Source organism: Kriegella aquimaris (assembly GCF_900103215.1).
Taxonomy (GTDB): Bacteria; Bacteroidota; Bacteroidia; order Flavobacteriales; family Flavobacteriaceae; genus Kriegella; species Kriegella aquimaris.
Map to the genome: position 1 here is coordinate 1,095,761 of NZ_FNGV01000001.1, position 103,784 is coordinate 1,199,544.

Sequence of the window (103,784 nt, forward strand, 5' to 3'; positions counted from 1 at the left end):
AAATATGGTTATAGGATCGATTAGAAATAGATTGCTTTTAGGGTTCGGAACGCTGATATTCGTTTTGTTGATCAATATTGTACTGACACAAATAGCCTCAAGAGAGTCTACGGCAACTTACGAAGAGTTAAGGACGGAAATCGTACCGACAATAACCATGCTAGACGAGTATCGTGAGGTCAATAAAGAATTGTTCTTACTTTCGTTAAACAAAGTCTTCGGTCGCCAATCCGATGAGCAATATACCAATCGTATGAAAGCGATTACCGAGGTGGTTTTGCCCCATTTTAAAACCAAAGTCTTTTTATTGACTCAAAGCCTCCCCCCAAATGACAAAAAAATAAAGATTTCAGAGAATATCATTAAACTTTCGAACCGTTCTATCACTATTGTCAAAGAGATAAATAACCTTTTATTGACCAGAGTAGATTATGATAATACACAGAGAATAGGTCAGGTTACCCAAAAAGCAAATCTAGATCTGTCGGATTTAACACAACAAATCGATAACAATCTTTCACTTTTACAAAAAGAATACAATACCCGATATGATGCGCATCAAACAGCCCTATCTAAAGAGCTGCACAATCTTTCCGGTATCATTTTTTTAATTGGAATAATAGGTATTCTTCTTGGTTTGGGCATTGCCTCAGGCATCATAAATTCAATCGTCAGACCAATTAATGCCTTGCAAACATCTGCTCTACAATTGAGTAATGGAAACTTCGATGTGATGGTCAAAACTAAGGGGAAGGATGAATTGTCCTTGCTTGGTCATTCATTTAACAACATGGCTGAATCTCTTCAGAAAAATTTTGAAGAAATTAAACGAAAGAATAAAGAACTTGAACAATTCGTATACATTGCATCACACGATTTACAAGAACCGCTGCGAACTCTAAGTAGTTTTACGTCACTTCTCGAAAAAGAATATCCAATAGAAAAAGATGAGAATTCGAGCACCTATGTAAGATTCATTAATGAGGCTACTAAAAGAATGAGCAGGCTTGTAAAAGGCCTGCTAGACTATAGTCGGATCGGGTCTACAAAAGAATTATCAGAAGTAGATTGTAATACCTTAATAATGGGAGTTGAAGATGACTTGGCACTCACGATTGGCGATACCGAAACTATATTGACTATAGGCAATCTGCCCACCATCAAAGGATATACTACCGAACTTAGACTTCTTTTTCAAAATTTGATAAGCAATGCCATCAAATTTCGAGCAAAAAACAGATCACCTCATATCTCAATTTCGGCAGAAATAATACCAGGCTTTTGGAAGTTTTCAGTGAAAGATAATGGCATTGGAATAGAAAATCAATTCCACGAAAGAATTTTTGCCATTTTTCAACGTTTACATAACCAAAGTGAGTATAAAGGTACTGGTATAGGCCTCGCCCATTGCCGCAAAGTTGTTGAAATGCACGGTGGTAAAATTTGGGTAGAATCTATACCAACAGTGGGAAGTACATTTTATTTTACAATTTCAAACAAACAATGATGACAAAAAAATTCAACTGTATTTTATTAATTGACGATGATGAAGCGACAAACTATATCCACAGAAAGGTAATTGAAGAAGTCGATTGCGCCGAGAAAGTAGTTATCGCTCAAAGTGGGCAAGAAGCCCTCGATTTTCTTAACGGAAAAGAGAATGACCCCAATTCGCCCATAGATTTGATTTTCTTGGATATTAATATGCCTGCAATGAATGGATGGGAGTTCTTAGAACATTACAAAAATTTGGATTCTTCTAAGAAAGCAAAAGGAGTGCTTATTATGTTATCAACCTCGCTCAACCCAGATGACCATGGAAATGCCTCAAAAATTGATGTTGTAGACGGTTTCCAGACCAAACCTTTAACCGAAGAAAAAATGATTCGTATTCATAAGAACCACTTTTCATAAAAACTGAAAAAGAAGTTTCTTGTGACCTAAAGGGTTGCGTTTATCAAAATCACAGACGTTGTGGCCAAAACCTGACGTTAATTAATTCTTCAACTAGAAATCACACTGTATGAAGAATAGAATAACAGCTAAATAAACCGCATAAAGCACTAATGAAATTAGATGTTTTCTGCGGTTTTTCATTTCTAAAATTTAGAATATTTGAATATCCCCATATTAGTGTGTAATGCCTAGATTAACCGTAGTCTCTGCCGTATGTCCCAAGTTTGAGGTTATCACCCCCAAATTTAAATTACAACCGAGTAATAGTTCTTAATCATTTAAGACCAGTTTGCAATCTCTTGCTGCGGAAATCAGTAATTATATCAATTTTCATCTCCTACGTTGCCCCGAAAACTCCATAGCTTCGCCTTTTCCAAAGCCATAACTGAAGCCCAAGGCTAAAAATCTGCCACGTTGACGACGATTGTATATTTCATAGTTTGCCTGGGTAATCTGGCTTTCGCTTACTCTTGAGGCCAGCGCATCCCTAACACTCAAATTCAAAACAGCTTTCCCTTTAAAAAGTTTCTTTCGCAAACCCATATCAAGAAAAAGGTTTTCACTAACCTCGCTTTGAACTGTTTGGTAACTTGATTGAAAATTACCGGTAGTTTCGAAATCAATATCTGCAGGTAGTTTGAACTTTGCCATCAATTTGCTGGACCACTGGTCGGCACTAAAATCAAAAGTCGTCTCATCGAAAGAACCATTACGCGTAAACTGGCTATAATTAAGGTCTCCGTTGAGGGTGAGCCAATTGGTGGGGCTGTATTTCGAATTAAATTCAAGTCCCGTCGATCGATTCGTTCCAATGTTTAAGGGCTTAACCGTATTTACATTATTTTCAAAAGAAGACACCCGTTCGATCACATCTGTTGTATATCGCTGGTACACACCTAAATTCATCGAGGTCTTGCCTACGAAAAAGATGCTCGTTATTTCATAAGAATCAGTGAATTCTGGTAATAGATTAGGGTTACCTTGACGAATGCTAAAATTATTCCTGATATTGAAAAATGGGTTAAGGTCCCACAATCGCGGTCTATAAATACGTTTTGAATACCCCGCTTGCAATGACAATGTCTCGCTGACCTTATACGAAGAATGCACACTAGGGAATAAATTGAAATAATTTTGATTATTGTTCTCGTTCGTATTGGTCAGCAGGGTGTTCAAGTCTGTATCTTCTAAGCGGGCACCTGCCTTTATACCCCATTTTTCGCCTTCATAAGCCGCGGTGGTGTACAGCCCGAGTACTTTCTGGTTATATTCAAAAATATTGGTAAGCCCCGGATCGTTGACAAAATTACCACTGACCAAGTTATTCACCTCATAATCGTTACTAACATCATTGAGCACATATTGTGCCCCGGTTTCCATGGACCATTTTTTAGAAAAGGGTCGCGTATAATCCAGTTTAAACGTAAATACAGACTCCTTGAAATCGGTCCGGGTCTTTTGAGCTGAATTCTTATCTTCCCCTGAAATGGTCGAATCTACAAAATCTGAAGATTGGTCTTTTCCAAAAAAGTTGCCCAAGGCACTGAACAGAAGCGTATGATCCTCATTACCTTGAAAATCTTTTTTGTATTGCAGTTCGTATTGTAATTTGGGGTTGGTCGCTTCGGTAACCTCATTACGGTCCCACTGCGAAGTCGTTGTGTTCGTTCCATCAAGTGCAGTAAAATTTGTCGTCGAGGGCTGGTCTTCCAGCTCTAGGGCAAAATTTCCTGAAAGTGTTAACACATTGGTCGGATTGATATAATAATCGGTTCCAAGAACAAAATTGTAATAGTTTTCATTTCGGTATTCCGTACCATTGGTAAGTATTGTGGTATTATTAATGAGGTCAACGTTTCGGTTCTCTATGTCATCTGGATATTCTCGAATTCCAACCCCGATTTGACTGAAAAGATTAAATTTTTCAGTACGTCGATTAAGGCTAATACCGACACTATGGTTTTCCGGGGCTCCAGTATTCACCGATATGGAACCATTCAACCCTTTGCGTTCTTCCTTTTTAATAACGATATTGATGATACCTGAGGTTCCCTCTGCATCATATTTTGCCGAAGGATTTGTAATGACTTCAACTCTATCGATCATATCGGCCGTAATCGTTCCTAAGGCATTGCCCCCATCACTAGCGATTACAGAAGGTTTTCCATTAATCAGTACTTGAACCCCTTGGCTACCGCGAAGGCTTATTTGTCCTTCGATATTCACATTGACGGAAGGCACGTTATTCAATACTTCCAAGGCACTTGCCCCGGTACTGCTGAGATCCTTCCCGACATTGAACACCCGTTTATCTAGTTTAAATTCTGTTCTTGACTCCTCGCCCTGAACTACCACCTCTTGTAATTGCTCGGCATCTTCGGCAAGGGCAACCTTTCCCAAGTCAATAGTACTGGTTTTGGCAACGGGTTGTCCAAAGGTTCTTTTCTGAAATCCAATAAAACTAATTTCAATGTAAAAATTTGTAGCATCGGTTTCAAGGCTAAAACTACCATCATCCAAAGTGGTCGTACCCGAAATGGGCTTTTTGGTATCGTTATCAGCCACCATAACCGTAGCAAAAGCCACGGGCTGCCCGCTAATTTCCTCTATCACAGTTCCCTTAATAGTGATACTAGACGCATTTGCATCCTGGGCCAAAATCATTTCTGTATTAAATAAAACACAGGCAACAATAAGCGCGTAAAATGTAATTTTAGAAATCATAGGTTTTAAATAATTTTCATATCAAATATTTACCTTTCAAATAAAAGAGGGCTTCAATTTTCTGTCAACGACAAAAATAATGTTGTGAACGGCAAGTATTCAAAAAATGTTGCACACTACCTGTCCGTTCCATAGAAATTCAGGTAACCCTATTTGTTTAAAATCATAGAATTCTAGACAAATAAAATGGTTTTTCAAGAATTAATGGTCGGTAGTTATTCGAAGAATATGGTATTGTTAAATGTATTGTACCAAATTTAAGATCAGCTTAGATTTTTCTTGAAAAAATCAATGGTACGTTGCCACGCCAATTCTGCTGCTTCTTTATCATAACGAGGCGTAGTATCATTATGAAAACCATGATTTACGTCGGGGTAAATAAAAGCCTCGTATTCTTTATTATTCGCCTTTAAAGCGGCCTCATAATCTGGCCAGCCTTCATTGACCCTTTTATCCAATCCCGCAAAATGAAGCATCAATGGCGCGTTTATTTTCTCAATATGCTCGGTTGGTTGCCCTCCATAAAATGGAACGGCTGCAGATAAATCAGAAACTTTGACCGCCATCATATTAGAAATCCAACCTCCAAAACAGAACCCGACAACGCCCACTTTACCACTACATTCCGGATGTTTCTTGAGGTATTCAAAAGCGGTAATAAAATCTTCCAACATTTCATCACGATCCCGCTCCTTTTGCAAGGATCTACCATCATCATCGTTTCCCGGATAACCTCCCAACGGAGAAAGCGCATCTGGAGCCAAGGAAATAAATTCGGCTAAACCAGCTCTTCGCCCAACATCTTCGATATAGGGGTTTAGTCCGCGGTTTTCATGTACCACAACAATACCGGGCAATTTGCCTTTGGCATCTATTGGTCGCGAAAGTAACCCCTTGATTTCTCCACCGCCTTTCGATGAATTATACGTAATGAATTCTGATTTCAGTCGTGGATCTTCCCTTTCAATTTGAATATGTCCTTGATAATCCGGCGAAATAAAGCTAAGCAATGACGCCACGGTCAGTCCTCCAATAGCATAGACTGACAACTTATCGAGAAACTGCCTTCGATTGATCCGACTATGGGCATAATCATCGTAAAGATCAAATACTTCCTGTTTGATATCTTCCTTTTTCATAATGTATCGTAGCGTATAGGGTTCGTAATTTATTAAGACGGAGACTCGTTTAAAATCAAATGTTCACCACCACTAAAGTTATATCTATATTAATGAAAAATTCATAAGTGATAGAAATTAATCCCTAAACGACCATTATGACTACCTCAACGACAAGGGTTTACATCTTTTTTTCCGCATACTGCAAACTACCTACAACTATACGGAAGATAGCGTTCGTATTCCTATAAATCACTCACTATAAATATATTAAAAATGTCGTTTGCCCTTAGAAATGTGTCGATTAGGGGTTTTGGGGATTCTACTCGAATCAAAAGTGTAATTTTGGATTATGTTTCAATATTTCAAAGACCTAAGCAGTGTTTCAAAAGAGGTATTCTTTCAGGTACTTCTTCATGTGGTCTTGTTTCTTTTTTTTTCATTTGACAAGCATAGTCCAGCGATTGAATTCCATCAGGTGATTTTCTTCGCTAATTATGCACTAGGCGCCTTTATCATCAACTATTTTCTTTTGCCCCGCTTCTACTACCGAAAAAAATATGCTTCCTTTTTTATAGGCTTGGCCATTGTTATCGCAGGTATTATTTGTATTGAGGAATTTATACTCGAAAAAATTTATTTCCCTGACACTAGAGGCAAATATTTTCATGGGGTCTTTTATAGTGTTTTGGATGTCATGCCAATCATTACGATTCTTTGTGGATTCAAATTTGCTTGGGACGCTTCAAAAAAACAGCATGAGGTAGACGAGTTGAGGGCCTCGGTAAAAGATAGTGAGCTGCAGTTTTTAAAATCACAGATCAATCCGCATTTCTTGTTCAACAACTTGAACAACCTCTATTCCTATGCCATCGACAATTCGCCAAAGACACCCTCCATTATTTTAGAACTTTCTTCGGTCTTACGCTATATGCTGTACGATTGTAAGGAAGATTTTGTACCGTTAACCAAAGAAGTGGAACATTTAAAAAACTTTACCCAATTAAGCGAATTACAGATTGAAGATCGAGGTCAAGTAACTTTTAAAACAGAGAATATTGGAAGCGAACATCAAATTGCCCCCCTTATTTTGATGGTATTCATCGAAAATGCATTTAAACATAGTACCGCAAGTCAATCAGAAGACATTGAGATTGCTATCGCCATTCACGTTAATGAGGAAGGAAAGCTTCATTTTAGCTGTCGCAATTCTTTTCGACCTGCAACCAATACCGATGATTTGTCGCATGGTATTGGACTACTTAATGTAAAAAAACGATTGGAAATTATTTACCCCGAAGCCCACGAACTTGTAATTCAAGAAACTGATACGTTGTTTATGGTGCAACTTGAAATACAATTAAAATCAGGAATGGAATGATACAATGCATCATTATCGAAGACCAACCCCCTGCACAGCGTGTATTACAAAAATTCATTGGAGATATAGGCAATATGGAGCTAAAAGGTGTTTTTGCAGATGCTCTGAAGGCCATGGATTTTTTGAAGACGGAAACTGTTGACCTGATTTTCCTCGACATCCACCTACCTAAAATATCAGGTATTGAATTTTTGAAGGCATTACCGGTTAAACGTCATGTAATCTTAACCACTGCTTTTTCCGATTATGCACTGGAAAGTTATGAATACCAAGTGGTCGACTATCTACTGAAGCCCTTCTCATTCGAGCGTTTTGTAAAAGCCGTAGGCAAGGTGCCTATCGACCAAAATCAAACCTTGACATCAGAGGCAAACCCTGAGATACTTTTCGTCAAATCTGGGTACGAGCACTTAAAAATCAACGTGCACGATATTCGGTTTATACAATCGGAAGCGGATTACACTGAAATTTATACGAAAGACAAAAAGCACCTGACCTCACATTCATTACGTCATTGGCTACAAACTTTGAACGAGAGCCAATTTGTACAGATTCATAAATCGTTCATCGTAAATACACATAGCATCGTTAAAGTATCGGGCAACCGTATTTATTTCGATCAAGAAATGCACGTACCTATCGGAAGGGCTTACAAAGAGGCCTTTGCTTCTCGATATTTGAAATAACCTTTTCTATGGTTTATTCTCCAAATTATGAATTTGTATCTCAAAAACCTGATTGTATCGCACCATCCCTTACCCAAATAATACCTGTTCCGCACCTTGCCGGGCATCAATTGTAAAACCAAAAAAGTTTTAATAACTTTAAAATAAAAATGAAAAATACTGCTATGTTTTGGGTGATGGCCACCACTTTAGTATTGGTAACCGTAACAATAATGGCTCTAATGAATCTTCCTTTTAACTGGGTGTTCTATGTTACCATATTGGGGCAACTAATGATTGTTTATATGGTCTATAAAGTTTTGACAGATAATTACAAGACCAGCAAAACCTTTGAGCACTTTTACAATGATTACCCGATACAATCAAGAATCAATTAAAAACTGATCTTCTTTTCTATTCTTTTTTCTTGATGGAGCTTCCATGCCCAATTCGGGAATGACCAAAAATGGAATCTGCGTATGAAAGGCCACCCGCTTTATGACCAGTTCACGGGTCATAAGCTCGACATAACTATGTTGATAGTTCAGCATTGCCAAGAGATGTATGTCCAGTTCTTTAGAAAATACCTCTAACGTTTTTGATACCGAGCTCAATTCCGAAACCGTATGCACATAATGCTCTATATCTTTCAAATACTTCCGCAACATATTCAAATTAAAAAGTTGAAGCTCTGTCAGGGCCTTTATTTCGTATTGTACATGAACAATACGTATAACGGCGTTAAAAGTTTTCGCCATTTCAATCAAAGGTTCAAGTTCTGACGCGGTATAGAAGCGATTAAAATCGGTGGCAAATGCAATTTCCGAAGGTCTTTCAAACTCATAATGCTGCGGTATTGCCAAAACGGGGCAATTTTTAATTGACTTAATTATTCGTACGGTATTACTACCCATAAAAACCTCGTCAAAGCTCGAAGCACCTTTGGTACCGGTTATAACCAAATCGATGTTTTCTGCGGCCACTATCTCTTTTACTTGGTCCACCAAAAGACTAAAAGAAGAAATATTCTTGAAGCTATGGTTCGGATTGTCATGCGCTTCTTTGATGCGTTTCACTATCGCTTGCAACCCATTGATTGAATTGTTGTGCGTTGCATCTACCACACCATTCTGAATAGATGATGCCATAAATCGACTATTTGCAATACTTGGGGTATACGTGTTGAGTAAATGAAAAACACATTTCTCATCTTTAAACAAGGCGAGTGCGTAGTTAATAGCATTCCATGCATTTTCAGAAAAATCGGTGGGAATCAAGATATTTTTCATAAACGGTAATTCAGACTTAAAATGTAAAACTATCAAATGCCATTCTCTGAAACTATGACATATATCAGCTTTTCAAAGCGGCTATTGAACCTTACCAAAAGGTTAAAACGGTTTTTGATTGTTGATATTTATACCGTTCAGTTTTTGAAAAGAAGACCATAAAAGCAAGATTTCCAAGAGTGTGCGAACCATCATGATTTAAATTATTTCTTCTAGTATCCTTCCGCTAAATCTCGAAGTCCCTTTTCATTGACAATACCCATTTTCTTGCCATAATTTTTCAACAATCCCTTCTTTTTGAACTCCGAAATTATTCGAATACACGATTCCGTAGCCGTGCCGACAACATTGGCAATATCATCACGGGAGAGTGTTAAAAGCAAAAATCCATTTTCATCTTCCCCAAAATTATTTTTCAAATACAAAAATGCGGCCGCAACCCGCTGTTTTACAGTTTTTTGTGACATATTCACAATAACATCATCAGCTTCCTTAAGGTCGTGTGCCATGTGTCGCAGCACCTCCATCGTAAAGTTCGGATTTGTATTTAAGGTGCTAACAATAATTTCTTTAGGTATAAAGCACACCTCCATATCATTCAAGGCCGTGGCACTCAAATTTGACAACTCTTCAGCGATTACCGAACGCTGCCCGATAACCATGCCTTTTGCTGCTAATTTTACCGTTTGGTCCTTTCCGTTCGCACTCAGTTTTGAAAGTTTTGAAACGCCGTTACGCACGCAAAAAACACCTTTAAGGGTTTCTCCTTCTTCAAAAATCGTTTCTCCTTTTTTTACCGTTTTGGAAGTTTTACTCTGAGAGACCTTTTTTAATTCTTCTTTGCTCATCGCACGTAGCGAATTGAATTGCCTAACTATACATTGCTCACATTGCGATTCAATTCCATTTTCCATATATTCAGCTTTTACCTGGAGCACAAAGTTAAGGGCTCACTAAATATTCTAATATGATATAAGTCATATTATAAGAGCCACTACTATACGAACTTTGCAATAGGTATAGGTAAATGTTTTATGGATAGGATCAACTGTTATCATTGTGGTGATGATTGTGGCAATGCTGCCATTTCTTTCGATTCGAAAAATTTCTGTTGTAACGGTTGTAAGACCGTCTATGAAATATTTTCAAGCAATGACCTGTCTTATTATTATGACTTACAATCGGCAGCAGGCACTACCCCTAAAGTCGTTGAAAGCAAATACGATTTTCTTGATACCTCAACCATAGTTCAAAGGTTGACCGAATTCAACGACGGCAATCTGCAAATTGTCAACCTTTATATTCCGAGTATTCATTGCAGTTCCTGTATTTGGGTATTAGAGAACTTGAACAAACTTAACCCCGCGATTACCAGCTCACAAGTCGATTTTCCTAAGAAAACAGTACGAATCACTTATGCATCCGATACCATTTCTTTAAAGGCATTGGTTGTTCTTCTGGCTCGTATAGGCTATGAACCCAATATCTCGTTAGCCGATTATGACAATAAAGAAAAGAAAACGGACCGTAGCCTTATTTACAAATTGGGAGTTGCCGGTTTTGCCTTTGGCAATGTTATGTTTCTTTCTTTTCCCGAATATTTTGACTTGGCCACTAGCAAGTCAGACGGAGGAGAATTCTGGCTGAACCAGTATCAGAATGTGTTCCGTTGGTTGATGTTTATCTTTTCGTTACCCGTAGTTTTTTATGCGGGGCGTGATTATTTTATTTCAGCCGTCAAAGGTTTACGCAGTAAATTTTTAAATATAGATGTACCGATCGCCCTGGGGATTTCAGTATTATTTTTAAGAAGTACCATTGAAATCATCTTCGACTGGGGACCGGGATTCTTCGATTCTTTGACCGGGCTGGTGTTTTTTCTACTACTTGGAAAATTCTTTCAGCAGAAAACATATTCTTTTCTGTCTTTTGAAAGAGATTACAAATCGTATTTTCCCATTGCCGTTACCCGAGTTTTATCTGGAGGAAAGGAAGAAAGTATTCAAGTACACAATCTGAAAAAAGGCGACCGATTATTGATTAGAAATGAAGAACTCATCCCCGTGGATGGAATTCTTATTCGCGGTAATGCACGAATCGACTATAGTTTCGTGACCGGGGAATCTGAGCCCGTACATAAGCAATCTGGGGATAAGATTTTCGCAGGTGGCAAGCAATTGAACGACGCGATCGAAATCGAGACCTTAAAATCGGTTTCCCAGTCATATCTCACCCAATTATGGAGTAATGCTATTTTTCAAGACGACAAATCTACCAAGTTTCAATCGCTCACCGATAGTATCGGAAAACGTTTTACCATTTCAGTTTTGTCAATCGCTTTTGCAGCAGCCGCATATTGGCTCTTTTATGATAGCAGCAAAGCGTTGAATGTTTTTACCGCAGTTTTGATTATCGCCTGTCCGTGTGCTATTGCACTGGCATCTCCCTTTACTTTGGGAAATATGCTCCGTATTTTCGGAAGAAAGAAATTCTACCTAAAAAATACGCAGACCATTGAACAACTCGCACAAGTCGATACCGCCATTTTTGATAAAACCGGCACCATTACAACAGCTCAAAAAAGTACGGCAAGCTACGAGGGGATGCCCCTAACATCAGACGAGGAGTCTCTTTTGAAAAATACCCTAAGGGCGTCGAACCATCCTCTGAGCCGAACGTTGTACAATATGTTGGCGGAGCAAGATATAATTACTTTAGACGAGTACGAAGAACATTTGGGCAAAGGTGTTGAAGGCAGTATCGACGGCGAACATATTAAAATAGGCTCCGCCGATTTCACGGGTTATCATCAAGATTCCGCAGCCTTGAATACATCCGTTCATATCAACAGCAACAATACCTATAAGGGCAAATATGTGTTTCATAACGAGTATCGGGATGGAATTTCTGAAGTCTTCAAAAATATGTCGGAAACCCTGCAACTTGCCATTCTTTCAGGCGATAATGAAGGGGAAAAACCACGTTTAGAGCAGTTGTTACCAAAACTTACTCCTTTGTTTTTCAATCAAAAACCCGAAAACAAGCTTGAATTTATCAAAGAGTTACAAAATCAGGGCAAAAAAGTTATGATGGTCGGCGACGGTTTGAACGATGCGGGAGCATTGGCCCAAAGCGATGTGGGTATAGCCATTTCAGAAAACGTAAATGTGTTCTCCCCAGCCTGTGATGGAATCTTAGATGCCACAAAATTCAAATGGTTGTATCAATATATCTTGGCCTCAAAAAAAGCAATCAAAATTGTAAAGTTGAGTTTTATGCTATCGCTTTTATATAACGTAGTCGGGCTCTATTTTGCCGTAACAGGACAGTTGCAACCGGTAATTGCCGCAATCTTGATGCCATTGAGTTCTATTAGCATTGTCATCTTTACAACGGTGATGACAAATATTTTAGGAAGAAAGTTGAAATAAAAAAAAGAAACATGACAAATGTCATTTTATAGGGATTGGTGCGGACGTAGTTTTACACCAGAATTCAGGTAGGTATGAGTGTTATTTATGTGCTATTGGCCATCAGCCTCGTCGTTGCGGTCATCTTTTTCACTGCATTTATTGTATCCGTCAAGAGCGGTCAGTATGATGATTCATACACACCCTCTGTGCGCATGCTGTTCGAAGATGAACTGGTCAAGGATAAACCTTCCGAAGAAAAAGAAAAACAAAAAAAGAGTAACAAATAGACCAACTAAATGATGGGAAATTAGAATGGAAAGCTAAGAGGTAATTGATTGTGGTATCTGAACTCCATTTAGGTTCTAGCCCCAAACAGCTACTCTTTAGCTTTAAAAAAATAGCATAGACATATGTTACATTCTCTATCCTTAGATTAAAAAACAATACTTATGGAGGTACAGCAGTTTTATTACGACAACAAAATTGTTAAAAAGTTTCTTTACGCTACAATGTTTTGGGGAATTGTCGGAATGTCGGTCGGTCTAATGTTGGCCTTCCTTTTTATTTTCCCTAATTATATGGAAGGTATTTCATGGCTTAGTTTTGGTCGATTACGTCCATTGCATACCAATGCCGTTATCTTTGCCTTCGTAGGTAATGCGATTTTCGCAGGTGTTTACTATTCGACGCAACGTCTTCTGAAAGCACGAATGTTCAATGATTTTCTGAGTAATTTTAACTTTTGGGGCTGGCAGGCGATAATTGTCGCAGCGGCAATAACACTCCCATTAGGGTATTCCTCCTCAAAAGAATATGCAGAGCTAGAATGGCCTATCGATATTGCAATCGCTATTGTCTGGGTCGCTTTTGGCGCTAACCTGATTGGCACAATGATCAAAAGAAGGCAGCGCCATTTATACGTTGCCATTTGGTTCTATCTGGCAACTTTTGTCACTGTAGCCGTACTCCATATTTTCAACAGTTTAGCACTTCCTGTTAGTGCCTTTAAAAGTTATTCTGTTTATGCCGGCGTTCAAGATGCATTGGTTCAATGGTGGTACGGTCACAATGCCGTGGCATTTTTCTTGACGACCCCGTTTTTGGGGCTGATGTACTATTTTGTTCCTAAAGCGGCGAATAGACCCGTTTATTCCTATAAACTTTCAATCGTTCACTTCTGGTCATTGATTTTCATATATATCTGGGCCGGACCCCACCACTTGCTCTATTCTGCACTACCCGATTGGGCACAGAATTTGGGCGTCGCTTTTTCCATTATGCTACTTGCGCCTTCCTGGGGGGGTATGATCAACGGACTCTTAACGCTACGCGGGGCTTGGGATAAAGTACGTACCGATCCGACCCTGAAGTTTATGGTAGTGGCAATTACAGGCTATGGAATGGCCACCTTTGAAGGTCCCATGTTATCGCTTAAAAATGTAAACGCAATTGCCCATTTTAGCGACTGGATTATTGCCCACGTACACGTTGGTGCTTTGGCATGGAACGGATTTTTAACATTCGGAATGATTTATTGGTTAGTACCCAAAATGACGAAAACAAGATTGTATTCAGTAGGTCTCGCGAACGTTCATTTTTGGATCGGCACCTTGGGTATCATCTTATATGCCCTACCCATGTACGTCGCCGGGTTCACCCAAGCTTTAATGTGGAAGGATTTCAACCCTGACGGTACTTTGGTATATGGTAACTTTCTTGAGACCGTCACCGAGATTATGCCCATGTATTGGATGCGTGCCATCGGAGGAACGATGTATATTATCGGGGCCTGCGTAATGATTTATAACGTTGTGGCAACTATCAGATCAGGAAGCAAAGTGGAAGACGAATTGGCCGAAGCTGCTGCCTTGACCCGTGTTTCAAAAAGAAGAACAGCTGGCGAAACCTTTCATACCTGGTTGGAGCGCAAGCCGATACAATTGACCATTTTGGCTACGATAGCTATTTTAATTGGAGGAATTATTCAAATTGTACCTACGATATTGGTCAAATCGAACATCCCTACAATTACTAGTGTGAAACCTTACACGCCCCTGGAATTGGAAGGACGCGATCTTTATATTCGAGAAGGTTGTGTAGGTTGTCACTCGCAAATGGTACGGCCGTTCCGTAGTGAAGTCGAGCGTTACGGTGAATATGCGAAGGCTGGGGAGTTTGTATACGATCACCCTTTCCTTTGGGGAAGTAAACGTACGGGTCCAGATTTATTAAGAGTTGGCGGTAAATATTCCGATAACTGGCACCTCAATCACATGTATGACCCCCAAACCACATCAGCTGGTTCAATTATGCCGTCTTATTCGTGGTTGGTTCGCGATGCGCACGACAGAAGCAATATTAAGACAAAAATGGAGACCATGGTGACATTGGGAGTACCCTATACCGAAGAAGATATCGCAAATGCCGAGACGAGTATGGATCAACAAGCTGCCCAAATAGAGAAAAATCTTTACAGTGATCCCGATTTTGCAAATAGTTATGAAGCCGATAAAAAGTATGCCGCTGAGAACGGTGAAGAATTCATAGCCATGAAAGACCGTGAAATTGTAGCACTCATTGCATATTTACAGCGTTTGGGTACCGATATCAAAATTAAGGATACCGAATAATAAATCTTATAAAGAAATAAGTTAGCGACAGTATAAAATATTAAGGGTTCAGTGTCATTGCGCTAGGTTCTAACTTCTAAAAATAAAGACATGTTTAAATTTGTAAAGGGGTATATGGAGAGTATTGAAGGAGTAGCCACCTATCCCATGATATCATTATTAATCTTCTTCATATTTTTTGTAGTGCTTTTCTTGTGGGTAGTTACCGCTTCAAAAGCACATGTCAAAGAAATGAGCGAATTGCCCTTAGAAGATGATAACGACATCGCAAACTAAGGAGCCAATAGCGACAGTCAACTGAATTTTTCTTCCAACTAAAGAAAAATTAAAAGAATGAATACCAACTATCAATATAAAATTAAATAATATGAAAAATGGATCAGCTTGGTGGATTAAGATCCCTTTAGCGTTCTTTCTAATCCTAGGATTGATGGAACTTTTAATCGACTCCGGAGACAAACCGGCAATCATCGAATACCCTCTTCTCCAGATTTTTATGGTATTCATCCTATTCTTAATGATCATTATACAGATTATTTTGAATGCCATCGAGAATGTGATGTTCCAGACGCTTTCAGAAGAAGCTAAAGCGCGTTATCTGGAAGATAAGAGCAATACTTGGGAATGGAAATGGGGCAAAAGAACATATGAAAAATTATTGGGCTCTAAACCCATGGAGGCAGAGCAAGAAATTATTCTTGATCATAATTATGACGGTATACGCGAATTGAACAATAAGTTACCGCCTTGGTGGGTGTACATGTTCTACGCATCAATAGTCTTTGCTATTATATACATGTTACGTTTTCATGTTTTTGGAGGCTATGACCAAGATTTAGAATACGAACAAGACGTCGCAGCGGCTCAACTTGAAATAGAAGCATACAAGAAAACCGCAAAAGATTTGGTCGATGCAAATACGGTAGAACTTATGACCGATGCTTCCGATCTTAAAGCCGGCAAGACCATTTTCGAAAGTAACTGCGTAGCCTGTCATATGGCCGATGGAGGTGGTGGAATCGGTCCAAATTTGACCGATGAACATTGGATTTTAGGCGGTGGTATCAAAAATGTATTCCATACCATATCGGAAGGTGGACGTGACGGCAAAGGTATGATTGCCTGGAAACAGACACTCAAACCATTAGAGATCGCTCAAGTTTCCAGCTATGTATTGACCAATATAAATGGTACTCCTCCTGCAAATCCGAAAGCTCCGGAAGGAGATATTTGGGTAGCTGAAGAAACGCCCTGAAAAAAAAATCAAGCAGCACTAGTTTTTATAATTGACAAAAACCAAGGAAAAAGGAACCGTGTACTAAATTTTAGTACTCCAAATCCCTACTCGCTATTTTAGAAAAACGAAAAGGGTACAACGTATAGCAATTCAAGATGTCACAGGAAAAAGAGCAGTTTAGGGATTCAATAGGTACCATCAACGAAGATGGTAAGAGGGCCTGGCTCTATCCTAAAAAGCCGAGCGGCCGATTTTATCAGTACCGAAAGTATGTAAGCTATCTTTTACTGGCCCTTTTATTTGCAGCTCCATTTGTAAAAATCAATGGCAATCAGTTCTTGATGTTCAATGTTCTGGAACGTCGCTTTAATATCTTCGGACTCCCTTTCTGGCCTCAAGACTTCTATCTATTTGTTATTTTAATGATTATCGGAGTTGTTTTCATCTCTCTTTTTACCGTTGCCTTCGGACGTATTTTTTGTGGATGGATGTGCCCGCAAACCATTTTTATGGAAATGGTTTTCCGTAGGATCGAATATTGGATAGATGGGGATAGAGGTGCACAGATAAAATTAGACCGGCAAGAATGGAATGGTGAAAAAATTAGAAAGCGTGTGCTAAAATGGTTTATCTTTTTTATCATTTCGTTTCTGATTGCCAACATCTTCCTCGCGTACCTAATCGGCAGTGACCGACTGATCCAATACATAATGGATGGACCAATGCGTCACGTAAGCATCATGGTTTCATTATTGATTTTTACGGCTGTATTCTACTTTATATTTGCTTGGTTCAGGGAACAGGTATGTATTATCGCTTGCCCCTACGGGCGTATGCAAAGTGTACTTCTTGACAACAAATCTATTGTTGTTGCCTATGATTACAAAAGAGGTGAGGCGGAAAACGGCAGAAAGAAATGGCGAAAAAACGAAGACAGAAAAGAATTGGGCTTTGGTGATTGTATCGATTGCTTTCAATGTGTCAATGTGTGCCCCACAGGAATTGATATACGTAACGGTACACAACTAGAGTGCGTCAATTGTACCGCCTGCATCGATGAATGCGATACAATTATGGAAAAAGTTAACCTTCCTAAAGGATTGATTCGCTATGCCAGTGAAGATGAAATCGTAAAAAAAGAAAAGTTCAAATTTACGCCCCGCTTAAAGGGGTATACCGCTGTCTTAACCATTTTGACGGGAATTTTAATCGGCATGCTTTTTCTTAGAAACGACTTGGAAGCCAATATTTTAAGGCTTCCCGGACAACTCTATGAGCACAAAGAAGATAATATTATCAGCAACGTGTACACATTTAAACTGGTCAATAAGACCACAAAAGATGTCGAAGATGTTAACTTTAAACTTTTATCTCATAAAGGAACCATAAAATTGGTCAGCCATCAAGATTTTATAGTGCCCGCAAAAGAACTTGCCGAAGGCACCCTCTTTGTTGAAATCAACAATTCTGCCTTAACCGGTGATAAGAACAAAATAAAGATTGGAGTCTATAGTGGTGAAGAATTAATAGAAACGACCACCACCGCATTTATGGGACCAAGAAGCTATAAATAGGCAAGCTTGACTAAATGGTAGCGATAAGTGAAACGGGCATGCGCTCTATCGTTTCTATAAAAAGGGAAGTTCCTTTCAACAGCATTCAATATAAAAGTATTCGTTATGAAAATAAATTGGGGAACAGGAATCGTTTTGGCATTAGTAGGATTCATAAGCTTTATTCTATACTTTGTTGTACGCATGGGGCTAGACGATCGGGCGAATCATGATTTGGTAACGGAAGAATATTACAAGGCCGAATTGGGGTATCAGAAAGAAATCGATGCCGAAAAGAACGCTAATAAGAATGCAAGAATCACAATGGACAGAACACCCGATGGTCTCGTGCTCAACTTTCCAGAAAAATTAGACCCAAAAAAAATAAAAGGTACAGTGTCCCTTTACAGACCATCTAATAAACACTTGGATTTTGACTTACCCGTAAGCCTATCCAATACACATTTGCTCATACCTGACAAACGTTTGTTAGATGGTCGCTGGGACATTAAAGTTTCTTGGCAATATGGTGATGAACTGTATATGCATAAAGAAAGTTTGACCTATTAAAAATGGTCCGAAACATCACCCCATTGAACAATGCATTTGTGAAGCACAAAAAACAGCAGTTTAAACAATAGCGATTCCGGTGAATTTGTATTAAAAAGAGAATTACCTATTGTAACACAATGTCGAATTAGACAAACTATGTTAGTATCAGCCATCATCATGGGATTATTAGGTAGCCTCCACTGTGTGGGGATGTGCGGCCCGATAGCCTTTATGTTGCCTGTGGATAGGAACAATGAACTGAAGAAGTTTACACAGATTTTTATTTACCATTTCGGGAGGCTATTGGCCTACGGTATCATCGGACTCGTATTCGGGATGCTTGGAAAAGGTCTCTATGTATTCGGAATGCAACAAAAGCTGTCTATCATTATTGGTGTTTTAATGATTGTAGTCGTACTGATTCCACATAAGACCTTTAGTAAATACAACCTCTCACAACCTTTTTACAAACTAATAGCGAAAGTCAAAGATCGATTGGGGCAACAACTCAAAAAGAAAACGCCCGATACATTTCTTACTATCGGCTTTTTAAACGGGTTCTTACCCTGTGGCCTCGTTTATATGGCGCTATTTGGTGCCATTGCAATGGGGAATGCCGCACAAGGAGGATTTTATATGGTGCTGTTCGGGCTGGGCACCATTCCATTAATGACAACGGCTATTTATTTTAGTTCACTTTTAAAAGGCGTGGCACGAAAGAACGTACGAAAGTTGATTCCGGTTTTTGTAATCATTATAGGAGCACTTTTTATATTACGCGGTTTAGGGTTGGGTATTCCCTATGTATCTCCTAAACCTGTAGTCGAAATAGTCTCGAGTACCATGGAATGTAACGACTGATATATAAAATTCATGAAACCGCTACCAAACGAAATCGTACTTAGGCCCAGGTTTCAATTCGAATTACCTACGACCCAAGAAACGATTCTTGGCAAGTTTGAAAATGCGGAATGCAAACCCTTTCTGATTAAATGCATCGACGAGCACATTTTTATCAAATTTGATGAGAAAGAAAATCATTTATGGTCACCACAACTTCATCTTGAAATTTTTAAAGTAGATGAAAAAACCTGTAAATTATACGGCATTTTCGGCCCCAACCCTACCCTGTGGACTTTTTTTATGTTCCTACATTTTGGTGTAGCAATAGTTTTCGTGATTCTAGGTGTATGGGCATATTCTAGTGCCTCGTTGAACCGCCCCTACGGTCTTCAGCTAGGTTTAATGGTGTTCATGACAGTTCTTTGGTTTGTACTTTATGCTTTCGGCAGGATAGGAAAACGAAAAGGAAAACCTCAAATGCATCAATTACATCAATTTGTAACCCAAACATTGACTATTGAACTAGGTATATAAAAGTCGCTTCGATTACTGAAATTATTTTTTTGATAAAACCTGAAACCAGTAACTTGCCTGAGTTTAGGCTCGAAAATTTATGTATTGATTGCATAATTTAATCTTTATGGATAGAAAAGATATTCAAAATAGAAGCGACGTAAAACTTTTGGTAGAAACGTTCTATGAGAAAATTCGCGTAGATAAAGTTCTTGGCCCCATATTCAATGGCATTATTACCGATTGGGATAGCCATTTGACCCTGTTGACCGATTTCTGGGAAACTCAACTTTTTCTAAAACGCAAATACTACGGCAACCCCGTAACCGCCCATCAAGAAGTTGACGATAAAATGAATCACACCATAACTTCAGAACATTTTGGCTTGTGGCTGAACCTTTGGTTTGCTACAATAGACCAGCTTTTTGAGGGTGAAACCGCATGGATTGCCAAGAACAGGGCACAAAAAATGTCTACAATGCTATTTATGCAGATTTTTCAGCATAGAACAAAATAATATTTCTTCAAAATTAGCAAAATTTTAATTCGGATAATTTTGTCCGAATTATAACTTCCCTTATATTTGTCTTGAATTAGAAACAAAACTTTATGTTTTCAAAAGCCTGTGAATATGGTATAAAAGCCTCTACCTATATTGCACTGCAATCAATCGAAGGAAAACGGACGAGCCTTCGTGATATTGCTAAAAAAATTGATTCGCCAGAGGCATTTACGGCCAAAATTTTACAGCTGTTAGCAAGAAATCAGATTATTGATTCGGTAAAAGGTCCATCGGGCGGTTTCCAAATCGAAAAAGATCAAATAGATAAAATTAAACTTAGCGAGATCGTCTATGCCATCGACGGCGATAATATTTATGTGGGATGTGGTCTAGGGTTAAAAGAATGTAATGCCCTTAAACCCTGCCCTGTACATGAAAAGTTCGTTGCTATACGCGATAATCTGAAAAAAATGCTTGAAAATACTAGTCTCTATGAAATGACCGCTGGCCTCGAAGTTGGCCTGACCTACTTGAAGCGCTAAAAAAAATTTATTTTAAAAAAGGACAATTTTGTCCGTTATTATCTTTAAACAACTATCATATAAAATTTAAGATTATGGAAAAGATACTCGAAAAGAACATAGGGCAAATAGTAGCTGAAGATTATAGAACAGCCCAAGTTTTTAATAACCACAAGATAGATTTTTGTTGTAAAGGAAACCGAAGCATTTATGAAGTGGCAGAAAAAAGTAATGTAAGCACCGATCAATTACTAAAAGAAATCGAAGCCATCTTGAATCAGGATACGACCGAATCAATAGATTTCAAATCTTGGCCACTAGACTTACTGGCCGATTATATAGAAAAAAAGCACCATCGTTACGTTGAAGAACGCATTCCCGTTTTAAAACAATACCTCAACAAATTATGTCGTGTACATGGTGAACGCCACCCCGAACTATTAGAGATTACCGACCATTTCGAAAAATCAGCGGGGGAATTGGCCATGCATATGAAAAAAGAAGAACTCATTCTTTTTCCGGCAGTACGTAAAATGATCAAGGCCAAGCAAACAGGTGCCAATTTCGATCGACCACATTTTGGTACGGTTCAAAACCCGATTGCCATGATGATGCAAGAGCATGAGACGGAAGGAGACCGATTTCGAAAAATAGATGAACTGAGCAACAATTACACTCCTCCTGCCGATGCCTGTAATACTTATAAAGTAGCGTTTTCATTGCTTCAAGAATTTGAACAAGACCTTCACAGGCACATCCATTTAGAAAACAACATTCTGTTTCCTAAAGCGGAATTATTGGAAAGAGAATTGTCGGTATTGGTATAAAACCCGCTATGATGGAAAAAACCGCACCACTTAAAAGAAAAAAAGAATTACAAGGCATAAGCCATGATCACCACCAAGGCCTGCTCCTTTGTTGGAAGATACGTACGGGGTTTTCAAAAGGCATTGAGTTAACAAGAATTAAACGCTATGCGGATTGGTTCTTTAAAATCCATCTAATGCCTCATTTCGAATTAGAGGAGCACTATATGTTTCCTATTCTGGGCAAGGATAATAAACTGGTTAAAAAAGCCCTTGCCGAGCACCGAAGATTGATACGGTTATTTAAGGATCAAGAGATTCATAAGTCACTCGCCAATATTGAAGAAGAACTTGAAAAACATATACGTTTTGAGGAACGCATACTCTTTAATGAAATTCAAAAAATAGCTACACCGGAACAATTAAATATAATTTCAAAACTACATAACGATGAGAAATTCAGAGACAATTCAAATGACCCATTCTGGACATAAAAGTGTATTCAATTCTAAAAAATTGAAACCATTTAAAATCTACAACCAGGTTTTGGTCGAATTTAAAAGAGCACAGACAGGCTATGCTACCATCGCAATCATTGGTCAAAGCTGTATTGGGTCAGTTGCCGCGATGACGTTGTTGATGAGCGATATACAAACTCCAATAATGCTGATCTTACTTTTCTTGGTTACTATTTTGTGTATGGCTTTTAATGGCGCAGTACTGGCACAACTAAAATCAAAAGCTGTATTCAACCTATTAATTCTAAGTGTATCGTTCAGTATTTTAGTTATTATTGCCAATCTACTCTAAAGAATGGCAATAGAAAAAGACGAAAACTAGAATACATGACAACAAAAACCAATAACCTCATCTATTATAATGAGTTCGGAGAAAAATGTCATGCCGATTTCAAGGTCAACGAATATCACAACTTGATGGAACTACTCTTTGACAAATATGTTGAGGATTGGGGCGACTGTAAAGGTAGGGCTTGGTGCGGTACCTGTTGTATCGAGATTGTGAAAGGCTCAATTACAGAAAAAATGGATGAGGATGAAAAAAATACACTCTTTAAGATGGGAAACCATACTGAAAAAAGTAGGTTGGCTTGCCAAATTCCCGTGAATGCAGAATTGAACGGCGCTATCCTTCGGATATTAAAAGATGCTTAAGTTGTACTTAGGTTTTGTTTTCCAAATACAATAAATAAGAAGCTTAAGGGAATCAAAAGACTTGCTACCGCTAATGCTTCATAATAACCATCAAAAAGTGATAGCCGTAGCCAAGACGCTATTCCCCTGAAAAAAATCAGTGCCTCGGTAATGACAAACCCTGTAAGATATAGCCAATAACCACTTTTCGATATCCGCATCAAACCAAAAAAATCGAAAAACAAAAACAATGAGATACTTACGACCCCCAGAAATGTTCCATGTAAATAACCTATGGTAAAATCTAGATAAATAACAGCTAAATTGGCAAAATAGGGAAAAGCGGTCAGGAGTTGGAGAACCATTTTCACCACTAAAAGAAACCCCACGGTTTTCAACAGATCCCTTTGAAATTTTGACAAAACCGATAGCCACTCCCCTTTATTACGTATCAAAAAAAGAAACAGCACTGCCAGTGCCAAAAGCTGGAACAGAGCCCCTACCCCACCTAAAACATACAATATGCCAGGTGGAGCCGCAAATAAGGTAGATAGAAAAAACGTTAATAAAATACCAAGATTAATACTTATGAAGAACTTTTTAAATGTCTTTTGGGGGAGCTGAATACCTAGTTGTTCGAGCAGGTGAAAAAACAGACCGTAAATGGCCATAAGCATCCACCCGTTGTACAAAAAGTGGAGGTAAAAATAAATGGCCAACCGATACCAAACCGATTCGGGTCCCCAAATATTCATAACCGCTCCCAACGCCCACGGTCCCAAACTGGAAATCACCAAATACCATAAAGCCACTTTCACACAACTATAGGCATTACTCTTTCTGAACTCGATTTTTACATGTTTCCTAAAAAACCAAAAGAACCAATACGAGGCCAAAAGAAACAAAGTCGAAAACATAATAGAAAAAAGGGCATAACCTTGAAAAGGAAAGGTCAATAACATACCCAACAATGTCACTTGGGTAAACCAAAAAATATGGCGATACTTTTTATCGACAATCGCATCTTGTACGAATATTTTATACAACAAAGTAGTCAATGCCAAATACGCCCAACCCAACAAAGCAATATGGGAATGGGTATGAACAAAAAACTTGTAATTTATAGGAATCGCTAACGAATGAAAAGCACGCAATAGTACGCCTAACACGGCCGCCAATATAAAATAGGCAAAGGCCACTTTCGTATGAGATTGTAAATTGATCATTTTCAAAACCGCAATTTAGGGAAATCACCGCATATGTTCCTCAATTTAAAATCGAAGGGATAATCGATATACAATACGCCATGATAACCTGACATATATCATTTTTTAAGCTTTTTTGTATGTAGTCTTTTGTATAACCAATTTCCTAACCTCCTGAATGGAACAAATCACAAATTAGTCTGGGCCTTCTTTATCTTTTTAATCTCCAATGTCCACCCGCAATTAACGGTAGATGCAGAACTTCGTCCTCGAATGGAGTACCAACATGGCTTTAAGACACTTTTGCGGATAATGAAGAACCAGCGGCATTTGTATCACAAAGTACACGGTTAAATACGGGGCATACGTCTGAAAAATTAACCTTTTTCCTGAGCTTGCAAGATGTCAGGGTCTGGGGCGACGTACCACAATTAAATATAGCTGACAAAAACGGAATCGGTATCCATCAGGCTTGGGGAGAAATCCTTTTTCATGAAAAGTTTTCTTTAAAATTGGGCCGTCAGGAAATTTTATATGATGACCAACGGATTTTCGGGAATGTAGGTTGGGCGCAACAAGCACGCAGTCATGATGCCGCTCTATTTAGTTACAGTGAAAATGATTTCAAATTGCATGTTGGGCTAGCATTCATTCAAGATGCAGAAAACGTGGTCGGCACTACCCTGAGAACACCCGGAACCTATAAAAGTCTTCAATTCGCTTGGCTGCATCAAGATTGGCAAAGGTTTCAAGCAAGTTTTCTTTTGCTGAACAATGGTCAACAGTTCATCGATGAAGTTAATTCCGACAACAATGAAACCCGATATAGTCAAACATTTGGAACTCATTTAACTTACAAGAAAGGAAAATTAGATATTAGTTCAAATCTTTATTACCAACTCGGAAAGGATCTCGCCAATAACGACCTTAGTGCCTATTTACTGGCATTGGAAGCAAGTTACAAACCAACGCAAACCTGGTCAGTAGTACTTGGTTCTGAACTTCAAAGCGGAAATGATAATGGAGCTCCTTCAAATGGAGACAACAAGGAGACAAGACTTTTGACCAACCCGGGACCTGTGCGGTCTGCAAAATGGATCTTGCACTTTTGGAAACCAAAATTAAGGAAACCGATGAAATTTCTGATCTCTCGATCTACAACCTTCCTTCTATTTGGACCACCCAAGATAATCGGGAAATAGAGTTAAAAGATTTAAAGGGAAATGTCTTGGTCATGGTTATGATTTATACTACTTGCCAATCGGCATGTCCCAGATTGGCTGCTGATATGCGATCCATCGAAAAACAGATTCCCGACGCAAAAAAAGGTAACGTGAAGCTCGTTCTCATAAGTATAGACCCCGAAACGGATACCCCTGAAAGGCTGAAAGAATTTGCTATCGAAAACGAAATGGAGTCTGAGCAATGGGTGTTTCTTAGAGGTTCGGAATCGGATACCCGCGAATTCGCCGCTGTGTTGGCCGTCAACTATAAAAAAATCTCCCCGATGGATTTTTCACACTCCAATATAATCAGCGTCTTCGACCAAAAAGGTGAATTGACATACCAACAAGAGGGACTCGGTGTAAACAATGAAATTACCGTTTCAAAAATTTTGGGATTGGCATATTAGGCCCTATTCTTTATTATCTATAATAATTGATTTTTTTTGTTAACTTTTGAATGTTGATAAATTTACAAATAATTGATTATCAGTGTATTTAACTAATATTCTAGTAAACATTATGATTTTTATCATAAGATAGTTGTTTAAATTTTACCTAATTTTAGTGCAGAATTAGCTCCTAACAAACTATAAAGAATTTAAAATGCACACTACAACTTTCCCGACCCCTACCACCACCTATACCCAAGACGAAGCTTTTGATGCTTCGCTGATTTATTTCAAGGGCGACGATCTTGCGGCCCGTGTATGGATCAACAAATATGCCCTTAAAGATTCTGACGGAAATATCTATGAACGGACACCCGACGATATGCACCGAAGAATCGCTCACGAAATTGCCCGGATTGAAGCAAAATATCCGAATCCGATGAAGGAGAAAGAAATCTTCGATCTGATCAAAAACTTTAAATATATTGTTCCCCAAGGCAGTCCAATGGCGGGCATTGGCAATCCGTTTCAAATCGCTTCGCTTTCGAATTGTTTTGTTATCGGAACCGACGGGAAATCTGATTCGTACGGTGGCATTCTAAAAATCGACCAAGAACAGGTACAACTAATGAAGCGCCGTGGCGGTGTTGGGCACGACCTTTCGCATATTCGCCCCAAAGGCTCACCTGTCAAGAATTCTGCTTTAACCTCAACGGGGTTGGTGCCTTTTATGGAGCGCTACTCGAACTCTACTCGCGAAGTCGCACAAGATGGTCGTAGGGGCGCTTTGATGTTGTCCGTTTCGATAAATCATCCCGATGCGGAAGATTTTATCGATGCTAAAATGGAACAAGGCAAAGTAACAGGTGCGAATGTTTCGGTACGTATGGATGATGCTTTTATGAAAGCGGTCGAGAACAACGATAATTACACTCAAAAATTCCCCATCCATAGTAAAGATCCAAAATTCTCAAAAGAGATCAAAGCATCGCAATTATGGAATAAAATAGTTCACAACGCTTGGAAATCAGCTGAACCGGGAATTTTATTCTGGGACACCATTATCAACGAATCGGTGCCGGATTGTTATGCTGATTTAGGTTACAAGACGGTATCGACGAACCCCTGTGGAGAAATCCCGTTATGTCCTTATGATTCTTGCCGCTTATTGGCCATCAATCTAATGGGTTATGTAGATGCACCTTTTACAGAAAAAGCTTCCTTTAATTTCAAGCTCTTTAAAAAACACATTGCAGCGGCACAACGCATCATGGATGATATCATCGATTTAGAACTTGAAAAAGTAGATGCCATCTTAAAAAAAATTGCCGATGACCCCGAATTGGAAGAAACTAAAATGGTGGAATACAAACTTTGGGAAAACATCAAAAAGAAGGCTCAAGAAGGCCGACGAACGGGTATTGGTATCACGGCGGAGGGAGATATGATAGCAGCCCTTGGTTTACGCTACGGAAGCAAGGAGGCTAATGAGTTTTCCGTTGAAGTACACAAAACGATAGCATTGGAAGCCTATCGGGCATCGGTACATACGGCTCGAGATCGTGGTGCCTTCGCTATTTTCGATGCAGAGCGAGAAAAGGAAAATCCGTTCATCCTCCGCTTAAAAGACGCAGACGAAAAATTATACTACGAAATGCTCGAACATGGCCGGAGAAATATTGCCCTCTTGACAATTGCCCCTACCGGCACTACGAGTTTGATGACTCAAACCACATCAGGTATTGAACCTGTATTTCTTCCCGTGTATAAGCGTCGTAGAAAGGTAAACCCGAACGACAAAGAAGTACGGGTCGATTTTGTTGATGATGTCGGCGACTCTTGGGAAGAATATTTGGTGTTCCATCATCAGTTCAAGGCTTGGATGACGGCCAAGGGATATGATACCGATAAAAATTACAGCCAAGACGAAATCAATACCATTGTAAAAAAGTCGCCCTATTATAAGGCCACTTCGAACGATGTCGATTGGCTAAGCAAAGTACGTCTGCAAGGTGCGGTTCAAAAATGGGTAGATCACTCCATCAGTGTTACTATCAACCTACCCAACGACGTTTCTGAAGAATTGGTAGGTAAATTATATTTAGAAGCTTGGAAGGCCGGTTGCAAAGGGGTAACCGTATATCGTGACGGCTCTCGCTCGGGAGTTTTGATATCCGCAGATGACAAGAAAGAGGAGTCTTCAAAAACCTTGACCACCTTTCCTACGAAGCGCCCGCAGGTTCTTGAGGCCGATGTTGTGCGTTTTCAGAACAACAAAGAAAAGTGGATTGCCTTTATCGGTCGCATCGATGGCAAGCCATACGAAATCTTTACCGGTCTGGCCGATGATCAAGACGGCATCTTGATTCCCCGTTGGGCGAATGAAGGACTTATCATCAAAAACAGGGATGAAAATGGGGCATCGCGTTACGATTTTCAGTACAAGAATGCAAGAGGCTATAAAACCACTATAGAAGGACTTTCGCATAAATTCGACCCCGAATATTGGAACTATGCCAAATTGATATCAGGCACCCTGCGCCATGGTATGCCGATTGAAAAAATCGTGGATTTGATCAACAGTCTGCAACTCGACAGCGAACAGATCAATACTTGGAAAAATGGGGTAGCACGTGCGCTAAAAAGGTACGTTATGGACGGTACAGAGGCCAAAGGCCAAAAATGCAGTAACTGCAAATCTACTAACCTCATTTATCAGGAAGGTTGTTTGACGTGTAAAGATTGTGGATCCTCAAAATGTGGATAGTAATTGGTAAGAATCTAGTTCGGCCGATTTTCGCAATGTTTCACTAAATATTTTAGCGGCTCTATTGAAATGGTCAGAATTTAATACTAGTTCTGGCCACATACCTCGTCGTGTCAATCAGATTTTATCTGTGCTGGTCATGATAGTTGCTACGGCGTAATCTAGCTTTTGGCGCCAGCTATTGCTATATTTGACTGCTTACAATTTATTTATATTGGTCTTGCCGTTTGAAATCAAATTATTCGTTTGCTCTAGGTACTTTCAAAAAACGACAATGTACCTATTCTCTGCTATTAAGACATCCAAATTGGTTCGGCAGTTGATTTTACCGTATCGTTTTAATGGTATTTCCAAAGGGATTGCCACGATAAAAAGGAGCGCTAAGGTCAGCATCGTTTCGCTAAAAATCTTTGCGTTTGGCTTTATAGGATAGTCTCCAAATGGGGATTACCGTCCAAAGCAAGAGCATTAACAATGAAATAACTAAACCGGTATTTGTACCGAAGAATTGTTTGAATATCGCACCGGTATATCCTAAAAGTGCAGAAATATCCAGTTTTAATAGAATTAGCGTTCGCGATAAATCAATTGGGTTGAACATCGTGGCTATGAGCGAAAATGAGTCCAACGGATATGCTTCAAAGACAATCAACGACATTAGAAATAACCCGTCATAGACCACTGCTAAAAATAACCACATCAGAACGGCGTACCCAAACCCTTTGATTTTGTTTTCGTTGGAAATAGCAATATTAAAGGCCAATGCGGTAAAAATTAGGGTTAAAAAAGCTCCTGTTATCAATAGTAAGGAAAAATTCCAAATCGCATCACTTTTGAAAAGTCCGTAAAGTGCAAATGGAACTCCCAGGCCCAAGACCAAGCTCAGTGTAAGTGACCCTGCTACCCCGAAATATTGCCCCAAAAATATAGATGAACGCCTGATTGGCTGTGCCAACAACAACTCGGTAAATTCTTTGGAATTGTAATAATACATCACTCCAAAAATGGTACCTATCAAGGGCACTAGAACAATAATAACGTTCATTAGGGTGATGACCGCTTTCGAAAGGTCTTGGTTTAAAAACAACAGCACAAAGCCCAAAGCCAAATAAAAAAGAAAATATACGTAGCTCCAACGACTACGCATTAAATCGTAAAAACTATATTTTAGTATCTTAAGCATCGGTGGTGGTAATTGCTATGGCCGCTATGGCATGTTCAAAATCACTTTGTCCAGTTTTTGTTTTTAAATCGGGGATACTTCCCTTGAAATAAATTTCCCCCTCTAAGAGATATACAATCTCATCAGCCACTTCTTCTACAAAACGCATAATATGGGAGGTCACCAATATCGTTTTTCCTTTCTCTTTTTCTTCGCGTATCAATTGTTTCAGATGAATTAGAGCCAAGGGATCCAGCCCTGTCGTGGGCTCATCAAGAATAATCAACGGATTATCGAACATTAGGGTCAAAACAATATTTACCTTTTGCTTAGTACCGCCGGAAAGCGTGCTCAATTTCTTGTCTAGAAAAGGTTCGAGGGAGAACAAGCTTATCAAACGTTCCTCATCACTCGGTTCTTGCCGCAAATCTTTGATCATTCTGATGATTTCCTTTACCTTAAGGTTTCCAGGGAAATTAGCAATTTGTGGTAAATATTCGATTTCTTGACGGTATCGCCATTTATTCTTTATGGGTTTTCCTAAGACAGAAATCACACCTTTATTGGGCACGACCATTCCTAATATAGCCTTTATCAAGGTCGTTTTGCCAGATCCGTTCGGACCAAGAATAGCAAAAATACCGCCTTTATCGATATGTAGGTCAAGACCTCGCAATACCTGGTTCTTTCCGAATTTCTTATATAAACGTTCTATTTGTATCATTTTGGTCTCTTCATTAGCGGGTTTGCATCCACTAAATTATCAGGTGTAAAAACGGGGGATACTTTTTCGGAAAAATCGATAATATCCATAAACAGGCTTCTGAGTAAAACTATGGTTTCAGGCGTTCTGTTTACGATATATGAAAAAAGTTTTACTGGCCGGTAAGGCACATCGCCAATTCCATCTTTATCAAGATCATAACCTGTGTAATCGCTCCAAAAATTAGTATCGAATATATTATCGTTCAAGTTGCCGTTATACGAAATATCAAAAGAGTTGTATAAAAAACTATTGTTTACGAATGAATTGGCATAACAGGCCCCGCGTACTTTAATAGCCCATCCGTTATTGACAAAATCGTTGTTCTTATACACTATACGGTTCGACCCTTCAATATTGATACCGACGGTATTTTCAGCAAAAGTATTCCCACTAATTTCCGCATCGTTGATTTCTTTCAAAAGCATACCAAAAGCTGCCGTGCCCCAATTTTTCTTAAAGGTATTATTATACATTTTTATCCGTTTTGAGAACATGACGGCTACCCCTGCCCCATTATTCTCAAAAGTATTGTTCTTATAAATATCATCGTTAGAAAACATAAAATGAAGGCCATACCGTAGGTTATTGGCACTCGTGTTGTCGGCTATGATAATATTGTCAGAAAACTCGAGATAAATACCATCGCGTACATGCTGAACAATATTTTGCTTTACTTCGATATTCTTGGAATACCACAATTGTATACCGTTGCCGGAATTATATTCGTCTACCGCATCACCGATAATTTTGTTATGGTATACCTTACCGTTTTTCGATTTCTCTAAATAGATACCAAAAAAAAGTTTTTCCAGTACCACATTCTGTATCAAAAAATTTTCGCTCTCTACCACGCGTATGGCAGCATAATCAGCGGTGTAACTCGTACCTACGTTTATTATAAAGAGTCCGTCAATAGTTACATTGTTCGCCTGTATAGTTATAATTTCGCCTTTATCTTCACCATCGACAATAGGGTAATCTTCCCCTAAAAGTGTCAACGGCTTCGTTATCTGAATATTAAACTCTTTATACGTGCCTTTCTTGATAAAAAGCGTATCAAAATCTGCCGCCAAGGAAATTCCTTCTTTAATTGATTTTATCTCGCAAGAAGAACAAATCGTTAAGGTGTTTGCCGATAGGTTTCCCCCAGTGAGCAAAAGAAATAGTATCAGAGATATTGAGATTCGAAATTTCATTATCGAATAATCAGAAATTTTGAATTCTCGTTGGCTTTTACCCAATGCGAAACTTCTTTAGGAAAACTAAAATGTTCTTGTGCCTTTATACAAAAAGCCTCACCATTTATATGAAAAAGGATATCGCCCTGCAGCACAATCAATTGGGCATCGGTCGGTGAGGAATGTTCAGGAAAAACGGCTCCCTTCTCAAGGCAAATGCTCAAGATTTCGAAAGCATCGGATTTTACAAGTTTTTGAACTTGAAGCTTATCAAAGGCTTGGGTCGCTATAGTATGATTAACAGTGTACATTATTTATAAGGAGGTTATTTCTTTTTTGAGTCGAAATGATTTTTTAGTTCTTGCCATGAAAATAGTTCTCCTTGACTTTCCGATTGTACATTCTTCGCCGATTCTTCAGAATCAAAGGCCGTTAGGAATTCCCCCATGGGACTTGGAATATTTTTACTTACCAAATAAGTGGCTTTGGTCGCATCTATCAACTCACCCGGCCGGTTGTAGGTGTTGGTCAAATAAAGTGCAACATCAGCGGTGTTCATATCTCTTAGGTAATTCATCATACACTCTGCGGCATCAAACTTAAAAGCTTTCCCTTTCGAAGTTACAATTTGGGCAGCATGTTGCTGATCAACTATCGTCATACTGCAGAAATGACAACCGTCACTACCATAAGCGATGGGCTCCGGCTTTACTGTGCATGACATAAAAGTGAATACCGACAGAAGCAGTAACAACAAATAACTTTTCATCTATTCCTTATTTTAATTGAACAATAGTCTATCGCATTTTCTCGGGTTCGCTTCTAACCTTGTGTTTCCAAAAACTCCCCTTTTTGTGATTCCACTCTTTCTTTCTTTAGCGAAGATTTATTACTTCTCCATCCTATATAAAAAGCCAAAAGTGTAGACATCATTCCGATAAACATCATCCAAGCTCCCGTCGAAGGTAGCGAGGTTACGTCAAAATTCAACATTTTTTGAAACCCTAATAATGGAGGTTTATAGGTCATCGGTGTTCCATCAGCATTTGTCACCTTTATAATTGCATGGGGATCTAAATTGGAACCATAATCGGTAAGCCAGGCATTAAAGTCATACATCCCCAAAACGCCCAAAATAGACATCAATAAAAACCAACCCAGAAACCATTTATAACTAACCTTATCAAGATAGCCCAATATTCCTATTAGTACTCCGAGAATAACCATTCCGATGATTACGGTAGGAAAAATATCAAACTCCCACATTTCACCAGGTTTCGGTATGGTTTTCATTCCGATATAATGGTTGAGTCCGTCAATATTTTGCAAATCGAACTCAGACACCCCGTGTATTCCTGTAATATGAATGTTCATACCCAATGGATCAGGATATTGTGGCGCTCCCAACATAATATTCCATAATGGGAAAGCAAACAACCCCAAAAGAAACAATGGGCCAATTATCATTAAAACACTTGCTTTTTTCATTTCTTATGATTTTAGAAAGGCATCCGGACCAAGAATGGATCTTCAGGCCTATTTATCATTCTTTCGAAGAAAAGCGAGTCGATCTTGCAATACGACCCGCTTTTCCGATTGAAAGAAATGAGTTAGTAGCGGCTAAAATTTTATTCGCCTAAAGACCAAGAAAGTTCAATATTCGAATCAGCAGGAGACACCCTTGCGTAACCCTGCATCTCTTGGTGCAGTGCAGAGCAGAAATCGGTACAATAGAACGGCCATACCCCTACTCGCTTGGGCTCCCAAATTATGGTCTTGGTCTGCCCGGGCATAATCAACAATTCTGAGGTATTGGCACCTATCACGGCAAAACCGTGTGGTACATCAAAATCTTGCTCTTGGTTGGTTACATGAAAATAAACCTTGTCACCTACCTTGATGCCTTCAATATTATCGGGGGTAAAATGGCTTCTGATTGTTGACATGTACACATGCACATCTTTACCATCTCGAACCACTTTGCCATCAGCAGCACCTATTGTCGCATATGGATGTTTGTTTTCGGCCAGTTTATAGATTTTTTGCGATTTTGGAGCCAAAAGCTCTGCAGGAATACCTGCTGCATAATGCGGTTCGCCATGCGTGGGGAAATCATAGATCAACTCCATTTTATCTCCTGAAATATCATATAATTGTGCAGAATGTTCCAATTCAGGACCTGTCGGCAAATACCTGTCTTTGGTGATTTTGTTCATCGCCACAACATATTTACCAAATGGTTTTCTGGAGTTCCCTCCAGGAATCATTAAGTGACCCACTGAATAATAGGTAGGTTTTCTGTCGATAACTTCCCAAGTACCCAATTTCCACATAACCACCTCAGATGAGATAAAGAACGTTGTATAGGCATTTCCCTCACCATCAAACTCGGTATGTAATGGCCCTAGACCACCACTTTTTACGGTTCCGGCAAGCACGTCTTCAAATTTTAGAATCGGAATTCCGTAAGCCTCACCATCAAACTTCTTGCCCTCAATAGCTGCAATCATTTTATCAAAAGAGTGCACCGTTAAATCAGCTGAGAGTTTTCCGTTCCCGATAATGTATTCACCAGAAGGGTCTACATCACAACCGTGAGGCGATTTTGGAGTTGGTAAGAAAAATACCGCTCCGGGCACTTTGGTAGGATCAACGGTCAGTACTTCTTTTTCCATAGTAGAAGTCGCAGTGTGTGTCTCATCGCTATATACGTTATGCGCATAATTGGCGGGCATTTTAGTTCCCCCACCATTATTTACATACTCTTCAATTTTTTTCCAGTTGATAGCTGCAATAAAATCCTTATCATTTTGCGAAGCATTGACTTCTAAAAGGGAATTGGCTTCCTCAGTGTTATAAGTAGTAAAGAAGAACCAACCGTGTGATTTTCCACGACCAGGATGAGAAAGGTCATAATTGAACCCTGGCATCAATATTTGAAACTTAAGATCCATTCTACCATCTTCAGGATCTACACCAATAAAAGATAGTGCACCCTTAAAATTGCCCTTATATTCCTTAATAGGCATATCACGCTGTGGTACTGGTACCGAAAAACGGGTTCCTGCAACTACATATTCCGTGTTTTCCGTAATAAAAGAAGAACTGTGGTTACCCGCGCTATTAGGTACTTCTATAATCTCTTCAGTCTCAAAAGTAGTCAAGCTTATTCGTGCAATTCTAGGTGTATTATTTCCGTTGATGAATATCCATCTTCCATCCAACTCTCCATTCGTTTGGCTAATATCTGGGTGGTGTGAATCATCCCAAGGAACAAAACCAAAAGACGTGTTCAACATCGGTTTGGTTTCTTCCGAATAACCATATCCGGAAGTCGCGAATTGTGAAAATACAGGAATTTCTTTAAACATTCTTCCCGAAGGCAAGCCGTAGACGGTCAGGTTACCACTGTAACCACCGGACATAAATGCATAAAACTCGTCATGCTCTCCTGGTGCCACATAGACTTTCTCGGCATTATTTGAATTGAGGGCTCCGCTCGGGGAACCATTACCTTTTCCTTGGTTTCCGCAGCTAGAAAAGACCAGTAGCAGTACCAAGAAGGTCGCTGTAAAATAATTATACTTTTTCATTTTCTGAATTTTAGTGGTTATATATTTTATTCTTTAGGTCTATAAGGTTCTAAAGTATTCTAACACCGCTCTGGCCTGTTCTTCGGTAAGGCCTTGATTAGCCATTGGCGCTCCGTTGAATTCGCCCAATAGTTCTTTGGCCAACGGGTCTTCTTTAACCATAACTTCGGGATTCAAAATCATGTTCATAATCCATTCAGGACTACGTCTTTCCAAAACACCGGAAGGTGCTGGTCCGATAAACTTCTTGTCGACCCTATGGCAGGCCAAGCACATTTGGCCATAAATCTCTTCTCCTTTTTTTGCCATGGCTTGATCAATTTCAGCATCTAGTGCAATTGATTTTATGGGACCAACACCCTTATTGTCCAATTCAATGCGCTCTGAAGGTGGAGTAGCGCTCACCGCAGGAGTGGCTTCAACTGGTTTTTCGGTTGTGGTTTTGGCGCGATCAACGCTGAACCCTTCTTTTTTCTTTTCTTCTTTTCCCCCACAAGCCATAAGCAGTAGCGAGAATATAACAGCGACACTTTTACTTCCTATTTTCATCAGTTTACTAATTATTAATTATGCCCCAAAAGTATGGGTAACAGTGCAAGAAAAACATGACAATTGTCATAATAAGGATAAAAATGTCCTTTTATCCTAAATTCTAATACCGCTAACCAAGGCTATGATTAAAAATTCAACTGAACACCACAACTGAACACTACATAAGTTATTGATTCAAAATTAGTTGCATATCGATTAGCCTTATAAAATTGTTCTTTCGAGAACGGAAAATTTAGAAGTCAAACATACTTACATGTTCAAGAAACAGGCACAACATACTATAAAAAAGGGGTAGGAAACCGAATCGGTTTCCTACCCCTTTTTTGAAAGTTCTGCTAGCAGAAATACAACACCCCAAACTTAGTGTTAGGAGATTTGTTTTAAATCTTAAATGTAACCACAGGAATTTTAGAATGATTTGCGATATCTTCTCCAATGCTTCCCATAAAGAAATGAGATAGTCCTTTACGACCATGGGTCGGTATTCCTATACAATCAGCGCTTATAGATTCACTATAATTTAAAACGCCCCGTTCTACGTTATAATCATTATAAATTTTTACCTCAAGGCCGGCATTGGCCTTTTGAAGAAACTTGTTTATTCTATTATAGGCATCGCCTGTGCTAAGGAAATTATCGCCTGGAGTATTTATATAGACCAGTTCTAATGTTGCCGATAATAGTTCTGCAAATTCCTTGGCTTTTTGAAAGGCAGGTAAACTACCATCTTTAAAATCGCAGGCAAAAACAAAACGATCAACTTTAAAATCTATAAGTTCATCCTTTACGATCAAAACCGGAATATTTGAGTTTCTAACGACCTTTTCGGCATTGGATCCTACGAATATTTCCTTTAATCCGTCAGTACCGTGCGACCCCATAACGACCAAATCCGCATGATGCTTTTCCGCTACTTCGTTTACCTCGCTGAAAACTTTGAAATGCTTTACAATGGGTGTAACCTTCAATCCTTCCAAATAGGGCTTATCGAGAAATTCACCAAATCGCTTTTCCGCAAGTTTTAATAGAAAAACGGTCTGTTCAGGGAAGATTCCTTCCGAGGATGAAATCATCGCTTGATTCAATTCTAGCATATGAAGTGCCAAAATCTTCGAACCGTGTTTTTTTGCTAAAGAGGCCGCCAATCTAAGGGCGTATTCAGACTGTTCGGAGAAATCTACTGGTACAATTATATTTTTCATAAGATCGGATTTTATATTTTGATAAAAATTAACTAAACCATTGTCAACTTAATGTTCCACACTTTCATAAATTTAAATTGTCATGGAAAACAATCGCGTTTCGGGTGCTTTTCGATGTAGATGCGCATCAAAGGCCATACATATATTTCGAACAAACGGCCGACCTTCATCTGTAACACGTACTTTTTCCGGCGTACATTCCACTAGGCCATCCAATTCCATTTCGCCAAGTCGTTCTGCTACTTTTTTATAGTATGGTGAATTTTCCGTTTCGCCATGCCATGATGTCTCAAACCTGCACATTAAATTTAATATATGTTTTCGAATCATTTGATCTTCATCGGTCAAAATATGCCCCCTATAAATAGGAATTATATCATTTTCAACCAAATGCTTATATTCTTCCAGGCTTTTTACATTTTGCGAAAAACTGTACCAACTATCGCTAATACTCGATGCGCCCAAACCAATCATCAATTGGGTTTTTGAGGCGGTATACCCCATAAAATTTCGATATAGCCCACCTGCCTTCATCGATCTGAACAACCCGTCTGTAGGCAAGGCAAAATGATCCATCCCAATTTCATGATATCCTACTTTTGAAAGTAGTTGTTTCCCTTTTTCATATTGATTTCGTTTCTCTTCCGCAGTAGGTAAATCGGCATCTTTATACCCTCGTTGTCCGTTCCCCTTTAACCAAGGAACATGGGCATAACTGTAAAATGCCAAACGGTCGGGCATGAGTTCTTTGGTCTTTAAAATTGTTTGCTCTACATGTGCCATATTTTGATGCGGAAGCCCAAAGATAATGTCATGGCCCACAGAAGAATATCCAATTTCGCGAGCCCAATCGGTTACCCTTTTTACGTTTTCGAATGGCTGTATTCTATGAATCGCTTTTTGAACGGTCTCATTGTAATCTTGTATTCCGAAACTGACCCTTCTAAAACCAAGGTCGTAAAGCGTTTGAAGATGCGCCTTGGAAGTGTTGTTGGGATGGCCCTCGAAACTGAATTCGTAATTTTCAGCGCGGTTGGCATATTTAAAAATGCCTTCAATAAGCATTTCTAGATGCTCAGGAGAAAAAAAAGTGGGTGTTCCACCCCCCAGATGTAGTTCTTTAATTGTCGGTTTTTCAGGAAAAAGATCGATATACAATTTCCATTCCCTTAAAACCGTATCAATGTAGGGTAGTTCAACACCATGACGCTTGGTGATGCGTTTATGGCACCCACAAAATGTACATAGACTCTCACAAAATGGTATGTGAATGTATAAACTTATTCCTTCAGGTCCATTGCTTTCGATAAAACTTTGGCGAACGGTACTTTTCCATTTTGTACCCGAAAAAGTATCCATATTCCAATATGGCACGGTCGGGTAGCTCGTATAGCGCGGACCGGGGATATTATATTTTTGAACTAAAGTGCACATTTACATCTTGTATTTCATACAAAACTAATATGCCTTTAGAAGGAAAAATATGATAATTATCAGCTTGCCCTTTTAAGGGTGACAATTCAAAATTCGTGCTCGCTCATTGTTCGGTTCAGAATAGTGGTATTATTCTCAATAACTATTTCTCTCTACAATCGCTTATTGTTGCAGCTTATGCTCGGAAAATCGATTGAAAAATAATCTATTTGCAATACCATACTATAAAGTTCCATTTTTGACATCTCCTAACCAATAAATATAGCATCTTACTAGACGCCTAAAATACATTTACATAAAGAAAGATGCCAAATTTTCGAACCTTAATCAAACGCAAATCCCGTGGCTACACGATAGATAAAAGCGTACAATACAATAAAAAACATTGCGAAGGCAAACCAAGCAAATACTTTAAAATATTTTTTGATTATTAAACTTCCTAAATTTTTGAACCCTTCAATATAAACTTCTCTTAGTAGTAAAACTGTTTTCATAAATTGTGTTTTTGTTAGGTACAAATGTCCGACACAATAGTTTCCCCCACAGAGATTCTAGTTCAAATACCTATAAAAAGGTTTTGGGGTCTAGGTTTTTTAACCTTTTCTGTAAACAGTCAATGTATACGGACGTACCGCACCTCAGAAAATTATCATTTTTACAATTGTAAGATTTTTCAGTCAAATCAACTGGCTGTATATATTGAAATGGCATAAGCTCAGATATGAAATTAGTGTAAGAGTTATATGGTCTCACCGATGTAATAAGCATATATAGTTTCTTCATTACCTTGAATCATATAATTTTAACCATATTTGTCTATATTGATTGTGACCATTATCAGACCGCTCTTCTTCAGGACATTTATAAAGGCAATGCATAAGACTTCTTATATAACCATCTGGATATTTTACTTTTTCGCAATCGGTTTTGCGCAAGAGAAAAAACTGGAATACTCCCAAAATCTGACCATTTCTGAAGGATTGGCCCATAACGGGGTAACGTCGATACTGGAAGATGCTAGAGGATATATGTGGGTGGGTACTTATGACGGACTTAATAGCTATAATGGCTATGAATTCAAGGTATTTAAAAATACGGTTGAAAAAAATCTATTGGTCAGCAACCGGGTGAGAACGATTTCCGAAATGGAAAATGGGGAATTATGGATTGGTACGGATGATGGAATTACAGCCTATAACTATATTTTAGAGCGGTTCACCAATGTATATGCCAATAAATTAATTGGAAAGGGAATCAATGGCCCTATCGTTCGTAAGATTTTGACCGACAAACAAGATGACTCCGTACTATGTGCTACCGAAGATAATGGTTTACTCCTTTTTAAAACGGATCATACCTTTATAAAGCGGTATGTACCTCCAAAAGGTTTTCATGACGAACCCATTTCATTTCTTGACGGTCTGGCCCTTGATTCAAATAATTATCTCTTCTCAACTTCCGCTGGGCTCGTTCTGTTTAAAAAGAATAAAGAAGAATTTCTACAGATTTTTGAAAATGATGTTACAGCTAGTACCGCGATACTTCAATTAGATAGCAACACCCTATTGGCCACACTATCAAACGGCATTGTGGTTTTTGGTTTTGACAAGAGCGGGGATACCTATTCCTTTGAATCGGCTATTAAAAAAATGGAAACCGAAAGGTTCAATAGCGCCGCATTGGATAAAAATGGTAAATTATGGTTGGGAACCATGACCAATGGTGTTGTTCAAATCGAAAATATTGCCGCGTTCAAGAAAGAGCCAACCTACAGTGTATCTAGTTATGCTCCCGAATCAGGTTTATTAAGGACCAGTTGCGTTTATCCATCTGAAAATAACGGTTGTTGGATAGGTACCTTCAATAAGGGTTTATTCCGATTCAACCTTGACGCGAACCCGTTCAAAAAATACATGGGGGGCTCATCATACGATTTCAGCATTCATCAAAACAATGTGACATACATAACGGCTTTAGATAGTCATCGAGTACTCATGACCGCCAGCCTTGATAGAATTGCATTATTTAATACCACCTCGGCAAAGTTTGAACCGTTACCTTTCAATCTACCTAATGATGACAAATTCAATGTGAGTTCGGCTTTTGTAGATTCTCGAAATAACATATGGATGATGTTACGCGAAAACGGGGGGCTGATAAGAGTCAAGGATGGGCAAACCGATTGGGAAAATTTAGATAGTTATGAGAACACCACATTATTAGCTGAGGGTACTATAAGATCGATTACCGAAGATAAATATGGTAATATTTGGATAGCGACTGCGAACAATATATTTAAGATCAGCATTAGTAATGCAAATACGATTACCCAAGTTCAAACCTTGGATAAGAATCCCTATTTTCAGAAAAACAAACTTTCCCTAATTCGCCGTATTTATGTAGATCCATTGTATGATTTTTTATGGATGGGTACAGATGCCGATGGCTTGTTCAGACTCGATATTGACAATAAAACACCCTTATCAGCGCTAGAAGTAAAGCAATATATATCAGATAAATCAGTGAAAAACTCGCTTTCCAGCAATTTTGTTAGCGACATTCTAAGACTACCGAACGACGAATTATGGATCAGTACCGAACGTGGAGGTATATGTAAAGTGATCGATAGTGAAACTGACCCCAAGTTCATTTCATTTTCAGAGAAAGATGGATTATCGAATAATGTCGTTAAAAGTTTACGTTATGATAAAGAAGGCAACCTTTGGGCAGCCACCAATATCGGCCTCAATAAATACAACCTGACGGACCACACCTTAAGAACCTTCGGCAAAGAAGACGGATTGCCATTTGATGATTTTTGGTATGCTTCTACAGCACTAGATGACGGAACCCTCCTTTTCTCCGGTTTAGAGGGATTTTGTTATTTCTCGCCCAAAGATATATCTGAGCATGAGGCACTACCGCAATTACAATTCGGAGACCTTAAAATCTTTAACCATACCGTAGTACCAGGCGATACTATAGATGGCAGGGTGTTGTTAGATAAGAACATCTCTGCCCAAGACCAATTAAATTTAAAATACGACGAGAATGTATTTTCTATCGAGTTGGCATCATTGCATTATTCCAATCCGGAAAACCATAAACTAAAATATAAACTTATTCCTATAGATGAAGAATGGATAGAAGTACCCTCAAGCAGAAGGTTTGTTACGTATAACGGTCTGCAGCCCGGGAAATATACCTTGACCGCATTGGCATCTAATTCGGCAAATGAATGGAGTGAACCAAAAACATTAAAAATTGTGATAGCACCCCCATGGTGGAAAACAGTCCAAGCCTATGTGCTATATGTCATTCTAACACTCCTCATACTGGGTACAGTACTGTACTATATACTTAAATTACAAGGGTTGCGACACAATGTCGTCATCGAGCAACTTGAAAAAAACAAGGAAAAAGAGGTAAACCTGGCGAAGCTTCGCTTTTTCGCCAATATTTCACATGAGCTAAAGACTCCTATAAATTTGATAAACAGCCCTTTGAAAATACTATCAAATCGTTTTAAGGGCAATGTCGATGTTTCTGAAAAATTAGGCCTGATCGAGCGTCAATCAAAAAAAATATCACAATTGATCTCTCAAGTACATGATTTTGAAAGGGCAGACGCCAATCTATTGGAGATGGAGTACTCCCGTTTTTATTTCGACACCTTTCTCAAAGACTTGATCGTTGATTTTAAATTTTTAGCAGAAAACAATCACAAAGAACTAAACGTGGTTGCGAAAAATTCAAACATTATCGTCTCAGCTGATAGGGATAAATTGGAAAAGGTGTTCAATAATATATTGAGCAATGCCTTCAAATATACAGGAGAAAACGATGTTATAGCCATAACCTATGAAAGCAATGACAAAGATTTGATTGTTTCGGTTTCTGATACGGGCAGAGGTATTGATAAGGCAGATCTTCCGCACATCTTTGAACGGTTTTACCAATCGCATAAAAAAGAAAATGCCCATACTTCAGGTTCTGGTATCGGACTGGCTTTTTCAAAAAGATTGGTTGAAATGCATTATGGCTACATAACAGTTGAGAGTATGCCCAATAAGGGTACTACCATTTTCGTAAGGCTCCCTATTGTCAAAAAAGAGTCTGCAGAAGACCAGACGGCAAAGAAAAAAGCCATTATTTCTGCGGAAAACGAGCAAGTCGTTGAAGAGCAATTGGCCCAAAAAATAGATGCGTCAGTAATCGAGGCAAGCGGAAATTATTCAGAGAACGTAATTTTTTATGTGGAAGACAACCTCGATATGCGGCTCTATGTATCAAAGATACTCTCACAGTTTTTCAAAGTAAAAACTTTTAATAACGGAAAAGAATGCTTCGATGCCATGGAAAATCAGTGGCCCGATATGGTAATAAGCGATATTCAAATGCCCATAATGAATGGTTTGGACCTCTGTAAACGTATCAAATCGGATATGAAAACAAGCCATATTCCCGTCATACTTTTGACCGCATTCGCAAATATTGAAGACCAATTGCAAGGTATTCGCGATGGTGCCGATGCCTATATTAAAAAACCATTTGATCCCCGCCATCTGATAGCACGTACCGAAGCACTACTCGAAAACAGAAAAAGACTTCGAGAGCGTTTTGAAATCGGTATACCATTAGCCAAGGATAATAATATTAATAGAAGAAACGACAGTGCTTTTCTCGAAAAGCTATATCATCTGATGTCTGAAAATCTAGACAACCAAGCTTTGGACATGGATCAATTTGCTCGAAAATTGTATCTCAACAGAACTCATTTTTATCAAAAAGTAAAAGCCTTGACCAACAAGACGCCTTTTGAGTTGCTCAAAATGTACCGATTAAAAAAAGCCGCCGAACTCTTGATCCAAAAACAAGAATTATCGGTCAATGAAGTATATATCATGACCGGGTTTAAGAGCAGAACCCACTTCAGCAAACTCTTTAAAGAGAAATACAAGGTCTCCCCGGGGCAATATTCATCCAGTATAAAACAAAAGTCTCTTTAAAATAGGGCTTCCAAATCTTCGAACACAACTCTTTTTTTTCCTTAAAATAGGGTTCGCCCTCGGGTAATCCAGCTTTAATCATCCTTCAGGAGCCATTTTTTTCTACTCCTACAACCAACTTTAGACACTCTTTCCCAATTCCCGAAACATGTATAACAATCTAAAATATAGATAGTTACACATAGCGATACATAAAACGTACGCATAGATACATGATTTTCAAGGCTTAAGATAACCCTGAACCTTACAAATGTTAAAATCTTAACATTTTTTCGATGCAGTTGTCGATTTTTAGAATTTCTATATTAAAATTATAGAACCATGGGGTAGAAAATGGGGCGAGCAAAATATCAGATACATATCACCCAATATTTTTTATCGCCAATTGCTCCAAATTCCTCTGGAAAAAAGCGCCGTAAAAACTATGTTATAATTTAAAAACAAAAAAAATAAATCGCGCTGCTTTAAAAAATCATTTTAGCTATCTTACCGACCGTATTTTTGAATTCAGTCAATAAGAAAAAGATGAATATATATAACACCCAAAGTAAATCGCACCTCATAAAAATTTTGTTATTCATTCTTGTGGTGAGTCAGGGCTTCACAAGTTTCGCACAAACCGACGGAAAGCAAATTGAACACGGCGTTGTTTTTTCGGAAGATGGAAAATACGGCGGGTGGCCGGCCAATCATGGCATTTGGTCTTGGGGAAATGAAATTTTGGTCGGATTTGTAGAAGCACCCTACAACGAAACAGCGCCTGGGATGCATACCTACGACATCAAGTCTTCCGGAAATAAATATGCCAGAAGTTTAGACGGGGGGGTTACTTGGACGATTACAGATGCATTTGAGATTGGACAAAAAGCTTGGGGGCACGATAATAACATATCCCCTGAAAAGGCGGTAAAACCAATACCGTTGACAGCTCCCATTGCGGACTTCACCGACCCAGAGTTTATTTTGACTTTCCTAAGACATAACAATCATTATGGACCATCTCATTTTTATTATTCAAATAACAAGGGTAAATCTTGGGAAGGAGCCTTTATCTTCCCTGACATGGGGACACCGGGTATAGCCAACCGAACCGATTATATTGTCGACGGAAAGCAGTCGTTAAGTGTTTTTATAACTGCAGCAAAGTCTAATAAAAGAGAAGGAAGAGTTGCCCTGGCCAGAACTGAGGATGGCGGACTCAATTGGAACCTAATCTCTTGGGTTACCCCAGAGCATGGCGGATTTGATATTATGCCCTCATCGCTTCGACTCTCCGAATCGGAATTACTCACGACCATTAGAACAAGAACGGAAAATGGGACAAGCTTTATAAGCAGTTATAAATCGACCGATAACGGAAAAACATGGAAAAGACTCAAAAATCCTGCACCCGATACCGGAGCAGGCGGTTCTCCACCAGCCCTTACCCAATTAAAAGACGGAAGATTGGCCTTGGGGTATATTAACCGTAGTAATTACGGCTCACGAGTACACGTTAGATTTAGCGATGACAATGGAGAGACTTGGGGCAATGAAATTACACTACGAAGTGGAGATGGTGCCAATCGTGATGCAGGATATCCGAGATTGACACAAAACGCTGACGGAAAATTGGTTATGGTCTATTATTGGAATAATGTTCTTCTCGAAGGGTCAAAGCCCTATAGGTACATCGCCTCAACAATTTTCGACCCGAATGATTGGAAGTGATATATAGAAGCCAAATTAGATTGCAACTTGTATTTTGCTAAATACCAATAGGCCAATTTTTGATGGTTAATTTCAACTACCATAACTAAAACAAATACAAAAAAAGGGCCCGCACAAGAATTAAATAATCTCTCCACAAACTCAGCGGAATCAGTAAACTTAGCTCGAAAATACCGCGAAATTACAGTAAATCCACTGCCATTTTTAAAGGCCCTATGTAACGGCGAAAGCTAGGGTTTCCATATTCCCAGTATTAAAAGGGGCCACCTTCCGACAACAAAAAGAACACTTATAAAGTAAGTCCAGATTAATTGCTGAATTATTAGGTGTAGACGATGGCTAATTTTAAGTAGGAATTAATCAACCCCATTTCCTACAGTTCTAAAGCCTATAAATTTTATGAATATAGTTAAATAAGTCCGAAAAAATAGAGCTTTGTATAGGTAAAAAACTACAATATACTCCTAAATGAAACTAATGTTAATATAGTATAGAATACGGGTAATTCTGGCAATAGCAACTTTCATTTCTTCACGTAAATTTAACCCTTCTTTAACTTATATTAATAAGACACACAATTTAAGTACAAAAGGTATTAAAAATTTGCTGAACATTAGTTTCTAAATACTGAGGTCACTGCCGATAGTGGCGCACCATCAAGCGGATAGTGGTACTGAAGAAATTTATAGAAGCCAGAAGGTTTAAATATACTAACCAAATAATATGAATACTAACTTTAAATTAAACATATGGAAAGATTGATTAAAAATGGATTGTTTCTTAGTATACTATTTCTCTCTTGCGCTATTTTCGCCCAAGAGATAAAAGTTTCAGGAATAGTTACAGATGATGTGTCGGGCACCCCTATTCCTGGGGCAAGTGTCGTAGAGAAGGGCACGACAAATGGAGCGGCTACCGACTTTGATGGAAATTACACATTAAATGTCTCCGCAGATGCAGTTCTTGTTTTTAGTTCATTGGGCTATACAACAAAAGAAATATCTGTAAATGGAAAAACCAAGATTGATGTAATACTTATCGAAGATGCAGCCCAGTTAGATGAGGTCGTTGTCGTAGGTTACGGTACACAAAAAAAAGAAAATCTAACAGGTGCCGTAGGAGTAGTTACAGCCGAAGACATGGGAAGTCAGCCCATTACAAGCGCAGGTAGCGCAATGCACGGTCGTGTTGCGGGTATACAAATGATACAGGGTTCTTCACAACCTGGTCGCAATTCACCAGTATTTCAGATTCGTGGTGTAGGTACGATTCGATCGGGTATTGATGGACAAAACAGTGCATCGGCTCCTTTGATACTTATAGATGGAGTACAAGGGACCATGGATGACATTCATCCAAGCGATATAGAGAGTTTCTCTGTTTTAAAAGATGCGGCTTCTGCCGCTATTTATGGGGTTAAAGCAGCTAACGGGGTAGTATTGATTACTACAAAAAGAGGAAAAGATAGAGCTGCAAGGGTTACCATTAATTCATATTATGGTGTTCAAAGTGCAACAACAACACCTACGGTAATGAACCCTTATCAGTTTGCTCTTGCCTTCAATGAGGCCTACACTAATGTTGGCCAACCCGCACTCTATTCCGACGAGCTTCTAGGGATTATTAAAGAAGGTACCGATCCCAGACTCTATAACGGTAATCTATTTGATGAAGGCTATAGAAAGGCGGCCCCACTTATCAATCACTATTTTTCAGTCACTGGAGGCAATGACAAAGTCAAATATATGATATCTGCCGGATATCAAGATCATGAAGGCATACTTATTGAAACTGGTGCCACACGCTATAATTTCAGATCGAACATCGATATAACCCTTTCAGAAAAATTTCGTGCCGGGTTAAACATAGCAGGAAGTTCCAGTGACGCTTATGAGCCAAACTACTCTGGCTACGGAGCCACTCAAGTAGTACGGGATATGATTAGAAAGTATCCTTTTGCCCCCATCTTTCAGCCAGATGGAACGATAGCTATGGGAAGTTCACTCTTAACACCTGAACAAGATGCAAATGCTATCAATCCCATTGCCCTTGCCAAATATGGAGGGCAAGATAACAGAAAGACGCTACGGGTAATTCCTAACTTATATTTCGAGTATTTACCCATCAAAGAACTTGTAATAAAAGTTAATGGGTCGGCAAACGTCGAAAGCTCAAGAAATACTTTTCGTCAAAATAAGTTGACTGTTTCAGATGGCACCACTATTACAACCAACAACGGATTGGGAACACTTTCAGAAAGGGCGATCAGTGAACAATTGACTATGCTAGAGATTACCGCAAACTATAACAAGAGTTTTGGGGAGTCTAATCTTACCTTACTAGGAGGTTATGCATACCAAAAATATCGCTACGATTTTCTTCGAGGTGATAATGAGGGGTACTCCTACGATTTTCTTAGTGAACTTGATGCGGGTGATGGCAACCCTTCTGTTTCAGGAAATGCTACGGAATATTCATTGCTTTCATATTTCGGAAGGGTAAACTATGGGTATGCCGATAAATACCTTTTTGAGGCCAATATTCGGTATGATGGTTCTTCTCAGTTCTTAGGCGACAATAGATTTGCGGTCTTTCCTTCGTTCTCCGTAGGATGGAACCTTGCCAAAGAGCATTTTATGGAAAATTTCTCAAATATCAATCTATTTAAATTTAGGGCAGGTTGGGGCCAATTGGGTAATAATCAAGTAGGAAATTACCCAGGCGTGCCCACTATCAATTTAAATCAGCCTTATGCATTTGGAGGGTCTTTAGCACCAGGATCTGCCATTACCGCATTGGCAAACCCTGATATTACCTGGGAAACTACAACGACAACAAATATCGGTTTAGATGCTCGGTTTTTTGACCATCGCCTAACTATTGAAGGTGACTACTACATACGTAAAGGTACCGATGTATTACTTACGCCCCCGATTGTTAGCACCCTTGGTAACGTAACCGCACCCTTCCAGAATTTTGGGGCAATAGAGAATAAAGGTTGGGAAACAAGTATCGGCTATTCCGATATGATCGGTGAGCATTTTAACTTTGGCGTCTCGTTCAATTGGACGCACAATGACAATAAAATCATTAAACTTGATGACGAGTTCATCAGCGCCAACAAAATTATAAATAGGGAAGGTGAACCCATCAATTCATTCTACGGTCACCGTATTGTTGGTATTTTCCAAACTGACGAACAAGCTCAAGACTCCGATACGTATGGTATTCAACCCGGAGGCGCGACCGTTAGTGCCGGTGATTACATTTGGGAAGACACCAATGGTGATGGCATAGTTGACTCGAAAGACAAAGTGATTATTGGAGACCCCAACATCAGAAACAACTACGGTTTCTCACTCGATATGTCATACAAAGGTTTCGATTTCAGAACAGTCTTTCAGGGAGTTTTGGGTCGCGATGTAGAGAAAGGGGTATTCGGCTACGATGCTAGGGCCAATCAGAATATGGATACTTGGTTCTTAGATCGATGGACTCCTGAAAATACAGACACCGATGTTCCCAGAGTCGCAAGAGGATACAAATACAATACATCTTTGTTCGTTGGCCCTGCAATAAGTTCGGCTATTGTAGATGCTTCCTATTTGAGAATGAAACATATTGAAGTGGGATATTCATTGCCACAAGATGTAATCTCAAAATTTGGTATTCAAAAAATGCGATGGTTTATTTCAGGAGAAAATGTTTTTACCGTCACTAATTTCACAGATGGTTACGATCCAGAAGATTCGAGAACGTTCAATAACAATAACGATAGTTATCCTTTGGCAAAAACATTTTCATTGGGTGTAAACTTGATTTTTTAAACATATAAAATGAAAAAGATGAAACGAATATTTCTACCTATAATACTAGTCTTGACCTTTTTCGGGTGTAGTTCAGAACTTGATCTGCTGCCATTGAATACGGTAACAGAACCTACCTTTTGGAAAACATCGGATGATGCCATAACCGGGGTAAACGGGGTCTACAACACTTTGGCCGATAATTATCAATACCGTGATTTCTTTATTCATTCCGACGCTATCACGAACAACGGCTATTCCCAATATACGTTCAACTCTTATCTCGAAATGAGTGACGGTAGCGGGTTTGATTCCAGCAGTTCAATACCAACACAAGTATGGAATAGATGTTACGAGGGCATTGTTAGGGCAAATAGAGTGATTACCAATATCCCTGATATCGAGATGGATACAAATCTAAAAAATCGAGTACTGGGCGAGAGCCGATTTTTACGAGCGTTATTCTATTCTACGCTAATAAATCTTTATGGGGATGTGCCTTTAATACTTGAAATTCAATCGATTGAAGAATCGTTGGTTTCAAGAACGGCAAAGAGCGAGATACTTGCCCAAATACTTGAAGACTTAGATTTTGCGGAAGCAAATCTACCTTCCAGCTATAGTAGTCAAGACATCGGAAGGGCAACTAAAGCTGCAGCCATTGGACTCAAGAGCAGGGTATATCTCTATAATCAACAGTATGGCGAGGCCATCAGTGAAGCCAATAAATTCGGAACCCTAGGTTATGATTTAGTACCGGCAGAACAGTTTTCAGATATGTTCTTACCTGTTTTAGAGAACGATAATAGCGAGTCTATTTTCGAGGTACAATTCTTAGGTCAAACAGGTGTCGCCAATGTGGGCAGCATGTTTAATCAAAATTCGGGCACGCTCAAAACATTCGGGTCAAGTGTCTTTTCGCCAGTTGAAGAATTCGTTGCTATTTTTGACGATGAAGACATTCGGCTTACGGCAACTGTTTTACGACCTGGCGATGTGTTCGGTGAAGAAATCTATGACGGTGTCAACTCGCCAACTACTTATGCATATAAGAAGTTCGTAACCCCTGACCCAACTGTCACAACAGATGGAGACGCCAATTTCGTAGTGCTTAGGTATGCAGAAATCTTACTAAATTTAGCCGAAGCACAGAATGAGCTGAACGGTCCTGATGGAGCATATGCACCCATAAATAGAATACGCAATAGGGCCGGACTCGACGATTTGTCAACCGGACTTACCAAAGAGCAAATGCGCGATGCAATAAAATTGGAACGCAGAAAAGAACTTGCTTTTGAGGGCCATCACTATTTCGATTTGCTACGCTACGGCGGCGATGACCTGAAAGAGGCAATGGAAAGTGTGACCAGCGTAATTGGCCATACCAGGGTATTTCAAGAACGGTTTACCTTATGGCCCATACCACAGCCCCAAATCAACATAAACCCTAATCTTGCACAGAATCCAGGTTGGTAAGAACCTAACTTAGGTATATTAAACTAAGTAATCATATACATACCCGCTCCTTAAATTCATAAGGAGCGGGTATTTTTTATTCCTCTACCCTCTCGAACGTATTTCACGTTTCATAAATATGAGATACGAAAACAAAAAGCACAGCAAGGTCAATGCCAATAAACCCGTAACCTGTGGCCATACTAATAAAATACTCTGCCCCAGAGGCAAACTGCCAGGAATCGCGCCTTGTATTTGCTCCATGGTCAACGGCCCTAAACTACGTACGGAAGGAACTAAAATAGCGGAAGTAATTTCATCGAACAGCTCATTTGGCATAATTTGAACCAAATAGAATTTCAGCTTTTTATATACGTATATAGCGTTTGGAGAGGCATATTGGGAGGGCTCGAAGCCCTTAAGGATAAGGTTTACAATTAAAGGATAAAAAATGGTAAAAAATAGCCATACCGCTATACCCGTCAATGCCGAGGTTGCCGATTGCTTAAAGCGGACCGAAAACAAAATTGATAAGTTCAACCAAAAAGAAATATAGACAATACTTAATAACGTATATACAATAATTCGCAAAAATTCTTCTGCCGTAGGAGGTATGCCAAGGGCTATCAACCCTGCACCCATAACCAAAAAACTCAAGGAAAAGAGCATCACACTTATGACGATGATTCCCGCCAGAAATTTAGCATTAAGTATATAGTCCCTAGGAACAGGTTGCGCCATAACACGGCTTAACGTACCACCGTTTTGTTCTGAACTAATGGCATCAAAGCCTAAACCAATTCCGAAAAGAGGCCCCAAGAAACCTACAAATACAAAAAACGAAGGTAAAGTACCGTCAGATTTGGTGAACAAGTTTAAAAAAAAGAACGCACTTTCAGAATTATTCGCCCCAAGTGTCTTCAAGCTATCTGATAAAGTTGAAAACAGGGTCCCCATACAAGCCAACAGAATAATCGCAAATAGAATAATGAAACGCCAATTTCGTATATGGTCAGCGATTTCCTTTTGCACCATTACTTGAAATGGACTTAAATGAAAGTCATTTTTAGTATTACTTTTTCGTAAAACAGAAAAAGGCTGAACCATAGTGGACCATTCGGGGAATTTCATTCCGGTAAGTTTTGATATTCCTGTTTTATACATTTTTTTGATCATGTTTTTTTTCCTCTTGAAAATATTGATGATAGATGTCGTCTAAACCATATTCCTTCTTGCTTAAATGATTGAGACCATATCCCGATTTCACTATTAGCCTTGATAATTCGGCAGTAACATCTTTTTCAGAAACCGCCACAAAACGTTTATCGCTTAACCCCACTTCGGCAACACCATCCAACTGGTTCATTTTTTTCACGACCTCATTTATAGGAATAACCACTTCTTCCAAATCTTTAGGCATTGAAGTAATTGCTCCTTCAATGGTAAAAGTATTTTTAGAAAACAATTGTTCTGCCAGAGAACTGATTTTTCCTTCGGCCAAGAGCTTGCCTTTTACGAAAAGGCCCACTCGGTCACAGACCTGTTGGATTTGATGTAAATGATGAGACGAGAATAGCACTGTAATTCCCTTTTTTCTACTCAATCGGACAATTAGTTGTAGAAAATTTTTAACGCCTTCTGGGTCGAGCCCCAAAGTAGGCTCATCAAGTATAATGACATCTGGGTTTTTTATCAGTACATCTGCCAAACCCAGTCGCTGACGCATTCCGCGGGAATAACTTATGACCTTCTTATCTTTCACATCCGATAAGCCAACTTCCGAAAGAATTTCCAAGGCGGCTTTTTTAGCGCTTTCAATAGGAATATTGTTCAAACGAGCTATATAAATAAGATTTTGCAAACCGGAATAGTCGTTGTAAAACCCGACATCCTCGGGTAAATACCCGACCCTTCTTTTTACTTCCAATGGGTACCTTGTGGTATCTATGCCGCATACTTTCACACTTCCTGAATCTACATCGGTAAGACCGAGCAGCATCAAAATAGTCGTAGACTTACCTGCACCATTGGGGCCCAATAAACCAAAAATTTCACCTTTTTCGATGGACAGTGACAGATTATCTACGGCCACATGATCGCCATACTTTTTGGTAAGCCCAACAATCTCTATACTTTTTTCCACCATTATTTTCTGCCGTATTTTTGAAATAGGTAATAGATTGCTCCCAATGTGCCTAAAATCACAACGATGCCCAACCACCCCCATAATAAAGGGGTCTTTACCAAAACTCTTATAGAAGCCGTGGAAGATATCTCAGGAGTTCGTGCGGTAATTTTTGATATATAATCACCGGGTATCGCCTTGTCGGCTGCCTTAATTGTGGCCTGCACCTGCGTACTCGCACCGGCCTTTATTAAAGGTATAGTGTCAGGTTCTATTGAAATCTCCCAATCCTTGGGCTTTGAGCTATTAAAAGTAACATTGCTCAATTCACCCGAACCCGTATTCATAACCATCAAATCCAACTTTTTTTCCCTACCGGATGTTATACTTGAACTTAATAGTCCGGTCGGAGTAGTTAATTCTAAATCATAAGATGCTGTTATTACTACTTCGAGTTCCAATTCGGCCGAACTATACTTGTTCGTTGCCCTTACAGGTATTTTATAAGCACCCGCTGCTACCTGAGATGGAGGTTTTACCTCGATCGTAATATTTGTTGTTTTGCCAGGTTCTATCTCGACAGCGGTAGCCTGTCTACCATTGGGTTTGAATGCGACATTCCAACCACGGGGCGCCTTGGCCAGCAATGAGTATACTTGTTTTTCCCCCGTATGATTCTTTAGCTTTGTAGAGAAATTGAAATTTGATTTTGAATGGCCTTCCATATTGATTTGATCGGAGGTAAACTCCGTTTTAAAAGTGCCTTGTTCAGAGACATCGATAACAAGGGGAAGTACATCGTAATTTCTACCAATAACTTTTAACCTGTATTTTCCTTTATCAACATTCAGGGGTACATTAATGGTTAAGGAAAGTGTTTTCTTCTCTCCAGGAAGAACAGCTATCCGATGAATGCTGTAGCCCCCAGCTTTTAAAGTATAATTCCAGTCTTCGGGCATCCCCGATAAAGTGATGTCGACATTCTTCAACTGGGCGCCATAGTTTTTCACATCTATGGCATAATCTATCGATTCACCGGGAGGGGCTGAAATATCGGTATATGGTGTGTATAACGTTATACCATTGCCTGCCTTGGCAACAGTTCCAAATAATAGTAAAAAGGTCAATAAAGACAGGAAATTTCTTAAATCATGTTTACCAGTTATCATAGAAAATCTTTTAGAGAATAAAAAAAGTAAGTTGGTTTATAAGGTTAATCTCAATATTTTTTAGGATAAAATATATTATCAAATCGCACGCTTGATAAAGCGTAATCGGGAGGTTTTTTTTGAATTTCAGCTGTATAACCAATTAATAGAAACGCTGCGAATAATTGTTTGATGTACTTTTTCATGATGCAATCAATCGATTTGATCTAAACGCAGGTTGAACGGATTTTTCCGGGTTGTTGACATTGTTCTTGTCAACAAGATGAACTTGCAAAATGCCGTTCTTGAACCGAACCGAATTTATTTTTTGATGTCGTTTGTCAGGAAGTCGAATTTCTAAATCGGTATCCCTTTCAGCCGTTTCCGCTGCAAATGAATTCCCGTAAAAACTATGGGCACTTTTAGGGTGCTTGATCTTAAGGTGTAACATGCCGTCTTGCACTCGAACACGGTGGTTGTCAGCCTTTAAAAAATTGGCAGAAAGACGAATATGAACTCCTGAATCGTCCACGTTCATCTGAAATTTCTTAAATCGCAATAGAGGAAAGCTATTTACGCTATGCCTATTATTCTTTCTTTTAATATTGATCAATGCTTCCATGGCTGTTTTTTTTAAATTATACTTTATGAATGGCAAGTATTCGTCTAAAGAAAAAGAGCGAAGAATGATTCGCGACACTAAAAAATATCTAGTACCAAAAAAGGTTATCTAGAAAAGAGGGGTTACTGGATAAACAACTTTTTAAATTCATCTGTAGAACTTGAACTCAAAAAATTTAATCCCGAAAAGTAACACAGTAAAAAATAATAAGAATAATATCGGAACGGATAGTAATTCCGAAATGGGCCCGCCTTTTATGCTATTTGGTAAGATTTTACCAGCTTTTTTCTCAATCGACCAAACAGAAAACGCGGGCAACAATCCGTTTTCTAATTCAATAAATTGCATAGTATGTTTGTAAAATTTGAGATAAAAATAAAAATTCAGGAAAATACTAAAAGTTAAAAAATGCAAAAATATTTGTTTCGGCTTTCTTTTTATCGCCAAAACTCCCTCTTAGATTGAATTTAGTACTACATCAATCAAAACTCTTAAGACACTGCGCCCAGTTACGCTCCCAGAGTTTGGTCTTGTGGTTGAAAAGAAGTATCCAACTCCTAAAAACTGAAAATGGTAAAATTATACTGTGGAAAAGAAAAACCTTAGGGGCAATTTTCAAATATGAAGCTCCAAGGTTTTCAGCAGAAATGAGTCCATTACGGCTCTATTTACTACCTGTGTTTCTTTAAATTCTTTGCTTCGTAATTCTGAATTGTTCTATTTCGTCAGAGGTAGTTGGCAGTTTATTACCCAATAATCGGCTGCCCTTCTCGGTTATTAGAAAGTCATCCTCTATACGGATGCCTCCCAAATCTATAAAGTCTTCCAATTTATCATAGTCCACAAACTCCTTAAACCTATTTTCGGTCTTTCTTAAAGCTATGAGTTCAGGAATAAAATAAATGCCAGGCTCAACCGTCAATACCATACCCTCTTCGAGCTCACGCCCTAATCGAAGAGATTTAAACCCAAAATCAGTTCGCTGTTTTAAGTCGTCGGTGTACCCAACGTATTGTTCCCCCAAATTCTCCATATCATGTACGTCGAGGCCTAACATATGTCCCAAACCACATTGAAAAAATAGGGTGTGCGCACCGGCTACCACAGCTTCTTCAGCATTACCTTTCATTATTCCTAAATCAATCAAACCTTCAACGATTTTTTGGCAGGCGGTAATATGCACATTTAAAAACAGGCATCCGGGTTTCAATTTGTCGACCGCAGCCCGATAGGCCGCATACACGATATCATAGATTTTCTTTTGTTTATCAGTAAACTTTTCAGCCACGGGAAAAGTCCTTGTCAAATCGCCCGCATAGCTAGAATACCCTTCAGCACCACAGTCACATAAGACCATAGCACCAGCTTTAAGTATGTTTTTGCGATAGTGGTTGTGGAGAATTTGCCCATTTACGGTCATAATGGTAGGAAACGAAGTGTTGTCGCCATTCGCAAGGGCAATTTGCTTTACCACCCCAAATAAATCGGCTTCCGTCATGCCGGGTTTTGCCAGTTCCATAGCCTTGTATTGCATTTCGACCGTGGTATTTACCGCTTTTTCTATCTCTATAACCTCTGCTATGGATTTTATAGAACGAAGCTTGACCACCCCTTTTATAAGTTCGGTGGAAGCTTTCTTCGGAATCTCCGAGACCGAAGTGCCCAGCAACAAAGAAAGTTTCAATATATGTTCAGATCTGTAAGGCGGGAGGTAATGTATTTGTGTATTATTCTTTGACTTATCTATATAATCCCCCAACACAGTTGAGGCCATTACAGTGGTTATGCCCACTTCAGCCGCTCTTTTCTTTAAGGATGTACTAGGACCTGAAAATACAATGTCATCAATCGATGGGTCATCACCAAAAATGATTTCTTCATTTCCGTCGATATCAATGATGGCATTCAAACCAGGAGACTGAAGCCCAAAAAAATAGACAAACGAACTGTCTTGTCTAAATGGGTATATATTGTCTTTAAAGTTTATTCCGACCTCATCATTTCCCAAGAAAAGAATCAATCCGCCACCTAAAGATTCCCTCAGTTTTTTTCTTCTTGTTATGTACTCTTCTTTTGAAAACATTATGGATAAAATTAAAATGGGAATAAATTGAGTTACGGATCAAAAATAAGATTGGAAATTGAACTATTATAACAAATCGAAAAAACTATCTGCCTCCGGCGGGTAAATTCTTTTTCCAGAAATTCTCCATAGTCTCCCTAAGATGATACGAAGTATTCTCCCTTTCATGTATCGAATGCGAACGCATGGGATAAGACATCATATTAAAAATTTTGTTGTTTTCTATCAATCGATCGACCAGCATTTCAAAACTTTGGTAATGCACATTATCGTCTGCCGTACCATGCATAACCATCAGGTTGCCCTGTAAATTTTGAGCGAAGTTAATAGGAGAACCATCATGGTATCCCTTAGGGTTATTCTTCAACAGCCCCATATATCGTTCTTGATAAGTTGCGTCGTACAATCGCTGATCAGACACAAAGGAAACGGCCAAGCCCGACTTATAAATTTCCGGATACTTGAACATGCAATTCAAGGTCATTTGACCGCCACCGCTCCATCCCCAAATTCCGACTCGGGAAGAATCTATAAAATCATAGGTACTTAGTATTTTCTTTGCGGCCTTACTCTGATCTTTAGATGCTAAAATTCCGATTTGGCCATAAATCGCATTTCTCCATTTTTTACCTCTTGGCGTTTTAGTACCCCGATTATCTACGCTCATTACAATATAGCCTTGCTGTGCCATATATTGATGGAACAAATCTCCCCCACTCCAATTGTCTTGAACAGTTGATCCTGCAGGTTCTCCATAAACATAGAATAAAAGCGGATACTTTTTAGAGGCATCAAAATCAACTGGTTTAATCATATAAGCATCGAGAACGTCTTCACCAATATCTACCTTGACAAATTCTTTTGGCTGTAGTTGTAACGCATCGAACTTTTGTTTCAACTCTTTATTATCCTCCAAAACTCTAATCTGTTTATGATTAGGGAGGCTAACGAGGGAATAAACTGGTGGAGTGATAGTGTTTTGAAAAACTTGAATTCCCCATTTGGCATTTTCTGAAATCTGATACGCGTTTTGACCGGAATTGGAGACGGGGGTAACACGCTCCGCTTCTCCTTTTCCATCAATACGGCTTCTGTACAAATAGCGTTGGGTAAAATTATCAGGGGATGCAATGTAATATACATAGCCGCCTTTTACATCGATACAATTGATGCTTATTGCATCAAAATTGCCTTTGGTGATCGGTTGTATTTCTTTACCATCCCGTGAAACTCGGTATAAATGGAGCCAGCCACTACGTTCGCTAGACCATGTGAAATACTTTTCATTATCCAACCAGCGAATATCATCATGAACATCTAAAAACGCCTCGTCTTTTTCAATTAAAATGTTGTTCAGGCCCATGGATTCAATATCCCCAATAAAAACCTTGTTCGTATTTTGTTCCCGATTCAGCTGTTGGATCATAACCTCGTTGGAATTTGGAACAAAGTCCATACGGGCCAAATAATTATTTCTGGGGTCTCCGGGAATATCGAACCACCGTGTTTCTCCACCTTTAGACGATATAACCCCCACTTTTACAGCAGAAAGTTGGGTGCCTACCTTAGGGTAAGGCATAGGTAATGGTTTCGAATAAATAGAATCTATATTATTAATCATGTAAAATGTACCGACCCCCTTGGTATCGGACTGCCAGTAAGCGATATGCTCCCCATCAGGACTCCAACGGAAACCATCGCGACAACTCAATTCTTCTTCATAAACCCAATCAAAAGTTCCGTTTATAATAGTATCGCCCCCATCTGATGTAATTTGATTAGTAGTTTTTGAATCTAAATCTTCAACGTAAATATTGAGTTCACTTACATAGCCTACTTTAGAAGCATCAGGTGAAAATTTTGCAAACATTAAAGTTGCAGAAGGCAACGTTTTACCTAATTGGGTCAGTGTTTTTTTCTCAAGGTCAAGCACCCAATAATCTCCACGGGTGTGATAGCGCCAAACCTTTTTAGTATTGGTAAAAATAAGTAATTTGCTATTATCATCAGACCACTGATAATTATAAATGACCAACGGTTTTGTGTCTTCGTTCGGTATAAGATCGGCCGCGGAAACGATAATCGTCCTTTTTCCCGATTTCGCATCGTATCTAACGATATCCTTTCCTCCCACTTGGGCATTTGACTCTAAGGTCGAATAGCCTTTGTTGTCTTTCATCCATCTGATCGGACCAAAACCTTTCTGACCAAAAGCATTGTTTTTATAGATATCTACTAAGGTCAATGTGCTTTTTTCTTGCGCGGTTCCAAGATTAACAAAAAACAAAATGGCTATTAGGCTAAACAAAATTCCTTTCTTCATAATTATAATCCTTTCAATACTAAAATATTCAAATTAGACTTTGATTCATCTGCGAAATCATCCTATGGATGTAAACTAAAAATCGCATCAATATTAATAAGTTAAAATGGGTTGTATGCTACACATATTAGCCAATCGCAATACTATCTTTTTCCTTTTCAATAACTACAGATACCATTTTATAAATACCAATAACGGGAAACTTAAATCTAACCTTTAGGTACTTATTTTAAAATTATTGCATAAACCTATTCTTGATGTTGGTTCGGTACTGGGATGGAGACATTCCGGTATTCTTTTTAAAATGTCTGTGAAAGTTAGATAGATTATTATAACCGCTACTATAGCAACAATCTGCAATTGAATAATCGATATTACGCATTAATTCACAAGCATTTTCTATTCTTACCTCGGTCAAGTATTGTGAAAATGTCTTTTGAGTCATGGTTTTAAAAAATCTACAGAAACCGGTTGGTGACATATGGGCTATCTCTGAAATTTGTTCGAGTGTAATCGTTTCTTTGTGGTTTCTTTTTATGAAATCAAAGATACTGCGGAGCTTTGGTTCATTCTTATCGATCTTACCTCCGAGATCAGCTTTTGTCGATAGCACTGAAATATTTTCATTTTTAGACACTTCATCGATAAATTTCAAGAACAGTAAAAACTTTTTTAACCCTAGGGCCATATTAATTCGTCGAATCTGTTGAACCAGATATTTGTGGTCTGTTTTAGAAACTTTAATTCCGTATTCCGAACATTCAATAATCTTATTTATTCGATAGGCCTCCGGAAGATTTTTTAAGGCATCTTTCACTTGCCTTTCATCAAAGAAAAAAGAAACCGTTCTTGAACGGCCGAATGCTTCATTTGCTTTGTCAATTTTCGAAGCTAGTAAGGGATTGGAGAGATTTCCCCCAAAAAAGAACAAATCGCCTTGACCAAAGGGTATGACTTTATCTAAAACAAATAATGAACCATTCCCTTCCAATATCAATGTTACCTGAAATTCGCTTTGAGGCCTAATCGAATCATAGGCTCTACCATCATTTGACTCCCCAAAACAAAGAATATCTTTTTGAGGAGGAGAATCGCAAAATTCAAGCATTTTCATAACGTTCTAAGATTTATATCAATTACTATTTATGATTTTTCCTATGCCAAAAATGTCGAAACACTATCTTTATACTGCGTAGGTGTCATGCCTATGACATTTTTAAATTGTCGATGAAAATTGGAGAGATTCGTAAATCCAGATTCAAAGCAAGTTTCCGTGGCGTTGTGGGCCCCTTCCCTTATTAATTCACATGCCCTTGCTACCCTTATCTCAATTATGAATTGGGAGAATGTCTTTTGGGTTCTTGATTTAAAAAATCGACAAAACGAGGATGGATTCATATTAAAGCGACCCGCAATATTGGATAAGGAGATTTTCTTAGAATGATTTGACTCGATAAAGTTGAAAATCTCTGTCATTTTTTGCGCACCATACTCATCAAACCGTAAGTTCTGAAATTCCGTGGTCGTAAGGGCGATGTGCCCAGTGCTCTCCGAAATGGCCTCAAGTATATAAAGCAGACCCAGAAGTTTATCAAAATCGTCTAAATGTCGAAATCGCTTCATTTTAGACAACAATCTTGCTGACTGTCGTTTATTCAATTTTAAACCGAGATCCGCACAACGCAGTAATTCATGAATAGGAGAAGATTCAGATATTTGATTTAAAAAGGCAACCAGCGCATCACCACTAAAAAAAATACTAAAATGATGCGCTCTTATTTTCTTGGCACCCGAATTACGTTTGCCTTCTTTTTTAAATACGTGGGGCAAATTTCTTCCAAACAAATAGGAATCACCTGGTTTAAAAGGATAAGAGTTCTGTCCGACAACCAGCGTTCCTCGTCCCTCAACGATGTGGGTAAGTTGGTATTCCTCATGAAAATGAACAGCATCATAGAAATGGGTGTCGTCGTGTTCTTCCATATACAAAGTTCTATCTCTATACAAGGGCACCTTGAATGCAATAGGATTTGTCATAACACTTTATAATATGTAGTTAAAAACCCTAATTTACAAAAAAAGCACTAACTTTAGATTATTCAATAAGCATAAATAAGCGAGAATAATTTAATTTGATTATTATTCCATTCTTTTTTATGATTAATATAAAATAAGAATAGGAAACTTTAATAATCCATATTATTAACCGTTTTCAATATTTTCTAAAATGAATGCGCAAGCAATCAACTTAAAATAGTTTCCATGAAATCATACCCCAGCATTTTCAACGATGTAATCGGCCCTGTAATGAGAGGTCCCTCAAGTTCGCATTGTGCTGCTGCATTAAGAATTGGGAGAATATGCAGAGACTTAATGAACGACGATATAAGTGAAGTATATATTGAGTTCGACCCAAATGGTTCGCTAGCCACGACACATTCTGGTCAAGGATCGGATATGGGGCTTTTTGGCGGTCTATTAGGATGGAATGCGGATGATGAACGCCTTAAAGACTATGAATTTCACATGCAACAAGCCGGCATTAAAGCCACCATTGACATTCATCCCATTGGCGCCACACATCCCAATACCTATAAAATCACACTAAAGAACAAAAATAAGAACCATCAAGTCATCGGCCTTTCTACCGGTGGCGGAATGATTGAAATCATTGAAATTGACCAAGTCCAAGTTTCCATGATTGGCGACTTTTACACCACCTTGGTATACGCAGACCATACTTATGATATTCTTGAAACCATTAAAAATTTAAATCTAGGGGAAGCCATACTCCCTAATGAGTCATCACCTTATATTCTTGTAAACTCGAAAGAAGAAGACCAGCAAAAATTGCTCAAAAAACTAGCACACAACAAAGACGTAAAAAGTGCTATAAGAATCTGCCCGGTTCTTCCCATCAAATCAAGAAAAGGCCTAAGTGTACCTTTTATTACGGTCGAAGAAATGCTGAAGTATAACGAAGGTAAAGATTTGAATTTATGGCAATTGGCCATTGCTTATGAAAAAGCTAGGGGCAATATTTCCTCACAGGAAGTAAAAGATAAGATGGGAGAAATCGTAGATATTATGCAAACCTCTATTACCCATGGACTCAACGGTACACATTATAAGGACAGAATACTAGGAAGCCAATCCCTTTTATTCAAAAAGAACATGAAAGAAAAGAAGCTAGTTCCTGGTGACGTTCTTAACAACTCCATCATGTATACTTCGGCTATGATGGAAGTAAAAAGCTCTATGGGCGTAATCGTAGCAGCACCAACGGCCGGATCTTGTGGCGCATTACCGGGCACTATAATTGGCACCGCAACAACCCTCGGATTGACAAGGGAAAAAATGGTACAAGCGATGCTGGCCGCAGGCTTAATTGGTGTTTTCATCACTGCCCATGCCACTTTTTCCGCAGAGGTTGGTGGCTGTATGGGCGAATGTGGTTCAGCTTCGGGCATGGCAGCTTCAGGGGTGGTCGTATTAAAAGACGGAACACTCCAGCAATCATTAGCCGCCGCATCAATGGCACTACAAAGTTCTTTGGGACTTATATGCGACACCGTTGCTGACAGAGTCGAAGCACCTTGTTTGAACCGGAATGTCATGGCGGCTTCCACTGCCATATCCTCAGCAAACATGGCATTATCAGATTATGACCAAGTAATCCCCTTGGATGAAGTTATTGAAACCATGAAAAAGGTTGGTGATGCCATACCCCATACGCTAAGATGTACAGGACTCGGTGGCCTGGCGATAACCAAAACGGCAAAAGCCATTGAAGCAAGACTTAACAAAAACAAAGCTGACACAAAGTTGGGTCCATTCAAGTATTGTTAATTCAGTAAAATAAGGTATTGACGTCATCATAGGACCCTAACCAATCTCGAATAAGTAACAAGGCATTGAGACAACCTTAATCATCTGACATTTTCCCCATACTAGAAAAAAATAAAGAATCCAGCCCTTTCCAAATTCAAGAAGGCAATCTTGAACCTAAGCTTGCCATTCCTAATTAATAGCATGAGTATTATGCAATATTAAACACATATTACTAACATAATAGCCAGATCAAAAAAGAATCACATTACTTCCCTTAAAAATTACAACCTTCTTACTATCAATTATTTAAATCAATTTAAGTACGAATAACAAGCGTCTACTGTTCTAATATTTTGTTAAAATAGTACATTCAATGGACAATATAGTCACATTTATTACCTCAAGTTTATCTTAATTTTATGGTATTATTAAACTTATATTAATAATCTATGAAAACCATTTTAAAAACAGTTTTGACCAAACGTATTTTCCTCTTTGGAATTTATCTTTTAACTACCGGAGCACTGGTCGCCCAAAATCAAACGATTTCCGGAACCGTAACCGATGAAACAGGCATCCCTTTACTGGGAGTCACGGTACTCAACGAAAATTCGAATGAGGGAGCTATCACCGATTTTGACGGTAAATACAGTATTCAAGCAATCGAAAACGCCAACTTGACCTTCAGTTATATCGGCTATTCGGAACAAACCATTGCTATCGGATCTAGAACAACTATTGATATAGCCATGCAACCTGACGTACAATCCCTAGATGAAGTCGTGGTTACTGCGCTTGGTATCACAAGAGAGAAAAAAGCTCTTGGATACGCGGTGCAAGAACTGTCTGGAGATGACATAAAAAACACATCGGAAACCAATGTTATTAATGCCTTGGCAGGAAAATCGGCCGGGGTTTTGATAAATAGTTCCAATGGTAATGTAGGGGCCTCTTCCCGAATAACCATTCGTGGCAACCAATCGCTTACGGGCAATAACCAACCACTTTTTGTTGTAGATGGTATTCCTATCGACAATTCCATTGTCTCCAGTACAAGGGGAGGATATGATTTTACGGATATGGGCAACGGTGCAGCAGATATTAATCCCTCCGATATTGCGGAAATGACAATCCTAAAAGGAGGAAATGCCGCCGCACTTTACGGCTCAAGAGGGGCTAACGGCGTTGTTTTGATTACCACAAAATCGGGGAAAGGAAAAGGTTTTTCCGTATCCTTGGAAAATTCCATAACCCTTAGTAATCCATTTTTACTTCCCGATTATCAAAATGAATATGGGCAAGGTGGTGGACAACAATATTGGTATAAAGACGGCCTTAATGGAGGAAGCAATGATGGCGTAGATGAAAGTTTTGGTCCGCGTTTGGATTACACGGTCCAAGCCGGTGATATTGCCCCAGGCGGTAAATTGTATTGGGCAATAGAAGCTGGTTTTCCTCAAACTCCGGGAGAAATCTTAACGCTACCTCAATTTGATTCTCCAGTTGACCCTGTAACAGGGGAGCGTACTGCAACTCCTTGGATATCCCAGCCAAACAACATAAAAAACTTTTATGAAACAGGAATCACCCGAGTTACCAATGTCGCTTTAAGCAATGGGGGTGATTGGGGCAATATGCGACTTTCTATAACGAACTCTGACCAAACAGGTATGGTACCCAATACCAATCAGGTCAAGAATACCATTAATTTTTCCGGCAATACAAATTTAACCGATAAGCTTTCCTTTGAAGCCAAAGGTTCCTATATCAATTCCAACGGAAATTTGAATGGCGCAGGTTACACCTTTAACAACATAGGGATGCAAACCATTTGGACGGCAAGACAGGTAAATTGGGACTATATGAAAAACAATATAGAAAATCCCGATGGTACTCAAATAAGCTGGATCAACAGATGGCATAACAATCCATATTGGATACAGTACAAAAACCTGAATCCCCAGTCTAAAAATAGACTTATTGGATCTACCTCCCTTAAATATCAATTTAACGATTGGCTAAGCCTGACATCAAGGGCGGGTATCGATTACTCCAATGAACAAGTTGAACTTATCAGGGCCTATTATGGCAATAATGACCCTGAAGGAAGATATGCAGTAAGCAACTACTTTAGACAAGAAATAAATGCAGACATATTACTTTCCGCAGTTAAGAACATCACAGACGATTTATCACTAACAGCCAACGTGGGTGCAAATATTATGAACAATCAATATCGACTACAAACTTCATCTGTTGATAGATTGGTTGTTCCCGATATATACTCTTTGTCCAATGCAAAGGAAACACCGACAACCACCTTTTATCAGAGGGAAAAGGAAATTCAAAGCATGTACGCATCCCTTTCTTTGGGCTACAAGAGACAAGTATATTTAGATTTAACGGGAAGAAATGATTGGTCTTCGACATTAGCCAAGAAGAACAACTCTTACTTCTACCCTTCGGCGACTGGGAGTTGGATTTTTTCCGAAACCTTTAAAGCAAATCGGAACCTGCTCAGTTTTGGAAAATTACGCTTGAGTATAGCCCAGGTCGGTAATGATACCGACCCCTATAGACTTGATGCAACCTATTCCGCAGCAACACCCTACGGCAACAACCCATCGTTTAGTCTAAGTACGGCTATGCCCCCCGCCGATTTGGTAAATGAACTGGTTACCTCCAAAGAACTTGGTCTAGACCTTAAGTTTTTTAACAATAGACTTGGAATAGATGTAACCCTCTATAACTCGGTTGCAAAAAATCAAATATTAAGTGCACCTGTCTCCCCTACTTCAGGGTTTAATACCCAAGTGATCAATGCCGGCCAAGTCGACAATGAGGGAGTTGAAATCATCTTGACCGGAACTCCGATTCAGACCAACAATTTTTCTTGGGACGTTACCGCGAATTACGGTAAAAACACCAGTAAAATCATTGCCCTTAATGGAGACATACAAAGACTGGAACTTTTTAAAACAGAAGGAAACCAAATAAATGTTGTAGCTGACGTCGGCGGTTCTTATGGCGATATGTGGGGAAAAGGCTATGTTTATCATGAAAACGGGAAACCAATTGTGGATGCCAGTGGTGTACCACTGACCAGTGATATAAAAAAACTGGGGAACCTTATGCCCGACTGGATAGGAGGACTTAACAATTCATTCAGTTATAAGAATATAAATCTAAGTGTATTAATAGATGCCAAAATAGGCGGTGATATATATTCAAGGACCAATCAAGATGGTTGGGCTACAGGAGCTCTAACCAGTACTGTTGGGCTAAACCCGAATGGTGTAGACGTTAGAGACCCATTGGCAGATGGGGGAGGATATCTTTTTGACGGGGTATTCGAAGACGGCACTCCGAATAACATTTACCAAGACTTGGATGGTTTTAGATGGAATTCTTTTGCCAGAGCGGAACGATGGTTATATGATGCTTCCTATGTGAAACTACGCCAGATCACCATTTCTTATTCACTTCCAAAAACCCTCACCTCTAAAATTGGGCTTAGTGCAATAGACCTTTCCCTTTTCGCTAGGAACATCGCCTTGTTATACAGCAAGAACGAAAATTTTGACCCAGAAGTAGCGAACAAAGATGCTAGTTTATCGTCTCAGGGATCGGAATTTGCGTCCAATCCATCGGCAAGAAACATAGGACTTCGGGCTAAAATTACTTTCTAAAAAACAAATCTATTCATTGAAATCTTAAATTAAACGTGAGATGAACATACATATAAAATTACTATCTGCAATTATTCTGAGTTCTTTGACATACGGCTGTACGGATGATTTTGAAGAAATGAACACCAGTCCGAACGACCTGACTTCCGTGCCTTATAAAACATTGATAACCGATGCGGAAATCAGCATAGTAAAGGCCTATAACCCGGTCCTTAACTTTGAGGTAAGTTGGGCAAGGTACAATGTACGTGACGTATACGTACAAAACGACCGATATGAGCAAACGGGCAGTGGAACAAATTTCAATGTGTACAGTGGACACCTAAAGAATTTACAGGCGGCCATTGAACTTGCTGCGGAAGCCGAGGACAATAATGCAATAGCCGTAGCCCAAATAATGAAAGCCTATGCCTTTCAAAATATGACCGACTGGTATGGAGACATTCCCTACTCGGAAGCACTTATGGCCGACGACTCCGAAAACCCCAACATATACCCTAAATATGATTCGCAGCAAAGTATTTACACAGATATTATTGCGCAGTTAAAGGCAGCCAATACGATGATTGACACTTCTGAAAGTATGGGTACGGCAGATGTTATATTCGATGGCGACATGACGATGTGGAAAAAATTCGCCAACTCCCTATTATTGCGTGTTTATATGCGAATGTCCCTCATAGACCCTACAACTGCCCAAACCGGTATTGAAGAGATTATGGCCGACCCCAGTACTTATCCCATAATCGATTCAAACGAAAGTGCAGCCTTCAAGTATTGGCTTCCAGAGGATGCTACCTATCGTAGCCCCTATTATATGGATCCTACGCAAGCCGCTAAACAAGAGAACGTAACCTCGGCATATATGGTAGATTTCTTAAAAACAAGAAATGATTTAGCTAGGCTCGCAGTATATGCCGAACCTGCCGACACTAGTGGCGAATATGTAGGCCTACCACTAGGCACCCTAGGTCAGAATACCCCCGATTTATCTATTATGGGCGTGGCCGAATTTCGTTCCACCGATTCTCCCACGAGAATTATGAGGTATTCCGAAGTACTATTTATTCTTGCTGAAGCTGCCTTAAATGGTTGGAATGTCGGAATTACGGCACAAGATGCCTACGAAGCCGCCATCACTGCAAGTTTTGAAGAGTATGGTTTAGAAGTTGGAACTTATCTCTCCGAAGCGCTTGTTGATTTCAATGGAGGAATTGATCAGCGTGAATTAATAGGCGAACAAAAATGGTGCGCCCTATACCCTGACGGCAACCAAGGGTGGGCTGAAGTTCGCCGCACTGGTTTTCCTGTCTATGTTGCTACCACGGAACCCGTGGAATCTCTGTACCCAGGAAATGGCACAATACTCAGAAAACCTTACCCTTATGCTGAGGCTATATCGAATCCGGAAGGATTTAATGCGGCCATAAGTGCACAACCAGGAATCATAGAGGAAAAATTTGGTGCAGGTGTTTGGTGGGATGTTAACTAGTATACTTAAGAATATATGTAGTCACAGTTTGATATATTAGAAAAGAGAATTGTTTGTTAAAGTGAGTTGAGTTAGTTACTAAGAGTAGCAGCAGATTTTTTTCTCTGCTACTCTTTTTCAATTAGCAGATAATCATATTACGGTGCTTAAAAATTTTCAGATAACAAATCCTTACTAATGAAGTTTAATAAATTTATACCTTTAATATTATCTATTGGACTGGTTGTATTGTGGATCAATAGCGTTTCCTTTAAAAGGAATGAACAAAAAAATCATATTAAGAGGAAACCCAACATTATCTTTCTCTTAAGTGATGATCAAAGGGATAATACTTTTGGCGCCATGGGTCACCCCGTGTTAAAAACACCTAATGCGGATAAATTGATAAAAGAGGGGGTCAGATTTAAAAACACCTATATTGCCGCCCCAGTTTGCTGTCCCAGTAGAGTTTCTTTCTTCACCGGAATGTATGAACGGGTGCATGGTGTTGGCTTTTCCACTAAGTTCCAATTGACGGAAGACCAATGGATGCAAACATATCCCCAACTCCTTAGGTCAAATGGATACTATTCTGGGTTTGTTGGTAAGTTCGGGGTTGAATATTACACGTTTAAGGGTAAAGCTTCCGAAAAATTTGACTATTGGAGCGCTCATGACGGATGGGCGGAATTTTGGCCAAAAGAACTTGAGAACTGTAGGGATTATGTCGATTCTAAAGAAGATATTATCACGCCTATTATGGGTGAGAAAATTGGGGAATTCCTCGACAAAATTCCTACGGACCAACCCTTCAGCCTATCGGTCAGTTTTTCGGTTCCACACGGTAGCCAAATAGTTTCCATGTACCCGGATAATGAATTAGCCGCAAAAGGTAGGATTCCGGCAAATGAGTACCCAAAATTAAAGGGTATACCTTTTTATGACACCATGTATAGGGATAAGAAAATAACTATTCCCGCTGAAACAGGTACAGATCCCTATGTAAACATTCCCAAAAGAATGTTGGACCAAAGTAAAGGAAGGGCCACGGGCACCTATATTTACGATTATAGCAGAGAATCCTGTAAGGAACATTATATACGATATTATCAGCAAATATCGGGGATGGATAAGGTAATCGGGGATTTGATGAAATCCTTGAAAAAAAAGGGTTTGAGCGATAACACCATTATTATTTTTGCAAGCGATCATGGGCTTTTAATGGGAGAATATGGAATGTCTGGAAAAGCACTTCTGTACGATATGGTAGAGAAGATACCCTGTTTTATATATGACCCTAGGCTACCCAAAAATAAGAAGGGAATTACAGTCGATAATTTGGTTTCCAGTCTTGATATTACCTCTACAATACTCGACTATGCCGGAATAGAACCTCCTGCCAACATGCAGGGAAAAAGTCTTGTACCATTAATAAATGGCGAAGAAAAGGAATGGAGAAATGAACTTTTTCTTGAAAGCCTATTTACTGGCAGGGACACTCCTTTTAGCGAAGGTATAAGAATGGGCGATTGGAAATATATAAGAATGTATGGACACCATGAATGGAGTTGGGAGGAGCAAGATGTGGATTTTAAAAGCAAAAAACCAGAATTTGAACAACTGTTCAATTTAAAGAACGACCCACGGGAAATGCACAATTTGATAAGTGAATACGACGGCTCCAAAATTCTAAGTGAATTAAGAAATAAAACAGCAAATTATTCGGAAGAAAAGAATCTGGAAAGGAAGAGGTACATCCAATCTAACCCGTCAGCTATAAAGGCTAGATAGAAGTTCCTATTAATAATCTTTCATATTGGCCAGAATAAGACCCATATAATCTAGTTATTTCTTGGCATAAAAAAATGAAGAAAATGAAATATTGGAAAAGAAATATTATTAGGATTCTACTGTTGATTAGCTTTTTGGCCGCACCATGTTCTTCATTTGCAGATAATTACCCAAAAAAACCGAATATAGATGTCGTTCACTACACCTTTGATATCACCTTATCCGATGAAACCGATTTTATAAAGGCCACCGCCACCATTCTTGTTAAATTCAAAACCAACGGAATTGAAACCTTGCGACCAGACCTGACCAATAAGAGTGAAAATTTGGCCAATAAGGGCATGACGGTAAAGCTGGTAATTTCACAGGGCAAAACAATGCCAATTACTCATGGTGGCGATGTGCTCTTAATTAACTTGCCACCCTCCCTTGAAAACATAGAACGAAGCATCATCATTGAATACAAAGGTATTCCCAATACCGGGTTAAAAATAGGTGATAACAAATATGAAGATCGCACTTTTTTTAGCGATAATTGGCCTAACAAAGCTCGAAATTGGCTGCCCACCGTAGACCACCCCTATGACAATGCTACCAGCTATAATGGCAAAAACAAGATAATAGAAATAAACCAGCTACAACCTGAAAAGTACACCTTTAATATGCCTTTAGAATTGGATATTATAACGAACGAAGATATCCCCTCCCGTAGGCAAATCATACAACTGAACAAAAGAAAGGTTAAGATTTCCATTCCTTCCGATATTCCACCAAGCCATATTCTATTGGACCCAGAGACCAACTTATTGGCCCAATGGGATTTTCTCAAAAGGATTGACTTATAAAAAACAAAAAATCGTCAAAATCGAAGAAATGGAATATTGGTGCAATTGCCGGAAAACCTTATCAATAGGAATTTATTAAACTAGATTATATAAAAATTGCAAACAACATGAAAATTAAAAAAATATTTCTTTTGACCCTTGTCTTATCTGCCAATATGGCTTTGACACAGGTTAAAAATACCCCAGAAGCAACCCAAACAACTTTTGACCCAGCAACGGTACTATGGTACGATCAACCTGCATCTATCTGGGAAGAAGCATTACCCGTGGGTAACGGCCGTATCGGCGCAATGGTATACGGTAAATCTGGTGAAGAAAAAATTCATTTCAACGAAGAGACCTATTGGACGGGTGGCCCTTACTCAACTGTTGTAAAGGGAGGATACAAAAAACTTCCAGAGATTCAGCAATATATTTTTAATGGCGAACCCATCAAAGCGCATAAACTTTTTGGGCGGGCTTTAATGGGTTATCCTGTCGAACAGCAGAAATACCAATCCCTAGCCAATCTACATCTGTTTTTTGGTCAAGATAGCGTTGATCAATACCGTAGATCTTTAGACTTAAAGACAGGTATTGTAACGGTTGAATATAAGTACAAGGGAGTAAACTATACCAAGGAAATTTTTGCATCTGCAGTTGATCAAACAATAGCCATACGCATTACTGCCGATAAGCCCGGTAGCATCACCTTTGACGCTGAATTACGAGGGGTACGCAACAGCGCACATTCCAATTATGCAACGGATTATTTTCGTATGGACGGACTAGGGGAAGACCAACTAAAAATAACCGGAAAATCAGCAGACTATATGGGCGTAACCGGTAAACTAAAATACGAGGCGAGAATAAAGGCTATACCCGAAGGGGGCACGATGAGTATCGACGACACCATGTTGAGTATAAAAAATGCTGATTCGGCAACTCTTTATTTCGTAGCTGCAACAAATTTCGTCAACTACAAAGATGTAACGGCCGACGAAAACGGCCGAGTAGAAAACATGCTCAAAAAATTACAAGAGAATTCTTTCGCAGACATTAAGAAAAAGGCGTTGGTAGATTATAAAAAATATTTTGATAGGGTTACCTTAACACTACCAACTACCGAAAATTCCTTTTTACCAACAGATGAGAGAATGGCAGAGATTCAGTCAAGCCCCGACCCTCAATTATCAACATTGTGCTATAATTTCGGGAGATACCTACTTATTTCTTCATCTAGGCCCGGTACCCAACCCGCCAACCTTCAAGGTATTTGGAACAACGATATGAACCCCGCTTGGGATTCAAAATACACGACCAATATAAATACCGAAATGAATTATTGGGCGGTAGAAAGCGCCAATCTTCCCGAGCTTTCAGAGCCATTGACAACGATGGTGAAAGAATTGACCGATCAAGGAACTGAGATTGCCCGAGAACATTATGGAGCCAAAGGGTGGGTGTTTCACCAGAACACTGACCTTTGGCGCGTAGCTGCTCCAATGGATGGTCCAACATGGGGAACATTTACTGTTGGAGGCGCTTGGTTGACCACTCATTTATGGGAACACTATCTTTTCACGCAAGACAAAGAATACTTAAAAGAGGTTTATCCTATCATGAAAGGTTCAGTAGAATTTTTTATGGATTTTCTTGTCGAATACCCGGGTAAGGACTGGTTAGTGACGAATCCTTCAAACTCCCCTGAAAATCCACCTGAAGGGAAAGGTTACAAGTATTTTTATGATGAAATAACCGGCATGTACTACTTTACGACAATTGTCGCCGGGTCTACCATTGACATGCAGATTTTAAAAGACCTGTTTTCTTATTTTGACTCAGCTTCTGAAATTCTTGATATCGATCCAGATTTGAGAAAACAAGTTGCAATGGCAAGAAAAAGATTGGTCCCTTCGCAAATCGGTAAAGATGGAACACTTCAAGAATGGACAGAAGACTATGGTCAAATGGAAAAAAACCATCGCCATGCTTCCCATTTATATGGTCTGTACCCAGGAAATGTGATATCAGTAACAAGAACTCCTGAACTCATTGAACCGGTAAAGAAGACCTTGGAACTAAGAGGAGACGGTGCCTCTGGCTGGTCTAGAGCTTGGAAAACATGTTTATGGGCTCGTTTAAGAGATGGCGATAGGGCCAATTCAATTTTTAAAGGGTATCTAAAAGAACAATCTTACCCATCTTTATTTGCAATATGTGCCAAACAGTTTCAAGTAGATGGTTCGTTAGGTATGTCTGCTGGAATTACGGAGATGTTGATACAATCACATGAAGGGTATTTAGACCTTCTACCTGCTTTACCTTCCGAATGGTCCGATGGTCAATTTACCGGAGTATGTGCTCGTGGCGGATTTGAACTTGATTTTAGTTGGAAGGACAAAAACCTGACTTCCGTGGCGATATTGTCAAAAGCTGGCACGCCTTGTAGCCTAAAGACAACAAACAAGATAAAAGTCTTTTCAGATGGCAAACCAATTAAAACTAAAAAACGTACCGGCCAAGTAGTAGAATTCAACACAGAAAAAGACAAAACCTATATTATCGAAGGAATATAAATTCTAGTTCCCACAGTAAATACACGAAGCACTACAAAATCTATCAAGGACAAAATAATTGAAAATTAAGCCTGAAATGAGATACAACACTTTAGGAAATACAGCTATAACCATAAGCGAATTAGGTTTTGGAGCCTCCGCCATTGGGGGCATGTTTAACAACACAGAAAAAGATGAGGCTTTAAAAACCGTACATTTAGCTTTTGACCGCGGCATCAATTATTTTGATACTTCCCCTGCTTATGGTCGAATGAATTCCACTTACGGTCCTATTACCTCAGAAATAGTTTTAGGAAACGCGCTCAAAGATATCAAGCGTTCTGAATTTATACTTTCGACCAAAGCCGGAAAAATTTCTTCATTACCTCCCGAATTGAATTTTAGTTATCAAGCCATAATCGACTCTGTGGAGTCGAGCTTAGAACGCCTTCAGACCGACTATTTAGATATTGTTTTTTTACATGACATTGAATATGATAAAGGAAAGCACCTTGATATGGCACTAAATGAGGGGCTGGAAGCTTTACGGGATATGAAAAAAGCAGGAAAGATTAGATTTATCGGAGGTTCTTGCTACTCCATCGAAGTACTCAACAAAGTTATTCCCAATTATGATTTGGATGTAGTGCTAGTGCACAATCATTATACGTTAATCAACAATCAGTTGTTGGAATTAATACCAAAAATCAAGAAAAAAGGAATGGGTTTGGTCAGCGCTTCTCCTTTTGCCAGCGGTCTATTAACGAACCAAGGACCACCCGATTGGTACCCGACTTCAAAAAAAGACTTGTGCATCATGGACAAAACCCTTAATTTCTGCAAAGAAAATAATGTTCACATTGAAAAACTAGCTATTCAATACGCGTTAAGCAATCCTGAAATTCCGACAACATTGTTCAGTTGTAACCAACAGTACCATCTAAATCAAAATGTGGATTGGAGCGAAGAACCAACGGACAATGCCATGATTAAAAATCTATGTACATTGCTTGAACCATTGCGAAACAAGGATTTCGATTTTGGTGCATACAACGACTAACATGCAGAATATAGATTTAATTATAATAATTTTTTATTTGGCCGCCATTTTGGCTCTGGGCATATTATCGACCAGAAAGACCAAAATGAACTCGGTCAACTATTTTTTGGCTGGCCGAAGCCTGAATTGGGTTATCATAGGTGCTGCTCTTTTTGCCAGTAATATCTCTACAATCCATTTGGTCGGCTTAGCCGCTTCAGGTTTCGAAGACGGTCTCGTTTGGGGGAATTTTGAATGGATGGCGTCCATTGTCTTGATTCTATTGGGGCTTATTTTTGCCCCTTTTTATTTTAGAAGTAAAATTTCTACGCTTCCTGAGTTTTTAGAAAAAAGATATAGCCCCGGATCGCGTTCATTTTTGGCATTTATGGCCATTTTAGGTGCTTTGTTCGTGCACATCGGCATGAGTTTATATGCGGGCGCCGTCGTTTTTAAGTCTTTTTTCGGAATCGACGTCAGTATCTCCATTCTAATAATTTCAATCATAACCGCCACCTATACTATTGTAGGGGGATTAAAAGCCGTGGTTATTACCGAAACGGTGCAAGCACTTGTTTTAATTGTCGGGGCCGTAATATTGACAATTTTTGCCATTAACGCCCTTCCCGAAATTGGAATACATTCTTTAAGTGATTTTAAAGACCACATAAAACCTGACCAGCTAAGCATGCTTCGAAGTGGTGATAATGCCGGAAATTCAGGTCTTTCTTGGTATGCCATATTTTTAGGTTATCCTATTCTAGGTTTATGGTACTGGTGTTCTGATCAAACAATTGTACAGCGTGTATTAGCGGCAAAGAGCGAAGAAGATGCCCAAAAAGGTCCCATATTTGCCGGATTTCTGAAAATACTACCCGTTTTTATTATGGTTCTACCCGGTGTTATCGGGTATGTCTTGTTCAAGGATAAAATAACCACGAGTAATGAAACCTTACCAGTCCTAATTAATGAACTTCTACCTGTCGGGATAAGGGGTATATTTGCCGCCGCTCTGCTATCTGCCCTTATGAGCACCATTGCAGCGGCACTTAATAGCTGCTCTACTTTGGTCGCCGTTGATATTGCAAAAAGAATGAAGCCTTCTTTATCTGATCAAAAACAAGTAACGATCGGCAAATGGGTAGCTGTAATCGTAATGATACTGGCTATGGCCTGGTCGACCCAGGGAGGGAGGTTCAACAGTATCTTTGAAGCAATCAATAAGATAGCAGCTGCATTGGCACCCCCAATAGCTACTGTATTCCTTTTTGGGGTATTCAGTAAGCGCGGAACAAAAGAAGCTTCATTAATCACACTGATATTCGGATTTATATTGGGTATCACCTCTTTTGCGGCCGATTTCATCCCCCCGCTTTCCAAAAAACCAAGTATTATCACTGCGGAATGGGGCATACCATTTATGATGCAAGCCTGGTGGTTGTTCTGCATTTGTACCGTAGTATACTTCATAACAAGTTATCTGACCCCGAAACCGGACAAAGAGCAGCTAACATATACTTGGGACAATCCTTTACAATTTATTACCGACAAAAAATTTCAGGGATTCAAAGACGTCCGTTTTCACGCTGCATTGCTATTAACATCCATCATAATTTTATACATCATATTTCAATAAACCTAGTACATGAAGTTAAGAATCACCCTTATCCAATATGCTTTTCTTATTCTTTCGATCTCATTGATCTCAAGCTGCAATTCCAAAAAAATAGAGAAGGATAATCCGAAACCAAATATCATTATTTATCTGACCGATGATTTGGGGTATGGAGATTTAGGTTGCTATGGTAGCCCAATAATAAAAACCCCGGGCATAGATAAATTTGCCTCAGAAGGTGTTTTGCTTACTGATTGTCATTCTGCTGGAACTGTATGCTCACCTTCCAGAGCCGGTCTTTTAACAGGAAGAAATCCGTATCGCAGTGGTTTCTATTATATTCAAGGTGCCTTTGGTTCGTATTTACTAGATGACGAAGTAACCCTTGCCGAACTTTTAAAAAAGCAAGGCTATGAAACCGCATTTATGGGCAAATGGCATTTATCTAGGCTTGAAAAGTCAGAAAAATACGATGAACCAGGCCCAGGCGACCAAGGTTTCGATTATTGGTTTGCCTCTACTCACAATGCCTTTTCCGGACCTAAGAATTATGGAAAATTTTTGAGGAATGGTGAAGCGGTTGGAGAAGTGGATGGGTGGTATGTCGATGTACTTACCGAGGAAGCCACGAACTGGCTAACCAAGATCCGCGATAAATCAAAACCTTTTTTACTTATCGTCTCTACCCATGAGCCGCATACACCAATTGCACCTCCAGAAGAATACAGTAGCTTGTATGACAATGCGGTGGTAGATAGTTTAGAGCAAACAATTAAATATGGCGGGGTAGACCGAACGTTATATGATATCAGCCAAAACAAAAAAGAATATTATGGTACCGTTTCACAATTGGACAATGCATTTGCCAATCTAATGAAAACGGTTGAAGACGAAAATTCATATGACAATACCATGGTAATTTTCACAAGTGACAACGGTCCGGAACATCCTGTTAATCTTGAAGAATCTCAAGGAACCTGGGACGAGCCTATTCGCGATTACTGCTTTGGTAGCCCAGGTATATATAGAGGTATGAAACGGTACCCGTATGAAGGAGGCCATCGCGTACCGGGCATTGTTCGCTACCCGGCTAAAATACCCGCCGGAACAGTAAGTGATGCATTAATCGTTGCTACCGATTTTCTGCCTACCGTGGCCCATCTTGCTCAAGCAGAAATACCTAAGGACAGAACTTTGGATGGAAAAGATGCCTTTTCTGCATTCCTAGGTGAAAAAACAGAAAGAGAAAAGCCCTATTTATGGATTTTCCCTACACATGAGGACACCTATTTTAGAATGCCACATATGGCCATGCGTTATGATGATTACACCCTTCTAGGATGGTTTCCTGAGAAATCGAAAGAGGGTACGCTTATTGAATGGATGAAGTCTTCCATTCCTGTAAAATTTGCCCTTTACAACCTAGCTACCGACCCTGGTCAACAAAAAGACCTAGCCGAATCTGAACCGGAAACGGTGGAAAGCCTTAAACCAATGATGATTGAGCTGTGGAAAGAAATTAGGGACGAAGGTCCCGATTGGCAAGCAAAAAATCGGTAATAGCAGAGGGCTCCCGTAAGGGGTCAAATCGTAAATAAAACTAATATAACCATTCGGACGTTTATCTAAGCCATTTGCGTTAACCAATACTTCGCAATTCATATAAACGCTCTCGAACGAAATGACAATTTTTGAACTCGTATTAGCCTTGTTTTAACTAAATCTCTTTCAATTCTACCCGATTCCACCTCAATATTTCGTTCTATTTCCTCCTGGGGGTATTGGTTATAAATTATGGTACTATTGAATAAAAATCCAGGATTGTATTTCCCTTTAAAGTAAGAATACTTCGGTATTACATGTTATTCAATATTACCACAAGTAATTTCTCAAATCTAGTCTAAATTTTACCCGTTTATTGATGACAAAATGTTACTCCTTGTCCTGAACCAACCATTGTTCAGGTCGCCGCCACATTCTTTCAATAATATTTTCTTTAGCTTTTCAGCTATCTCTTGATTACTTGAAATAATATTGTTTTCTTCTTTATAATCATCCGGTAAATAGTACAATTGATAAATATCATCTTTAGCAAAGTATCGTAATTTCCATCCGTCATGCGTGGTGATTCCAGGTCCGACGAACGAAGAATATACTACATATTCACGTCCTTTGTTGACATCTTCCCCTATCAGTTCTGGCAAATAAGAGATCCCATCTTTATTTTCAGGCACTTTAAAACCTACCAAATCTGCCATTGTAGCCATAAAATCATAGTTAGAAGCTAGGGCGTTTGAAGTTGTCCCTGGTTTTATTTTCCCTGGCCAACGCGCTATTAAAGGTACACGTACCCCACCCTCCCAATTGCTTCTTTTAATTCCGGCCATCCCATCATTACCGTCAAAAACATCACCGGCCAACTCACTATAATACTTGGTTTCCACATCATCAAAAAACTCACCTGTTTTCATATTTCTAACAGGTTTAAGTATTCTACCTTCTTGGGAGTAATAAATTTCATGACCATTATCGGATGTAAATAATACCATGGTGTTATCATCTATACCCAAATCTTTTAATTCTTTCATGATGACTCCAACGTGATCATCCAACATTTTTACCATCGAAGCATACTCCTTTTCAATTTGGGTCAACCGATCATCATTTTTGAACTCTTCATGAACCTCGGGAATAGCCACAGGGCCATGTGGCAACTGTGTGGGATGGTACAGGAAAAAAGGGGCTTCTTTGTTCTTTCTTATAAAATCTACTATCTTTTCAAGAAAAATATTTTGGGAATAAACGGCCTTTCCTTCCATATTCCATCGCTCGTCATAGGCACTCTGAGTTTCTTTCTCAACACTTTTGCCACAGTTCGCCAACGTATTGCCCTCTATGTTAACTAAATTCCCATTTTCGAAAAGAAAAGGCGGATAAAATCCATGGCACCTTACATGATCAAGGTACCCATAGTAATAATCCCAACCATGTCGCTCCATTTGTTTATTGGTCGCCGAGAATCCCCATTCCAGCTTACCTATTTCCCCCGTGACATACCCGGCATCTTTAAAAACTTCAGGCAAAAAAACCTCACTTTCGGGAACCTCGTCCAACTGTTCATTGATTTTCGTTTCTATTTCTTGCTGATTTAGCTTTCCTCTAGAAATATTTATAAACGCCCCACCAGATGTAATTTGCCATTTATCCCCATGTGCATCATGATATCCAGTCAACAAGCTTGCCCTTGCCGGTGCACAAAACATAGATCCATAGGCATTTTCAAAGCGAATACCTTCATGTGCCAATTTATCTATATTCGGAGTTTTAATAATTCGCTGTCCTTCTTCCGAAAGCAATCCCCTTCCCAAATCATCAGCATAAATAAGAATAACGTTAGGGGTGTCCCTTACACTCTTTTCTTCCTTTTTGACATCTGAGCAACAGATGAACATAAAGATTATGCAAACCTGAACTATACTATATCCTAAGCGTTTACCTCCCATATTTCAATTAAAGTTTTGGGTAGCATAACGATATTTCAAAAATTTAGGATGTCATAATTTTAAATGAGCACCTCTAATTTTATAAAAAATTCATTTTAACGGCATTTTAATGCCATATTAATATTATCGTTGAAATACTAACCAATTATGAATTTATAAATATATAACAATATGGTCAAAGTTTTAAATTTTAAATTTATGTTCACCAAATAAAATAGTATATATAATTGATTTTAAATGTTTTACAAATATTTAATCTCAAATTTGGTATAATTACAGGGGAATGTATCGAACAAACATTTGCCATATACATCTATTAAAGCTACTTTTAAACTATATTTTAAAAAGTATGTTTACCTCTAGTTTTCGATGTATGTAGAAATATTGCCACAGTCTTATTAAAAAATAATAGATAAATCTGCAATCATGTATAGGGCGACTTATTGAAGACTAAGAATTAAAAAGCATTCTAAAACACAAATTCAAAAGATGAAAAAATCTAAAAATTTGGTCCGCTTTGCCGTAGTGCTTCTTTGTTTCATTTTCTTTTCGTGCAAGAACGAAGAAAAAAACCAAAAAGACTTGGCGCTACCAAACATCCTGTTCATACCAGTAGATGACCTGCGCCCTGAACTCGGGTGCTACGGTAACAATTTCATTAAAACCCCAAATATTGATCGCCTTGCAGAGGAAGGCGTTGTTTTTGCAAGGACCTATTGTCAACAGGCGGTCTGCAACCCTTCAAGAGCCAGTTTACTTACAGGGCTACGCCCAGATTCGATTCAGGTATGGGATTTGTCCACAAGACTACGCGACAACGTACCCGACGTTGTTACCTTGCCCCAATACTTCAAACAAAACGGTTACATTACAATAGGTTTAGGTAAAACGTTCCACAATGATATTCAAGACTCCCTTTCTTGGACGGAAAGAACGCATTTGGAAGGTTTTCCGTTTGATCCCGACGCTGTTTATGCTTCGAAATTAAATTTGGATATACAGGAATCAAAAAAGAAAAAATTGATAGCTCAAGGAAAAATTAGATTAGACCCCCTCGGGCAGTGGTATCTCAAAGCAAACTCGACCGAAAATGCGGATGTTCCCGACGACGCTTACTATGATGGAGCACAGACAACCTATGCTATAGAAAGGCTGGAAGCTCTTGCCGTTGAAGAAAAACCATTTTTTCTTTCCGTTGGATACTATAAACCACATCTTCCGTTCAATGCCCCAAAAAAATACTGGGACCTATACCAGAGAGACTCCATACCCTTGGCTAAAAATCAATTTATACCAAAAGGAAGTCCTAATTATACAGTTCATGGCGACCAAGAACTCAGGTACTACGACGAGAACCATGATTTACCTCGACCCGTTGAAGGTAAATGGGACGAAGACCGTCAACGGGAAGTAAAACACGGTTACTATGCCAGTGTTTCGTATACCGATGCGCAGATAGGCCGCTTGATGGATAAATTGGAAGAATTAAATCTTTTAAAAAATACGATTGTTGTACTGTGGGGAGATCACGGCTGGAAATTAGGGGAACACAATGGATGGGGCAAAATGTCAAACTATGATATTGACGCCCACGTTCCAATGATAGTGGCAGGCACAGGTGTAAAAGCCAAAGGAACCAAAACTAATGGTTTGACAGAACTTGTTGATATTTATCCAACACTTTGCGAAATGGCCGGTCTGCCCGTACCATCGCACTTACAGGGCCAAAGTTTTGTCCCTTTACTGGATGAACCAAACAAAGAATGGAAAACGGCCGCCTACAGTCAGTTTCTTCTCGGAAGATTTGGCCCCGCCGATACCCGAAAGGAAGAACGCATGGGCTACTCAATTAAAACGGACCGATACAGGTATATAGAATGGTACAAATGGGATAAAAAAGAAAAAAAGAAAGGTGATTTTTTGATAAACGAACTTTTCGACCATGACAAAGACCCACAAGAAAACTACAACATAGCGCTTGAATCGGAGAACTCACAAATAGTCAAACAACTTTCCGATCAACTCAGCAGGGAATTTTGAGTCCCAAAAAGTTATGCTCAAAAAAATAGTTGATTAATTTTCAAAATGTTATTATTATCACCTAGGGTATCCGACGTTGAGATTCATCTAAAAACAACATTAACTAGTACCAAAATGTCCACCATGAAAGTCTCCCTATTTTTCAAAAAAAGAGCGCTGCTGATATTCCTTTCCTTATTTTGCCTCGGCCTTAAAGCTCAAGGGAATAAAAAACCTAACATTGTCTTTATTCTTGTTGATGATTTGGGTTGGATGGATATCTCTGTCAACGGGAGCACTTTTTATGAGACACCCAACATTGACCAATTGGCCGAAGAAGGCATTCGTTTTACACAGGCCTATGCAGCATCACCCATTTGCTCCCCCACAAGGGCGTCTATTCTAACAGGTAAGAATCCCGCACGCATTAATCTTACCCAATGGATTGGAGGCCCCGGCAATCCCGATTATTTAAGGAACCTTCCTCTTGAAGAAGTTTTATTTCCCGAACTGCTGCAAGATGCCGGTTACAAAACGGCTTTTATGGGTAAATGGCATCTCAATAATGTGGCAGGTGAAGAAACCTTCTGGCCAGACAAACAGGGATTTGACGTAAATGTGGCGGGGCATTTTAGAGGCGGTCTATATATTAAAAACAAATACTTTTCACCCTGGAACATTCCGAATTTAGAGAATGGCCCCGAAGGTGAATATATGACCGATCGCTTGGCCAACGAAGCCGTTAAATTTATTGATAAAAACGCCAGCGCCCCGTTTCTCCTTTATTTCTCCCTGTATTCGGTTCATGCTCCGTTTGACGCCCCTACAAATAGAATAGCAAAATACGAAAAGAAAAAAGAGGTCTTGGCGTTGACCGACGAAGACCGATTTGCCGAAGAAACTAACGCTGAAAAGCCATTTACCTATAGAAAAAAACAAGACCACCCTACGTATGCCGCCATGGTGGAATCGATGGATATGGCTGTCGGAAAAATACTAGGTGAACTTAACGACAAAGGCATAGCCGATAACACGGTAGTTATCTTTTTTTCTGACAACGGCGGCCTGTCCACCTCCGAAGGAATACCGACCGCGAATTCACCGTTACGAGCAGGCAAAGGTTGGTTATACGAAGGAGGCATACGAGAGCCAGCCATCATTAAATGGCCGGGAACCATAAAACCGGGTATGGTATCTGACGCTACAATTACAAGTATGGACTTTTACCCGACCATTCTTGAGATGACCGGACAACCATTACGACCAGATCTACACATAGATGGCAGAAGCTTGGTTCCCCTTCTTAAGGGCGAGACAAACAAATTACATGAAGTCACCTACTATCATTACCCCCACCACTCTAACCAAAAAGGGAGCCCTAGCAGCGCAATTAGGGATGGGGATTACAAATTAATCGTCTTTCTAAACGAAAATCGGTTTGAACTTTACAATCTAAAAAACGACATTGGCGAAAGGCATAATTTGGCCCCTAAACTGCCTGAGCTTACCAACCATTTGTATAAGAAACTGTATGAGTGGTGGGAAGAAGTAGATGCCAAATTCCCAAAAGAATTCATTAAAAAAGCTCCTCAGAGCTAAAACTACATTCGAGAATATCAAATGAACAGCATAAGTAAAACCAAAATGATAAAACAATTTTTCAACAATAACCGCTTATTGATTGTTGCAAGTCTCATAGTTTGTCTTTTGACCTACTTTGGTTCTCATACCGCCAATAAAAAATCTACGGGTACCAAAAACAACGATTTGGCACTGCTCGGGCCAATAAACGAAAACGCTGTTCAAGATGAATCGAACACAGAATTTTCTGTCTTGCCCCCTACCGACCTTGATGGTGTTAGTTGGATTACCTACGAACGTGAGCTTCCTGAAAAGGACTCTTTGTTCTATTTGGAAAATCCTGCGCCTATATTCAGGAGAGAATTTGAAGCCAAAGAGGCCATCGCCGAAGCTAAGTTGTATATAACATCCGCCGGATATTACAAAGGAACAATTAACGGCGAAGCTATAGGAAAAAATGTTTTGGACCCCGCTTGGACGGACTATAGCAAAAGAACCTACTATACCGAATACGACATCACCCAACAATTAAAAAAAGGAACCAATTGCCTTGGCGTAAGTTTAGGAAATGGTTTCTACAATCCGCTGCCTCTTAGAAAATGGGGCAGACGAAACCTGAGAAAAGATCTTACCGTTGGCAAACCGACCTTTATAGCTAAACTGGTACTGCAGTATAAGAACGGTAAAATCGATACGATTGGCACAGACGATACGTGGAAATATAGCTATGGCCCTATTTTAAAGAACAGTGTTTATCTAGGTACCGTTTACGATGCAAACCAAAAAATAGAAAATTGGAATCAGCCCGGTTTTACAGATACCTCATGGTCAAGTGCAATTATAGGTAAAGGTCCCGGTGGTAAATTGCAAAAAGCATTCTTCCCTCCTGTTCAAATTACCAAAACTATAACTCCGGTCGCCATTTCCAGCCCCAAGAAAGGAGTTTATGTTGTTGACATGGGCGTGAATTTCACGGGCACCTATAAAATCAAACTAAGCGGCCAAGAAGGCGACACCATAAACTTCAGGTTTGGGGAACGTATTTACGATGATGGAATGGTAAACCCGATGACTACCGTAATAGGTCAAATTAAGAAAAAAGGAGTTGGTGGCCCTGGTGCACCGGAAATCGCATGGCAGACCGACAGTTATATCGTAGGCAAGGAATCACCGGCGTGGTTTGAGCCAGAATTCACGTATCACGTTTACCGATATATGGAAATCACAGGTTTAGCAAAAGCACCTATTATTTCAGATATACAAGGTTTATTGATGCATACCAATGTTACCGATGCTGGCGATTTCAATAGTTCGTCCGAGCTGTTAAATAACATCCAAGAAATTACCGAGAGAGCATTTTTGACCAACTTAATCAGCGTGCAATCCGATTGTGCAGCACGAGAAAAATTCGGATATGGTGGTGATTTAAATGTAACCAGTGAAGCCTACATCAATAATTACGACATGCAAGATTTTTATCGCAAAACAGTCTACGACTGGGTCGATGCCATGAAGGATTCCACTTTTGTGGACACCGCCCCCTTTGCGGGCGTTGCATATTGCGGCATTAGTTGGGAGTCGGCCTATCTTACCACGCAGTACTATCTGTTCTTGTATTATAATGATACAGATCTCATAAAAGAACTTTATGCAGAGAATAAAAAATGGATGAACAAGGTTGCCAGAATCCATCCTGAGGGAATCGTAGATAACGGACTTAGTGATCACGAATCCTTAGAACCGGTGCCGGTACAATTAACGGGTACGGCACATTACCTGCAATGTGCGGAAATAATGAAAACATTTGCCAAGGTAATGGGTGATAAAAAAAATGAATCGAAGTATGATCAGCTTGCTGACCATTTAAGAGACCTCCTTAAAAATAAATTTTGGGACAAACCGGTAATTGAGAAAATAAACCGTCAAACCTTATTTTCCACATTGCTTTACCATAACGTGGTACCCAAAGATGAACTTGAAGCCGCCAGAGATTCTTTACAAAAAGCAATTGACAATGGCCCTTCGGGACATTTCAACACGGGTATTTTTGGAACCAAATACGCTCTTGAAGCAGTTTCTACAACTATTTCACCAGAGGTAGTTTTTGATATCGTCAATAGCAAAGCCTATCCAGGTTGGGGCTTTATGATTGACAATGGCGCAACAACCCTTTGGGAAACTTGGAAAGAAAGTGATAATATTTTCTCGAACAATCACCCTATGTTTGGTTCGGTTTCCGAATGGTTTTACCGATGGTTGGGCGGTATTCGCCCCGACCCAGAGCACCCGGGCTTTAAAAGATTTATTCTTGCACCGGCAACGCCAGAAGGACTTGAATTTGTGAATACAAAATATGATTCTCCTTTCGGCACTATAATTTCCCATTGGAAAAAAGAGTCATCGGGCACCTACCGCTACGAAATGACCATCCCACAGAACAGTAGCGCCCAAGTAGGTCTAAAAATTGATGTATCGAAAAAAATAAGTATCTCTAAAAATGGCGAAAAGCTTAATGGGAATGCCGTTAAAAATCTAGAAACAGGGAAATTTGAGCTCCAAGAAGGTTCATATGTTATTCTAGTCTCGACAAAATAGGAATATGCACTTTAGAGCTATGAACCAATAGCTTAACATTAGTAAATCTGCATTTATAAATATCTGGGCTAAACGAATTTTCCTATTCTTTCCTAGGGCTATGGTATCAATACTAGTGTAGTCACTGATTTCGGCAATGCCTGAATTCTACCGTCGGTCAATGGGCCATCAAGCATTTTTTGCAAATTATAAGATGCATTGGTTATATAACTTTTTACCCTTGTCGTTGCAGGCAGTGCCATATTCAACTTTATGGCGCCCATCTCGTCTTTTTGATTGACGATAACTACCACAATACTATCGTCCTTATTTTTGTAGGTGGATACCAGCAACCCATCCTTTAAATTTTCCACTTCATTAATGCCTTTGTACGCTACCAAAATACGTTTGGCCCCAGGCCTGATAAATCTGGAATAATTGCCCAATGTCCAAAGCAATTTGGAATCTGAAATAGCACCATCTTCGTTGTTTTTGTTGTGGTAGAGTAGTCCGTCTTTAAAATCATATGGACTCATTGCCAACCACCAATGCCAAGCACTGGCATTTGCAATGGTCAAATCGGCATGTAATACACGCGCAACATAAAGTGCAGTGTCCATACCCAAATCTTTACCTTTTCCTCGAATCTCCTTATTGTTTTCTAAAATGCAATATTCACTCATCCAATATTCCAAAGACGGATATTTCAACAGTTTTTCTGCAATTCGTTCCCTTTCTCTTTTAAGTTTTTGAATATCCCAGGTCGTAAAATAGCTGTGCGCGGCGACCTTGGGGGCCAAGGTGCTTAAATTCCCTAGATAATGGGGGCTATTCGAATTGAAGAATGTTTCTATTTGGTCACTTCTATTTTGGTGTTTTTCTTTTTTACCGGTCAAATAGTCAATTTGCCCAGCTTCAGTGATTTCTATTTTCGAATCGATATTAGCAGCGACAAAAACAGCGTCAATTACCCGTGCAGCATGGTCCAGCTCATCATTGTTCCAAGGTGATCCTTCTTGTCCGCCTTTCCATTGCCACTGCGGCTCGTTGAACGGACTGACATAATCAAAATCTATTTCGAGACTATCTTTAAAATGCTGCAGTACCGCAGTAAGAAAATTGGCATATGCAGTATAGTTCTCCTGTGCTAAATTAGCGCTTAAGCCATCATCGGAATGTGCTTTCTTATTTCTTGTTAATTGTATGGGCGGACTATTGACAAAAGCTATAAACTGATCTACCCCTCTTTCTCTTGCTGCTTGTAGAAACCATTGCTGACCTGCTTGTTGCTTCCAGTTGTAGCTCCCATCATCTTGCAAAAAACCCTCCGTTCTTCTCCAGGGATCTTTAATTCCACTTTCTTCATGCTGCATGGCACTACCTGCACCAATGTTAAATCGCCAAGCAGAAAGACCGATTCCCTTTGGGGATCCATCGTTATCAAAGTCCGTACTGAACAACCAATCGGCAGCTTTATTTTTTTTCGAATCAGGCCATTTACCTACAAACTGCGCAGCCCAAGCATCTGATGCCGCAAAATTGTAAATAGTTTGAAGTTCAATATTGGCATCGATCTTAACTTCGAGGTTTGCATTCGTTTGTGACGACACAAATCGGAAACAACTGCCTATTAATATTACAATAATCCATTTTCTCATTACTTCTACGCATTAACCCTTTTGGAGTTTGTCTTAAAATAATGCAATTATTTTATCATTCTTAAAAAAGATATAGGCTTAACCTATACGAAAAAAGGGTTTCCCATAGTCAGAAACCCCTTTAAAACAACTAACTCACTCAACAACTATTTTTAATCTACGTTCAAATAAGTTTCTTGGTTAAACTTATAAACCTCAGATGGAGTTCTAGCTTCCTTTAAAATATCTTCTATTTTTTTTACTATCTCGGGATGGTCTTCAGCCACATTATTGCTTTCCCCAACATCTGTGGATAAATCATACAATTCGATAGGTGCATCGGGGTTCTTTATAACATTATACTTCACACCTTTCCAATCACCCATTCTAACGGCTTGTCGACCACCCTTCTCATGAAATTCCCAGTAGAGGTATTCATGTTTTTCCTGTTGATCTTCATTGCCCAAAAGCGTCGGCAAAAAAGAAATTCCATCTATATCATTCGGAGAATCACCACCAACAATCGATGTAAATGTGGGAAAGACATCCCAAAAAGTTGATACTTGTTCGGTCTTGCTTCCTGCTTTTACCTTGCCCGGCCATTTTACTATCATCGGAACTCGAATACCTCCCTCGTAAAGATCTCTTTTGACACCCTTAAATGGACCATTGCTATCGAAATAATCTGGATCGGCTCCGCCTTCCGTATGTGGGCCATTATCGGAAGTAAAAATTACTATTGTATTATCTGCAATACCAAGTTTATTAAGTTTTGCCATTATTTCACCTACTTGGCCATCTAAGATTTGAACCATGGAGACAAATGCCGCATGTGTTTCTTTTTGTGACTCATAGGGTCCCAATCGGTATTCAGGTCCACTATCAACTCCTTCATACGCTTTTTCAGGAAGAAATTTCCCTCGATATTTGCTGAGCACTTCTTCTGGAGCCGCCAATTCAGCATGCGGAATAATGGAGGCCACATAAAGGAAGAAAGGGTGTTCTTTATTGACTTCAATAAAATCCAATGTCTTTTCATGAATAAGTTCAGGCGCATAAACCCCTTTCTTCTTTCCAAAATTTTCTGAAAGCACTAACGAATCATGATTGGCCCACAAATGACGCGGGTAGTAATTATGACCCATGCGTTGGCAATTGTATCCAAAGAAAGAATCAAAACCTTGGTTCAAAGGATCACCTTCCGAACCGGGGTATCCCAAGCCCCATTTCCCAAAAGCTCCTGTAACATAACCCACTTTTTTCATGGCTTCTGCCAAGGTATACGTGTTATCAGGTATTGGGTATTGGCCTTCGGGCTGTATTTCTTTATTGCCACGAACAACGGTATGGCCGGTATGCATACCAGTCAAAAGTGCCGATCGAGAAGGTGCGCAAACCGTACTTCCCGAATAATGTTGGGTAAAAAGCATTCCTTCCTCTGCCAGCTTATCAATATTGGGCGTGGTAAACTTCTGTTGACCATAAGAACTTAAATCACCATACCCCAGATCATCAGCCAAAATGTAAATAATATTCGGCTTGTCGCCTGTTTTTCGGACTGTTATTTCAGTGGAATCTTGCGTTAATTGTCCCTTATTTTTACAGGATATCAACGAGAAAATCAATAAAAGAAGAACTAAATACGAGCATTGTCTCATCATTGGAATAGTATAAAATAAAACCATGGGACAGGAAAACACGTCCCATGGCAATAATTTTCATTATGACATTATCTGTACCCGTTATTCGAAGGATCGGATTCCAATAAATTTGGATTCAGTTCCAATTGATTTTGGGGTATCGGCAATAAAACGTGATATGGCTGTATGTTGGCACCGGGATTGTTCCATGCCCTATGTTGAACCGATTGCACCCTTTCTAACAAGATACCCCAACGAATAAGATCCATACGACGATGACCTTCGGCACTCAATTCAAACCTTCGTTCATCGTACATCGCTTCCCTAAACTGGTCTTGAGATAAGCCGCTCCAAGGTTGATCTGGCTCAAAAGCACGCTCACGTACTGTATTGACATAGCCAAAAGCATTGCCTGGGCCATTTAATTCATTTTCAGCCTCTGCCGCCATTAGATACACATCTGCCAATCGGAAAACAATATAATTTTCAGGGTGATTGCTACGTAAAGAATTTTCTTGGTCTAAATTCCAATTTTTTCTAAAGTAAGGGAACGATAGTTTCCACCCTAAATATTCGGAAACGATGGTCGCATCATATCTTAGATCACCTTCTTGCCAATTCTCCTTTGAGGCAAATTCGGGCAAGGGAACAGACCAACCGAAACCGGTCATATCTTCATTTCGATCGCGTAGTAGTCCCTGAAAAATTGATACTTTACTGCCTGAAACTCCATCTACAATGGTGTCATTATTACGCCCCGCCGGTTCATCTCTAATACGCGGGTTGTAGTCGTCTGTTCTAGTAGTAGACAACTCACCTACTAAATCAGCCTCAAAATCAACCACAAAAATGTATTCGTCATTATATTGATTGCTTGGATCCGATTGATCGAATACATCGGCATAATTATCTAAGAGCCGATGTGGGCTTTGATCAATTACGATATCGCATTCAGCCTTCGCCAATGCCCATTCTCCATCAAAAAGATGATACTTTGCTTTTAGTGTTGCAGCGGCCCATTTACTGGCCCTACCTAAATTGCTGCCTGAATAGGAAGTAGGCAACAAATCAAAGGCCCTGGCCAAATCGGCTTTCATCGCACTTCTTATCTCGGCCTTTGGAGACCTCCCTAAAACAGATCTTTCCGGCACCGGTAATTGCTCGGTATAAAAAGGGACATCGCCCCATAGGTTCGTCAAATGATAATAGGCCAAAGCCCTTAGAAAGAGTAATTCGCCAAGTCTTTGATCAATGGCCTCCTGTGAAAGGTTTTCATTGCCTTCGATATTGGAGATAAACTCCGTCGTATTATTTATCACTCGGTATAGTTGTATCCAAGTACCATTACCATCTGCGGTACCTTCTTGAATGAGATAATTGTGTATCGCATTGTTTACGTTTCTACTAGCTGCCTGTATATCGGCACCGCTCGTATAATAATTGTCAAGCCCACGTTGTCCGTAAAGGTTATTGTTGTGATAGAGCCGGTAGACCCCATTTACGGCAAGTTCGGCTTCTTTATCATTGGTAAAAAAAGCATCTGGCGTAATCTCATCCCTTAAATCTTCTTCAAGAAACTTGTCACATGAGCTCAGAACAAAGAAGCTCAAAAGCAGTATCAAAAATTTGCTCGTTAATTTAGTTTTCATATCGATTTTTTTTAAAATTCTACTTTTACACCTAAGGTTATTGTTTTAGCATAAGGATATTGCCCTGATGCAAACCCCTGAGAAACAGAGCCAAGACCACTTCCATCAGTAAAATTATTTACTTCTGGATCACCCAATGTAAAGTCGGAAAAGAGTAAAAGATTTGTTCCGGTAACATATACATTCATTGCACTGAATACGTTTCCGAGCCCTTTTGCTTCCATAGGAATATCATAATTCAAGGTCATCGTTTTCAATCGCAAATAAGACCCATCTTCTATATTCAAATCACTATTTACGTTAAATAGACTGTTCGAAGGTCCTGCTCTAGGAATATCGGAAGTTTCATTAACCCCAGCTATCCAACGTTGCAATACGATAGGGTCCACATTTTGTTCGCCCCTACCATAGTATGCTGTCTGTGTTCGCACGTTCCAGATTTCGGCACCATAACTGCCATGAAAAAACACATCCAATGAAAGATTTTTATAGGTAAAGGTGTTTCTAAAGCCCCCGTAAAAATCGGGTACCGGACTACCAAGCACCTGAAAGTCTTCGTCATTAATGTTTGAATCGCCATTGACATCTTCGTATCGAGGTCCTCCAATAAATGACCTTCCTTCCCTTCCGTCGGCAATAATTTCATCGGCAGTTTTATAGGTACCCAAATATCTCGCCCCTACAAAAGTTGGCAGGGCTTCACCGACAATCAACCGTGCAGAATTACCTCCCTGGTTTCCTGTAGATTGTAAAGAGATATACTCTTGATCATCTAGCTCCAATATCTCACTTTTGTTAGATGATATACTGAGGTTCGACTCCCAAGTAAAGTTATCGTTTTGTACATTGATGGTATTCAAGCCGAATTCAAAACCCCTATTTTCAACAGATCCTAAATTCTGTAATTGCGTAGTTGAGTTTGCCCCTACCTGCCCAGACAATGCAACCGCAAGCAATAAGTCGTCCGTGGTCTTCTTATAATAATCGGCTTCAAAGGATATCCTATTGTTGAAAAAGCCCAGTTCGAGACCTACATCCAACTGCTTGGTTGTTTCCCATGTCAAACCACTACTAGGCACTTGACCAACAAGTACTCCGTTTACCAAAGAACCATTAAATACGGTTGCTGTATTGGCGTAGGTTGCAATGGAATTGTATGCGGCAACACCTTGTTCTCCTACAATACCATAACTACCTCTGATCTTAAATCTGTTTATTACATCGGAATCAGCTATGAAATCTTCCTCGTCAACGTTCCAAGCCGCCCCGATAGATGGGAAAAATGCATATTTATTGCCCGTCTCAAACACGGAAGACCCATCGTACCGACCAACCAAGGTTAGCAAATATTTGCTTTTGTATCCGTAGTTGACACGACCTAAAAAGGAAGTCAAGGTTCTTTGTCCGTAGCCAGAACCAACCGTTGCTGTTTCAGAATCCCCTAATGCCAGATTGTTGAACGATACCACATCGTTCGGAAAATTATCGGCTTCGGCAGACGTACTTTCGTTATTGTCTTTCTGCCAGGTAAAACCGCCTAAGATTTTTAAGGAATGATCGTCTAAATCCAAGTTATAATTCAGTGTATTCTCATTCAATATGCTTTTCGTAAATCTTGTATTAATTCTACCATACCCCCCAGTCACACGTTCAGGCAGTATACCGGGCAAGTAATTATTTTGCTTTAAATAGTTCAACTGGGCGCCGAAGGTAGACTTGAAGGAAAGGTTCTTTGCTATCTCATAATCTATATAGGCATTGGTGATAAGCTGTGTGACCAAATCATGATCTACGCGGTGTTGGATATCGGCTTCGGGATTACGTTCCAATCCGGCACTGATCGGATTTTCAAACGAAAAGCTACCATCTTCAAGATAAATTGGGCGAATAGGCAGCACAGAACTAACGATATTCCCATAATTAACCTTATTATTCTCAATTTTATAATGCGTCATGTTAGCTCGAATACCAGCTTTAAACCTATCGGTAACCCTGATATCAAGATTGGTTCGAAAGTTTACCCTTTCTAGGCCAGACCCCCTTAACAGTCCCTTTTGATTGAAATAGTTTCCCGAAATAAAATAATTGGCATTTTCAGAATTTCCTGTTATCGAAACATCGGTATTGGAAATAGCACCAGGCTGCTCTACTACATCTAGCCAATCTGTTGTTGTCGTATTCTCAGGATCCAAAACGAATGGCAAAGAAGTGTCGGTTAGCCCAAAACCATCCGGTCCAGGTACGAACTGATACGATTCATTTTTGTAGTCGATAAAATCTTGCCCACCTAGAATATTGATTCGATTTGCAGTTTCCTGTAGGCTATAATAATGATTAACGGCAATTACAGGTTTTCCAGGGGCCATTCCTTTACCATTTTTGGTCGTAATCAAAATAACACCAGAGGCACCCCTTGTTCCGTAAATCGAAAGGGCTGTCGCATCTTTTAATATTTCAATGGATGCAATATCGTTTACATTAATTGTATTCAAGTTAAAACCTGTACCCGCGATAAAACCATCGATCACATACAATGGATCGTTATTACCGTTGATCGAGCTATTACCTCTAATACGAATGGTAGCACCCGTACCAGGTGTTCCATTGTTCGAAGTGACCTCAACCCCAGTGGCGCGGCCTTGCAAAGCTTGGTCTACCCTTGCCACCGGCTGGTTCTCTAAAACATCAGATTTAATGGAAGCAACTGAAGACACAAGATCTTTTTTAGTAGAAGTACCATAACCAATAACGACAACCTCATCTAATTGAGAAACATCTTCTTGTAGTACAACATTAATAGTAGTCGCATTCCCTACCTGAACACTTTTAGTAATGAAGCCCAAGTAGCTGAACTCCAATACGCCTCCTGTGGCGGCATTTATTGAATAATTTCCGTCAAAATCGGCAACGGTACCGGTAGTAGTACCCTTCACCAAGACATTTACCCCCGGAAGAGGCTGCCCCGACTCATCGGTAATGGTTCCGGTCAAGTCTTGCTGTGCTTGTAGCGAGACCATACCGAAGAACAGTAGTAGCAATAAAATTCTTTTTAAATTCATAATAGTCAATGTTAGTTAAGTTATTATATCCGTATCGTTGAACTGCACACGGAACTTTGTAAATATAGACCGCTATTGCAACCGAGAAATCTCATTTAGGTATCCATATGTTGCATCTCCCTGTTTCATTGACTTCAGGTAACACGACTGCAACATATACCCCCCTTATCAGCAACATTTAACACCCTCAATTTGACATATTGACCCTTATTTTTATTGATTATTCGCAAAAAAAGCCTTGCTTTATCTTTAAATCTCAATTTTACGAGACTTAAAATCCATTTATAAAGGGCTCTAATTCACTCTATTCAAAGTTTACCCCCATGAAACAGATACCTGTCTTTTTATTACTATTGGTTTTTCAGTTTAGCTGTTTGGCCCAAAAAGAAGGTACCACCTATTTCTATTCACTCAATATTGACGGTATTCCCTTCAGTAAGAAAACCAATGTTGTTTTTGAAGATCATTTGGGGTTTCTATGGCTAGGTACCGATAGCGGTCTTTATAGGTATGACGGCCATTCGTTGGTAGAGAACCGATATGATGTTTTCGATGAAAAATCGATCCCTAATAATAGCATCAACTCTATTGTCGAAGATGATCAAGGGAATTTGTGGATCGGAAGTGAAAGCTATCTGATTTACTACAATCGCCAATCCAATAGTTTTAAAGGATACTATAAAAACAATACCAGTAAAATTCTTGGAAAATCTTTGGATGGCACGATATGGGTCAATTTGCGGAATACGGGAATCGTAAAAGTAATACCCGACGAAAAGGAGGAAAACATAGGGTTTGAAACACAATTTAATTACAAACAGAAAAATAGCATTTGGGCCAAGGACAAACGAATAAATCATTTTTGTGAAGACATCTTCGGCAGAAAATGGTTTGCCAGCCCAAAAGGCATTTTAGTGTTAGACAAAGCGAATACCCTAAATGAGACGGGGTTTCTTTCAGACACAGCACTCTTGGTCATATCTGAAAACAACACTTTTATTGCGGCAACAAATGAAGGCATTTTCGTATTGGGTTATAGAAAAGGTGATTTTCAATTAGAAATATTGGAAACATATACAAGTTTCACAAAAAATGGGACAATCCGTCCGGAATTCACCTCCATATCAATTGAAAAAGAATCTGGAACATTATGGGTCGGCAATCAACTTGGCCTCTATAAAGGAACTCGGGAAGACAACCTTTATAAGTTTGAAGCAGTGGGCAATGCCAATACCAAGAAAAGGGGTTCCGTCGAGAACAAGATCAATTCTACTGCCATAGATAGTTACAACAACCTGTGGATTGCAACTAATAAGGACATAAAAAAACACATCGGCCGGAATTCAATCTTCGAATACACCGCTGTCGACGAGACTTTGAACAATTCGTTTGCACAATCTTTGCTCAAGGAAAATAGCGAGGAAATGCTACTTACGTTGAACAAAAACGGCTTGTACCGGTACAACCTCGTATCAAATACCAATACTTTATTGTTGGCAACGGAAGAAACACATTGCTTTGTAAAAAAAGACTTCGAGCAAAAAGAAATTTTAGTGGGGGTTGGCGAACTTCTTCTAACCTCAAAGAACTACAGAAGTGGTAAAGACCCTATCGAATTTGACACCATAAAGCGCTTTCACAAAAGTTTAAGGGATATTGTGACCCTTAACAATAATGAAATTTGGGTCGGTCTTTGGGGTGGAGGAATAGACATTGTTGGTTCAACTAAAAATATTTCCGATTTTAAAAATAAGGCGATTTCGCTTCTTTTAGGTAAAAATGTTTCTGTGATGCATTTAGATAAATCTCAGAATATATGGATCGGAACTAGAGGTGATGGTCTATATAAGATTAACCTTATTGAGGAAGAAATAAAGATTTTCAACCCCGATATTGAAAGGGGTTTGTCTTCCAATGCAATTTTAAGTTTACTGGAAACCGAAGGTGGCGATATCTGGATCGGCACAAGAGGCGGTGGACTAAATTTATATGACGGCCAAGAGCATACCATAAAAAGCTTTGGAAAAAAACAGGGGTTAATATCAACAACCGTTTCAAGTATTGAAAAAGACCAATCGGGAAATTTATGGATCAGTACGCGAAATGGTATTTCGCGCTTTGATAAAAAAGAAGAAAAATTTGTCAATTTTGGTATGGAAGACGGTGTAACCGAAAGTTATTTCATGTTCAACTCCTACACCAGCGATATAGACGGTACTTTATATTTTGGTTGTCCTGGTGGCTTTTATACCGTACATGCAAAAAATTACAAAAAAGCGTTTCAGGCGCCCGAGACAATCATAACAAATTTCACCATTCTAAGTGATCAACCAGACGGACAGTATGCAGAAAACCAACGTTCGACAAATGAATTCATAAATGATGAGCACAAACAATTACCATATAACAAAAATAACATCGCTATTGAGTTTTCGTCACTAGATTTTACCGCACCCTCCAAAAATGAGTATGCCTACATGCTTGAAGGTATTAATGATTCGTGGCATTATACTAAAGCCTCTAATAGAAATGCGAATTACAATAATTTGCCCCCTGGTAAATATACCTTCAAGGTAAAAAGCTCTAATAGTGATGGAGTGTGGAGTACAACACCCACAGCATTTGGTTTTGAAATCATCCCTCCGTATTGGAGAAGCAACCTCGCCTACTTCATGTATTTCCTATTCTTAGCCGTTTGTATCTACATAGCGACGTTATTAGTTCAACGCTGGTACAAATTGAAGAAAAAGTTGGTTGCCGAGACCGTAAGTCGTGAAAAAGACAATGAGATGAACCGAATGAAAATGGTGTTTTTTACGGATATATCACATGAACTGCGCACACCCCTATCCCTTATTCTAGGTACTATAGAAAAAGTCGTAAAAGAAAAGAAATTTACATTAAACCCGATTACCTCCCAACGCATTTACAACAACACCTTAAGAATGCACAGGTTAATCAATCAAATTATGGATATCAGAAAATTTGATGAAGGTAAATTTAAGCTACACATATCGAAAAACAATATTGTAAAAGACATTAGCATTATAAAAAATGCATTCAATGATTTTGCCAAAATTTACGATATAGAATATAATTTCTTGTCTAAAGAAGAACTTATCAAAGGCTGGTACGATGTTGATATTTTAGAGAAAATACTCTTTAATCTCTTATCCAATGCTTTTAAATATACCCCAAAACAAGGGAAGATTACGGTCTCTTTAGAATTTGCGGATGAAAATGATGACTCCATGGGGTCAATGCAGTTGAAAAAGAACACTTATATCAAATGTAGCGTTAAAGATAATGGGATTGGTATTCCGAAAGAGGACCTAGGCCACATATTCGATCGCTATTACCAAGCAACAAAGAAATACAGTAATCAAATACCCGGTACAGGCATAGGCATGGAACTGGTACACAAACTTGTAGAAAGACATCACGGTGCCATAAGGGTCGAAAGCGAAGAAAATGTGTTCACCGAGTTTACCTTTTATCTTCCGATCAACAAAAACGCATATCATAAGAAGGAACGAACAAATACGGGAAAACCACTTACCAAAAGTTACATTCATAATTCCGAATTTCAGGTCATTGAAGAAGTAGCTTCTACATTTGACACCGAATCGAACATAATAAACAGCGAAAAGCCCAAAGTATTGATTGTAGAAGATAACGAGGACTTAAGGTCAATGGTCAAAGATGAATTGAAAAAAGATTTTAATGTCTTTGAGGCAGCCAATGGTGCCGAAGGGTATCAATCATGCATCGAAGAAAAGCCTCAATTAGTTGTCTGTGATATACTTATGCCTATTGAAGATGGAATCTCTATGCTAAAACGTTTAAAAGAAAACGAAGAGACCAAAACAATTCCTATTTTTATGTTGACCGCTAAAAGTTCTGAGGAAACAAAAATTAAGTGTCTAAGTTTAGGAGCCGACGACTATATTGAAAAACCATTCAGCCTTGAATTCGTAAAATGGAAGGTAATAAACGCCCTACTCTCACGAAAGGAGCTTAAAGCCAAGTATAGTAAAATTATTACTGCAGAACCGACCGATATCGAAATAGACTCGAATGAGGAACGGTTCATAAAGAAACTGATACAAATTATTGAAAATTCAATGGATGATAGTTTGCTGAGCGTCGAATATCTAGCCTCGGAAGTCGGGATGAGCAGGGCAAATCTATATCGAAAACTTCAGGTGATAAACGGAGAAACACCGGTAAACTTTATCAAAAAAATACGCCTTAAAAGAGCCGCCCAATTGTTGAAAAAAAATAAGATGTATATTTCAGAAGTGGCCTATATGACCGGTTTTAACAATCAAAAATATTTCAGCAAATGTTTTGCGAAGGAGTTTGGTACGAGCCCGACAAAATATGTAAAGCAGTTTTCAACGAAGGACGGCTAAAATTCAAAAGAAAAACTTATTTAATTCGATAAAAAAAGCCAATCCGAATATGCGGATTGGCTTTTTGCTGGCGGTGCTTCCAGATTTTCATCTATTTCAAAGCCTTGAGCATTATTTTTCCCATCTTTTTACCCAACCAAATCTGGGCTTCTGTATTGAAATGTGTATTGTCTTTTAATGTTTTTAGTTTATCGGTGTTGATGATATAAACATTTTTATCTTGGCTCGACACGATGTCCTGGGCTTCTTGAACAACTGGGGTAAAATCAAAATTCCAAGGCGTTTTTCGCAAAAGACCTATAGAAATTCTTCCCATCACAATAGTAAGTTCCTTTTTTCCCGTTTGTAACCTAACAGCCTCAAAAAGTACTTTAAGATTGTCTTCATAGGCATTTGCCCAATCGAGAAATTCAGCATCCGACTCTCCTTGCATCCAAAGCATTCCAGATATTTCAAAGGGAGTTCCTTTCGTTTCTAAACTTTCAATTGCATTCTCAAAATTTTTAAAAAATCTGATGTACATCGGTTGATCGGGAAGCCAATGTTTCCATAGTTTCGTACCTCCCCCAGAAGTCTTCACAATAGCAATGGTATGGTCAGGGAATTTTTTGGCCAACACTTTGGCAAACGCGATTTCAGGACCAAACTTGAATTCCCTTCTTTCGGCAAAAGAGTCCGTACCCAGGCTCGTCCATTCATTTTTCTTGTTGTCCCAAGTCATGCTATTCTCGGGGGGCTTTGCATATGCTTCAGGAAGTTCTTCAGCCAAACCACAACCATCCATATTCGATTGACCACCGAGGATAAATATTTTTACCGGCCGCGTTTCCTTTCCCTGGGCATTGCAGACTATAGTTGCAATAGCAAATAGGTATAGAATATGCTGCAATTTTTTGGTGCTCATATAAACTAAATTGAAAAAACGTTGCATACTAAAAATGTTCCTTTGTTACTTCGTTTTAGTCTCTAATTTCGCAGTGTCTTTATATTGCTCCCTTAATTCATTTAGCTTAACATGCAATTGTGCCGCTATTTGTGCGTAGTCTGCTTCGCCATAAATATTTTCTACTTCCGTCGGATCTTCTTTAAGGTCATATAGCTCCCATTGGTCTATATCGTTATAAAAATGAATTAGCTTATAGCGATCCGTTCGAACCCCGTAATGCCTTTTTACCGAATGTGGACCCGGATACTCGTAATAATGATAATACAGCGCATCACGCCATTCGGCATTACCCTCCTCTTCTAAAAGGGGCACCAATGATTTCCCTTGCATTGCTTCGGGTATTTGCGCACCGGCCAAATCAAGAAAAGTAGGCGCATAATCAATATTTTGAACCAATTGTTCTACTGTTGCCTTCTTGAACTTTGAAGGTAATTTCATTAGCAATGGGGTACGAAAAGATTCTTCATACATAAAGCGTTTGTCGAACCAACCATGCTCTCCCAAATAAAAGCCCTGATCCGAGGTGTATACGACCAAAGTATTCTCTGCAAGACCATTTTCTTCTAGGTAATCCAATATTTCCCCTACACTATCATCTACAGAGGCAATACACCTCAAATAATCTTCAAGATAACGTTGATAACGCCATTCCATCAATTCCTTGCCCGTGAGTCCTGCCTCTTTGTAATATTTGATCTCCTTGTCGTAGGCCTTATCCCAGGCAGCACGTTGGGTCGCGTTCATTCGATTGATTTGTTTTTCGAAATATTTTCTTAGCCTCCCCTCTATTTCTCCCTCCTTATCATACATTTTTAAATCGTTAACCGGACAAAAGTCTTTGATATGCATTTTCTGCTGGGCGGCCGCTGTTCGGTTTTCGTAATCGTCGTAAAAATTATCAGGAAGAGGAAATTTTACGTCATTATACTTTTCTAAATATTCAGTATCGGGCATCCAACACCTATGCGGAGCCTTATGATGCATCAACATGGCAAAAGGTTTTTCTTTATCCCTATTTTTTAACCAATCTAAACTAAATTGGGTAATAAGCTTGGTAACATACCCTTCTACCGTTGACTTCATTCCCATTTCAATAAAATCGGGATTATAATAATCACCCTGTCCCGGTAAAATATTCCAATAATCGAAACCGGTCGGATCACTGCCCAAATGCCATTTTCCTATCATTGCGGTTTGATACCCTTCTCCTTGAAGTAATTTGGGGAATGTCACCTGGCTGCCATCAAATTTCTGGCTATTGATTTGCTGCCCGTTCAAATGAGAGAATTTACCCGTAAGCATTACGGCCCTACTCGGCGAACATATTGAATTGGTAACAAAACTTCGTGTAAACAACAACCCCTCATCGGCAATTCTATCGATATTCGGAGTTTCATTAAGTTGACCGCCGTAGGCACTGATGGCCTGATACCCATGGTCATCGGTCATAATATAAATAATATTCGGACGATGCGGTTGTTCGACTTTGGCGGTTTGCTTCGCATCTTTACATGCAAAAAGGCCAAAAATAAAAACAAGACAAATGCTTAGCGTTTTAAAGGAAATTCCCGTTTTTGACATTTAAAATAATTAAAGGTTATACAATCAGATTATTGTAATGAAATTGCTAAAACGCAACATCGACAATTGAAAATCATTTTCTTCTCAGGTATTATCCACTACCCTTTCTTTCCCGATCCAGTGACTTTCTATCGATTAGGATAATTTCGGCCATGGATTATACTTCGATGCCTTATCAATTAACTCCACTGGGTGGAAACCGCTATTTGCGACTTTCACTCCCTTAAAACCGACATAGGCATTGCGACTTGCCGCTTACAAAGATACATGCTCAGTGCCTTCTTATTCTCAACATAATTAGCCATACACTATACGATGTTAGCATGAAATTAAGAGCTTCAAGATAGACAAGAACATACGAAGTAGTTTAAAACTTGAAGTGAATATTGTTTCTTATCACCCTTTGAGCTGGGGTGGGGTCAAACAGTTTTTTGAAGTAATCATAGTTTTTAGAATAAAAAAAGTTCCAGATCCTTGATTGTTTTTGAATCGAGACCAATTATATAATAAGGCTTGCATTGGTATTTTGCATACAATTCACAAGTTTTCTTCTATCTTTCATTTTTTGAGTTCTTCAATTGAGATTCCAAAAGTGTGAATACTCTTGTTCGAAGTCTTACTAATACAAAAAGAATAAATTAATTTTTGTTAAGAAATAAGGAAAGGATAGCGTAAAAAACTTAGTTGTACCAGAAGCAAACCGAGGTTGATTCGATTCTTTTAAAACAAAAACCTCATATAGAGATAATTAGCAGTAAGCTGTTTTTCATTGCTTTACTTAAATTTGAAGAAAATTATTACAAAAATTAAGCATTGATTGTTTCATCTTTGCTTTTCTATGGGTATTTTAGCCCCTTCAATTCGCTAATAACCGTAATTTTGTTTTTTACACTGAAATCTTAATTATTGTAAAAATAATAAGAAATAAAAATTACATATGTTAAAAGGTTATCATAGCATCTATAGTATTTGATTTTGCCAGAATCAGGCAGGATAAGTAAGGCGTGGAAACTATAAAAAAGTAACTAGATTGAGATATTCCAATGTAGTTTGTGAAATAGGTTTTCCAAGCCTTGGAAATCTATTTTTAATATATAATTATTTGTAGATTGAATACTATCTTACTGATTTCGGCCATTTTTGGTTTTGTTTTGATTACCCTCTTATTTTATAGAAGGCCCGTAAACATAACTTCTACTTTATTCTTGGCCGCTTTCTATTTTATTTTTGCCATATATGCTTTACAGACCTATGTTATAGTAGCAGGTCACCTTGACAGATTTCCCTGGTTCTATGCTTGGCCACTTCCTCTTTATGCTCTAATTTCAGTTCCAATTTATTTTTACTTTATAACTATTTTCAAAGATGGATTTAGATGGAAATGGAAATATTTGCTTCTGTTCGTTCCTTTTTTGTTAAGTAGTATAGATGTATTTATACTTTACGCAAAACCAAATTCTATTTATAATGAGATTGTTCATAATGCTATACTGCATCCAGAAACTAGATTTCAGGTGAAATATGGCTTGTTGACTTTAAACCAACATTACTTGATTCGCCATTTATGGCAATTTAGTTGTCTGGTTATTTTATTTCCCGAACTAAGATTTTTTATAAAGTTGGATTCTACCGGGAAATTAAAAATTGTCCTCAATAGATGGTTACTGTTTTTTTTCTTCTCACTAATGGCCATGTCATTACTGATTTTCGTTTTTGGATTGGAAAGAATATTTGGCATACATATTTTTCAGTTTCGTTTCTATGATCAGCCTGGGGCAGTTATTATCACCGGTATACTCTATTTGGTCATTTTGGGTATTGGCGTTATACCTGTTTATTTTCCTTCTGTACTCTATGGTTTTCCACTGGCAAGTGGGGTGACTAAGGATAAAAACGGTGTAAGGGAAGAATCCCCAACTAGTTCGGAAGAACCAAAATTTGGACTTGACATTCAAATAATAGAAAAGAAACTGGAACTTATGAAACAAAGGAATTTGTTTTTGGCCCAAGATTTTGATTTGACCGCATGTGCCCGCGCGTTGGAAATTCCTACACACCACTTGTCTTACTTTTTAAATCAATGCTTCGGACTCAGTTTTTCCCAATACAGAAACCATCTACGAATGTTAAAGGCCAAAGAATTGATCGATGGCGGTTTTTTGTCGGCAAATACTATCGAAGCCTTAGCTTGGGAATGCGGTTTCGCCAGTCGAAGTAGCTTTAGCAAAACCTTTAAAAAACTTACCGAGCAAAGCTTGAGCGACTACCTGTCAGAAAATAAAGACACTACGCTATAGTATTCTGTAACCACCAATTTTTTCGATAAAGAGTTTAAAACATGTGTTCAAATACGATTTGAACACATGTTTGGGGGTCTAAAATATCCCATTTGCGCCTTCCGGGCGTTTTTTTTTGGATGCTCTAAAAAAGTACTGTAGGTAAAATACAGCTGTACCAAAGTAGGAAAAACCATCAAAATTGAAACCCGAAAACCACAATGTTAAATCAATTACTTTTATGAAAAAACGAACCATTCATTTACTATTTTTTGCATTATGCCTACTGAGTTTTGGCAGCATAATGGCCCAAGGAGAATTTATCACCACCTGGAAAACCGATAATACAGGGGCCTCCAACGATAATCAAATAACCATTCCCACCGGTACGGGCTCTTTTGCCTATACGGTTGACTGGGGCGATGGAACAACAGATGCCACGGTGTATACCGGTTCTACGACCCATACCTATGCCTCTGCCGGTACGTATACCGTAAAAATCAGCGGAGATTTTCCACATTTAGAATTTTCCTATGGGCAGGACAATGAGAAATTGCTATCCGTTGAACAATGGGGTACACAGCAATGGACTTCTATGAGAAATAGTTTTTCTTATTGTAATAATTTTGTTTTCAATGCTTTGGATGTCCCAGACCTTTCTTTAGTAACTGATATGAGCAGTATGTTTAGTCAGGCGACAACCTTTAATGAGGATATAAGCTCTTGGGATGTGAGCAAGGCGACCGATATGAGCGGTATGTTCTATAATGCTACAAACTTTAACCAAGATATTGGTACTTGGAATGTTGGTAATGTAATCACCATGGTAAATATGTTTGCAAATTCTGCTTTCAATCAAGATATAGGTAGTTGGAATGTGAGCAATGTCATTCGTATGCAAGGTATGTTTTATTATGCAACGACTTTCAATCAGCCCATTGGTAGCTGGAATGTTAGCAGTGTTACGGATATGGTGAATATGTTTCTTGGGGCATCAAATTTTAACCAGGACATCGGAACTTGGGATGTTGGCAGCGTAACCGAAATGCGGTCTATGTTTGTTTATGCCTCTTCCTTTGATCAAAATATCAGTAATTGGGATGTAAGTAGTGTAATTAGAATGGATGGAATGTTTTACCATGCCTCTGCCTTTGATCAAAATATAGGTTCTTGGAATGTTGGCAACGTGAACAATATGACCGAAATGTTCACTGGGGCAAGCTTGTCTACCTCGAATTATGACAGTTTGTTACAAGGCTGGTCCGCATTAAGCTTGCAGAACGGGGTAACATTTGATGGAGGTAATAGCGACTATTGTTCAGGGGCCGCTGCCCGCCAAAAGATAATAGATGATTTTGCATGGACAATTAATGATGACGGTGAGGATTGTTCCGTACCGGAAAACAGCTATTTCATTACCACCTGGAAAACCGATAATACGGGGGCTTCCAACGATAATCAAATAACCATTCCAACA

At 39.1% G+C, this 103,784-nt stretch carries 73 protein-coding genes and 1 pseudogene; 42 read left to right on the plus strand and 32 right to left on the minus strand.

The genetic code is table 11. The annotated features are described in order from the left end of the window. The first annotated feature begins 4 nt into the window (after window positions 1-4). The gene (locus BLS33_RS04680; protein WP_089885837.1) at window positions 5-1,507 is read left to right on the plus strand and encodes a sensor histidine kinase; all 1,503 of its coding nucleotides are present in this window, start codon (window positions 5-7) and stop codon (window positions 1,505-1,507) included. Next, window positions 1,504-1,914, plus strand: coding sequence for a response regulator (locus BLS33_RS04685; protein WP_089885840.1), 411 nt, complete (start codon window positions 1,504-1,506; stop codon window positions 1,912-1,914). Before BLS33_RS04680 ends, BLS33_RS04685 begins: the two co-directional genes overlap by 4 nt. A 372-nt stretch (window positions 1,915-2,286) precedes the next feature. On the opposite strand, the gene BLS33_RS04690 is transcribed toward BLS33_RS04685, so the two are convergent. Beyond that, complete coding sequence (locus BLS33_RS04690; RefSeq protein ID WP_245731279.1) at window positions 2,287-4,680, minus strand: TonB-dependent receptor; 2,394 nt, start codon at window positions 4,678-4,680, stop codon at window positions 2,287-2,289. Window positions 4,681-4,943: 263 nt separating this feature from the next. Next, window positions 4,944-5,819 carry a dienelactone hydrolase family protein gene (locus BLS33_RS04695; protein WP_089885843.1) on the minus strand — a complete coding sequence of 292 codons (876 nt, stop codon included), beginning with the start codon at window positions 5,817-5,819 and terminating at the stop codon, window positions 4,944-4,946. A 331-nt stretch (window positions 5,820-6,150) separates the two neighbouring features. Here BLS33_RS04695 and BLS33_RS04700 point away from each other — a divergent pair, with 331 nt between their 5' ends. The 3 genes from BLS33_RS04700 to BLS33_RS04710 all read left to right on the plus strand — a co-directional run bounded on the left by BLS33_RS04700 (window position 6,151) and on the right by BLS33_RS04710 (window position 8,242). Next, window positions 6,151-7,179 (plus strand): sensor histidine kinase, encoded by a 1,029-nt coding sequence (locus BLS33_RS04700; protein WP_089885846.1) that lies wholly within the window; start codon window positions 6,151-6,153, stop codon window positions 7,177-7,179. Then, window positions 7,176-7,865, plus strand: coding sequence for a LytR/AlgR family response regulator transcription factor (locus BLS33_RS04705; RefSeq protein ID WP_089885850.1), 690 nt, complete (start codon window positions 7,176-7,178; stop codon window positions 7,863-7,865). The genes BLS33_RS04700 and BLS33_RS04705 overlap by 4 nt, the downstream gene beginning before the upstream one ends. A 149-nt stretch (window positions 7,866-8,014) precedes the next feature. Next, window positions 8,015-8,242 carry a hypothetical protein gene (locus tag BLS33_RS04710; protein ID WP_089885853.1) on the plus strand — a complete coding sequence of 76 codons (228 nt, stop codon included), beginning with the start codon at window positions 8,015-8,017 and terminating at the stop codon, window positions 8,240-8,242. Here BLS33_RS04710 and BLS33_RS04715 read toward each other — a convergent pair. Continuing rightward, the gene (locus BLS33_RS04715; RefSeq protein WP_089885857.1) at window positions 8,228-9,133 is read right to left on the minus strand and encodes a universal stress protein; all 906 of its coding nucleotides are present in this window, start codon (window positions 9,131-9,133) and stop codon (window positions 8,228-8,230) included. The genes BLS33_RS04710 and BLS33_RS04715 overlap by 15 nt on opposite strands. Window positions 9,134-9,345: 212 nt before the next feature. Continuing rightward, complete coding sequence (locus BLS33_RS04720; protein WP_245731280.1) at window positions 9,346-10,047, minus strand: Crp/Fnr family transcriptional regulator; 702 nt, start codon at window positions 10,045-10,047, stop codon at window positions 9,346-9,348. Between the two features lie 120 nt (window positions 10,048-10,167). On the opposite strand from BLS33_RS04720, the gene BLS33_RS04725 reads away from it, so the two are divergent. The 15 genes from BLS33_RS04725 (at window position 10,168) to BLS33_RS04795 (ending at window position 22,875) form a co-directional block, all read left to right on the plus strand. Next, entirely contained in the window at window positions 10,168-12,564 is a 2,397-nt protein-coding gene (locus tag BLS33_RS04725) for a heavy metal translocating P-type ATPase (RefSeq protein ID WP_089885862.1), read from the plus strand. A gap of 74 nt (window positions 12,565-12,638) precedes the next feature. Beyond that, window positions 12,639-12,833 (plus strand): cbb3-type cytochrome oxidase assembly protein CcoS, encoded by a 195-nt coding sequence (gene ccoS / locus BLS33_RS04730; protein WP_089885865.1) that lies wholly within the window; start codon window positions 12,639-12,641, stop codon window positions 12,831-12,833. A 162-nt stretch (window positions 12,834-12,995) separates the two neighbouring features. Then, a complete protein-coding gene (gene ccoN / locus BLS33_RS04735; protein ID WP_089885869.1) occupies window positions 12,996-15,176 on the plus strand; it encodes a cytochrome-c oxidase, cbb3-type subunit I in 2,181 nt (726 codons plus the stop codon). A 90-nt stretch (window positions 15,177-15,266) separates the two neighbouring features. After that, on the plus strand, window positions 15,267-15,452 hold the full coding sequence (locus BLS33_RS04740) for a CcoQ/FixQ family Cbb3-type cytochrome c oxidase assembly chaperone (RefSeq protein WP_089885873.1): 186 nt from the start codon (window positions 15,267-15,269) through the stop codon (window positions 15,450-15,452). Window positions 15,453-15,543: 91 nt separating this feature from the next. Further along, entirely contained in the window at window positions 15,544-16,431 is an 888-nt protein-coding gene (locus BLS33_RS04745) for a cbb3-type cytochrome c oxidase N-terminal domain-containing protein (protein ID WP_089885877.1), read from the plus strand. Between the two features lie 137 nt (window positions 16,432-16,568). Further along, a complete protein-coding gene (gene ccoG / locus BLS33_RS04750) occupies window positions 16,569-17,987 on the plus strand; it encodes a cytochrome c oxidase accessory protein CcoG (protein ID WP_089885881.1) in 1,419 nt (472 codons plus the stop codon). 105 nt (window positions 17,988-18,092) lie between these two features. Then, window positions 18,093-18,536, plus strand: a complete 444-nt coding sequence (locus tag BLS33_RS04755; RefSeq protein WP_089885885.1) for a FixH family protein — start codon at window positions 18,093-18,095, stop codon at window positions 18,534-18,536. A gap of 138 nt (window positions 18,537-18,674) precedes the next feature. Beyond that, window positions 18,675-19,379, plus strand: coding sequence for a sulfite exporter TauE/SafE family protein (locus BLS33_RS04760; RefSeq protein WP_089885888.1), 705 nt, complete (start codon window positions 18,675-18,677; stop codon window positions 19,377-19,379). A 12-nt stretch (window positions 19,380-19,391) separates the two neighbouring features. Beyond that, window positions 19,392-19,895: a GTP-binding protein gene (locus BLS33_RS04765; protein WP_089885891.1), complete on the plus strand. Its 504-nt coding sequence runs from the start codon at window positions 19,392-19,394 to the stop codon at window positions 19,893-19,895. Between the two features lie 106 nt (window positions 19,896-20,001). Then, complete coding sequence (locus BLS33_RS04770; protein ID WP_089885893.1) at window positions 20,002-20,391, plus strand: group III truncated hemoglobin; 390 nt, start codon at window positions 20,002-20,004, stop codon at window positions 20,389-20,391. 92 nt (window positions 20,392-20,483) lie between these two features. Further along, window positions 20,484-20,918 (plus strand): RrF2 family transcriptional regulator, encoded by a 435-nt coding sequence (locus BLS33_RS04775; protein ID WP_089885896.1) that lies wholly within the window; start codon window positions 20,484-20,486, stop codon window positions 20,916-20,918. Window positions 20,919-20,992: 74 nt separating this feature from the next. Beyond that, on the plus strand, window positions 20,993-21,724 hold the full coding sequence (gene ric, locus BLS33_RS04780; protein WP_176801322.1) for an iron-sulfur cluster repair di-iron protein: 732 nt from the start codon (window positions 20,993-20,995) through the stop codon (window positions 21,722-21,724). A gap of 8 nt (window positions 21,725-21,732) precedes the next feature. Beyond that, window positions 21,733-22,197 (plus strand): hemerythrin domain-containing protein, encoded by a 465-nt coding sequence (locus BLS33_RS04785; RefSeq protein ID WP_317039830.1) that lies wholly within the window; start codon window positions 21,733-21,735, stop codon window positions 22,195-22,197. Window positions 22,198-22,219: 22 nt separating this feature from the next. Beyond that, window positions 22,220-22,513: a hypothetical protein gene (locus BLS33_RS04790; RefSeq protein WP_245731282.1), complete on the plus strand. Its 294-nt coding sequence runs from the start codon at window positions 22,220-22,222 to the stop codon at window positions 22,511-22,513. 35 nt (window positions 22,514-22,548) lie between these two features. Next, window positions 22,549-22,875: a 2Fe-2S iron-sulfur cluster-binding protein gene (locus BLS33_RS04795; protein WP_089885908.1), complete on the plus strand. Its 327-nt coding sequence runs from the start codon at window positions 22,549-22,551 to the stop codon at window positions 22,873-22,875. On the opposite strand, the gene BLS33_RS04800 is transcribed toward BLS33_RS04795, so the two are convergent. After that, window positions 22,872-24,080, minus strand: a complete 1,209-nt coding sequence (locus tag BLS33_RS04800) for a hypothetical protein (protein WP_089885911.1) — start codon at window positions 24,078-24,080, stop codon at window positions 22,872-22,874. The two genes, BLS33_RS04795 and BLS33_RS04800, sit on opposite strands and share 4 nt — an antisense overlap. A 353-nt stretch (window positions 24,081-24,433) precedes the next feature. Here BLS33_RS04800 and BLS33_RS04805 point away from each other — a divergent pair. The 3 genes and pseudogenes from BLS33_RS04805 to BLS33_RS04815 all read left to right on the plus strand — a co-directional run. Then, window positions 24,434-25,261, plus strand: a pseudogene (locus BLS33_RS04805) (alginate export family protein); the annotation flags it as partial. After that, entirely contained in the window at window positions 25,153-25,692 is a 540-nt protein-coding gene (locus BLS33_RS04810; RefSeq protein ID WP_089885917.1) for an SCO family protein, read from the plus strand. The pseudogene BLS33_RS04805 and the gene BLS33_RS04810, both read left to right, overlap by 109 nt. A 196-nt stretch (window positions 25,693-25,888) precedes the next feature. After that, window positions 25,889-28,441, plus strand: a complete 2,553-nt coding sequence (locus tag BLS33_RS04815; RefSeq protein ID WP_089885921.1) for an adenosylcobalamin-dependent ribonucleoside-diphosphate reductase — start codon at window positions 25,889-25,891, stop codon at window positions 28,439-28,441. Window positions 28,442-28,841: 400 nt separating this feature from the next. On the opposite strand, the gene BLS33_RS04820 is transcribed toward BLS33_RS04815, so the two are convergent. From BLS33_RS04820 to BLS33_RS24790, 11 genes are all read right to left on the minus strand, one after another. After that, window positions 28,842-29,624 (minus strand): ABC transporter permease, encoded by a 783-nt coding sequence (locus BLS33_RS04820; protein WP_089885924.1) that lies wholly within the window; start codon window positions 29,622-29,624, stop codon window positions 28,842-28,844. Beyond that, the gene (locus BLS33_RS04825) at window positions 29,617-30,327 is read right to left on the minus strand and encodes an ABC transporter ATP-binding protein (protein ID WP_089885928.1); all 711 of its coding nucleotides are present in this window, start codon (window positions 30,325-30,327) and stop codon (window positions 29,617-29,619) included. The genes BLS33_RS04820 and BLS33_RS04825 overlap by 8 nt, the downstream gene beginning before the upstream one ends. After that, window positions 30,324-31,565, minus strand: coding sequence for a nitrous oxide reductase family maturation protein NosD (locus BLS33_RS04830; protein ID WP_089885931.1), 1,242 nt, complete (start codon window positions 31,563-31,565; stop codon window positions 30,324-30,326). Before BLS33_RS04830 ends, BLS33_RS04825 begins: the two co-directional genes overlap by 4 nt. Then, window positions 31,565-31,858 (minus strand): cupin domain-containing protein, encoded by a 294-nt coding sequence (locus BLS33_RS04835; protein ID WP_089885934.1) that lies wholly within the window; start codon window positions 31,856-31,858, stop codon window positions 31,565-31,567. The genes BLS33_RS04830 and BLS33_RS04835 overlap by 1 nt, the downstream gene beginning before the upstream one ends. Window positions 31,859-31,872: 14 nt before the next feature. Continuing rightward, window positions 31,873-32,316: a nitrous oxide reductase accessory protein NosL gene (locus BLS33_RS04840; protein WP_089885937.1), complete on the minus strand. Its 444-nt coding sequence runs from the start codon at window positions 32,314-32,316 to the stop codon at window positions 31,873-31,875. A 53-nt stretch (window positions 32,317-32,369) separates the two neighbouring features. Next, window positions 32,370-33,035 carry a hypothetical protein gene (locus BLS33_RS04845; protein ID WP_089885940.1) on the minus strand — a complete coding sequence of 222 codons (666 nt, stop codon included), beginning with the start codon at window positions 33,033-33,035 and terminating at the stop codon, window positions 32,370-32,372. Between the two features lie 140 nt (window positions 33,036-33,175). Continuing rightward, entirely contained in the window at window positions 33,176-35,140 is a 1,965-nt protein-coding gene (gene nosZ / locus BLS33_RS04850; RefSeq protein ID WP_089885943.1) for a Sec-dependent nitrous-oxide reductase, read from the minus strand. A gap of 39 nt (window positions 35,141-35,179) precedes the next feature. Continuing rightward, the gene (locus BLS33_RS04855) at window positions 35,180-35,689 is read right to left on the minus strand and encodes a c-type cytochrome (protein ID WP_089885946.1); all 510 of its coding nucleotides are present in this window, start codon (window positions 35,687-35,689) and stop codon (window positions 35,180-35,182) included. Window positions 35,690-36,072: 383 nt separating this feature from the next. Continuing rightward, a complete protein-coding gene (locus BLS33_RS04860; protein ID WP_089885949.1) occupies window positions 36,073-36,894 on the minus strand; it encodes a universal stress protein in 822 nt (273 codons plus the stop codon). 72 nt (window positions 36,895-36,966) lie between these two features. Further along, window positions 36,967-38,328 carry an oxygen-independent coproporphyrinogen III oxidase gene (hemN, locus tag BLS33_RS04865; RefSeq protein WP_089885951.1) on the minus strand — a complete coding sequence of 454 codons (1,362 nt, stop codon included), beginning with the start codon at window positions 38,326-38,328 and terminating at the stop codon, window positions 36,967-36,969. A gap of 323 nt (window positions 38,329-38,651) precedes the next feature. After that, complete coding sequence (locus BLS33_RS24790; protein WP_176801323.1) at window positions 38,652-38,822, minus strand: DUF6747 family protein; 171 nt, start codon at window positions 38,820-38,822, stop codon at window positions 38,652-38,654. A 378-nt stretch (window positions 38,823-39,200) separates the two neighbouring features. Between BLS33_RS24790 and BLS33_RS04870 the strand changes: the two genes are divergently transcribed. The 4 genes from BLS33_RS04870 to BLS33_RS04885 all read left to right on the plus strand — a co-directional run bounded on the left by BLS33_RS04870 (window position 39,201) and on the right by BLS33_RS04885 (window position 50,329). Continuing rightward, the gene (locus tag BLS33_RS04870) at window positions 39,201-43,337 is read left to right on the plus strand and encodes a hybrid sensor histidine kinase/response regulator transcription factor (protein WP_089885954.1); all 4,137 of its coding nucleotides are present in this window, start codon (window positions 39,201-39,203) and stop codon (window positions 43,335-43,337) included. Between the two features lie 525 nt (window positions 43,338-43,862). Then, entirely contained in the window at window positions 43,863-45,047 is a 1,185-nt protein-coding gene (locus tag BLS33_RS04875) for a sialidase family protein (RefSeq protein WP_089885958.1), read from the plus strand. 749 nt (window positions 45,048-45,796) lie between these two features. Beyond that, window positions 45,797-48,874 carry a SusC/RagA family TonB-linked outer membrane protein gene (locus BLS33_RS04880; RefSeq protein WP_089885962.1) on the plus strand — a complete coding sequence of 1,026 codons (3,078 nt, stop codon included), beginning with the start codon at window positions 45,797-45,799 and terminating at the stop codon, window positions 48,872-48,874. Between the two features lie 18 nt (window positions 48,875-48,892). Further along, window positions 48,893-50,329: a RagB/SusD family nutrient uptake outer membrane protein gene (locus BLS33_RS04885; protein ID WP_176801324.1), complete on the plus strand. Its 1,437-nt coding sequence runs from the start codon at window positions 48,893-48,895 to the stop codon at window positions 50,327-50,329. A gap of 84 nt (window positions 50,330-50,413) precedes the next feature. On the opposite strand, the gene BLS33_RS04890 is transcribed toward BLS33_RS04885, so the two are convergent. From BLS33_RS04890 to BLS33_RS04930, 8 genes are all read right to left on the minus strand, one after another. Then, the gene (locus BLS33_RS04890) at window positions 50,414-51,472 is read right to left on the minus strand and encodes an ABC transporter permease (RefSeq protein WP_218129528.1); all 1,059 of its coding nucleotides are present in this window, start codon (window positions 51,470-51,472) and stop codon (window positions 50,414-50,416) included. After that, the gene (locus BLS33_RS04895) at window positions 51,465-52,454 is read right to left on the minus strand and encodes an ABC transporter ATP-binding protein (RefSeq protein WP_218129529.1); all 990 of its coding nucleotides are present in this window, start codon (window positions 52,452-52,454) and stop codon (window positions 51,465-51,467) included. Before BLS33_RS04895 ends, BLS33_RS04890 begins: the two co-directional genes overlap by 8 nt. Continuing rightward, window positions 52,454-53,602, minus strand: a complete 1,149-nt coding sequence (locus BLS33_RS04900) for a COG1470 family protein (RefSeq protein ID WP_089885970.1) — start codon at window positions 53,600-53,602, stop codon at window positions 52,454-52,456. The genes BLS33_RS04895 and BLS33_RS04900 overlap by 1 nt, the downstream gene beginning before the upstream one ends. A gap of 181 nt (window positions 53,603-53,783) precedes the next feature. Further along, entirely contained in the window at window positions 53,784-54,203 is a 420-nt protein-coding gene (locus tag BLS33_RS04905) for an Hsp20/alpha crystallin family protein (protein ID WP_089885974.1), read from the minus strand. Between the two features lie 685 nt (window positions 54,204-54,888). Continuing rightward, a complete protein-coding gene (locus BLS33_RS04915) occupies window positions 54,889-56,286 on the minus strand; it encodes an aminopeptidase P family protein (protein ID WP_089885982.1) in 1,398 nt (465 codons plus the stop codon). A gap of 85 nt (window positions 56,287-56,371) precedes the next feature. Further along, window positions 56,372-58,609, minus strand: a complete 2,238-nt coding sequence (locus BLS33_RS04920) for a S9 family peptidase (protein ID WP_089885986.1) — start codon at window positions 58,607-58,609, stop codon at window positions 56,372-56,374. Between the two features lie 235 nt (window positions 58,610-58,844). Next, on the minus strand, window positions 58,845-59,723 hold the full coding sequence (locus BLS33_RS04925) for an AraC family transcriptional regulator (RefSeq protein WP_089885989.1): 879 nt from the start codon (window positions 59,721-59,723) through the stop codon (window positions 58,845-58,847). A 41-nt stretch (window positions 59,724-59,764) separates the two neighbouring features. Then, window positions 59,765-60,646: an AraC family transcriptional regulator gene (locus tag BLS33_RS04930; protein WP_089885992.1), complete on the minus strand. Its 882-nt coding sequence runs from the start codon at window positions 60,644-60,646 to the stop codon at window positions 59,765-59,767. 225 nt (window positions 60,647-60,871) lie between these two features. On the opposite strand from BLS33_RS04930, the gene BLS33_RS04935 reads away from it, so the two are divergent. The 9 genes from BLS33_RS04935 to BLS33_RS25130 all read left to right on the plus strand — a co-directional run bounded on the left by BLS33_RS04935 (window position 60,872) and on the right by BLS33_RS25130 (window position 76,987). Continuing rightward, window positions 60,872-62,458 (plus strand): L-serine ammonia-lyase, iron-sulfur-dependent, subunit alpha, encoded by a 1,587-nt coding sequence (locus BLS33_RS04935; RefSeq protein ID WP_089885995.1) that lies wholly within the window; start codon window positions 60,872-60,874, stop codon window positions 62,456-62,458. Between the two features lie 431 nt (window positions 62,459-62,889). Next, entirely contained in the window at window positions 62,890-66,129 is a 3,240-nt protein-coding gene (locus tag BLS33_RS04940; RefSeq protein WP_089885998.1) for a SusC/RagA family TonB-linked outer membrane protein, read from the plus strand. 40 nt (window positions 66,130-66,169) lie between these two features. Continuing rightward, on the plus strand, window positions 66,170-67,621 hold the full coding sequence (locus BLS33_RS04945; RefSeq protein WP_089886001.1) for a SusD/RagB family nutrient-binding outer membrane lipoprotein: 1,452 nt from the start codon (window positions 66,170-66,172) through the stop codon (window positions 67,619-67,621). A gap of 177 nt (window positions 67,622-67,798) precedes the next feature. Next, window positions 67,799-69,391: a sulfatase-like hydrolase/transferase gene (locus BLS33_RS04950; RefSeq protein ID WP_089886004.1), complete on the plus strand. Its 1,593-nt coding sequence runs from the start codon at window positions 67,799-67,801 to the stop codon at window positions 69,389-69,391. Between the two features lie 83 nt (window positions 69,392-69,474). After that, window positions 69,475-70,236, plus strand: coding sequence for a M1 aminopeptidase family protein (locus BLS33_RS04955; protein ID WP_143017568.1), 762 nt, complete (start codon window positions 69,475-69,477; stop codon window positions 70,234-70,236). Between the two features lie 107 nt (window positions 70,237-70,343). Continuing rightward, window positions 70,344-72,794: a glycoside hydrolase family 95 protein gene (locus BLS33_RS04960; protein ID WP_089886010.1), complete on the plus strand. Its 2,451-nt coding sequence runs from the start codon at window positions 70,344-70,346 to the stop codon at window positions 72,792-72,794. Between the two features lie 76 nt (window positions 72,795-72,870). Beyond that, window positions 72,871-73,833 carry an aldo/keto reductase gene (locus BLS33_RS04965; protein WP_089886014.1) on the plus strand — a complete coding sequence of 321 codons (963 nt, stop codon included), beginning with the start codon at window positions 72,871-72,873 and terminating at the stop codon, window positions 73,831-73,833. A gap of 1 nt (window position 73,834) precedes the next feature. Next, the gene (locus tag BLS33_RS04970) at window positions 73,835-75,448 is read left to right on the plus strand and encodes a sodium:solute symporter (protein WP_089886018.1); all 1,614 of its coding nucleotides are present in this window, start codon (window positions 73,835-73,837) and stop codon (window positions 75,446-75,448) included. A 9-nt stretch (window positions 75,449-75,457) separates the two neighbouring features. Further along, on the plus strand, window positions 75,458-76,987 hold the full coding sequence (locus BLS33_RS25130) for a sulfatase family protein (protein WP_089886021.1): 1,530 nt from the start codon (window positions 75,458-75,460) through the stop codon (window positions 76,985-76,987). Here the strand turns inward: BLS33_RS25130 and BLS33_RS25280 are convergent. Further along, a complete protein-coding gene (locus BLS33_RS25280; protein ID WP_262495055.1) occupies window positions 76,880-77,116 on the minus strand; it encodes a hypothetical protein in 237 nt (78 codons plus the stop codon). The genes BLS33_RS25130 and BLS33_RS25280 overlap by 108 nt on opposite strands. Window positions 77,117-77,334: 218 nt before the next feature. After that, the gene (locus BLS33_RS04985; RefSeq protein ID WP_218129530.1) at window positions 77,335-78,930 is read right to left on the minus strand and encodes an arylsulfatase; all 1,596 of its coding nucleotides are present in this window, start codon (window positions 78,928-78,930) and stop codon (window positions 77,335-77,337) included. A gap of 489 nt (window positions 78,931-79,419) precedes the next feature. Between BLS33_RS04985 and BLS33_RS04990 the strand changes: the two genes are divergently transcribed. The 3 genes from BLS33_RS04990 to BLS33_RS05000 all read left to right on the plus strand — a co-directional run bounded on the left by BLS33_RS04990 (window position 79,420) and on the right by BLS33_RS05000 (window position 85,125). Continuing rightward, window positions 79,420-80,970: a sulfatase gene (locus BLS33_RS04990; protein WP_089886028.1), complete on the plus strand. Its 1,551-nt coding sequence runs from the start codon at window positions 79,420-79,422 to the stop codon at window positions 80,968-80,970. Between the two features lie 123 nt (window positions 80,971-81,093). Beyond that, on the plus strand, window positions 81,094-82,548 hold the full coding sequence (locus tag BLS33_RS04995; RefSeq protein WP_089886258.1) for a sulfatase: 1,455 nt from the start codon (window positions 81,094-81,096) through the stop codon (window positions 82,546-82,548). A gap of 45 nt (window positions 82,549-82,593) precedes the next feature. Beyond that, window positions 82,594-85,125 carry an alpha-L-rhamnosidase gene (locus BLS33_RS05000; RefSeq protein ID WP_089886260.1) on the plus strand — a complete coding sequence of 844 codons (2,532 nt, stop codon included), beginning with the start codon at window positions 82,594-82,596 and terminating at the stop codon, window positions 85,123-85,125. A 98-nt stretch (window positions 85,126-85,223) separates the two neighbouring features. On the opposite strand, the gene BLS33_RS05005 is transcribed toward BLS33_RS05000, so the two are convergent. The 4 genes from BLS33_RS05005 to BLS33_RS05020 all read right to left on the minus strand — a co-directional run bounded on the left by BLS33_RS05005 (window position 85,224) and on the right by BLS33_RS05020 (window position 93,089). Further along, window positions 85,224-86,762, minus strand: coding sequence for a glycoside hydrolase (locus tag BLS33_RS05005; protein ID WP_089886030.1), 1,539 nt, complete (start codon window positions 86,760-86,762; stop codon window positions 85,224-85,226). A 152-nt stretch (window positions 86,763-86,914) separates the two neighbouring features. Then, window positions 86,915-88,402, minus strand: coding sequence for an arylsulfatase (locus BLS33_RS05010; RefSeq protein ID WP_245731284.1), 1,488 nt, complete (start codon window positions 88,400-88,402; stop codon window positions 86,915-86,917). 68 nt (window positions 88,403-88,470) lie between these two features. Next, window positions 88,471-90,030 (minus strand): RagB/SusD family nutrient uptake outer membrane protein, encoded by a 1,560-nt coding sequence (locus BLS33_RS05015; protein WP_089886034.1) that lies wholly within the window; start codon window positions 90,028-90,030, stop codon window positions 88,471-88,473. An 11-nt stretch (window positions 90,031-90,041) separates the two neighbouring features. Continuing rightward, window positions 90,042-93,089: a SusC/RagA family TonB-linked outer membrane protein gene (locus BLS33_RS05020; protein ID WP_089886036.1), complete on the minus strand. Its 3,048-nt coding sequence runs from the start codon at window positions 93,087-93,089 to the stop codon at window positions 90,042-90,044. Window positions 93,090-93,412: 323 nt separating this feature from the next. Between BLS33_RS05020 and BLS33_RS05025 the strand changes: the two genes are divergently transcribed. Then, window positions 93,413-97,504, plus strand: a complete 4,092-nt coding sequence (locus BLS33_RS05025; RefSeq protein WP_089886038.1) for a hybrid sensor histidine kinase/response regulator transcription factor — start codon at window positions 93,413-93,415, stop codon at window positions 97,502-97,504. A 91-nt stretch (window positions 97,505-97,595) separates the two neighbouring features. On the opposite strand, the gene BLS33_RS05030 is transcribed toward BLS33_RS05025, so the two are convergent. Further along, window positions 97,596-98,408, minus strand: a complete 813-nt coding sequence (locus BLS33_RS05030) for a sialate O-acetylesterase (protein WP_176801325.1) — start codon at window positions 98,406-98,408, stop codon at window positions 97,596-97,598. Between the two features lie 45 nt (window positions 98,409-98,453). Beyond that, window positions 98,454-100,031 (minus strand): sulfatase family protein, encoded by a 1,578-nt coding sequence (locus BLS33_RS05035; protein ID WP_089886042.1) that lies wholly within the window; start codon window positions 100,029-100,031, stop codon window positions 98,454-98,456. A 1,109-nt stretch (window positions 100,032-101,140) separates the two neighbouring features. On the opposite strand from BLS33_RS05035, the gene BLS33_RS05040 reads away from it, so the two are divergent. Together BLS33_RS05040 and BLS33_RS05045 are read left to right on the plus strand one after the other, a co-directional pair. Further along, the gene (locus BLS33_RS05040; RefSeq protein ID WP_089886044.1) at window positions 101,141-102,328 is read left to right on the plus strand and encodes a helix-turn-helix domain-containing protein; all 1,188 of its coding nucleotides are present in this window, start codon (window positions 101,141-101,143) and stop codon (window positions 102,326-102,328) included. Window positions 102,329-102,548: 220 nt separating this feature from the next. After that, window positions 102,549-103,784: BspA family leucine-rich repeat surface protein (locus BLS33_RS05045; RefSeq protein WP_143017572.1), on the plus strand; the 1,236-nt coding region annotated here is incomplete at its 3' end.

Bases quoted from the DNA above. Each gene is read 5' to 3' on its own strand.
- BLS33_RS05000 (WP_089886260.1), top strand. From the start codon at position 82,594: ATGATAAAACAATTTTTCAACAATAACCGCTTATTGATTGTTGCAAGT.
- BLS33_RS05035 (WP_089886042.1), bottom strand. From the start codon at position 100,031: ATGTCAAAAACGGGAATTTCCTTTAAAACGCTAAGCATTTGTCTTGTT.
- BLS33_RS04810 (WP_089885917.1), top strand. From the start codon at position 25,153: ATGGATCTTGCACTTTTGGAAACCAAAATTAAGGAAACCGATGAAATT.
- BLS33_RS04970 (WP_089886018.1), top strand. From the start codon at position 73,835: ATGCAGAATATAGATTTAATTATAATAATTTTTTATTTGGCCGCCATT.
- BLS33_RS04680 (WP_089885837.1), top strand. From the start codon at position 5: ATGGTTATAGGATCGATTAGAAATAGATTGCTTTTAGGGTTCGGAACG.
- BLS33_RS04765 (WP_089885891.1), top strand. From the start codon at position 19,392: ATGAAACCGCTACCAAACGAAATCGTACTTAGGCCCAGGTTTCAATTC.
- BLS33_RS04965 (WP_089886014.1), top strand. From the start codon at position 72,871: ATGAGATACAACACTTTAGGAAATACAGCTATAACCATAAGCGAATTA.
- BLS33_RS04995 (WP_089886258.1), top strand. From the start codon at position 81,094: ATGAAAGTCTCCCTATTTTTCAAAAAAAGAGCGCTGCTGATATTCCTT.
- BLS33_RS04890 (WP_218129528.1), bottom strand. From the start codon at position 51,472: ATGTATAAAACAGGAATATCAAAACTTACCGGAATGAAATTCCCCGAA.
- BLS33_RS04960 (WP_089886010.1), top strand. From the start codon at position 70,344: ATGAAAATTAAAAAAATATTTCTTTTGACCCTTGTCTTATCTGCCAAT.
- BLS33_RS04870 (WP_089885954.1), top strand. From the start codon at position 39,201: ATGCATAAGACTTCTTATATAACCATCTGGATATTTTACTTTTTCGCA.
- BLS33_RS04855 (WP_089885946.1), bottom strand. From the start codon at position 35,689: ATGAAAATAGGAAGTAAAAGTGTCGCTGTTATATTCTCGCTACTGCTT.
- ccoN (WP_089885869.1), top strand. From the start codon at position 12,996: ATGGAGGTACAGCAGTTTTATTACGACAACAAAATTGTTAAAAAGTTT.
- BLS33_RS04990 (WP_089886028.1), top strand. From the start codon at position 79,420: ATGAAAAAATCTAAAAATTTGGTCCGCTTTGCCGTAGTGCTTCTTTGT.
- nosZ (WP_089885943.1), bottom strand. From the start codon at position 35,140: ATGAAAAAGTATAATTATTTTACAGCGACCTTCTTGGTACTGCTACTG.
- BLS33_RS05025 (WP_089886038.1), top strand. From the start codon at position 93,413: ATGAAACAGATACCTGTCTTTTTATTACTATTGGTTTTTCAGTTTAGC.
- BLS33_RS04895 (WP_218129529.1), bottom strand. From the start codon at position 52,454: ATGGTGGAAAAAAGTATAGAGATTGTTGGGCTTACCAAAAAGTATGGC.
- BLS33_RS04710 (WP_089885853.1), top strand. From the start codon at position 8,015: ATGAAAAATACTGCTATGTTTTGGGTGATGGCCACCACTTTAGTATTG.
- BLS33_RS04755 (WP_089885885.1), top strand. From the start codon at position 18,093: ATGAAAATAAATTGGGGAACAGGAATCGTTTTGGCATTAGTAGGATTC.
- BLS33_RS04800 (WP_089885911.1), bottom strand. From the start codon at position 24,080: ATGATCAATTTACAATCTCATACGAAAGTGGCCTTTGCCTATTTTATA.
- BLS33_RS04815 (WP_089885921.1), top strand. From the start codon at position 25,889: ATGCACACTACAACTTTCCCGACCCCTACCACCACCTATACCCAAGAC.
- BLS33_RS04885 (WP_176801324.1), top strand. From the start codon at position 48,893: ATGAAACGAATATTTCTACCTATAATACTAGTCTTGACCTTTTTCGGG.
- BLS33_RS04950 (WP_089886004.1), top strand. From the start codon at position 67,799: ATGAAGTTTAATAAATTTATACCTTTAATATTATCTATTGGACTGGTT.
- BLS33_RS04785 (WP_317039830.1), top strand. From the start codon at position 21,733: ATGATGGAAAAAACCGCACCACTTAAAAGAAAAAAAGAATTACAAGGC.
- BLS33_RS04825 (WP_089885928.1), bottom strand. From the start codon at position 30,327: ATGATACAAATAGAACGTTTATATAAGAAATTCGGAAAGAACCAGGTA.
- BLS33_RS04880 (WP_089885962.1), top strand. From the start codon at position 45,797: ATGGAAAGATTGATTAAAAATGGATTGTTTCTTAGTATACTATTTCTC.
- BLS33_RS04775 (WP_089885896.1), top strand. From the start codon at position 20,484: ATGTTTTCAAAAGCCTGTGAATATGGTATAAAAGCCTCTACCTATATT.
- BLS33_RS04745 (WP_089885877.1), top strand. From the start codon at position 15,544: ATGAAAAATGGATCAGCTTGGTGGATTAAGATCCCTTTAGCGTTCTTT.
- BLS33_RS04720 (WP_245731280.1), bottom strand. From the start codon at position 10,047: ATGGAAAATGGAATTGAATCGCAATGTGAGCAATGTATAGTTAGGCAA.
- BLS33_RS04845 (WP_089885940.1), bottom strand. From the start codon at position 33,035: ATGAAAAAAGCAAGTGTTTTAATGATAATTGGCCCATTGTTTCTTTTG.
- BLS33_RS04920 (WP_089885986.1), bottom strand. From the start codon at position 58,609: ATGAAGAAAGGAATTTTGTTTAGCCTAATAGCCATTTTGTTTTTTGTT.
- BLS33_RS04715 (WP_089885857.1), bottom strand. From the start codon at position 9,133: ATGAAAAATATCTTGATTCCCACCGATTTTTCTGAAAATGCATGGAAT.
- BLS33_RS05005 (WP_089886030.1), bottom strand. From the start codon at position 86,762: ATGAGAAAATGGATTATTGTAATATTAATAGGCAGTTGTTTCCGATTT.
- hemN (WP_089885951.1), bottom strand. From the start codon at position 38,328: ATGTGCACTTTAGTTCAAAAATATAATATCCCCGGTCCGCGCTATACG.
- BLS33_RS04935 (WP_089885995.1), top strand. From the start codon at position 60,872: ATGAAATCATACCCCAGCATTTTCAACGATGTAATCGGCCCTGTAATG.
- BLS33_RS24790 (WP_176801323.1), bottom strand. From the start codon at position 38,822: ATGAAAACAGTTTTACTACTAAGAGAAGTTTATATTGAAGGGTTCAAA.
- ccoS (WP_089885865.1), top strand. From the start codon at position 12,639: ATGAGTGTTATTTATGTGCTATTGGCCATCAGCCTCGTCGTTGCGGTC.
- BLS33_RS04875 (WP_089885958.1), top strand. From the start codon at position 43,863: ATGAATATATATAACACCCAAAGTAAATCGCACCTCATAAAAATTTTG.
- BLS33_RS04905 (WP_089885974.1), bottom strand. From the start codon at position 54,203: ATGGAAGCATTGATCAATATTAAAAGAAAGAATAATAGGCATAGCGTA.
- BLS33_RS05010 (WP_245731284.1), bottom strand. From the start codon at position 88,402: ATGATGAGACAATGCTCGTATTTAGTTCTTCTTTTATTGATTTTCTCG.
- BLS33_RS05020 (WP_089886036.1), bottom strand. From the start codon at position 93,089: ATGAATTTAAAAAGAATTTTATTGCTACTACTGTTCTTCGGTATGGTC.
- BLS33_RS05030 (WP_176801325.1), bottom strand. From the start codon at position 98,408: ATGAGCACCAAAAAATTGCAGCATATTCTATACCTATTTGCTATTGCA.
- ric (WP_176801322.1), top strand. From the start codon at position 20,993: ATGGAAAAGATACTCGAAAAGAACATAGGGCAAATAGTAGCTGAAGAT.
- BLS33_RS25130 (WP_089886021.1), top strand. From the start codon at position 75,458: ATGAAGTTAAGAATCACCCTTATCCAATATGCTTTTCTTATTCTTTCG.
- BLS33_RS04955 (WP_143017568.1), top strand. From the start codon at position 69,475: ATGAAATATTGGAAAAGAAATATTATTAGGATTCTACTGTTGATTAGC.
- BLS33_RS04945 (WP_089886001.1), top strand. From the start codon at position 66,170: ATGAACATACATATAAAATTACTATCTGCAATTATTCTGAGTTCTTTG.
- BLS33_RS04820 (WP_089885924.1), bottom strand. From the start codon at position 29,624: ATGCTTAAGATACTAAAATATAGTTTTTACGATTTAATGCGTAGTCGT.
- BLS33_RS04740 (WP_089885873.1), top strand. From the start codon at position 15,267: ATGTTTAAATTTGTAAAGGGGTATATGGAGAGTATTGAAGGAGTAGCC.
- BLS33_RS04835 (WP_089885934.1), bottom strand. From the start codon at position 31,858: ATGTACACTGTTAATCATACTATAGCGACCCAAGCCTTTGATAAGCTT.
- BLS33_RS04925 (WP_089885989.1), bottom strand. From the start codon at position 59,723: ATGAAAATGCTTGAATTTTGCGATTCTCCTCCTCAAAAAGATATTCTT.
- BLS33_RS04985 (WP_218129530.1), bottom strand. From the start codon at position 78,930: ATGGGAGGTAAACGCTTAGGATATAGTATAGTTCAGGTTTGCATAATC.
- BLS33_RS04900 (WP_089885970.1), bottom strand. From the start codon at position 53,602: ATGATAACTGGTAAACATGATTTAAGAAATTTCCTGTCTTTATTGACC.
- BLS33_RS04930 (WP_089885992.1), bottom strand. From the start codon at position 60,646: ATGACAAATCCTATTGCATTCAAGGTGCCCTTGTATAGAGATAGAACT.
- BLS33_RS04690 (WP_245731279.1), bottom strand. From the start codon at position 4,680: ATGATTTCTAAAATTACATTTTACGCGCTTATTGTTGCCTGTGTTTTA.
- BLS33_RS04705 (WP_089885850.1), top strand. From the start codon at position 7,176: ATGATACAATGCATCATTATCGAAGACCAACCCCCTGCACAGCGTGTA.
- BLS33_RS04840 (WP_089885937.1), bottom strand. From the start codon at position 32,316: ATGAAAAGTTATTTGTTGTTACTGCTTCTGTCGGTATTCACTTTTATG.
- BLS33_RS05015 (WP_089886034.1), bottom strand. From the start codon at position 90,030: ATGAAAACTAAATTAACGAGCAAATTTTTGATACTGCTTTTGAGCTTC.
- BLS33_RS04760 (WP_089885888.1), top strand. From the start codon at position 18,675: ATGTTAGTATCAGCCATCATCATGGGATTATTAGGTAGCCTCCACTGT.
- BLS33_RS04830 (WP_089885931.1), bottom strand. From the start codon at position 31,565: ATGAAATTTCGAATCTCAATATCTCTGATACTATTTCTTTTGCTCACT.
- BLS33_RS04700 (WP_089885846.1), top strand. From the start codon at position 6,151: ATGTTTCAATATTTCAAAGACCTAAGCAGTGTTTCAAAAGAGGTATTC.
- BLS33_RS04725 (WP_089885862.1), top strand. From the start codon at position 10,168: ATGGATAGGATCAACTGTTATCATTGTGGTGATGATTGTGGCAATGCT.
- BLS33_RS04770 (WP_089885893.1), top strand. From the start codon at position 20,002: ATGGATAGAAAAGATATTCAAAATAGAAGCGACGTAAAACTTTTGGTA.
- BLS33_RS04860 (WP_089885949.1), bottom strand. From the start codon at position 36,894: ATGAAAAATATAATTGTACCAGTAGATTTCTCCGAACAGTCTGAATAC.
- BLS33_RS04695 (WP_089885843.1), bottom strand. From the start codon at position 5,819: ATGAAAAAGGAAGATATCAAACAGGAAGTATTTGATCTTTACGATGAT.
- BLS33_RS04795 (WP_089885908.1), top strand. From the start codon at position 22,549: ATGACAACAAAAACCAATAACCTCATCTATTATAATGAGTTCGGAGAA.
- BLS33_RS04915 (WP_089885982.1), bottom strand. From the start codon at position 56,286: ATGTTTTCAAAAGAAGAGTACATAACAAGAAGAAAAAAACTGAGGGAA.
- ccoG (WP_089885881.1), top strand. From the start codon at position 16,569: ATGTCACAGGAAAAAGAGCAGTTTAGGGATTCAATAGGTACCATCAAC.
- BLS33_RS04685 (WP_089885840.1), top strand. From the start codon at position 1,504: ATGATGACAAAAAAATTCAACTGTATTTTATTAATTGACGATGATGAA.
- BLS33_RS04940 (WP_089885998.1), top strand. From the start codon at position 62,890: ATGAAAACCATTTTAAAAACAGTTTTGACCAAACGTATTTTCCTCTTT.